Source organism: Conexibacter sp. CPCC 206217, from assembly GCF_030646165.1.
Lineage (GTDB): Bacteria > Actinomycetota > Thermoleophilia > Solirubrobacterales > Solirubrobacteraceae > Conexibacter.
This window is the reverse complement of the sequence record NZ_JAUTDO010000016.1, coordinates 1-84,842: the sequence shown is the minus strand read 5'-3', so window position 1 is coordinate 84,842 and position 84,842 is coordinate 1. Positions and strand designations below refer to the sequence as shown.

At 71.7% G+C, this 84,842-nt stretch carries 79 protein-coding genes, 1 other RNA gene and 1 riboswitch; of the genes, 23 read left to right on the top strand and 57 right to left on the bottom strand.

The genetic code is table 11. The features are described from left to right. Both Q7L65_RS26860 and Q7L65_RS26855 read left to right on the top strand, forming a co-directional pair. On the top strand, nt 1-348 hold a 348-nt coding region (locus Q7L65_RS26860; protein WP_304726455.1), incomplete at its 5' end, for a hypothetical protein. Nucleotides 349-466: 118 nt separating this feature from the next. Then, entirely contained in the window at nt 467-2,578 is a 2,112-nt protein-coding gene (locus tag Q7L65_RS26855) for a methyl-accepting chemotaxis protein (RefSeq protein WP_304726453.1), read from the top strand. Nucleotides 2,579-2,647: 69 nt separating this feature from the next. On the opposite strand, the gene tgt is transcribed toward Q7L65_RS26855, so the two are convergent. The 9 genes from tgt to Q7L65_RS26810 all read right to left on the bottom strand — a co-directional run bounded on the left by tgt (nt 2,648) and on the right by Q7L65_RS26810 (nt 13,449). Further along, nucleotides 2,648-3,883: a tRNA guanosine(34) transglycosylase Tgt gene (gene tgt, locus Q7L65_RS26850; RefSeq protein ID WP_304726450.1), complete on the bottom strand. Its 1,236-nt coding sequence runs from the start codon at nt 3,881-3,883 to the stop codon at nt 2,648-2,650. A gap of 452 nt (nt 3,884-4,335) precedes the next feature. Next, nucleotides 4,336-4,830 (bottom strand): Hsp20/alpha crystallin family protein, encoded by a 495-nt coding sequence (locus Q7L65_RS26845; protein WP_304726447.1) that lies wholly within the window; start codon nt 4,828-4,830, stop codon nt 4,336-4,338. A gap of 133 nt (nt 4,831-4,963) precedes the next feature. Further along, nucleotides 4,964-5,443: a MarR family winged helix-turn-helix transcriptional regulator gene (locus tag Q7L65_RS26840; RefSeq protein ID WP_304726445.1), complete on the bottom strand. Its 480-nt coding sequence runs from the start codon at nt 5,441-5,443 to the stop codon at nt 4,964-4,966. Between the two features lie 108 nt (nt 5,444-5,551). Continuing rightward, nucleotides 5,552-7,231 (bottom strand): DEAD/DEAH box helicase, encoded by a 1,680-nt coding sequence (locus Q7L65_RS26835; RefSeq protein WP_304726443.1) that lies wholly within the window; start codon nt 7,229-7,231, stop codon nt 5,552-5,554. Further along, on the bottom strand, nt 7,228-8,751 hold the full coding sequence (gpmI, locus tag Q7L65_RS26830; protein ID WP_304726441.1) for a 2,3-bisphosphoglycerate-independent phosphoglycerate mutase: 1,524 nt from the start codon (nt 8,749-8,751) through the stop codon (nt 7,228-7,230). The genes Q7L65_RS26835 and gpmI overlap by 4 nt, the downstream gene beginning before the upstream one ends. Continuing rightward, complete coding sequence (tpiA, locus tag Q7L65_RS26825) at nt 8,748-9,509, bottom strand: triose-phosphate isomerase (RefSeq protein ID WP_304726439.1); 762 nt, start codon at nt 9,507-9,509, stop codon at nt 8,748-8,750. Before tpiA ends, gpmI begins: the two co-directional genes overlap by 4 nt. An 85-nt stretch (nt 9,510-9,594) precedes the next feature. Beyond that, nucleotides 9,595-10,761, bottom strand: a complete 1,167-nt coding sequence (gene pgk, locus Q7L65_RS26820; protein WP_304726437.1) for a phosphoglycerate kinase — start codon at nt 10,759-10,761, stop codon at nt 9,595-9,597. Further along, complete coding sequence (gene gap, locus Q7L65_RS26815) at nt 10,758-11,759, bottom strand: type I glyceraldehyde-3-phosphate dehydrogenase (RefSeq protein WP_304726435.1); 1,002 nt, start codon at nt 11,757-11,759, stop codon at nt 10,758-10,760. Before gap ends, pgk begins: the two co-directional genes overlap by 4 nt. A 178-nt stretch (nt 11,760-11,937) precedes the next feature. Next, complete coding sequence (locus tag Q7L65_RS26810; protein ID WP_304726433.1) at nt 11,938-13,449, bottom strand: PLP-dependent aminotransferase family protein; 1,512 nt, start codon at nt 13,447-13,449, stop codon at nt 11,938-11,940. A gap of 67 nt (nt 13,450-13,516) precedes the next feature. Here Q7L65_RS26810 and Q7L65_RS26805 point away from each other — a divergent pair, with 67 nt between their 5' ends. Next, complete coding sequence (locus Q7L65_RS26805; protein WP_304726432.1) at nt 13,517-14,182, top strand: pyridoxamine 5'-phosphate oxidase family protein; 666 nt, start codon at nt 13,517-13,519, stop codon at nt 14,180-14,182. Here Q7L65_RS26805 and pdxH read toward each other — a convergent pair. From pdxH to Q7L65_RS26735, 14 genes are all read right to left on the bottom strand, one after another. Further along, a complete protein-coding gene (pdxH, locus tag Q7L65_RS26800; RefSeq protein WP_304726430.1) occupies nt 14,179-14,787 on the bottom strand; it encodes a pyridoxamine 5'-phosphate oxidase in 609 nt (202 codons plus the stop codon). The genes Q7L65_RS26805 and pdxH overlap by 4 nt on opposite strands. 85 nt (nt 14,788-14,872) lie before the next feature. Continuing rightward, entirely contained in the window at nt 14,873-15,241 is a 369-nt protein-coding gene (locus Q7L65_RS26795) for a VOC family protein (RefSeq protein ID WP_304726428.1), read from the bottom strand. Between the two features lie 42 nt (nt 15,242-15,283). After that, nucleotides 15,284-16,252, bottom strand: coding sequence for an RNase adapter RapZ (rapZ, locus tag Q7L65_RS26790; protein WP_304726426.1), 969 nt, complete (start codon nt 16,250-16,252; stop codon nt 15,284-15,286). A 93-nt stretch (nt 16,253-16,345) separates the two neighbouring features. Beyond that, entirely contained in the window at nt 16,346-18,277 is a 1,932-nt protein-coding gene (uvrC, locus tag Q7L65_RS26785) for an excinuclease ABC subunit UvrC (RefSeq protein WP_304726424.1), read from the bottom strand. 346 nt (nt 18,278-18,623) lie between these two features. Continuing rightward, nucleotides 18,624-19,880, bottom strand: a complete 1,257-nt coding sequence (locus Q7L65_RS26780) for a transglycosylase SLT domain-containing protein (RefSeq protein ID WP_304726422.1) — start codon at nt 19,878-19,880, stop codon at nt 18,624-18,626. A gap of 152 nt (nt 19,881-20,032) precedes the next feature. Then, nucleotides 20,033-20,803 (bottom strand): hypothetical protein, encoded by a 771-nt coding sequence (locus tag Q7L65_RS26775; protein ID WP_304726420.1) that lies wholly within the window; start codon nt 20,801-20,803, stop codon nt 20,033-20,035. Next, nucleotides 20,800-21,174: a hypothetical protein gene (locus Q7L65_RS26770; RefSeq protein ID WP_304726418.1), complete on the bottom strand. Its 375-nt coding sequence runs from the start codon at nt 21,172-21,174 to the stop codon at nt 20,800-20,802. Before Q7L65_RS26770 ends, Q7L65_RS26775 begins: the two co-directional genes overlap by 4 nt. Then, the gene (locus Q7L65_RS26765) at nt 21,171-21,512 is read right to left on the bottom strand and encodes a hypothetical protein (RefSeq protein WP_304726416.1); all 342 of its coding nucleotides are present in this window, start codon (nt 21,510-21,512) and stop codon (nt 21,171-21,173) included. Before Q7L65_RS26765 ends, Q7L65_RS26770 begins: the two co-directional genes overlap by 4 nt. A gap of 198 nt (nt 21,513-21,710) precedes the next feature. Further along, nucleotides 21,711-22,547 carry a DUF6597 domain-containing transcriptional factor gene (locus Q7L65_RS26760; RefSeq protein WP_304726414.1) on the bottom strand — a complete coding sequence of 279 codons (837 nt, stop codon included), beginning with the start codon at nt 22,545-22,547 and terminating at the stop codon, nt 21,711-21,713. After that, entirely contained in the window at nt 22,528-22,881 is a 354-nt protein-coding gene (locus Q7L65_RS26755; protein ID WP_304726412.1) for a hypothetical protein, read from the bottom strand. The genes Q7L65_RS26760 and Q7L65_RS26755 overlap by 20 nt, the downstream gene beginning before the upstream one ends. 106 nt (nt 22,882-22,987) lie before the next feature. Continuing rightward, nucleotides 22,988-23,842 carry a response regulator transcription factor gene (locus Q7L65_RS26750; RefSeq protein ID WP_304726410.1) on the bottom strand — a complete coding sequence of 285 codons (855 nt, stop codon included), beginning with the start codon at nt 23,840-23,842 and terminating at the stop codon, nt 22,988-22,990. A gap of 173 nt (nt 23,843-24,015) precedes the next feature. After that, nucleotides 24,016-24,708 carry a phosphate signaling complex protein PhoU gene (phoU, locus tag Q7L65_RS26745; RefSeq protein WP_304726408.1) on the bottom strand — a complete coding sequence of 231 codons (693 nt, stop codon included), beginning with the start codon at nt 24,706-24,708 and terminating at the stop codon, nt 24,016-24,018. 22 nt (nt 24,709-24,730) lie between these two features. Beyond that, nucleotides 24,731-25,693 (bottom strand): sugar phosphate isomerase/epimerase, encoded by a 963-nt coding sequence (locus Q7L65_RS26740; protein ID WP_304726405.1) that lies wholly within the window; start codon nt 25,691-25,693, stop codon nt 24,731-24,733. Nucleotides 25,694-25,818: 125 nt separating this feature from the next. Beyond that, on the bottom strand, nt 25,819-27,804 hold the full coding sequence (locus tag Q7L65_RS26735; protein ID WP_304726402.1) for an ABC-F family ATP-binding cassette domain-containing protein: 1,986 nt from the start codon (nt 27,802-27,804) through the stop codon (nt 25,819-25,821). 90 nt (nt 27,805-27,894) lie between these two features. Here Q7L65_RS26735 and Q7L65_RS26730 point away from each other — a divergent pair, with 90 nt between their 5' ends. Then, entirely contained in the window at nt 27,895-28,191 is a 297-nt protein-coding gene (locus Q7L65_RS26730; RefSeq protein ID WP_304726399.1) for a hypothetical protein, read from the top strand. Nucleotides 28,192-28,303: 112 nt separating this feature from the next. Then, nucleotides 28,304-30,289 (top strand): SDR family oxidoreductase, encoded by a 1,986-nt coding sequence (locus Q7L65_RS26725; RefSeq protein ID WP_304726397.1) that lies wholly within the window; start codon nt 28,304-28,306, stop codon nt 30,287-30,289. A gap of 6 nt (nt 30,290-30,295) precedes the next feature. On the opposite strand, the gene Q7L65_RS26720 is transcribed toward Q7L65_RS26725, so the two are convergent. The 3 genes from Q7L65_RS26720 to Q7L65_RS26710 all read right to left on the bottom strand — a co-directional run bounded on the left by Q7L65_RS26720 (nt 30,296) and on the right by Q7L65_RS26710 (nt 33,683). Beyond that, nucleotides 30,296-31,159: an HD domain-containing protein gene (locus Q7L65_RS26720; protein WP_304726394.1), complete on the bottom strand. Its 864-nt coding sequence runs from the start codon at nt 31,157-31,159 to the stop codon at nt 30,296-30,298. A gap of 72 nt (nt 31,160-31,231) precedes the next feature. After that, a complete protein-coding gene (locus Q7L65_RS26715) occupies nt 31,232-32,593 on the bottom strand; it encodes a hypothetical protein (RefSeq protein ID WP_304726392.1) in 1,362 nt (453 codons plus the stop codon). Between the two features lie 109 nt (nt 32,594-32,702). Then, the gene (locus Q7L65_RS26710; RefSeq protein ID WP_304726391.1) at nt 32,703-33,683 is read right to left on the bottom strand and encodes a Ppx/GppA phosphatase family protein; all 981 of its coding nucleotides are present in this window, start codon (nt 33,681-33,683) and stop codon (nt 32,703-32,705) included. 111 nt (nt 33,684-33,794) lie between these two features. Between Q7L65_RS26710 and Q7L65_RS26705 the strand changes: the two genes are divergently transcribed. The 3 genes from Q7L65_RS26705 to Q7L65_RS26695 all read left to right on the top strand — a co-directional run bounded on the left by Q7L65_RS26705 (nt 33,795) and on the right by Q7L65_RS26695 (nt 36,263). Then, nucleotides 33,795-34,652 (top strand): ABC transporter ATP-binding protein, encoded by an 858-nt coding sequence (locus Q7L65_RS26705; RefSeq protein WP_304726390.1) that lies wholly within the window; start codon nt 33,795-33,797, stop codon nt 34,650-34,652. Beyond that, nucleotides 34,652-35,455 (top strand): ABC transporter permease, encoded by an 804-nt coding sequence (locus Q7L65_RS26700; protein WP_304726389.1) that lies wholly within the window; start codon nt 34,652-34,654, stop codon nt 35,453-35,455. The genes Q7L65_RS26705 and Q7L65_RS26700 overlap by 1 nt, the downstream gene beginning before the upstream one ends. A 163-nt stretch (nt 35,456-35,618) precedes the next feature. Then, nucleotides 35,619-36,263 (top strand): DUF4389 domain-containing protein, encoded by a 645-nt coding sequence (locus tag Q7L65_RS26695; protein ID WP_304726388.1) that lies wholly within the window; start codon nt 35,619-35,621, stop codon nt 36,261-36,263. Here Q7L65_RS26695 and Q7L65_RS26690 read toward each other — a convergent pair. Next, nucleotides 36,260-36,859 carry a GNAT family N-acetyltransferase gene (locus tag Q7L65_RS26690; RefSeq protein ID WP_304726387.1) on the bottom strand — a complete coding sequence of 200 codons (600 nt, stop codon included), beginning with the start codon at nt 36,857-36,859 and terminating at the stop codon, nt 36,260-36,262. The two genes, Q7L65_RS26695 and Q7L65_RS26690, sit on opposite strands and share 4 nt — an antisense overlap. Nucleotides 36,860-37,032: 173 nt before the next feature. On the opposite strand from Q7L65_RS26690, the gene Q7L65_RS26685 reads away from it, so the two are divergent. Both Q7L65_RS26685 and Q7L65_RS26680 read left to right on the top strand, forming a co-directional pair. Next, nucleotides 37,033-37,920 carry an ATP-binding protein gene (locus tag Q7L65_RS26685; protein ID WP_304726386.1) on the top strand — a complete coding sequence of 296 codons (888 nt, stop codon included), beginning with the start codon at nt 37,033-37,035 and terminating at the stop codon, nt 37,918-37,920. Between the two features lie 198 nt (nt 37,921-38,118). Next, a complete protein-coding gene (locus Q7L65_RS26680) occupies nt 38,119-38,835 on the top strand; it encodes a Crp/Fnr family transcriptional regulator (RefSeq protein ID WP_304726385.1) in 717 nt (238 codons plus the stop codon). 47 nt (nt 38,836-38,882) lie between these two features. On the opposite strand, the gene Q7L65_RS26675 is transcribed toward Q7L65_RS26680, so the two are convergent. Next, a complete protein-coding gene (locus tag Q7L65_RS26675; protein WP_304726384.1) occupies nt 38,883-39,569 on the bottom strand; it encodes a transglycosylase family protein in 687 nt (228 codons plus the stop codon). Between the two features lie 9 nt (nt 39,570-39,578). Further along, nucleotides 39,579-39,765: riboswitch (cyclic di-AMP (ydaO/yuaA leader) on the bottom strand. A gap of 134 nt (nt 39,766-39,899) precedes the next feature. On the opposite strand from Q7L65_RS26675, the gene Q7L65_RS26670 reads away from it, so the two are divergent. Continuing rightward, nucleotides 39,900-41,723: a M3 family oligoendopeptidase gene (locus Q7L65_RS26670; protein ID WP_304726381.1), complete on the top strand. Its 1,824-nt coding sequence runs from the start codon at nt 39,900-39,902 to the stop codon at nt 41,721-41,723. Between the two features lie 54 nt (nt 41,724-41,777). On the opposite strand, the gene Q7L65_RS26665 is transcribed toward Q7L65_RS26670, so the two are convergent. The 4 genes from Q7L65_RS26665 to Q7L65_RS26650 form a co-directional block, all read right to left on the bottom strand. Further along, a complete protein-coding gene (locus Q7L65_RS26665) occupies nt 41,778-42,929 on the bottom strand; it encodes a hypothetical protein (protein WP_304726379.1) in 1,152 nt (383 codons plus the stop codon). Nucleotides 42,930-43,089: 160 nt separating this feature from the next. Next, nucleotides 43,090-43,305: a flagellar biosynthesis anti-sigma factor FlgM gene (locus Q7L65_RS26660; protein ID WP_304726376.1), complete on the bottom strand. Its 216-nt coding sequence runs from the start codon at nt 43,303-43,305 to the stop codon at nt 43,090-43,092. Nucleotides 43,306-43,371: 66 nt separating this feature from the next. Further along, the gene (locus Q7L65_RS26655; RefSeq protein ID WP_304726374.1) at nt 43,372-44,730 is read right to left on the bottom strand and encodes a hypothetical protein; all 1,359 of its coding nucleotides are present in this window, start codon (nt 44,728-44,730) and stop codon (nt 43,372-43,374) included. A 265-nt stretch (nt 44,731-44,995) separates the two neighbouring features. Continuing rightward, nucleotides 44,996-46,213, bottom strand: a complete 1,218-nt coding sequence (locus Q7L65_RS26650) for an NADH:flavin oxidoreductase/NADH oxidase family protein (protein WP_304726373.1) — start codon at nt 46,211-46,213, stop codon at nt 44,996-44,998. A gap of 26 nt (nt 46,214-46,239) precedes the next feature. On the opposite strand from Q7L65_RS26650, the gene Q7L65_RS26645 reads away from it, so the two are divergent. The 5 genes from Q7L65_RS26645 (at nt 46,240) to Q7L65_RS26625 (ending at nt 51,255) form a co-directional block, all read left to right on the top strand. Beyond that, nucleotides 46,240-46,992, top strand: a complete 753-nt coding sequence (locus Q7L65_RS26645; RefSeq protein ID WP_304726371.1) for a TetR/AcrR family transcriptional regulator — start codon at nt 46,240-46,242, stop codon at nt 46,990-46,992. A 13-nt stretch (nt 46,993-47,005) separates the two neighbouring features. After that, the gene (locus tag Q7L65_RS26640) at nt 47,006-47,854 is read left to right on the top strand and encodes an SDR family NAD(P)-dependent oxidoreductase (RefSeq protein ID WP_304726370.1); all 849 of its coding nucleotides are present in this window, start codon (nt 47,006-47,008) and stop codon (nt 47,852-47,854) included. Further along, on the top strand, nt 47,851-48,837 hold the full coding sequence (locus Q7L65_RS26635; protein ID WP_304726368.1) for an NADPH:quinone oxidoreductase family protein: 987 nt from the start codon (nt 47,851-47,853) through the stop codon (nt 48,835-48,837). The genes Q7L65_RS26640 and Q7L65_RS26635 overlap by 4 nt, the downstream gene beginning before the upstream one ends. A gap of 33 nt (nt 48,838-48,870) precedes the next feature. Beyond that, a complete protein-coding gene (locus tag Q7L65_RS26630; protein WP_304726366.1) occupies nt 48,871-50,094 on the top strand; it encodes an acyl-CoA dehydrogenase family protein in 1,224 nt (407 codons plus the stop codon). 81 nt (nt 50,095-50,175) lie between these two features. After that, a complete protein-coding gene (locus Q7L65_RS26625) occupies nt 50,176-51,255 on the top strand; it encodes a phosphotransferase family protein (protein WP_304726364.1) in 1,080 nt (359 codons plus the stop codon). A 73-nt stretch (nt 51,256-51,328) separates the two neighbouring features. Here Q7L65_RS26625 and Q7L65_RS26620 read toward each other — a convergent pair whose 3' ends face one another. Then, nucleotides 51,329-52,369 (bottom strand): hypothetical protein, encoded by a 1,041-nt coding sequence (locus Q7L65_RS26620; RefSeq protein ID WP_304726362.1) that lies wholly within the window; start codon nt 52,367-52,369, stop codon nt 51,329-51,331. A 363-nt stretch (nt 52,370-52,732) separates the two neighbouring features. Between Q7L65_RS26620 and Q7L65_RS26615 the strand changes: the two genes are divergently transcribed. Continuing rightward, nucleotides 52,733-53,812, top strand: a complete 1,080-nt coding sequence (locus Q7L65_RS26615) for a hypothetical protein (protein ID WP_304726361.1) — start codon at nt 52,733-52,735, stop codon at nt 53,810-53,812. 56 nt (nt 53,813-53,868) lie between these two features. Here the strand turns inward: Q7L65_RS26615 and ssrA are convergent. Continuing rightward, nucleotides 53,869-54,234: a transfer-messenger RNA gene (ssrA, locus tag Q7L65_RS26610) on the bottom strand. Between the two features lie 56 nt (nt 54,235-54,290). Here ssrA and Q7L65_RS26605 point away from each other — a divergent pair. Further along, nucleotides 54,291-55,214, top strand: a complete 924-nt coding sequence (locus Q7L65_RS26605; protein ID WP_304726359.1) for a site-2 protease family protein — start codon at nt 54,291-54,293, stop codon at nt 55,212-55,214. 173 nt (nt 55,215-55,387) lie between these two features. Here the strand turns inward: Q7L65_RS26605 and Q7L65_RS26600 are convergent, their stop codons facing one another. Then, a complete protein-coding gene (locus Q7L65_RS26600; protein ID WP_304726357.1) occupies nt 55,388-56,857 on the bottom strand; it encodes an MFS transporter in 1,470 nt (489 codons plus the stop codon). A gap of 88 nt (nt 56,858-56,945) precedes the next feature. Between Q7L65_RS26600 and Q7L65_RS26595 the strand changes: the two genes are divergently transcribed. Further along, nucleotides 56,946-57,350 (top strand): MarR family winged helix-turn-helix transcriptional regulator, encoded by a 405-nt coding sequence (locus Q7L65_RS26595; protein WP_304726356.1) that lies wholly within the window; start codon nt 56,946-56,948, stop codon nt 57,348-57,350. A 16-nt stretch (nt 57,351-57,366) separates the two neighbouring features. Here the strand turns inward: Q7L65_RS26595 and smpB are convergent, their stop codons facing one another. From smpB to ftsE, 5 genes are read right to left on the bottom strand one after another with little or no spacing between them, the layout of a single operon-like run. Continuing rightward, nucleotides 57,367-57,849 carry an SsrA-binding protein SmpB gene (smpB, locus tag Q7L65_RS26590; protein WP_304726355.1) on the bottom strand — a complete coding sequence of 161 codons (483 nt, stop codon included), beginning with the start codon at nt 57,847-57,849 and terminating at the stop codon, nt 57,367-57,369. A gap of 56 nt (nt 57,850-57,905) precedes the next feature. Then, nucleotides 57,906-59,729 carry a ribonuclease R family protein gene (locus tag Q7L65_RS26585; protein WP_304726353.1) on the bottom strand — a complete coding sequence of 608 codons (1,824 nt, stop codon included), beginning with the start codon at nt 59,727-59,729 and terminating at the stop codon, nt 57,906-57,908. Beyond that, nucleotides 59,726-60,931 (bottom strand): S41 family peptidase, encoded by a 1,206-nt coding sequence (locus Q7L65_RS26580; protein WP_304726352.1) that lies wholly within the window; start codon nt 60,929-60,931, stop codon nt 59,726-59,728. Before Q7L65_RS26580 ends, Q7L65_RS26585 begins: the two co-directional genes overlap by 4 nt. Before the next feature lie 48 nt (nt 60,932-60,979). Then, nucleotides 60,980-61,873, bottom strand: coding sequence for a permease-like cell division protein FtsX (gene ftsX / locus Q7L65_RS26575; RefSeq protein ID WP_304726351.1), 894 nt, complete (start codon nt 61,871-61,873; stop codon nt 60,980-60,982). Beyond that, nucleotides 61,870-62,889: a cell division ATP-binding protein FtsE gene (ftsE, locus tag Q7L65_RS26570; RefSeq protein ID WP_304726350.1), complete on the bottom strand. Its 1,020-nt coding sequence runs from the start codon at nt 62,887-62,889 to the stop codon at nt 61,870-61,872. Before ftsE ends, ftsX begins: the two co-directional genes overlap by 4 nt. A gap of 172 nt (nt 62,890-63,061) precedes the next feature. Here ftsE and Q7L65_RS26565 point away from each other — a divergent pair, with 172 nt between their 5' ends. Both Q7L65_RS26565 and Q7L65_RS26560 read left to right on the top strand, forming a co-directional pair. Beyond that, a complete protein-coding gene (locus Q7L65_RS26565; protein ID WP_304726349.1) occupies nt 63,062-64,315 on the top strand; it encodes a pitrilysin family protein in 1,254 nt (417 codons plus the stop codon). Between the two features lie 74 nt (nt 64,316-64,389). Further along, the gene (locus tag Q7L65_RS26560) at nt 64,390-64,767 is read left to right on the top strand and encodes a hypothetical protein (protein WP_304726348.1); all 378 of its coding nucleotides are present in this window, start codon (nt 64,390-64,392) and stop codon (nt 64,765-64,767) included. 59 nt (nt 64,768-64,826) lie between these two features. Here the strand turns inward: Q7L65_RS26560 and Q7L65_RS26555 are convergent, their stop codons facing one another. Beyond that, the gene (locus tag Q7L65_RS26555; RefSeq protein WP_304726346.1) at nt 64,827-65,378 is read right to left on the bottom strand and encodes a nuclear transport factor 2 family protein; all 552 of its coding nucleotides are present in this window, start codon (nt 65,376-65,378) and stop codon (nt 64,827-64,829) included. Nucleotides 65,379-65,480: 102 nt separating this feature from the next. On the opposite strand from Q7L65_RS26555, the gene Q7L65_RS26550 reads away from it, so the two are divergent. Next, complete coding sequence (locus tag Q7L65_RS26550; protein WP_304726345.1) at nt 65,481-65,945, top strand: MarR family winged helix-turn-helix transcriptional regulator; 465 nt, start codon at nt 65,481-65,483, stop codon at nt 65,943-65,945. Between the two features lie 39 nt (nt 65,946-65,984). Here Q7L65_RS26550 and Q7L65_RS26545 read toward each other — a convergent pair whose 3' ends face one another. The 8 genes from Q7L65_RS26545 to Q7L65_RS26510 all read right to left on the bottom strand — a co-directional run bounded on the left by Q7L65_RS26545 (nt 65,985) and on the right by Q7L65_RS26510 (nt 75,315). Further along, nucleotides 65,985-66,311: a hypothetical protein gene (locus Q7L65_RS26545; RefSeq protein WP_304726344.1), complete on the bottom strand. Its 327-nt coding sequence runs from the start codon at nt 66,309-66,311 to the stop codon at nt 65,985-65,987. 128 nt (nt 66,312-66,439) lie between these two features. Next, nucleotides 66,440-67,429 (bottom strand): quinolinate synthase NadA, encoded by a 990-nt coding sequence (gene nadA, locus Q7L65_RS26540; RefSeq protein WP_304726343.1) that lies wholly within the window; start codon nt 67,427-67,429, stop codon nt 66,440-66,442. A gap of 38 nt (nt 67,430-67,467) precedes the next feature. After that, nucleotides 67,468-68,364 (bottom strand): carboxylating nicotinate-nucleotide diphosphorylase, encoded by an 897-nt coding sequence (gene nadC, locus Q7L65_RS26535; RefSeq protein ID WP_304726342.1) that lies wholly within the window; start codon nt 68,362-68,364, stop codon nt 67,468-67,470. Beyond that, complete coding sequence (locus Q7L65_RS26530; RefSeq protein WP_304726339.1) at nt 68,330-69,832, bottom strand: aminotransferase class I/II-fold pyridoxal phosphate-dependent enzyme; 1,503 nt, start codon at nt 69,830-69,832, stop codon at nt 68,330-68,332. Before Q7L65_RS26530 ends, nadC begins: the two co-directional genes overlap by 35 nt. 78 nt (nt 69,833-69,910) lie before the next feature. After that, nucleotides 69,911-71,026, bottom strand: a complete 1,116-nt coding sequence (gene prfB / locus Q7L65_RS26525) for a peptide chain release factor 2 (RefSeq protein ID WP_304726338.1) — start codon at nt 71,024-71,026, stop codon at nt 69,911-69,913. Between the two features lie 60 nt (nt 71,027-71,086). Further along, a complete protein-coding gene (gene secA / locus Q7L65_RS26520) occupies nt 71,087-74,005 on the bottom strand; it encodes a preprotein translocase subunit SecA (RefSeq protein WP_304726336.1) in 2,919 nt (972 codons plus the stop codon). 123 nt (nt 74,006-74,128) lie between these two features. After that, nucleotides 74,129-74,482, bottom strand: a complete 354-nt coding sequence (gene hpf / locus Q7L65_RS26515) for a ribosome hibernation-promoting factor, HPF/YfiA family (protein ID WP_304726334.1) — start codon at nt 74,480-74,482, stop codon at nt 74,129-74,131. A 128-nt stretch (nt 74,483-74,610) separates the two neighbouring features. Continuing rightward, complete coding sequence (locus Q7L65_RS26510) at nt 74,611-75,315, bottom strand: ComF family protein (RefSeq protein ID WP_304726333.1); 705 nt, start codon at nt 75,313-75,315, stop codon at nt 74,611-74,613. 62 nt (nt 75,316-75,377) lie between these two features. Here Q7L65_RS26510 and Q7L65_RS26505 point away from each other — a divergent pair, with 62 nt between their 5' ends. Then, nucleotides 75,378-76,277, top strand: coding sequence for a cytochrome c oxidase assembly protein (locus Q7L65_RS26505; protein ID WP_304726331.1), 900 nt, complete (start codon nt 75,378-75,380; stop codon nt 76,275-76,277). A gap of 39 nt (nt 76,278-76,316) precedes the next feature. Here Q7L65_RS26505 and Q7L65_RS26500 read toward each other — a convergent pair whose 3' ends face one another. The 8 genes from Q7L65_RS26500 to Q7L65_RS26465 all read right to left on the bottom strand — a co-directional run bounded on the left by Q7L65_RS26500 (nt 76,317) and on the right by Q7L65_RS26465 (nt 84,696). Continuing rightward, a complete protein-coding gene (locus Q7L65_RS26500) occupies nt 76,317-77,306 on the bottom strand; it encodes an NDP-sugar synthase (RefSeq protein WP_304726330.1) in 990 nt (329 codons plus the stop codon). A 12-nt stretch (nt 77,307-77,318) separates the two neighbouring features. Continuing rightward, nucleotides 77,319-77,777: an Rrf2 family transcriptional regulator gene (locus tag Q7L65_RS26495; RefSeq protein WP_304726329.1), complete on the bottom strand. Its 459-nt coding sequence runs from the start codon at nt 77,775-77,777 to the stop codon at nt 77,319-77,321. A gap of 83 nt (nt 77,778-77,860) precedes the next feature. Then, the gene (locus Q7L65_RS26490; RefSeq protein ID WP_304726328.1) at nt 77,861-79,132 is read right to left on the bottom strand and encodes an adenosylhomocysteinase; all 1,272 of its coding nucleotides are present in this window, start codon (nt 79,130-79,132) and stop codon (nt 77,861-77,863) included. Between the two features lie 134 nt (nt 79,133-79,266). Continuing rightward, nucleotides 79,267-80,718, bottom strand: a complete 1,452-nt coding sequence (gene ahcY / locus Q7L65_RS26485; protein WP_304726326.1) for an adenosylhomocysteinase — start codon at nt 80,716-80,718, stop codon at nt 79,267-79,269. Continuing rightward, the gene (locus tag Q7L65_RS26480) at nt 80,715-81,122 is read right to left on the bottom strand and encodes a MerR family transcriptional regulator (protein WP_304726324.1); all 408 of its coding nucleotides are present in this window, start codon (nt 81,120-81,122) and stop codon (nt 80,715-80,717) included. The genes ahcY and Q7L65_RS26480 overlap by 4 nt, the downstream gene beginning before the upstream one ends. An 88-nt stretch (nt 81,123-81,210) precedes the next feature. After that, nucleotides 81,211-82,260 carry a bifunctional phosphoglucose/phosphomannose isomerase gene (locus Q7L65_RS26475; RefSeq protein WP_304726323.1) on the bottom strand — a complete coding sequence of 350 codons (1,050 nt, stop codon included), beginning with the start codon at nt 82,258-82,260 and terminating at the stop codon, nt 81,211-81,213. Further along, on the bottom strand, nt 82,257-83,357 hold the full coding sequence (locus tag Q7L65_RS26470) for an NDP-sugar synthase (protein ID WP_304726321.1): 1,101 nt from the start codon (nt 83,355-83,357) through the stop codon (nt 82,257-82,259). The genes Q7L65_RS26475 and Q7L65_RS26470 overlap by 4 nt, the downstream gene beginning before the upstream one ends. Nucleotides 83,358-83,394: 37 nt before the next feature. Beyond that, the gene (locus tag Q7L65_RS26465) at nt 83,395-84,696 is read right to left on the bottom strand and encodes a UDP-glucose/GDP-mannose dehydrogenase family protein (protein WP_304726319.1); all 1,302 of its coding nucleotides are present in this window, start codon (nt 84,694-84,696) and stop codon (nt 83,395-83,397) included. Between the last annotated feature and the right edge of the window lie 146 nt (nt 84,697-84,842).

Below are 84,842 nucleotides of genomic sequence, written 5' to 3'. Positions count from 1 at the left end.
CCCCCGACTTGCCGCCAGCCGCCGCCGCAGGCGCCGGCGCGCCGCAGAGCTGCGGCGGGCGCCGCGAGAGCGGGCGCAGGCGCCGCCGGGTCAGCCGCTGCACGCGGCAGACGACCCGCCGGCGGCCCGCAGCGCACGGCGGCCGCGCCGAGACGCGACTCCGGCCGCGCCGCCCGGCGCGTGATGGCGCTGCTGGCGGTCTTCCTGCTGATCGGCGCCGGCACGGCGATCGCGATCGTCGCGACCGGCAACCGCGACAAGGCCGTCGACGTCAAGCGCGTCGTGTCGAGAAACGCCCAGGATGCCGTGCAGCAGCTGCAGGACATGATCGGTCGCAACACGAGATAGTTGGACAAAAGCTAGGTGCGTGACCATGCAACATGGCAAACGCACCTCAAGCTGAACGTCAACACGCCGAGAACCAGGGGCATCAGTTCGACCCAGTTCCAGGAGACCCTTTCTCGGCATGACGACCCATCCGCTCACAGCAATCTCTGATCGGTCCTCCGACGGGGGACGCCGAGTTTCGATCTTCGCCAAGCAGATGGGCGCGACAGCGACGGTGATCGTTCTGATGGCGATCGTCGGCGTCGTCGCCGTCACCAGCCTCGCGAAGGTGAATGACAGGGCCGAGACGATGTACAGATCGGCCGCGGAGCCGCTTGCCCAGCTCGGGACCGCGCGCGCGAAGCTCAACGAGCAGCGCGCCTTCACCAACAACCACTTCCTCGAGACGACCGCCGCCGGCAAGGCGGAGGTCGCGGCGAAGATCGAAGCGAACGAGCCGCTGATCGACGACGCGCTCGGAAGGGTGTCGAGAACGCTGCGGACGGAGGAGGCGAGAACCGACTTCGCGCAGTTGCAGCAGAACCTGACGGCCTACCGCGCGGCGGCCGCAGAGGCGCTCAGACGCTCGCAGACCGCCGGCGCCGAGGAGGCCTACGCGTTCAACAAGGCGACGGTCCTGCCGGCCTTCACGGCGGTCGCCGACAAGTTCGAGTCGCTGTTCGACTCAAAGGTCAAGCTGTCGCAGAGCGAGAACGCCGAGATCGAGAGCACCTACAACTCGAGCCGACTGCTGACGTTGCTGCTGATCATCGCCGCGATCGCGATCGGGACCGCCGTCTCGTGGTGGGTCGCGCGCGGCATCCTGCGCGGCGTGCGGCAGATGGTGAGAGCAGCCGACCGGATCGCTGACGGCGACGTCGACCAGCGGATCGAGGTCAGATCGCGTGACGAGATCGGCCAGCTCGGCGACTCGTTCGAGCGCATGATCGGCTACGTCAGAGAGATGGCCGCAGCGGCGGACCAGCTCGCCGGCGGCGACCCGAACGTGTCGGTGCAGGCGCGCTCCGACAGAGACGTGCTCGGCAACGCGTTCATGCAGCTGACCGTCTACTTCGAGGAGGCCGCCAGCGCCGCCCGTCAGATCGCCGAGGGCGATCCGTCGGCGGACGTGCGGCCGCGCTCCGAGCGCGACGTGCTCGGCAACGCGTTCGTCGAGATGACGGCGTACCTGAACGAGATGGCGCGCGCGGCGCAGCAGATCGCGAGGGGCGACATCTCCGCCGAGGTGCGGCCGGTCTGCGAGCGCGACGCGCTCGGCAACGCCTTCGTGACGATGACGCGCAACCTCAACGAACTGCTCGGCGACGTCTCGACCGGCGCCGCGACGGTCTCCTCCGCCTCCCAGCAGATGGCGGCCACGTCGGAGGAGACAGGCCGCTCGGTCGGCGAGATAGCGGCCGCGATCGGCGAGGTCGCCGGCGGCTCGCAGGAGCAGGTGCGGCGGATCGAGTCGGCGCGTGCGACGGCCGTCGATACGAGCACGGCGGCCTCCACCTCGGCGCAGTCAGCCGAGCTGACGGCGACCGCCGCCAACGAGGCGAGCGCGGTCGCGCGCCAGGGCGTCGAGACGGCCGAGCAGGCGAGCGAGGCGATCCGCGAGGTGGCCGACTCCTCGGCCGCCGTCAGCGACGCGATCGAGGCGCTGTCGGGCAAGTCGGAGCGGATCGGCGGGATCGTGCAGACGATCACCGGGATCGCGCAGCAGACGAACCTGCTGGCGCTCAACGCGGCGATCGAGGCGGCGCGCGCCGGCGAGCAGGGGCGCGGCTTCGCCGTCGTCGCCGAAGAGGTCCGCAAGCTCGCCGAGGAGTCGCAGGACGCGACCGCCGAGATCTCGGCGCTCGTGTCCGAGATCCAGCACGAGACGGCGCGCAGCGTCGGCGTCGTGCAGGCCGGCTCGACGCGCACGACGGAGAGCGTCGATGCGGTGCTGCGCACGCGCGAGGCATTCGTCGAGATCGGCGCCGCGATCGACGACGTGTCGTCGCGGATGGGGCAGATCGTCGACTCCGCCGCGACGATCTCGCAGCGCAGCGAGCGGATGCAGGCCGACATCGGCCAGGTCTCCTCGCTGGCGGAGCAGTCGTCGGCGTCGGCCGAGCAGGTCTCCGCCTCGACGCAGCAGACGTCCGCCTCGACGCAGGAGATCGCGGCGTCGGCCTCGGAGCTGGCGCGCACCGCCGAGCACCTGGAGGGCCTCGTGGCGCGCTTCCAGCTGGCGGCGCGGTAGGCGTCCTGCACAGCGGCGGCGCCGGCCTGACCGGTGCCGCCGCGACCAGCCGCGGCGCGCCGCTGCTGCTCAGCCCGCCGGGCGGCCGAGCGTCAGCGCTCGTCCGTCCGGCGCCGCGCCGGCGCGCACGGCGTCGGCGACCTGCGCCAGCGTGCCGCTCGCGACGGCGCCGCGCAGGTCGGCCATCAGCCGTGCGATGTAGGAGAGGTTGTGCAGCGTCACGAGCCGCAGCGCCGTCAGCTCGTGAGCGCCGAAGAGGTAGTGCAGGTAGGCGCGCGTGAAGCCGCCGCTGCAAGCCGGACACGGGCAGTCGTCCATGATCGGCTCGTTGGCGTGCTTCATGCGCCCCTTCGTGAGGTCGATCCGCCAGCGTCTGGCGGGATCGGGCACGAGCGCCATCCCGTGGCGGCCGATCCGCGTCGGCATCGCGCAGTCGAACGTGTCGATTCCCAGCTCGACGCCGCGCACGAGGTCGTCGACCTCGCCGATCCCGAGCAGGTGGCGGGGCTTCTCCGGCGCGACCTGCTCCAGCTCGTCGGTCGCCCAGTCGACGACCTCATACATCTGCGGCTTGTTCTCGCCGAGCGAGCCGCCGATCGCGACGCCGGGTGCCGTCGTCTGCGCGATGTGGCGCGTCGCGGCACGCCGCAGGTCCTCGTAGACGCCGCCCTGGGAGATCGAGTAGAGCACCTGACCGGCCGGCTGATGCTCGTCGCGCCAGGCGATGCAGCGGTCCAGCCAGCGGTGCGTGCGCTCGGTCGAGCGCTCCGTGTACTCGCGCGTGACGTGGAACGGCGTGCACTCGTCGAACGCGAGCGCGATGTCGGAGCCGAGCGCGGCCTGCACCGCCATCGAGGTCTCGGGCGCCATGAAGCGCTCGCCGCCGTCGATGTAGGAGCGGAAGCGGACGCCCTCCTCCTCGATCGCGAGGATCGCGCCGGCGCGGTCGGAGCCGCTCGGCGCGCGGCCCTTGATCTCGTCGGCGACCGTCCCGTGGCCCATCGAGAAGACCTGGAAGCCGCCGGAGTCGGTGATGATCGGGTCGTCCCAGCGCATGAACTCGTGCAGCCCGCCCAGCTCTCTGACGAGCTGCTCGCCGGGCGACAGGAACAGGTGGAAGGTGTTGCCGAGCACCATGTCGTAGCCGAGCGCCGAGACCTCGCGCGGCTCGAGGCCCTTGATCGTGCCCTTCGTCGCGAGCGGGACGAAGGCCGGTGTGCGCACCTGACCGTGCGCGAGGTTCAGCACGCCTGCGCGTGCGCGCGAGCCAGGGTCGCGGTGGTGGATCTCCAAGAGCGGGGCCATCGTCGCTGGACCCTAGCGGGACCCGCGCCAAATCGAGCCCGCGGTCCCGAGGGGCCGCGGGCTCGTGGCGGTAGGTGGCCTTGGACTGTCGAGATCACCCAGCCGCGCAGGCCTGGGAGCGCTCGATCGACGGCCGGCCTGGCCGACGACTCTGGCAGTTGCACCCATTGGATGGAGGTCCTAGGTGCAACGACAGAACGGAAAAGAGCCTAACACATTTATGATGAAAGAGAAGCGTTTTTTCAAACATTTCCGACCATCAACGGACATTGAAGCGCTTTGCATGCCGCTCCGCAAGTCGGGAGGACGAAAATTCTGCATGCGATTCGGAAGAGCGAAACGGCGCGCCTGCGCATCCCTCGCGAACGACGAAGAGCGCCGCTCCGCCCGAGCGGGCGAAGCGGCGCTGGTGCAGCCGTCGGCTTCAAAGCCGCTGAGCGCGGCGAATGCCCCTACGTCTGCGAGGTCGACGCTCTGCCCTCGATCTCGGCGGGCCCGCCGGTGCCCACGTCGATCGAGATGCGCCGCGGCTTGCGCTCCTCGGGCTTCGGGACCCGCACCTCCAACACGCCGCGGTCGAAGCGCGCCTCGACGCCGTCGGCGTCGACCCCCTCCGGCAACGTGAGCGAGCGCGAGAACGCCCCGTGCGCGCGCTCGACCCGGTGGAAGCCGGCGCGCTCGGACTCGATCGCGCCCTTCCGCTCGCCCGCGACCGTCAGCACGCGGTCCTCCAACTCGATCTTCACGTCCTCCGGCGAGACGCCGGGCAGATCCGCGCGCAGGACGAAGTGGTCTTCCGTCTCGAGCAGGTCCATCGGCGGGATCCAACGGCGCGCGCCGGCCTGCCCCGCAGCCGTCTGCGTGTCGAAGAAACTGTCGAAGAGACGGTTGACCTCATTCTGGATCGAGTTGATCTCGCGGATCGGCTCCCAACGTACAAGTGCCATGACGGTTCCTCCTCTCGGACGGTTATCTGTTGTAGCTCCAATATGAAATCTAAGTCGCCATGTGTCAAGTCTTCCGATGAATTCGGACATGCCAAAATCGCCCCTACTGGGGCGAACATCGGTCGGCGGTCGGTCAGGCCTGCGACGCGGGCGGCAGCAGGCGCGCCCAGTACGCGGCGAGCTGTTCCAGCTCGGCCTCGTCGAAGTGCTCCAGGAAGCCGCGCCGGATGCCCGCGTGATGCGTCGGACGGGCGGCGTCGAGCAGCTCGGCGCCGGCGTCGGTCAGAACCGCGAAGGCGCCGCGCGCGTCGTTGGGGCAGGCGGCGCGCTGCAGCAGCCCGTCGCGCTCCAGCCGGTCGACGAGCCGGCTCATCCCGCTGCGGCTCAGCAGCACGGAATCCGCCAGGTCGCACATGCGCATCTTGCGCTCGGGCGCGTCGGCGAGCTGCATCAGCACCTCGTAGGAGGTCAGCGGCAGCCGGTGGGCCGCCTCCAGCTCCGCGTCGAGTCTCTTCATCAGCGACGCGTGGACCCTCAGGAGGCCCTTCCAGGCGCCCAGCTCGGTCGGGCCGAGGCCGAGGGCGGTGGTGGCTGCCTGTGCTGCGGGAGTCATTTCAGTCGCGGACATGTCGATCGAACGGCGGTAGGTGGTGCTTCTGAGCGCGACGATAGCAGCGAACGACGACGCGTCGGGTCAGACCAACCCGCCGAGAAGCCCCGCTCAGCGGCTCTTCTCGACCTCTCTGCGCAACCGTTCGTTCGCTCTCTCCAGCTGTTCCAGCGTCGACTTGCCGACCGACGCAGCGCCGACGGCGCGATTGATCCGCGCGTTGATCTCGCGGTGCTCCTCTCTCCCCCGCCGCGCGATCACCGCGACGAGTCTGCTGCGCTCCTCGCGCAGTCTCTCGCGCCGCTGGTAGGAGGAGGTCGGGTCGTCGGCCGCGCTCGGAAGCACGTCGACCGGGTCGGCCCGCCTCGTCTCGGCGATCCCGCCGCCGAACGCCATGAACGCCGCCGACGGTCTCGCCGCCGCGACCGGCTCGGGATCGCCGAACAGCATCATGTTCTCGCCGATCTGGATGTGCGCGTCCGGGCGCGCGTCGGAGTAGAGCGCCTCGTAGACGCCCGGCTCGCTTCTGCGCCGCTCCGGCGGCTCGTCCAGCTCGCCGTCCTCGACGCCCGGCTTGAACTCGATCGCGTGGTTGCGCTCCTCCTCGATCCGCGAGGCGAGCGCCTTCAGCGTGATGTCCGACGGCAGGAACAGGAAGCTCATCTGGTGGCGCGGTCTCGGCGAGCGCCGGATGAAGCGGCCGACGACCTGGCGGAAGAACAGCTCGGTGCGGGCGCTCGTCGCGTAGACGCCGACGCGCAGGCGCGGGATGTCGACGCCCTCGGAGACCATCAGCACCGACACGATCCAGCGCTGCGTCCCGGCCGCGTAGCGCGCGATCCGCCGCGACGCGTCGGCCTCGTCGGAGGTCACGATCAGCGGCGGCTCGCCCGATATCCGCTCCAGCTGACCGGCGAGCTGGATCGCGTGCGCCTTGTCGATGGCGATTACGAGCCCGCCCGCGTTGGGGTGGTCGCCGGAGCGGATCTCGCCCAGCTTCGCGTCGGCGTCGATCAGCACGCGCCTGATCCAGTCGCCCTCGCCGTCGAGCGCGGTCCGCAGCCGGCGCGCGTCCTCGTTGCGCGGCAGCACGACCGAGAAGTCGGCACGGCGGCGGCGGCCGTCGCTGGTCCACTCCATGTCGCCGTCGTAGGGCTGGAACGTGATCGGGCGGCAGACGCCATCCAGCAGCGCCTGCGTGTACGAGTAGGCGTAGCTGGCGCTGGAGACGCCGTCGGCGTCGTACTCGACCCACGGGATCGGCGAGTTGTCGGAGCGGAACGGCGTGCCGGACAGCAGCAGCCGCGTGCGCGCGTTGGCGAACGCGTCCATCGCGGTCGCGCCCCAGGCCGCGTGCTCGCCCATGTGGTGGGGCTCGTCGGCGATCAGCATCGTGCGCCGGCCGTTGCAGGCGATCCGGTGCGGTCTGGCGCCGGCCGCGACCGCCTGGTACGTGACGACGACGCCGTGGCGGTCGGACGGCTCCGGCCCCTCGGAGTTGGGCCGGTTGGGCTCCAGGTCGATCCCGTAGCGGGCCGCGTCGGCGGCCCACTGGCGGCAGATGTGCGCGGTCGGGGCGAGGATCGCGACGCGCTGCACGGCGCCGCTGGAGAGCGCGTCGTAGGCGGCGCGCAGGCCGAACGTCGTCTTGCCGGCGGCGGGCGTCGCGGACGCCAGGAATGCGTCGCCCTCGTGCTCGGCGAGCGCCGCGATCGCCTTGCTCTGCCAGTCGCGCAGCGGCCGGTTCTCCGGCCAGGGCGGGAGCGTCTTGCTGCGGCCGGCTGAACTCACGAATCGATCAGGGAGGTGCCTGTCATCTGCGCCGGCTGGTCCTCGCCGAGCAGCTGCAGGAGGGTCGGAGCGACGTCGGCGAGGATCCCGTCGGCGCGCAGTCTGAGGCCGGCGGCGGTCACGATCACCGGCACCGGGTTGAGCGAGTGCGCGGTGTTCGGGCTGCCGTCGGGCTCGAGCATGTGGTCGGCGTTGCCGTGGTCGGCGGTGATCAGCAGCACGCCGCCGCTGTCGTGGACCGCTCTGACGACCTCGCCGAGGCAGGCGTCGACCGTCTCGACCGCCGTCACTGCCGCCGGGATCACGCCCGTGTGGCCGACCATGTCGGCGTTGGCGAAGTTGATGATCCCGAAGCGCGGCTGGTCCTCGTTCCAGGCGTCGACGAACAGTCTCGCCGCCTCGTGCGCGCTCATCTCGGGCTTGAAGTCGTATGTCGGCACGTCGCGCGGGGAGGCCGCCAGCTCGCGCCGCTCGCCGGCGTACGGGTGCTCCTCCCCGCCATTGAAGAAGTACGTCACGTGCGGGTACTTCTCGGTCTCGGCGACGTGCAGCTGCTTGCCGCCGCGAGCGGCGAGCGTGCTCGCGAGCGTGATCTCCGGACGAGCAGGCGGGAACGCGATCGGGTACGACCAGTCCTCGTTGTACTCGGTCATGCAGAAGTAGTTCGCGACGGCAGCAGCGCCTCTGCGGTCGACATCCTCGAAGCCCGGCGCCGCCAGCGCGAGCGTGATCTCGCGCATGCGGTCGGGGCGGAAGTTGAACGCCAGCACGGCGTCGCCGGGACGGATCGTCGCTTCGTCGCCGACCGCCGTGGCGGTGATGAACTCGTCCGTCTCGCCGCGCGCGTAGGCCTCCTCGGCGGCGGCCCGCGCGCTCTCGACGTGGTGGGCGGCGGTGCCGTGCACGAGCAGGTCGTAGGCCTGCTGCACGCGCTCCCAGCGCTTGTCGCGATCCATCGCGAAGTAGCGGCCGACGACGGTGCCGATGCGGCCGCTGCCGGCCTCGGCGAGCCAGCCCTCGACGGTCGCGAGGTAGTCCGCGCCGGCTCTCGGCAGCGTGTCGCGGCCGTCGGTGAAGGCGTGGATCACGAGGTCTCTGACGCCCAGCTGCGCGGCCAGCTCGATCAGCGCGTGGAGGTGTCTCATCGCGCTGTGGACGCCGCCCTCGGAGACGAGCCCGATCAGGTGCACGCGCCCGTCTCTGCCGGCCTCGAACGCCTCGCGCACGACGGCGTTGGCGTCCAGCGTGCCGTTCTCGGCGGCCTCGTCGATGCGCGTCAGGTCCTGCTTGACGACCGCGCCGGCGCCGAGGTTGAGGTGACCGACCTCGGAGTTGCCCATCTGTCCCTCGGGCAGGCCGACGGCCTTGCCCTTCGCGATCATCTGGGTCGTCGGGAAACGCTCCCACAGCGCGTCGAAGACGGGCGTCTGCGCGAGCGAGATCGCGTTGCCGGGACCGGCCGGGGCGAGGCCCCAGCCGTCCAGCACGACCAATGCCACGCGAGGGACGGGCAGGCTCATGCGCCCGCGGCCTCGACGATCGCGGCGAACGAGGCGGGGTCGAGGCTGGCGCCGCCGACGAGCCCGCCGTCGACGTCCGGCAGCGCGAGCAGCTCGGCCGCGTTGTCGGGCTTCATCGAGCCGCCGTAGAGGACGCGCAGCCGCTGCGCGGCGTCGTCGGAGCGCTGCGCGACGAGCGCGCGCACGAACGCGCACGCCTCCTGCGCCTGCTCCGGCGTCGCGGTCAGGCCCGTGCCGATCGCCCAGATCGGCTCGTACGCGATCACGACGTCGGCGAGCCTGTCGTCGGCGACCTTCGCGAGGCCCTCCTGGATCTGATGGCGCAGCTTGCGCTCGGTGTCGCCGCGCTCGCGCTCCTCCTCCGCCTCGCCGACGCAGAGGATCGGCTCGAGGCCGGCCTCGAGCGCCTTCGGGACCTTCAGCGCGAGCGCCTTGTCGGTCTCGCCGAACAGCTCGCGGCGCTCGGAGTGGCCGAGCACGACGCCCTGGATCTCCAGCTCGGTCAGCATCGCGGCCGAGACCTCTCCGGTGAAGGCGCCGCTGTCGGCCTGGTGCATGTTCTGCGCGTAGACGCGCACGGCGCTGCCGCGCGCGGAGTCGACCATCGCCTGCAGCGCCGTGACCGGCGGGCAGATGCCGATGTCGACGCCGTCGGCGGCGAAGACGTGCGGCAGCAGGCCGGAGATGAACTCCTCCGCCTCCGCGATCGTCTTGTTCATCTTCCAGTTGCCCGCGATCAGCGGGGTGCGCGAACTCATGTGGAAACCTCCAGCCGGAAAGAACGAGCCCCCTGGGCGAGATCTTTCGCCGCATCCCGAGGCCGCAGGCCGAGCGGTTGCGCGCTCACTTGAGCGCCTCCACTCCGGGCAGCTTCTTGCCCTCGATCAGCTCCAGCGACGCGCCACCGCCCGTTGACAGATGCGTGACGCGATCGCCCAGCCCGAACTGCTGCAGCGCCGCGGCGCTGTCGCCGCCGCCGACGACCGTCGTGCCCTCGCACGCGGCGACCGCCTCGGCGACCGCGCGCGTGCCGGCCGCGAACGGCTCCAGTTCGAACGCGCCCATCGGGCCGTTCCAGAAGACCGTCCCGGCCTTCGCGATCTCGTCCGCGTAGCGCTGCGCGGTGCGCGGGCCGACGTCGAGGCCCATCCAGCCGTCGGGTACGTCGACGCCGTCGAGCACCCTGTGCTCGGCCTCCGCCGCGAAGCGGTCGGCGATCACGAGGTCGATCGGCAGCTCCAGGTGCGAGCGGTCCATGCGCGACTGCGCGAGCGCGTCCTTCGCCGGTCCGACGCCCTCGGCCTCGCACAGCGAGTCGCCGACGGAGTGGCCCTGCGCCTTGAAGAACGGGAAGCCCATCGCGCCGCCGATCAGGATCGTGTCGGCGACGTGCATGAAGCGGTCGATGACGGCGATCTTGTCCGTCACCTTCGCGCCGCCGATGATCGCGACCAGCGGCTTTCTCGGGTGCTCGAGGATCCCGCCGAGCGTCTTGACCTCGCGCTCCAGCAGCCGGCCGGCGGCGTGCGGCAGGCGTCTGGCGACGCCCTCCGTCGAGGCGTGCGCGCGGTGCGCGGCACCGAACGCGTCGTTGACGTAGACGTCCGCCAGCGACGCGAGCGCGGCCGCGAGGTCGGGGTCGTTCTTCGTCTCGCCCGGCTCGTAGCGGACGTTCTCAAGCAGCAGCAGCTCACCGGGCTTCAGCGCGTTCGCGAGCGCCGTGACCTGGTCGCCGACGACGCCGGGCGCGAGCTTGACCGGCTTGCCGATCAGCTCGGCGAGCCGATCGGCGACGGGCCGCAGCGAGAGCTCCGGGTCACGCTCCTTCGGACGGCCGAGGTGCGACACGAGGATCAGCGCCGCGCCTCTGCCGAGCAGCTCTTCGAGCGTCGGCAGCGCACCTCTGATGCGCGTGTCGTCGGTCACCTCGCCGTCCTTCAGCGGGACGTTGAAATCGACGCGGACGAGGACCTTCTTGCCCTCGACGCCGAGATCGTCGAGCGTCTTCACAGCACCTTCTGCACGAGGTCGACGACGCGGCTGGAGTAGCCCCACTCGTTGTCGTACCAGGCGACAACCTTGACCATTGTTCCTTCGAGCACCGCGGTCAGCTGGGAGTCGACGATCGACGAGCGCGAGTCCTTGACGATGTCGCTGGAGACGATCGGGTCCGTCGTGTAGCCGAGGATGCCCTTCAGCGGGCCGTCCTCGGAGGCGGCCTTCAGCGCCGCGTTGACCTCGTCGACGCTCGTCGCGCGCTTGGCGACGATCGTCAGGTCGACGACCGAGCCGGTCGGGACGGGGGCGCGGACCGCGAAGCCGTTCAGCTTGCCGTTCAGCTCGGGAATCACCACGCCGATCGCCTTCGCGGCGCCGGTCGACGCCGGGATCAGGTTGACCGCGGCGGCGCGAGCGCGGCGCAGGTCCTTGTGCGGCATGTCCTGCAGGCGCTGATCCGCGGTGTACGCGTGGATCGTCGTCATCAGGCCGTGGTCGATGCCGACGGTGTCGTTGAGGACCTTCGCGACCGGCGCGAGGCAGTTCGTCGTGCAGGACGCGTTCGAGATGACCGCGTGCTCGGCCTTGTCGTACGTGTCGAAGTTCACGCCGAGCACGACGGTCGCGTCCGGGCCCGTCGCGGGCGCGGAGATGATGACCTTCTTGGCGCCGCCGGCAAGGTGCTTGGCGGCGTCCTCGCGCTTGGTGAAGAAACCGGTCGACTCGATCACGACGTCGACGCCGAGGTCGCCCCACGGCAGCGCTCCGGGATCACGCTCGGCGAGGACCTTGATCTCCTTGCCGTCGACCTTGATGCCGCCGGGGACCTCCTCCACCGTTCCCGGGAACGGGCCGAGGATCGAGTCGTACTTGAGCAGGTGCGCGAGCGTCTTGACGTCCGTGAGGTCGTTGACCGCAACGAACTCGATGTCGGCGCCCTGTTCCTGAGCAGCCCGGAAGACGTTGCGGCCGATCCGGCCGAAGCCGTTGATCCCAACCCGAAGCGGCATGCGTGCGAGTCCTTCCGTAGGCGACTGAAATAAGGAGGAAAAGGCCGGTCAGCGTGGTACCCGGCGGGGCTGGAGGGTATCAGCGGTCCCCGTTCCCATCAGTGCTCGTGGCCTATGCGGCGATGGCGGGCGCGGCGCGCGGGTCAGGCAGCCGGGACGTGAGCGGGTGGCACCCGCATCAGCTCGCCGCGGCGCGGATCGCGGCCACGAGCGCGGCGACCGCGGGGGCGACGGCCGGCTCGGTCACGTTCGCGTAGCCGACGACGAGCGCGGGGGCGCCGTGGCCGAGTCCGTCGAGCGCGACGCCGCGCGCGCGAGCCGCGGCGAGCACCGCCCGCTCGTCGAGCTGCGGCGGCAGGCGCAGGACCGCGTGCAGCCCGGCCGCGGCGCCCTCGACCGCGACGTCGGGCAACTCGCGCGCGAGCGCCTGCAGCAGCGCGTCGCGCTGGCGGCGGTAGCGGCGGCGCTGTCGGCGCAGGTGGCGGTCCAGCTCGCCGCGCTCGATCAGGTCCGCGAGCGCGAGCTGGTCCAGCGGCGCGGGCATGCCGCCGAGCCGGCGCTGGGTCGCGACGACCGCTGCGACGAGCGGCGTCGGCAGCACGAGCCAGCCGATCCGGACCGCGGGCGCGAGCGTCTTGGATGCGCTTCCGCCGTAGACGACGACGTCTGGCGCGAGCCCCTGCAGCGAGCCGATCGGCTTGCGGTCGTAGCGAAACTCGGCGTCGTAGTCGTCTTCCACGACGACGGCCCCGCGGCGCTGCGCCCACGCGACGAGCGACCCGCGGCGTGCGGCCGAGAGCACCGCGCCGGTCGGAAACTGGTGCGCGGGAGTGATTCCGACCGCGTCGACCCCGAGCTGCTCGATCGCGTCGACGTCGGCGCCGTCGTCGTCAACCGCGAGCGGCACCGTCTCCCACCCAGCGGCTTCGGCGGTCTGAGTCCACCCGCGCCAGCCGGGGCGCTCGAACGCGACGCGCATCGCGCGGCGATCCCCGTCCGTCGCGCCGTTCCCGCGCCCGTCCGCGCGCCGGCCGTCCGTCGCGCCATCTCGCCGATCGTCCCGCCCCCGCTCCGCCAGCGCCGCCCACAACAGCCCGAGCCCCTGCCGCAGGCCGCTCGTGACGACGATCTGCTGCGGCGCGGCGCGCACGCCGCGGACGCGGCCGAGGTAGGCGGCGAGCGTCTCGCGCAGCTCCGGCACGCCGGCCGGATCGGCGTACCCGAGCCGCTCGTCCGGCGCAGCGCGCAGCACCCGCGAGACCGCCGCGAGCCAGGCGCCGCGCGGAAAGCCCGACAGCGCGGGCAGCGCGGGCCGCAGGTCATGGCGCATCGGCGCCGGCGCCGTCCGCCCGGCGCCGACCACGGCGCCCGACCAGTCGGACCCGCCGAGTGCATCCGTGGTGCCGGCGCCGGCGGCCGCCCCGCCGCCGACGACCCCCGCTCCCCCTCCCTCCGCCACCGTCGTCCCGCCCCCGCGGCGGGTGCGGAGGTAACCCTCGGCGGCGAGCTGGGCGTAGGCCTCGACGACGACGCCGCGGGAGACGCCGAGCTGGAGCGCGAGCGCGCGGGTCGACGGCAGGCGCGTGCCGGGCGCGAGGCGGCCGCAGCGGACGGCTTCGCGCAGCGCGTGTTCGGCGCGACGGCGCAGGGTCGTACCGGGAGCGGCGTCGAGGTCGAGCAACAGGTCCACTTGGCCCCACATTCTTACGCGCGAATGGCTCTTGGTGACGGAGCCAAGTGCACGTAGCGTATCGGCCATGCCAGCTCATGTCGCAGCTCCCAGCCCGCGCTCGCGCATCGCCCGCGTGCCGAGACGCGGCGTCTACGACCGCGCCACGATCGACGCGATCCTCGACGAGTCGCTCGTCGCCCACGTCGGCTTCGCCGTCGACCAGCAGCCGTACGTGATCCCGATGCTGGTCGCGCGCATCGACGACCGCGTCTACGTGCACGGCTCGACCGCCAGCCGGACGGTGCGCAAGCTCGCTGCCGGCGTGCCCGCCTGCCTGACGACCACGCTGATCGACGGCGTCGTGCTCGCCCGCTCCGCCTTCCACCACTCGATGAACTACCGCAGCGTCGTCGTGCTCGGCACGGCCGCGCTGGTCGAGGGCGCCGACGAGCGCGCCACCGCGCTGGAGGCGTTCACGGAGAAGCTCCTCCCCGGCCGCTGGGCGGAGGTGCGCACGCCCAACGAACGGGAGCTGAAGGGCACGCGCGTGCTCGCGATGGACCTCGCCGAGGCGTCCGCGAAGGTCCGCGACGGCGGCCCGGCCGACGACGAGGACGACTACGGGCTCGACGTCTGGGCCGGCGTCGTCCCGCTCGAGATGCGCGCCGGCGCGCCCCTTCCCGACGAGCGTCTGCGGGCGGGCATCGAGCCGTCGGCGGCCGTGGCGGGGTGGGCGGCCGGGCGCCGCTAAGGCTGCAGCCGCACCCGCCGCCAGCCGCCGTCGGGCGCGCGGGTGTAGGCGAAGCGGTCGTGGAGGCGGTTCTCGCGGCCTTGCCAGAACTCGATCTCGCGCGGGACGAGGCGGTAGCCGCCCCAGTGCGGCGGACGCTCGACGTCGCGTCCCTCCCACTCGCGCTCCAGCTCCGCCACGCGCGCCTCCAACTCGCTGCGGTCGGCCAGCTCGCGGCTCTGCTGCGAGGCCCACGCGCCGATCTGGCTACCGCGCGGACGGGTCGCGAAGTAGGCGTCGGAGGCCGCGGCGTCGAGTTGCTCGGTGTCGCCGGTGACGCGAATCTGCCGGAACATCGGGATCCAGACGAACGCCAGCGCGGCGCGCGCGTCGGCGGCCAACTCGCTGGCCTTGCGGCTCTCGTAGTTGGTGAAGAACTGGAAGCCGCGCTCGTCAACGCTCTTCAGCAGCACGATCCGCGCCGACGGGCGGCCGTCGGCCGCGACGGTCGCGAGCGTCATCGCATCCGCCTGCGGCATCTTTGCGGCACGCGCGTCGGCGTACCAGCGGCGGAACAGCTCGATCGGATCGTCGAGCAGGTCGGATTCGGTCAGCGCGAGGTCCATGTCGCAGGGGATCCTGCCAAAGCGGGCTCGTCAGCGGGCGGCCGCGACACCAGAGACGACGCCCGCCAGCGGCTTCGCGTGCCGCTCAGCCCCCGCTGCGCGACACCAGTTCGACGCGCAGCCCGTCGGGGTCGCGCAGGTAGCCGGCGTAGCATCCGCTTCCGTACCGCGGACGCGGGCCGGGCGCCCCCTCGTCGCGGCCGCCGTGCGCCAGTCCCGCGGCGTGCGCCTCGTCGACCGCGACGCGGCCGCTCGCGCGCAGCGCCACGTGGCCGTACCCCGGCGCCGCCGGCAGCCCCCGCACGACGACCCACAGCTGCGGATCGTTGACGCCCCAGGCGACCGCGTGCTCGCTCTCGAACATCCGCCGCGCGCCGATCGCATGGAAGACGGCGTCGTAGAAGCGCGCCGCGCGAGCGAGGTCCGCGACCTCGAAGCCGATGTGGTCGAACACGTCCGCGTTGTATCAGGCGGGCGCGTCGGCGCCCGCCGCCGGCTACTTCGTCGGCCGCTCGACGTCCCGGTGCGCTAGCTCGACGAGGTAGTCGCCCTCGGCCTTGTAGCGCTGCGCGAGCTGCTCGGTGATCGCGACAGAGCGGTGGCGCCCGCCGGTGCAGCCGATCGCGACCGACAGGTGCGACTTGCCCTCCGCGACGTACTGCGGCAGCAGATAGTCGAGCATCGGGAAGAGCCGCTCGTAGAACGCGTCGAGCGCGCCGTCGCGGTTGACGTAGGCGGCGACGTCGGGGTCCTTGCCGGTGAGCGGACGCAGCTCCGGCTCGTAGTGCGGATTCGGCAGGAAGCGGACGTCGAACAGCAGGTCCGCGTCGCGCGCGGGACCGTGCTTGAAGCCGAAGCTCTGAAACGTGACCGCGAGGCGGCCGGGAGTGCGCGTCGGCAGCAGCGCGTCGGCGAGCTTGCGCCGCAGCATCGCCGCGTTGAGACCGGTCGTTTCGATCACCACGTCGGCGCGTTCCCTCACCGGCGCCAGCAGCGCGCGCTCGCGGGCGATGCCGTCGGCGACGGTGCCGGTCGGCGACAGCGGGTGGCGCCGGCGCGTCTCCTGGTAGCGCGTCAGCAGCGTCTGCTCGTCCGCCTCGAGGAACAGCAGCCTGTACGCCACGCCCGCCCGCTCCAGCTCGCCGAGCACCGCGACGAGCCCCGCGAAGTAGCTGCCGCCGCGCGCGTCGGAGACGACCGCGGCGCGCTCGACCTTCGAGCCCTCGTGCATGAACAGGTCGGCCAGCGACCTGATCATCTCGGGCGGCAGGTTGTCGACGCAGAAGTAGCCCTCGTCCTCGAACGCAGCCATCGCCGTCGACTTCCCCGCGCCGGAGAAGCCCGTGATCACGACGAGGTCGTTCAGAGCGGGGCTGCGGATCACCGACTGCTCCGACGTCACCTCGAGCCTGCGGGTGCCGCGGCGCAGACGGTCCCCGAGCCTCGTAGGCCGGGAAACGCTCATGGGTGCATTGTGACGGGTGGAGCAGTCGTCCGTGTGAAGGTCCCGTTGCAGCAGCTTGGACGGGAACGCTCCACTGCGCGATGCATCGGCGTCTCAGTGCCCCGTCTTGTTGAGCTGCAGATAGAGATCGCGGGCGACCTTGCCCGGCAGGCCGGGGACCGCCTCCAGCTCCTCGCGCGTCGCCGCGAGGAACGCCTCGGGCGAGCCGAAATGTCTCAGCAGCGCCTGTTTGCGCGCCGGCCCGACGCCCGGCAGCGTGTCCAGCACCGACGCCGTCATCGCTCTGTCGCGGCGGATGCGATGGTGGCCGATCGCGAAGCGGTGAGCCTCGTCGCGCACGCGCTGCAGCAGTTGCAGCTCAGGCGTGTCGTGCGGCAGGACGATCGGCTCGGGACGCCCCGGCACGAACACCTCCTCGATTCTCTTCGCGAGCGAGACGATCGCGACGCCACGCCGGGCGAAGCCGTCGAGCACCTTCATGCCGGCCGACAGCTGACCCTTGCCGCCGTCGATCACGAGCAGGTTCGGCAGCGCCGCGAAGCTGGCGTCGTAGCCGTCGTCGTGGGGCGAGCGATCGTGCTGGCGCTCGTACTGCGCGAGACGGCGCGACAGCACCTCCTCCATCGAGGCGAAGTCGTCCGGCACGCCTTCGACGCCTTCGCGCAGCGTGAAGCGACGGTAGTCGGACTTCTTCGTCGCGCCCGCCTCCAGCACGACCATCGAGGCGACCGTGTGCGTGCCGCCGACGTGCGAGATGTCGAAGCACTCGACCCGCAGCGGGATCGTGTCGAGGTTCAGCGCGCGCTGCAGGCCGTCGAGCGCGTCGACGCGCTGCTGGCGTCTGCGCTCGCTGCGGAGTCTCTCCTGGTCGAGCTGGAGCTTCGCGTTGCGTTCGGCCAGTTCGAGGATGCGGCGCTTGTCGCCGCGCTCAGCGGCGCGCAACTCGACGGCGCTGCCGCGGCGCGCGCTCAGCGCAGCGGCGATCGTCTCCTCCTGCTCGGCCAGCTGCTGCTGCACGATCAGCAGCGGCGGGATCATCAGCGAGCTGCCGTAGTACTGCAGGATGAACGCCTCGGCGACAGCGGCGACGTCGTCGCCGGCCAGGTTCTCCAGGTAGAAGCCCTGGCGGTCCGACAGCACCCCGTCGCGCACCTGGAAGACCTGAGCGTTGGCATCCTGGCCCTCGACGGCGATCGCGATCGCGTCGAGCGTGCCGACGGAGGCGTTCGTGACGCGCTGGCGTTCCAGCAGCGAGCGAATCGATCTGAGCCGGTTGCGCTCTCGCGCGGCGTCCTCGAAACGCTGCTCGGCGGCGGCCTCTCTCATGTTCGCCTCGATCGCGGACTCGATCGCGCGGTAGCGGCCGGAGAGGAAGTCGATCACCCCGTCGATCGACGTGCGGTACTGCTCCTTGGTGACGTAGCCGACGCACGGTGCCTCGCACCGCTTGATGTAGTAGTCGAGGCACGGCGAGCCGCTGCGGCGGCCGGGCGTCGGGCCGTCGCAGCTGCGGAACATGAAGATCTTGCCGAGCAGGTCGAGCGTCTCGCGCACGCGCTTGGCGTTGGAGTACGGGCCGAAGTAGGCGCGCTCGCGCCGGTGACGCTCGCGGGTGAAATAGACGCGCGGATAGTCCTCGTCGAGCGAGATCCCGATGTACGGATACGACTTGTCGTCGCGCAGTCGGATGTTGAAGCGCGGCTTGTACTGCTTGATGAAGTTCTGCTCGGTGAGCAGCGCCTCGGACTCGGTCGAGACGACGAGCGAGTCGATCCGATCGATCATCGGCAGCAGATCTCTGCCCATCTGCGTGCTCGGGTTCGAGAAGTGCGATGCGACGCGCTTCTTGATCGACTTCGCCTTGCCGACGTAGATGACCGTCCCCTTCGCGTTGCGGAAGAGGTACACGCCGGGCTGATCTGGCAGCCCACGCCGCTGCTCCGCGAGCCGCTGCTCCCGGTCTGTCGCCTTCTCCGCCGCGCCAGCGCCGCCGCCGTCCCAGCCGTGTCCGTTGGAGCCTTCCATCCGCTCCATCGAGGATAGGTGAGTCGGCCCAGACGTCCGGGTGCGGCGGAGCAGCGCTCATGTCCGATGCGACGATCGCTCGCGGAGGCCGCCCAGGTCAGGTGCGGCGATCCCCTACAGGAGCCGCTCCGCTGTCGCCACGGTCGCGCCGGCGCCGGTTCAGGCGCAGCACCGCGAGCTTCACGCCGAACAGCGCCACGAATCCGCGGATCCGCGCGACCGAGCCCCCGATCAAGCCGCCGACCGCCGCCCCGGAACGCCACCGTCGACGGCTCACCCGGATCGGGCAGTTGCCCCGACGCGAGCAGCCCGCTGGCGACGCGGTGCGCTGACCGGAGCGTGTCCGTCATCTCACGAGCCGGACGTCGAGCGTGGTGCCGAGACCGGCGGTGTCGCCGGCGCCGCCGAGCAGGCCGAGGATCCGCGCGACGTAGGCCTGCGTCTCGGGATACGGCGGGATGCACCCGCATCCGCTGACCGCTCCCGGGCCGGCGTTGTAGGCCGCCAGGGCGAGCGGGACGGTGCCGAACTGGCGCAGCAGGTCCCGCATCATGCGGCCCTGCGCGTCGATCGCGCTGGGGGCGTCGAACGGATCGTCAAGACCGTAGGCAGCGGCGGTGCCGGGCATGAACTGCGCGATCCCCTGCGCGCCAGCCGAGGAGACGGCGAAGGGATTGAATCCGGACTCCGCGTACAACTGCGCCGCGAGCAGTGCCGCCGAGACGTTCCAACGCTGCGCGGCCTGCGCGATCGCGGGCGCGAATTGTGCCGGGACGAACGACGGCATCGTCGCGCCGCCGTCTCCTCCACCGCCATAACCGACTGAGGTCGTGCCAGCGTTAAGCGTGAATCCGAAATGCCAAGGTTCCCAGGCGTAGCGCTTGATGAAGTGGAATCGCGACGCGTTCGCCGCCAGCCACCCGTAGGCGCTCTCCGGGCCGAGGTCCAACTCGGTGCCGAGCCGGTGCAGGGATCTCCCGGGCGGAGCGACCCATCTCGGATCCGGATGCGCGGCGAACAGGCGCGCCTGCTCAGCGGTGCTGCGCCATCCGCTGGAGACGATCAGGGCGTGGCCGTCCTGGGCGGCCGCAGCGGCCATGCGGTCGAACGCGAGCGCCACGTCCGGGCGCATCGGCTTGCCCTGGCGCAGCGCCAGCGGCCCGGAGTAGTCGCCTGGTCCGGCGGCGAGTGCGTCCGCCGATATCGCGGGCGTCAGCTCAGCCTCGGCGCTCGCGTCGACGGCCGCCTCGCGGCGCTCGCCGCCGACCTCGAAGACCGCCGGATCGCGTACCTCGACGCGGATCCGGGTCGGCGCGAACGAGCCGCCGTCGGGGAATGCGACCTCGATCCGCTCCGCGCCGTTGAGCTTCGCGGTGGCCAGCGCGCGCTCACGCGCCTGTGCGAGGTAGGCGCCGCGGGAGAGATACGCGGGGTTCGGCTCGCGTCCGATGTAGGCGGGCACGAACAACCGCGGATAGCTCCCCCGCATCGCCCGCACACCGCCGAGCGCGGCGAGATCCGCCGCACGCTGATTGTCGCCTCTGCGGCCCAGTCCGCTCGCGATCCCGCCGAGCACGACGGCCGCGATCAGCACAACTGCCATCGCGGCGACAAGCACCAACAGGGCCTGCCCACTCTCGTCGGAGCAGCGTCGAAGCGATCGGTCGTGACGCCCGCCTTCGCCCGAGCGGCGGCTTGACGACGCCTCGCGCTGCACGCACTCGCCGGCGTCGTGCGGTCGTCGCATGGCCCGACTCACCACGGCGCCTTCCCGATCCCTAGCTGCGCGACCGCCCGGCGAGCGAACGCCGGTGCGTGCAGGCCCGCCATCGCCACGCCCGCTTCGAACCGTCCGGGCGCCTGCACGGCGACCACCGGCCGGTCGAGCGCCGCGACGCTGGTCAACACCAACTGGAGCAGCGCCGCAGATGCATCGGGCGCCCGCACGACAACGACGGTGTCGTGCCAGCCGAGCACGCGATCGAGCGCCTGCGAGCGTGCGAACGGGATCGCGAGCGCGCAGGGCGCCGCCACGGCGGCCGCCGCGCGTGTCAGGTCCGCGCTGAGGGCCGCCGCGGCGTCGGCCGGGCCGACCGCCAGCTGCGACCGCCCGGCCTCGGTGCTGGTGGGCTGCACTCGCCGATCGGCAAGCCACACCAGGCGCCCGCGCGCCTGTGCCTGGTGCCCGCCACGGCGCAACTGCGCCGCCGCTCGCGCTGCCGACGGCACCAGCGAACCAGCACCGGCCGGCGCGACGCCGACGCCGACAGCGGCGGCGAGCGCAAACGGACGGCCGCACGCACGTGCCAGCGCCAACGCGATCGCGGCAGTGACTGCGGCGCCGCGCGGGGTCGTGCAGAGCACGGCGACATTCGGGAGCGCGCCCGATCGCCGCACCGTGCGAGTCGCCGAAACGGCATCGCCGAACAGACCACCGAAGCCGCTGACCGCGCCGCTCGTGGTGACGAAGCCGTGCCCTGAAGCGTTGCCGAGGCGCGCGCCGGCGCCGTCGCTCGCAGCGCTCATGACGCAGGCCCCGCGTCAGCGGTCGCCGCTGCCCGCAAGCGCTCGCCGAGGCCAGGCAGCAACGACGGCGGGTCGAGGCGGACGCGGACCTTCGTGCCGTGCACCGACACGTCGATCCGTCCGCGCGCCCAACCGGGCACCGCAGCGCGTGCGGCTGCAGCGCCGTCGCGGCCCTGCGCAATCGCGACAGCGCCGCTCTGCGCGGCATGGTCGGCCAGCTCGGCCGCGGCACCAGCAGCGAGCGCCTGCAGCATCGCGAGCGCGACGACGCCGAACAGCGGCATCAGCGCGACGAACTCGACGGCTGCCTGCCCGCGTTCACCGGCGCGCTGCGCGCCCAGAACGCCGCGCCAACCGAATCGGGCGGTCATCTCTGGTCCTCGAACCGGGCGCGGGTGGTGATCGCCGTGAGCTGGCCGTCGCCGAGCACGAAGGGGATCTGCACGATCAGGGCGATGCCGCCGTCTCTTTCGCGGCGGATGCGCAGGTCGTGTTCCAGCTTTCCCGGCAGGACGCCGCGGGCAGCGCGCAGCGCGTCGCCGCCGACGGCGTCGGCCCGGGCTGCGGCGCGCGCGGCGCCGCCGGAGAACCAGACCGCCGAGCCCGCGAGCGCGACCTGCCACAGCAGTGCGATCACGAGCCCGACGCAGGGCAGCAGCGCGACCAGTTCGACCGTCGCCTGGCCATCGTCGGAGCGGAGAGGTGACATGCCGATCACCGTCCCAGCCACCCCTGTGGAGGATCTAGACGCGAGTGTGACGATTCTGCGCAGATGCGCGCGCATCGTCGCCACTCGCGCGAGCGGCGCGCGCGTTCGATGCGAAGCTGCGCGAGATCGCGCCCGCGGGGGACCGCAGGGCCACTGTCGTAGAGCGGTGGTAGCCCTGCGGTCCTGCGCGGGCGCGGGTCAACCGCCGGCCAGCAGGCGGCGCGGCGAGACGCCCGCCAGACGCCGGCATTCGCGCGAGAGGTGCGCCTGGTCGGCGTAGCCGACGTCGAGGGCGATGCGTGCCAAGCCGAGGGTGCCGGCGTCGCCGTCTGTTCGCCGATCGCTGTGCTCGCTTCGCATCGGCTCCGGCTCGGCCCATGCCGCCGTCAGGAACCGCTGGAACCGCAGCACGCGCGCGAGCGTCTTCGGTCCGTAGCCGACAGCCGCTCTGAACCGCCGCAGCAACTGCCGCTCGCTGACGCCGAGCGCATCGCTCAGCTCACCCACGCGCGTCCGCTCGTGCGCGATCGCCGCCGCCGCCACCACGAGTCGATCGGCGGACGCGGCCTCAGCGCGCCGCGCCAGCACCGCCTGTTCGAGCAGGTCGAGCTGCGCGTCGACCGCACCCAGCGCTCCCATCTCCCCCATCTCCGCCAGCCGATCCGCGAGGCGCTCGGCGGCGTCGGCTCCCCACAGCTCGCTCAGCGCGACGTTGCGGTCGCGCAGCTCGCTCAGGGGGATCCCGGCGAGCGCGGCGCCCGCGCCCGGCGCGAAGCGGACGCCGAGCGTCACCGTGCCGGCGGGCAACGGCGCCAGCACCGCGCCGGTCGCCGGGCCGGCGACGATCAGCTGCCGGCCGGCCAGCCAGATCAGGTCGATGCAGCCGTCTGGGACGACGCGCTGCGTGTGGTCTGCGCGGATCTGCTGCTGCCAGCGGCAGGCGATCAGGTCGTGCAGCTCGGCGCGCGGTGGCGCCTCGCGATAGTCGGAGCGAGCGGTCGGCGGGACGGGCGCGTCAGTATTCGCGCGCGGCACGGAAGACGTAGTAAACGCCGTAGATCGGCACGCAGACGAGCACGAACCAGGCGATCACGCCCGCGCCGGTGTCCCACATGCGGTCCGCCGCGACCAGCAGGAACGTCGCCAGCGCGACCGATCCGTAGAGGATCGCGCGGTTGCGATCGCCGAGGCCGTAGAGCTCGACGCGCCGCTCGCGGTACAGCCTGATCGCCAGATACGCCAGCGCGGCCAGCATCACGATCACGAGCGTCTGCAGGATCGCGTCGCTCGCGCGGCCGCCGCCGGGCACCAGCATAACGGCGGCGCCCAGCACCAGGATGATCACGACGTTGCGGACGGTCTGGGTCATCTACGACCTATTGCAGCACACTCGCGGTCGCGCCGGGGACAACCCGGCGCGAACGTCCGGCGGCGCGCTGCGGGACGAGCCCGCGCACGCCGCGCAAGGGAGTGCGTCAGCCGATCGAGGCGAAGCTGTTGTCGCCGGCGAGCGCCTGCTCGCGGGCGATCGGAGCGACCGCGCTCTCGTCCTCCGACGGCGCGCCGTCGGCGGCCTCGGGAGCGAAGCGGTAGCCGACGCCGAAGTGCGTGTGGATGTAGCGCCACTGCGGTGAGGCGCGCTCCAGCTTCTGACGCAGCTTGCGCACGAACACGTCGACCGAGCGGTCGCCGTGGGCCATCGCGTAGCCCCACACGCGCTGGTAGATCGCCTCGCGCTCGAGCACCTGGCCGGCGTTGCCGGCGAGCAGGCGGATCAACTCGAACTCGCGCCGCGTGAGGTCGAGGCTGCGCGAGCCGACGAAGGCCTGGAACTGATCCGGGCGGATCGAGATCTCGCCGGCCTCCACCACCGGGCGCTCGACCGGCGGCGAGGCCAGACGGCCACGGCGCACGATCGCCTCGATGCGGGCGACGAGCTCCTCCGGGTGACACGGCTTGCCGAGCCAGTCGTCGGCGCCGATCCGCAGCGCGCGCACGCGCTGGGCGACGGTCGATGGTCCGGTGCAGACGATCACCGGCAGCGCCGGCAGCGCCGCGCAGACCTGTTCGAGATACGCCCAGCCGGGCGCCCCGAGCACCGCGAGGTCGATCACGAGCGCGCCGAGACGCATCGACACCAGCTCGTCCACCGGCACCGCGCCGGTCAGGATCCGCTGCTGCCAACCACGCGCTCGCACGCGCTTCTCGACCACCTGAAGGAAACCACTGTCGCCGTCGATGATGGCGAGGCGAAGGGGGGCCGTCCGCGACCCCGGGGCGTGTGACTCATCTTGGGGGGAAGTCACACCCGCGGTGTAAGCCGTGTTCATGGTGGCTGGGATTCTAGCCCCCGGGGGCGACGTGGGAGGTACCGGTCCTGGCGCGGTAACAACCCGTTCACATCCACGGGCCAAGAATCCGGAACGACCCGTCAGAAGCGACCCTGAACCCCGGAACGCAGTTCGCGCGCGCCCGGCGAACCGGAACGCGGAACGCAGGTCGGTCAGTCGAGCCGGACGTGCGACGCGTCGGAGAACTCGCGGAACAGGCCCGTCACGACGAAGGCGGTCTGCTCGCCGATGTCGACCGCGTTGTCGCCGATCCGCTCGAGGCAGCGCGCCACGAGCGTCATGTGCATCGCCCACTCGCGCAGGTCCGGGTCGTCGCCGATCGCGACGGCGCGGGTGAAGATCTCACGGTTGAGCGCGTTGACGTCGCGGTCGAGCAGCACCAGCTCCTCCGCCAGCGGCACCTCGCGCGCGGAGAACGCACGCTTGCACTGCAGCGTCTGCGCGCGCACATGCGCACCCATCCTCGCGATGTGGCTCAGCAGCTGGCGATCGGTCTCCGGCTCGCGTCCGTCGAGCGGGACGAGCTTCGCGATCGTCACGCACTGGTCGCCCATCCGCTCGATGTGGCGGATCACGTGCAGCAGCGCGGCGACGACGCGCAGGTCGCCGGCGACCGGCGCCTGGAGCGCCAGCAGCGACAGGATCGCCTGGTGCGTCTCCAGATAGCGCCCGTCGATGCGGTCGTCGTCGGCGACGACCACGCTCGCGAGCTCGACGTCGCGCTCCATCAGCGCCTCCAGCGCGCGATCCAGCGCCTCGACGACCATGTCGAGCCCTTCGAGCGTCTGATGCTCGATCTGCGCGAGCTGGTCGCGGTACTCCTGGCGCATCTGAACCATGTGCATGGTCATGTTCCTATTCCCGCGCTCAACTGCGCGTCAGCAACTCGGCGCTGACGGTTGCCAGCCGCAGCGGCTCGGGGCGATGCCCGGGCGCGATCTCCATCAGCAGCGGCGCGGTGTGCGCGCGCAGCAGCGGCGCGAGCACGCGCCACGGCAGCGTGCCTCGACCCGGCGGCATGTGCAGGTCCAGCCGCAGCGGCGGGATCCCTGGCGGCGTGTCGGCGCCGCGACCGGCGCCGAGGTTGTCGTGCACGTGGAACAGCACGACCTCGTCGATCGCGGACGCCAGCACGTCGACGAGCGCGAGTCCGTCGAGCTGAGCGGTCACGTGCGCGTGACCGAGGTCGAACGCCATCCCCACGGCCGGCGAGTCGACGCGGCGCACCAGATCGCGGACGTGCAGCGGCGCGTGGCCGGGCTCGCGCCGAGCGGACGGCACCGGGTAGGCCGGCGCGAGGTTCTCGACCGCCAGCAGCATGCCGGTGCGCTCGGCCAGCGCGGCGAAGCGGCGCAGGGCGGCCTCTTCGGCGAGCCAGGCGGGGTCGTCGGCCGTGCCAGCGAGGTCGGCCGCGGGCGAGTCGGCGGCGGAGGCCGCGGAGCCAGCCGGCGCCGGGTGGTACACGACGATCTCCGCGCCGATCGCGACGGCGCAGTCGAGCAGCCCCGCGAACGCGCGGTCGTGCAGCGTGCTGCCGAGCTGCAGCGCGTCCGGCGCGTGCAGCACGACGCGCAGCCCGGTCGGTGCGAGCACCGCGCGCAGGCAGTCCGCGTACCTGCGGGCGGTGAGCGCGTCCGCGAGCATCTCGACCGGCGGCGCGTGCAGCTGCGTCCAGCTGTAGCCGCAGGCCTCCAGGCGCTTCAGCTCGGGAGCGGTCGGCCACGTCTCACGCGGGACGTCGAGACCGAGCCGACCACCGAGCGGGCGCTGGCCCGAGGGGCTCGCGAGACGCGCTGGCGTACGCGGGCGGTCGATCGTGACGTCGCTCATGGCGCGACGGTAAGGGCGCCCGATCGTGAACGTGTGTTACGCGTGTGATGAAGTCGTGACCGCCCGGTGAACCAGGCGCATCGACGCGGCCTGAAGCGTGTTCACGCGCCCCGCCGTGACCGTGCTCAGCTGGCGACTGCCTCGTAGCGCGCGTACAGCTCTTCGACGGCTCGTCTGGCGGCCGCGTGGCGCTCTGTCGACGCCGCGGTTCTGCTGGGGTCGGCCCACGCCGACGGATCCGCCAGCTCCTCCTCCAGCGCGGCGAGCGCGGTCTCGGCCGCCTCGATCTCGCGCTCCAGCCTCTTCGCTTCCTTCTGCGCGTTCTTGGAGCGGGCCGGCTGTGCGGGCTGGATCGCCTTGGGCGGCTGCTTGCCGGCGGCGGCCTTCGCGCCGTTGCCTCTGTTGCCGGCACCCGCGCCCCCGCCGCGTCCGTTGCCGCCGCCGTCGGACGCTGCGCCCTTGGCGCTCTTGGCAGCCTGCCTGCCGCTTCTGACCGCGGCCGCCTCGGCCGCTCTGCGCTCGTCGCGGATCCGCACGTAGTCGGCCCAGCCGCCCTCGTAGGTGTTGAGTCTGCCGTCCTCGATCGCGACCGTGCGCGAGCCGACGGCGTCGAGCAGCGCGCGATCGTGGGAGACCAGCAGCAGCGAGCCGTCGAACGCCTCGAGCGCGTCCTCGAGCGCCTCGCGGCTCTCGACGTCGAGGTGGTTGGTCGGCTCGTCGAGGATCAGCACGTTGGCGCCGGAGCTGACGAGGATCGCCAGCGACAGCCGCTGGCGCTCGCCGCCCGAGAGGCCGTTGAGCGGCTTCTGCGCGTCCTCGCCGGAGAACAGGAAGCGGCCCAGCAGCGCGCGCGCCTTGTTCGGCGTCAGTCTCGTCGCGCGCGAGCAGGCGTCGAGCACGCTGCCGGTCTCGCCAAGGTTCTCGGCATGCTGGGAGAGATAGCCGAGCTGGATGTTGTGCCCGGTGCGGAGCTTGCCGGCGGGCAGCGGGCGCTGGCCGGCGAGCGTGTCGATCAGCGTCGTCTTGCCGGTCCCGTTGGGGCCGACGAGCGCGACGTGCTCGCCGCGCTCCAGCCACAGCTCGGCGTGCTCGAGCAGCACCTTGCCGGGGACCTCGATGCGACCGTCCTCCAGCTCGAAGATGACGCGGCCCGTGCGCTCGGATCTCTGGAACTGGAACGAGAGCCCGTCGTTGTCGCGCGGGTCGCGTTCGATCCGTTCGATTCTGTCGAGCCGCTTGACGCGCGACTGCGCCTGTCTGGCCTTCGTCGCCTTCGCGCGGAAGCGTTCGACGAACTTCTCCAGGCGCGCGATCTCGGCCTGTTGCTTGTCGATCGCCCGGCCGAGCGCCAGTTCGCGGGCGGCCTGCTCCTGGCGCCACTTGTGCCACGGGCCGGCGAAGAAGCGCGAGCGTCCGGCCTCCAGCTCCAGCACCGAGGTGCCGACGGCCTCGAGGAACCAGCGGTCGTGCGCGACGAGCACGACGGCGGCGTCCATCGTCACGAGGTACTGCTCCAGCCACTCCAGCGACGCGATGTCGAGGTGGTTGGTCGGCTCGTCCAGCAGCAGCAGGTCGGGGCCCGCCGCGAGCACGCGCGCGAGCGAGCCGCGCGTCAGCTGGCCGCCGGAGAAGGTCGACAGCTCGCGGTCGAGGTCGTCGTCCTTGAAGCCGAGCCCATGCAGCATCGCCTGCTGGTTGTCGCGCCAGCGGTAGCCGCCGAAATGCTCGAGTCGCGCCTGCGCGCGCGCGTAGGCGTTGAGCGTCGGCTCCTCGTAGTCGCCGTCGGCCATCTTCTGCTCCAGGCGCGCCAGCTCCTGCTCGACCTCGACGATCTCTCTCGCGCCCGACAACACGTAGTCGCGCAGCGTCAGGTTCTGCTCGCGCGGCGGACGCTGGTCGTGCAGGGCTATCTTCGCGCCCTTCTGGTGGACCAGCTCGCCGACGTCGATCGGCGTCTGCCCCGCGATCATCCGCAGCAGCGTCGTCTTGCCGGCGCCGTTGCGTCCGGACAGGGTCATGCGGTCTCTGCGCTCGAGCTTGAACGAGACGCCGCGCATGAGCGGCGAGCCGGCAACGTCCTTGCCGATGTCTGATGCGATCACGACGGCCATCGCCCCTCATGGTAGGTGGACGCGGGCAAGCGGGCGGCGAGGCCGCGTCGGGGCACGTCCGGGACCTGGTCCGTTATTGTTCGCGGCCTCATGAAGCGCACGACCACACGCCTGCTCACCACGCTCGTCGCGACGAGCTTCGTCCTGCTGATGACGGCGCCGATGGCGCTGGCGTCGATAGACCACGGCGGCGTCTCGGGCCAGGGCCTCTACGGCGAGACCGACGACAGAGTCGTCACGAACGCCGGCTTCATCGTGATCGCGTTCTTCCCGTTGCTGATCTTCGTGCTCAGCATGGTGCAGTGGCGCCTCGACAAGCGCAGAGATGCGCGCAAGGCCGCCGTCAAGGCCCGCGCGGGCACCAGAGAGTGGACGGGCGGCTGGTAGCGCGTACGCGCCCGCCCCCTCCCCTCTTCACGCTCCCACCTCCTTCCAGTCGGCTACCGCTGCTCCGGCCCCGTCGCGGGTATAGGGTTGGCTCGACCCAGGGAGGAGCCCGATGAACTACTTCGTGACCGGCGGTACCGGTCTGATCGGCCGGCATCTGATCGAGCGTCTGCTCGAACGCGACGGCGTCGACGACGTCTACGTGCTCGTGCGGGCCGGATCGGTCGACAAGCTGGCCGCGCAGGTCGACCGGCTCGAAGGCGGTGAGCGCGTGAGACCGGTCATCGGCGACCTCGCGCTGCCGAACCTCGGTCTCCCCGACGAGCGGATCGCCGAGCTGAACGGCTCGGTCGACCACTTCTTCCACCTCGCCGCGATCTACGACATGACCGCGGGCGAGGAGCACAACCGCGTCGCCAACGTCGACGGCACCCGCCACGCGATTGCACTCGCCAACGCGCTCGACGCCGGCACCTTCCACCACATCTCCTCGATCGCCGCGGCCGGCAGATTCAAGGGCCTCTTCCGCGAGGACATGTTCGACGAGGGGCAGAAGCTCGACCACCCGTACCACCGTTCGAAGTTCGAGTCCGAGCGGCTCGCGCGCACGCAGACGAGAATGGGCTGGCGCGTCTACCGGCCCGCGGTCGTCGTCGGTCACTCGCAGACCGGCGAGATGGACAAGGTCGACGGCCCGTACTACTTCTTCAAGGCGATCCAGAAGCTGCGCAGCATGCTGCCGCAGTGGTTCCCGCTCGTCGGGCCGGAGCTGGGCTACACGAACATCGTGCCGGTCGACTTCGTCGCCGCCGCGATCGACCACATCGCCCACCAGCCCGACCTCGACGGCCAGGCGTTCCACCTCGCCGACCCGCGCCCGCTGCGCTCCGGCGAGGCGATGAACGAGTTCGCGCGCGCCGCGCACGCGCCGCAGCTGACGATCCGGATCGACCGTCGTCTGACGCAGGCGCTGCCGAAGGGCACGATCTCGATGCTGATGAAGCTGCCGGCGGCGAAGGGCGTGCGCAGAAGCCTCCTCGCCGACTACGGGATCCCGGACGAGATCGTCGACCACATCGCGCTGACCGCGCAGTTCGACACGCGCGACACGGAGCGGGCGCTGGAGGGCAGCGGGATCGAGGTGCCGCCGCTGTCGTCGTACGCGACGAAGCTGTGGGACTACTGGGAGCGCAACCTCGACCCGGACCTCTACAGAGACCACTCGTTCGAGGGCGCCGTCAACGGCAAGACGGTGATCATCACCGGCGCCTCCAGCGGCATCGGCCGCGCGGCGGCGCTGAAGATCGCGCGCGCGGGCGGGATCCCGCTGCTGGTCGCGCGCAGCGCCGACAAGCTCGAGGAGACCAAGAACGAGATCGAGGCGCTCGGCGGGACGGCGTACGTCTACACCGCCGACCTCTCCGACACGGCCGCGATCGAGCAGCTGACGGAGCGGATCTTCGCCGACCATCCCGCGGTCGACGTGCTCGTCAACAACGCCGGGCGCTCGATCCGGCGCTCGATCGCGCTGTCGTATGACCGCTTCCACGACTTCGAGCGCACGATCCAGCTCAACTACCTCGGCACGATCAAGCTGATCATCCAGCTGCTGCCGCACATGCGCGAGCGCAGAGTCGGCCACATCGTCAACGTCTCGTCGATCGGCGTGCAGACGAACCCGCCGCGCTTCTCCGCCTACGTCGCGTCGAAGGCGGCGCTCGACGCGTTCACGCGCGTCGTCGGCTCCGAGACGATCGGCGACAACGTCTCCTTCACGACGATCCACATGCCGCTCGTGCGCACGGCGATGATCGCGCCGACGAGAATCTACGACTCGTTCCCGACGATCTCGCCGGACGAGGCGGCCGACCTGATCTGCGAGGCGATCCGCTCCAAGCCGAAGCAGATCAACACGCGGCTGGGGACGTTCGGCGAGGTCGCCTACGCGCTCGCGCCGAAGGCGGTCGACCAGATACTGCACATGGCCTACAAGGTCTTCCCCGACTCGGCGGCCTCGAAGGGCGCGGTCGATCCGGGCGAGCACGCCTCGACCGAGCAGGTCGCGCTGGCACACCTGATGAGAGGCGTGCACTGGTAGGGCACGTCAGATCCGGAAGACGGGCACGAGGCGTCTCTCGTGCTCGGCGTCGATCCGCGCGATCACCTCGACGTGCTCCTCGAGGCCGGAGCCGCGCAGCTTCGTCGCGAGCAGCTCGTCGACCTGGAAGATGCCGGCGCTGTTGGACATCGCGATCTCGACAAGGACCGCACGGTCCCTGCCGGCGACGATCTTGACCTCCTCGATCGCGTATGCCGACAGTGAGTGGATGTTCTGCCGGCCGCCCTCGAACGGGACGCGCGAGCGACCGCGGGCCATGTCGAGCGCGTCGGCGACGCGGACGATCCCCGCCTCGATCGTGAACGGGTCGCCGCGGCGGCGATGGCCGATGATCGCGTGCATCGTCTCGGCGACGACGATCGTGCGCTCCGGTTCGTCGTAGACGTCAGCCAGCAGCGCCGGCAGCTTCTGGGCCGTCAAGAAGAGGCTGTACTCCTCGTGATCGGCGCGGTGGACCGTCATGCCGGTGTCGTGCAGCATCGCGGCGGCCGCGATCACGACCTCGGCGTCGCGCTCGCTCATGCCGTAGTCGGCGACGACGTTGGGGACCACGCCGCGGCGGAACAGCAGCCGCGCGAGTCGCAGCGCGCTGTTGAGCACGATCTGGATGTGGATCCACGAGTGGTCGGACATCCCCAGCCGGCGCGTGGCGTTGACGGCGGAGACATGCCACCAGGCCTTCACCTGCTCGTCGGCGTTGACCGCGCGCAGCAGCCCTTCGAGCTTGCGGTTGCCGCGCGTGGGAACGCGAATCCGCACGTCGGCGATCGCGTCGCGCGGAAGGCGGTCGGACGGGTCGACCTGCGCCGGCAGCTCGTCGAGCGGATCGATCGGCTCGTCGATGCTCACGGCCGGGATTGGATCGTCACGCTGACCATCGTGCGCGAGAGGCTAGCGGGCGTGGCGTGGCGGCGCGGTCGGTCATGCGGCGCGGCAGTCGTCGCGGGGGAGGAATGGGAGGCCGGGAAGGCGGGTGAGGGCGGTGATCAGCTGCAGGCTGTCGCTCGAGCGCTGGAAGCTGCCTCCGAGGCCGACGCCGAGCGAGACTCTGGCACCGTACTCGGTCGCCGACGAGCGCTTGCTGTAGGCGCGCACGTCGATCTGGGAGTCCTCGGCGAGGCGGGCGCCGAGCGCGCGCACGGCCGCCGGGAGCTGCCGGTACGAGCCGGGGTCGCGCAGCGTGTCGATGACCGCGGCCGCGACCGCCTCGTTGGCCGGATCGGTGAGGTCGAGCGTCGCCTCCAGCTCGACGACGCCGCCGCGCAGTTCGTTCGCGCCGCCGTTGGCGGACTTGGTCGAACCCGCTCCCCTGCCTGCCGATCCGGCTCTGCTCCCGCCCGCCGATCTGGTTCCCCTCCCGCCCACCGTCCCCGCAACGCCGGCCTTCCCGCTCGCCGCGCCCGCGACGGAGACGCGCAGCGCGCGACGCTCGCCGTTGGGACCCAGCTCGTACGCCAGCACCGCCTGCCCGCCGCCGGCCAGATCGAGTCCGCTCGCGGGCAGCTCCAGCTGCCCGGTCGCGTCCGCGCTGAGCTCGACGTACCACGTCGACGAGCCGTCGCGCGACGTGCGGTGGCCGATCACGCCGCCCGCCGAGGCGACCGCCTCCGACGGCTTGCCGCCGAGCCCGAAGCTGAGCAGCAGCTTGGCGTTGCCCCCGCCCTGCTCGAACACCTCGTCGGGCTCGGGCAGCTGCTCGTGCGGGCTCCAGCCGAGCGCGTCGCACAGCAGCGAGCAGGCGCTGCGAACATCGTCGACGAGCTTGCCCCTGATCGTCGCCTTGTCGCCGAAGCGCGCGACGAAGTCCGCCGCGGCGGCAGCGTCGGGAAACGACCACGAGCGTCCCGAACCCCAGTCGACGCCGGCGCCGGCTCTCGCAACCGCGCCGGCCTTCCCGCCCGCCGCAGCCTCAGCACCGAACTGGAAGACCGCGCCCACGTCGCTGCCGTCCGCGAGCGTGACGGTGACGCTGCCGTCGGAGCTGCGCACCGCGCTCAGCGTCCCGCTGCTGCCCAGCTCGACCATCGCGATCGTCTCGCCGAGTCGCTCCTTGCGGTTGGTCTTCTCGACCGGGCACGCGTCAAGATCGTCGACGCTCGCCACGAGTCGCGGGCACGGCCCCGGCGCGACCGCGCAGATACCGCGCTGCAAGCCCGCGAGCAGACCGCTGCCGATGCCGCTGGCGCTGATCCCGACGAGCGCCGCGAGCGCGATCGCGACGATCGCCAGCAGCGCCGCGTACTCGTTTGCGGCCTGCCCCTGTTCCCCACGCAGTCGTCCCATCGACCGAGCATTGCGCGCCCGAAGCGGCGATTCGGGCGTTCACGCGTGACTTTTCACAGAGCCTGCGCAGAGAATTTGCAGAGTGCGGCGACGACCTCGCCGCTTGCGCTCAGACGGCGCCGGCGAGCTGCAGCACGACGCCCTCGCGCAGGCCGCCCTGCGCGACCGTCAGCGGACCCATGCGCTCGACGACGGCCGCCAGCACGAGGATCCCGGCCGGCAGCAGACGGACGCGCACAGGGTCGAGGTCGTGGACCGCCGCGACGCGCTCGGCCGGCAGCGCGGCGAGGCCGGCGACGGTCGCCGCGAGCGCGTCGGCGTCGAGCAGCGGACCGACGAGCCGGCGCAGCGACGTCGCGCTGCCGCCGACCGCGACCGCGCGCGTGACCGGTGGGACCTCCACCCCGGCGAGCGCGGCCGCGACCTCGGCGCGGATCGCGTCGAGCTCGGCCGCCGCCGGCGGATCGCTGCGCAGGTGCGCCTCGGCGAGGTCGCCGGAGCCGAGCGGGAGCGAGCAGGACCACGCGACGCCGCCGGCCCGCGTCCCGACGATCAGCTCGCTCGATCCGCCGCCGACGTCGACGACGCCGATCGGGGCGTCGCCAGCGGCAGCGCCGGCCGCCCTGCCGGCGCCCGCCCCCGCGGCGCCAGCGGCCACGCCCAGCGCATCTCCTCCGCCCGCGCCGGCGGCGCCACCGGTCGCGCTCGCGCCACCCGCCGAGTCCGCCCACGTCGCCCCCGCGAACGCGAGCCGGGCCTCCTCGTCGCCGCTCAGCAGCTCGACCGGCACCCCGGCGACGGCCTCCAGCGCGGCGCACACCGCTGCGCCGTTCTCGGCGCGCCGCACGGCCGCGGTCGCGACGACGCGCAGCGCCGTGGCGCCCGCTTCCCGTGCGTGCGCGGCCTGCTCCCCCACAACGGCCGCGAGCCCGTCGACGACCTCCTGCGGCAGCGAGCCGCCGGCGCGGCAGGCCTTCCCCAGCCGCGTGAACGCGCGCAGCTGGACAACCGCTGCAAGGCTTCCGTCAACGTGATCGGCGACCAGCAGGCGCGTGGTGTTGGACCCGATGTCGATGCAGGCGGCGCGCACGTTCCGAGGCAGGCTAGAGGGTTGCCCGCACGACCGGCGAAACGTCCGTCGAGCGGCACCGAATGTGACGACGGGCTGGTGTCGAGGCCGTTTGAGGCATCATGGTCCTTCGTGAGCAGCAGCAATCTGGCGATCGAAGTCCGCGGACTCCGCAAGAGCTACGGCGATCTGGAGGCGGTCCGAGGGGTCGACTTCTCGGTGCGCCGTGGTGAGGTGTTCGGCCTGCTCGGCCCCAACGGCGCCGGCAAGACCTCGACGGTCGAGATCCTCGAGGGCTACCGTGAGCGGACCGCCGGCGAGGTGTCGGTGCTCGGCTACGACCCGCAGCTGCGCCCGAGGGACCTGCGCGCCCGCGTCGGCATCGTGCTGCAGAGCAGCGGCATCTACCGTCACGTGAAGGTGAAGGAGGTGCTGACGCACTTCGCCGGCCTCTACCCCGATCCGCGGGACGTCGAAGAGGTGATCGAGCTTGCGGGCCTGCGCGGCAAGGAGGACGCCCGCACGCGCACGCTCTCCGGCGGCCAACTGCGCCGCCTCGACTTCGCGCTCGCGCTCGTCGGCGATCCGGAGCTGATCTTCCTCGACGAGCCGACGACCGGCTTCGACCCCGCCGCCCGCCGCGGCGCGTGGGACACGATCCGCGCGTTGAAGGCGCTCGGCAAGACGGTCCTGCTGACGACGCACTACCTCGACGAGGCGCAGGTGCTCGCCGACCGCGTCGCGATCATCAAGGACGGCCGGATCCTCGTCGAGGGCGCGCCGAGCGAGCTGGGCGTCGGCAGCGGCTCGGTCCGCTACCGCGTCGCGTGGCGCAACGGCAGCGGCCTGCTCAACCAGCGGGAGACCGACGATCCGACGACCTTCCTGCACGAGCTGACGGCCGCCGCGCTCGCGAGAGGCGAGAAGCTCGACAGCCTCAGCGTCACGCGGCCGACGCTCGAAGACGTCTACCTGGAGCTGACCGCCTGATGTCCGCGTCCGAACAGCTGCTGGCCGCCTCCGCCGCGCCCGGCGTCTCGCGCTCGCAGAGCTTCGCCGCGCTGACGTGGCGCCAGTACCGGCTCGAGCGCCGCATGTTCTGGCGCAACCCCAGCGCCGCCTTCTTCAACTTCATGCTGCCGCTGCTGCTGCTGGCGATGTTCGGCGCGATCTTCAGCTCCGATCAGGACGACCTCAACGTGATCGTCCCCGGCATCGCCGGCATGAGCGTCGTCTCGACCACCTTCAGCGCGCTCGCGTACAACATGACCGCGATGCGCGAGCAGGGCATCCTCAAGCGGATGCGCGGCACGCCGATGCCGAGCAGCGCGTACCTGACCGGGATCGCGGCGCACTCGATCACGAACACGGCGATGCAGATGGTGCTGATCGTCGTCTCCGGCAAGGTCTTCTTCGGCATCGACTGGCCGCCGAACCCCGGCGAGCTGCTCGTCTTCGTCGTGCTCGGGGTGCTCTGCTTCGCCTCGCTTGGCGTCGCGCTCTCGCACGTGATCCCCAACAACGAGTCGGCGCCCGCGTACGTCAACGCGATCTTCCTGCCGCTGATCATCATCTCCGGCGTCTTCTACGACGCCGACAACGTGCCGGCGTTCCTGGCCGGGATCGCGGAGGCGCTGCCGCTGACGCACCTGATCGACGGGCTGTCGGCGGCGATGGTGACCGGCGAGAGCCTCAGCGACCAGCTCTCCTCGCTCGGCGTGATCGTCGCCTGGACGATCCTCGGCGTCGCGCTGGCGATCCGCGGCTTCAGCTGGGAAGCGCGCCGCACCTGATCACCGCGTGTCGCCCGGCGACACGCCACTTTCTCCGTTTCCTGCACGACTTCGCGGCGACCAACCGCCACTTCGTGCAGATCTTCACGTTTTCCGCCGCGCTTCCTGGTTCGATGTGCGCGCTAGCAGCGCATCCGCACCACTTCAGGAGGTTCCCCCCGCAATGGCGTACCCCGTCGCATACCAGGCCGACTACAAGGAACATCAGAGCCGGCTGACAACGTTCTTCCGCCTGATCGTCGCGATCCCCTGGTTGATCGTCTCCTACTTCTGGGCGCTCGTCGGCGCGATCGGCATCATCGTCGGCTGGTTCGCGATCGTCTTCACGGGTCGTTATCCGGACGGCCTCTACAACCTGACGGCGATGTCGCTGCGCTTCCACGCGCGGGTCTACAGCTGGATGTATCTGCTCACGGACGTCTGGCCTCCATTCGACGGTGCCGAACATCCGGAGTACCCGATCCGGCTCGTGATCCCGGCGCCGCAGGAGAGCTACAGCCGCGTCAAGACGCTGTTCCGCATCATCATCGGCATCCCGGTGATGGTCATGCTGTGGCTGTTCAGCATCCTCTACCAGATCGTCGGCGTGCTGCTGTGGGTCGTGATCGTGATCACGGGCAAGAACCCGAAGGGTCTCTTCGACGTGCAGAAGATGGCGCTGGCGTACTACGCGCTCGGCGGCGCATACCTCGGCCTCGTCACCGAGACCTACCCGCCGATCTCGCCCGAGGACGACGGCACGCCCTCATACCCGGCCTCGCCGTCGACGCCGCCCCCGCCGACGACGCCCTCGCCGTTCGGCAGCTAGGGCTGGAAGACGACGAACTCCGGTGGCGGCTCCCCGTGCAGCACGGCGGGGACCGCCGCCAGCGGCGAGCGCGCGAAGTCGTCTCTGAGCAGTCCGTACATGACGACGTCGTGGACGCTGTCGCCGTGCCGGTGCCAACTGCGCAGCACGCCCTCGCGCACGAAGCCGACCTTCTCCAGCGCCGCCTGCGAGCGCCCGTTCTCGACGTCGGCGTAGGCGCCGACGCGGTCGAGGCCGAGATGCTCGAACGCGAGCCGCGCCACGAGCGCCTTCGCCTCCGTGTTCGCGCCGCTGCCCCACCACGCGCGCCCGAGCCATGAGCCGACGATCGCGCGACGGTCGCGGTGGGAGAACTCGACCAGGCCGGTGACGCCGATCGGGCCGGCCTCGCGGTGCACGATCAACACGTCCAACTGCTCCCCGCGGGAGCGCTGGCCGACGAGCCGGTCGATGTAGGCGAGCGGCTGTTCGACGCTCGTGTACGGGCCCCACGAGAAGAACCTCGTGACCTGCGGATCGCTCGCCAGCTCGAACAGCGCGGGAGCGTCCGCGGGGGTCGCGAGGCGCAGCGCGAGTGTCGGACCGACGATCTCCACGGGCGGCGATGCTACGGCATCGCGCGACGGTGCCAGGGTGCGGCGAGCCGGATCACTAGACTGAGCCGCCGTGACGGCGCCGTCAGCAAATCTGCGTCAGCGGTTGGTGATCCGACAGGCTGCTCGAACATGCAGGTTTGGCGAACCCCCGGAGCGCTCATACGGGATGTGACGTGAGCGACGGCACCAGCATCTCCACAGAGGCGGGCGGCACCCCCCCAGCGGTTGTCTCGGGCTCACCCGAGGTTCGCTTCAGTCTGCCCGCCGTTCCGGCGAACGTCGCGCTCGTGCGGCAGGCGCTGGCCGGCCTCGCCGACAGCCTGCACCTGGACGCGGCGCGCGCGGCCGACATGAAGATCGCGATCACCGAGGCGTGCACGAACGCGGTCGTGCACGCGTACGAGAACCACGACGGCCCGCTCGACGTGACGATGGCCGTCGATCACGACCGCCTCGTGCTGTCGGTGCGCGACCGCGGTCACGGCCTGCGGCCGCTCCCCTCGGAGGGCGACGGGCCGCCGCTCGGCTTCGGGCTCGCGCTGATCGCCTCGCTGTCGGACGAGTTCGGGATCGCCGGCGGCCGCTACGGCACCGAGGTGCGGATCGCGTTCGACCTCGACCTCGAGGAGGAGCCGCCGCCGCTCGTGGTGCAGCTCTCGCGCGACGTCCCGCCGCCGCCGCTCGGGGTCGCGCTGACGCTCGCGCCCGGCGAACACGCCGCGGCGGTGCTCGGCCGCGTCGTCTCGCTCGTCGCCGCCCGTGCCGACTTCTCGATCGACCGGCTCTCCGACGCGCAGATCGTGAGCGACGCGATCGCCGGCGCGGCCGGCGCCCACGCCTTCGACGGCAGCGGCGACGCGCACGTCTCGATCGACGAGCACGAGCACGGCTTCGACCTCGTGATCGGCCCGCTCGTTCCCGGCGGTGCCCAGCGGCTCGTGCGCGACACCGAACTGCCCGGGCTCGGCTGCCTGCTGGAGAGGCTGGCCGACGAGCTCGACGTCGAGCCGCTGCCCGACGGCGGCGAGCTGCTGCGCGCGCGCCTCGCCCCGCGCGCCTAGCGCCGGCCCTTCCCCCCGGCGCAACGTCGGCCCTTCCCCCCGGCGCACGCGAAACGCGGTCGCGCGCAGCGGGAACCACGTTCCACCACCACCACTCGCTGGCGCATAGGCGCTCGCGTCGCTGACAGTCTGTCTGACGCTGTGTCGGCGACAGTTATGTGTGGCACCGGGGTTCAGACGCCAATACGCTGTTTCACGATGCCGAGTGGGAACGCCTTCGTACGAGTCCTCGAACAGGACCCTGAGCTCGCCGCGGGACTCGATCAGACGAGCCTGCAGCTCGCGACTCGCCACGCGATCGCGGCGGTCGAGACGATCGCCCCGGGCGTGTGGGAGCCGGCGCGGCCGGCCGACGGCGGCAGCGGCCATCTCGGTCTGCTCGTGCTCGACGGCCTGCTGATGCGCGACGTCACGTTCGCCCGCGCCGCCTGCACCGAGCTGCTCGGCCGCGGCGACCTGCTGCGACCGTGGGACTGGGAGCGCGAGGTCGTGACCGTCCGCCCGCGCGTGATCTGGACGGCGCTGCAACCGGTCCGCCTCGCAGTGCTCGATCGCCGCATCACCGCGATCCTCGGCCGCTGGCCGGAGCTCGTCAGCGCGCTCGCCGCGCGCGCCGTGCGCCGCTCGGCCGAGCTGGCGACGACACAGGCGACAAGCCACCTGACGCGTGTCGACGCGCGCCTGGAGCTGCTCTTCTGGGGCCTCGCCGACCGCTGGGGCCGTGTCGGCCCCGACGGCGTCGTGCTGGAGCTGCCGCTGACGCATCAGGTGCTCGGCCGGCTGATCGGCGCGCAGCGCCCGTCGGTCACGACCGCGCTGTCGGACCTGACGCGGCGCGGAGTCGTCGAACGGCGCGACGACGGCGCCTGGATCCTGCGCGGCGATCCGCCGGGCGAGGAAGGGTTCGGCAGATAGCCCGCCCGGGCCCGCGTCGTGGCGCGGGGCCCGAGCGAATCAGCGCGCTACGCGCAGTTCGGCCACGGCGACGTGCCGCGGGCGTTGTAGAGCTTCAGGGCGCGACGGTCCTGCTCTGCCTCGGAGGCGCGCGCCGGATCGCCTGCGGAGCCGTAGGCGGCCCACGTCGAGCGATCGAACTGGTACTTGCCGCGGTAGGTGCCGTCGGACGAGATCGCGCGCGGGTCGCCGCCCGACTCGCACTCTGCGATCGAGTCGAGGATCGGCGGCAGCTGCACGCTGCTGCCCGCCGAGCCGCCGCGGCCGACCGACTGCGCCCGTGCGGTCGCGAGGCTGATGCCGAGCGCGCCGGCCGTCTGCGGGCCGACGACGCCGTCGACCTCGAGGCCCTTGCGCCGCTGGTAGGCGCGCACGGCCTTCTCCGTCTGCGGACCAAACGCGCCGTCAGCGCCGATCCCGAGCTTCTGCTGCAGCTGCACGACCGCCGGGCCGCTGCTGCCGCGCTTGAGCGACCCGCCGCCGGATCCGTCGTCGTCGCCGGAGGCGGCGAACGCGCCGCCGACGCCGAGCGTCAGCGCCGCGGCCATCACCAGCGCGACGCTGCGCGAGCCGCGGCGGCGACGGCGGCGCCGCAGCGCCACCAGGCGCCGGACGTGCGAGCGCTCGCGGGAGCGCTCCCAGCGTTCGGGCTGAACGAGATCGTCGGCGTCCACGTCGGGACAGTTCGCAGGCATGCGCCCTCCATCAGTTCTCTTTCGGTGCCTACGAGGTGAGCTGACGGGCTCGCGCTGAAAGAGTGCGCTACGCCTCCGGAGCCCTCCGATGGCGGAGTGGCTGGTGGCGATTCGCCCCGTGGGCCGGACGGATCCGGCCCGAGTGGGTCCCCCGCTCCCCGCCGTCGTGACGGCAGGAACTCGGCATATGTGCGTCTGGCTGCCGCTTCAGGATCGCAGATCCGCGCGAGCGAGGCCGTCGCAGCGCCTCGCGCTCCTGCCGCTGCACGCGATCTTGCAGGCTCGCCAAGCGATCGCGGGCACGCGCGCGCAAGGTTCTAAGCTGGGGCGATGACGACCCTTGCCGCCACCAACCAGGAGCCCGCGGACGACGAGGTCGCCGGCGTCGCTTGGAACCTCGACCCGCTCGTCGACGGACAGGGTGAGGAGGGCGTCCGCAGCCTGCTCGCTCAGGGGCTCGAGCGCGCGGACGCGTTCGCCGCCGCCTACGCGGGCAGACTCGCCGAGCTCGACGCCGCCGGCCTGCGCGCCGCGATGCAGCAGCTCGCCGAGCTGCACGAGCTGGTCGGCCGCGCCGGCTCCTACGCCTCCCTGCGCTTCGCCGTCGACACCGCCGACCCGGCGATCGGCGCGCTGCTGCAGCATGTGCAGGAGCGCGCGACCGAGATCCAGACGAGACTGCTGTTCTTCGAGCTGGAATGGGCCGAGCTGCCCGACGAGCGCGCCGAGGAGCTGCTGAGAGGCGAGGGCAACGAGTTCTTCGCCCATTACCTGCGCACCGAGCGCCGCTACCGCCCCTACCTGCTGAGTGAGCCGGAGGAGCGGATCCTCGCCGAGAAGGGAATCTCCGGAGCGAGCGCTTGGACGCGGCTGTTCGCCGAGCTGATGTCGTCGCTGGAGGTGAGACTGCCCTCGGCCGAGGAGCCGGTCTCGCTCGAGCAGGCCCTGGCGCTGCTGTCCGGTCCCGATCGCGACGAGCGGCGCGGCGCGGCGGAGGCGGTGACCGCGGCGCTGGAGCCCGGCCTGCGCACGCGCGCCTTCATCTTCAACACGCTGCTGCACGACAAGGCCGTCGACGACCGCCTGCGCAGCTACCCCGGCTGGCTGACCGCGCGCAACCTCGCCAACGAGGCCAGCGACGAGTCGGTGCAGGCGCTCGTGACCGCCGTCAGCAACCGCTTCGACGTGCCGCAGCGCTGGTACAAGCTGAAGGCGAGGCTGCTGAGAGTCGACAAGCTGGCCGACTACGACCGCGCCGCGACCGTCGCCGACGTCGACGAGCGCTTCAGCTGGCGCGAGGCGCGCGAGCTGGTGCTCGACGCGTACGGCTCGTTCACGCCCGAGCTGGGCAACCTCGCGCGCCGCTTCTTCGACGAGCAGTGGATCGACGCGCCGGTGCGACCGGGCAAGCGCGGCGGCGCGTTCTGCTCCTACACGGTGCCGTCCGCGCACCCGTACGTGCTGCTCAACTACACCGCCCGCCGCCGCGACGTGCTGACGCTCGCGCACGAGCTCGGCCACGGCGTCCACGCGGCGCTCGCCGCGCCGCAGGGCGTCTTCCACCAGAGCACCCCGCTGACGCTCGCCGAGACCGCCTCGGTGTTCGGCGAGACGCTCGTCTTCGGACGCCTGCTGGAGGCCGCCGCGACGCCGGCGTCGCGGCTGTCGCTGCTGTCGGAGTCGATCGAGGGCGCGATCGCGACCGTCTTCCGGCAGACGGCGATGCACAACTTCGAGCAGGAGATCCACACCGCCCGCCGCGAAGGCGGCGAACTGGCCGTCGAGCAGTTCGGCGCGCTGTGGGAGAAGACGCAGGAGGAGCTGTTCGGCGACGCCGTCGAGGTGACCGAGGGCTACAAGACGTGGTGGTCCTACATCCCGCACTTCATCAACACGCCGGGCTATGTCTACGCGTACGCCTACGGTCAGCTGCTGGCGCTGTCGGTCTACCGCCGCTACGAGCAGGAGGGCGCGTCGTTCGTGCCCGACTACCTCAAGATGCTGTCGGCCGGCGGCTCGCTGGCGCCGGAGGAGCTGGGCAAGCTGGTCGGGCTGGACCTGACCGACCCGGGCTTCTGGGACGCCGGCCTGGCACTGGTCGAGGAGCAGCTGGAGCAGGCCGAGCAGGCCGCCGTCGAGGCCGGGCGAGTCTAGGAGGCAGCCTGCGCCGCCAGGGCGCGCCTCAGGCGCGGCGGCTCGCGCGGCGCCTCAGTCGAGGAAGACTCTGCGCACGCTGCGCTGTACCAGCAGCGGGCGCGGGTCACCGGGAGCGAGCGCGAACCGTGCGGCGGTCCGCGCCGTCGCGGCGGTGGCGATCGCCGTCGGTGACGGGACGTTGGGACAGCCGAATTGGAACCAGTCGGAGCGGCTGTACCACCACTCGCCCGGCCGCAGCCCGGTCCACATAGGGCTGTTGGTGCAGTTTCTGACGTGGTCGTTGCCGGCGTAGTGACCGAGCTCGTGCACGATCACCGTCTGCAGGTCGACCTGGTTGGACGGCGGCGGACCGGGCCCGACCCACCACGGCACGCCCAGCGCGAGGCTGAGGTCGCGCTCGACGACGCGCTCGCCGACGATCCGCGTGACGCCGCCGGAGCGGCGGTAGTAGCGGACCGAACGGATTCTCGTGACGCCGAGCGCCACGCGCGGCACGTCGCGGGCGAAGCCGACCGTGTTGCGTCCGTCGCCCTGGCGCGGCGCGCGGACGGTCGTGCCGGTCTCGCGCAGGCCCCAGCGCTTCGCGGCGACGCGCGCGAGCACGGCGAAGCGCTTTGCGCCGACGTTGCGCGGCACGTTCGCGCTGCTCAGCTCGTAGCCGTAGGCGTGGCGCACGCCGACCGAGCGGGGGATCGCGGCGCGGACGAGATCGCGCCCGCGCGGGTCGGGTCTCGCGGGCGCCGGTGCAGGTGCGCCAGGAACGTCGAAGGACGTCTCGGCGACGAGCGTGTCGGCAGCGCCGTCGAAGGCGTAGAGGCAGGCGCGCTTGGGCCCGGCGTACAGCCACGGCCGCTCCTGCCACGTCGCCGTGAACGCCTGCGGCTGGCGGCCGGTCGCGTCGTCGTAGACGTCGCCGATCCAGCCCTCTCTCGTCAGCTGCGGGCGGCAGGCGACGCTCGCGGGCACGGTCGTGACCTTCGGGTAGTAGCCACAGAAGACGGTCGGGTCGCACTGTTGCGCGATCGCGCCCTGCGCCGTGACGACGATCGGCTGATCGGGCGCGTTCGGTTTCGCGACCGACGTGATCGTGAGCGTGCCCTGATAGGTGCCCGCAGCCTCTGCCGATGCTGTCGCGAGCGTCGCGGAGGCGGCTGTGACGGCGAGCGCGAGCGCGCACGCTGCGAGAGTCAAGCGTCGCCGCATCGAGCTCCAATGGTACGCACCCGCGTTCTCGGCCCCCCTTGGTTGGCGCCGCGACATGGCTGTCGCGACCGCCCGGCCTGCCCTGAGCGTCAGGCCGCGCGGTCGCGAACGGAGCCGATGCCGGTGCTGGTGTTGGGGCGTCCTTGGTCCCGTGCGGAGATCACAGCTCCGACGGCGACCGCTGCGCCAGCAGGTCCGCCTTGACGCCCTGGTGGAACTGGGCGCGCTCGACGAGCACCTCGGCGAGCTTCTCGGGGTCGACCTGGTACTCGCCCGCGGCGACCTGCTTGGCGAGCAAGCGCACGCGCGAGGAGCGGGTGATGCGGTCTCTGCGGCTGGTGGTGAGGCGATCGATGCGGCCGTTGGCGACGACCATGGTGGTCTCCTTTGTCCTGAGTTCACGGAGAGCCGGCACCCGGGCGGGGCGGCTCGCTGAGGCGACTCAGGAGGCGGGAGGAGCGCGCGCGGAGTCGTCGGAGGTCGGCGTCGCCGAGTTGCTCGCGAACGAGCACGGCGGTGTGACGGACTCGGCCTGCGCGAGCTGCGCGCTGATCGAGCCGACGAGGATCGCGAAGAAGCTGATGCCGGCGCCGGCGCCTGAGCCGGGAGCGGCCGCCGCGCTCGCGTTGAGCGGCGAGGACGGCGAGTCGAGCGGGCCGACGGGCGGGCCGCGGACGCTGCTGGGCTGCTCGGTGCCGTGCGCCTTGCGCGTCGTCTTGGCGATCTGCAGGCGGGTCGTGCCGGCGGCGGGGGTCGGAGATGCGCTCGCGACGACGGCCGGCGCGCAGAGCGTGCCGTCGGCATTGGTCGCGGGCGACGCAGGCGCGTCGGTGGCGCCGGGGTCGGCCGAGACGATCCCGAGCTTGACGAGCGTCGTGCGCACGATCCGCTTGGCGGCGGCTTCGCGGGCGGCCGCGTCGGCCAGCGCACCGGCGGCGTCGGCCGCGTGCTTGGAGCCCGGCAGCGCGATCGGCGCGGTGACGACCGGCGCGAGGTCGGGCTGCGCGTCCGGCGTGACGGGCGTGGTGGTGGGCGGCGTCGCCAGCGGCGTCGTGGACGAGGCCGGGGGCTGCTGGGCGTCGGCTGCCGGGCGCAGCGTGCCGGAGCCGCTCGGCTTCGGCAGGACGCTCGGCGGGTTCGTCGTCTCGTCGATCGGCGGGCGCGAATCTCTTCTCTCGGGCACGTCGGGGACGGGCGTCTCCGCCGGCGGCTGCTCGGCGACGGGCGGCCGCTCGACCGGCGCGGGGTCAACCGGCGGCGCCGGGTCGACCGGCGGGGCCGGGTCGACGGGCGGGGCCGGGTCGACGGGCGGGGCCGGGTCGACGGGCGGGGCCGGATCGACCGGCGGGGCCGGGTCGACGGGCGGGGCCGGATCGACGGGCGGCGCCGGATCGACCGGCGGGACCGGGTCGACGGGCGGGGCCGGATCGACCGGCGGGGCCGGGTCGACGGGCGGCGCCGGATCGACGGGCGGCGCCGGGTCGACGGGCGGCGCCGGATCGACCGGCGGGGCCGGATCGACGGGCGGACCCGTGGTCGGCCGGTCGATCGTCGGCTGATCAGGCGCAGGCTGGTCGGCACCCGACTGGTCCGCGGGAGGCTGATCGGCGGTCGGCTGGTCGGGCGGCGGGGCCTGCTCGGTCTGCTGCGGCCCGTCAGCGGCGGGCGGATCGTCGGCCAGCGCGACGGCCGGCGCGGTGACGAGCGCGATCAGTGCGAGCGCCGCGATCAGGGCCGTGCGGATCCGGCGCCGGCTGGCGCTCGGGTCCTGCGGAGTGAGATCGGGGCGTTGTTCGTCCATGGAAAGCTCGCGCTACGACTTTATGGATTCCTCGACAGTTCCATCGGGGAGCTTGAGAATCCCTCCGCCATCTGGTCGCGTTGCCGGTCCCGAACGTCCGAGCACTGACCGTCCAAGCGTAGTCGCTCGGGCACCGAGCGCCAACCCCCAGCGCCCGCGCGCCAGCCGCCGTCAGGCCGTCCGACAAACCACCCCGTCCCGCTCTGTCGCACGGGCGCCCGTGCCGCTCAGCCCCAGGCCAACCGCGCGCACCCGCCCGCGCCGCTCAGCCGCCGCGCCGCCGTCGCGCCGCGCCCCAGCCGTTCGCGAGCAGGAACGCGGCGAACGTGTGCAGCGCGTGCTCGCCCGGCCACGGGTCGCGCCCGCGGCCGATCCGCTGCAACTGACGGGTGTGCCAGTAGAGGTCGATCGCGCTGTCGACGGTTCGCAGGCCGATCCCTCTTCTGCCCGCGTCCACTCGCGCGCGCGAGCCGTCGAGCAACTGCGCGGCCGCATCCGGGTGCAGCGCGAGCGGACGTCCGAGCCCGACCACGTCGCACGCGCCCGAGCCGATCGCGTCCGCCATCGCGGCCGTCGAGCGGAAGCCGCCGGTGACCATCAGCGGCACCCCCGGCGCCCGCTCGCGCACGCGCACCGCATAGTCGAGGAAGTACGCCTCGCGCGCGCTGGTGGTGTCCTCGCGCGGCCCCATCATCGCCGGCGCCTCGTACGTGCCGCCGCTGATCTCGATCAGGTCGATCCCCGCCTCGGCGAGCGCGGCGACGACGTCGCCCGACTCCTCCTCCGTGAAGCCGCCGCGCTGGAAGTCAGCCGAGTTGAGCTTGATCCCGACCGGGAAGTCGTCGCCGACGGCCGCACGCGTCGCGCGCAGCACCTCCAGCGGGAAACGCCGGCGGCGGGCCGCATCGCCGCCCCACGCGTCCTCGCGCTGGTTCGCGCGCGGGGACAGGAACTGCGAGATCAGGTAGCCGTGCGCGCCGTGCAGCTGGACGCCGTCGAAGCCGGCCTCGCGCACGACCGCGGCCGTGCGCGCGTAGCGCGCGACGATCTCCTCGATCTCGTCCTCGCGCAGCGCGTGCGGCGTCACGGCGCCCGGCAGCTTCGGCGCGACCGCGCTCGGCCCGACCGGACGCGCTCCGGCGATCCGCAGCGCCTGGCGGCCGGGATGGTTGACCTGCACCCACAGCGCCGCGCCGCCCGCGCGCCCCGCCGCGGCCCATGCGCGCAGGGCCGCGAGGTCGCGCGCGTCCTCGATCACGACGTTGCGCGGCTCGCCGACGTGGCGGCGGTCGACCATCACGTTGCCGCTGATCACGAGTCCGGCGCCGCCCCGGCCCCAACGTCCGTAGAGCTGCTCCAGCGCGGGCGTCGGGCGGTTGGCGCGATCTCCGAGCTGTTCGCTCATCGCCGCCTTCGCGAGGCGGTTGGGCAGTGTCGCGCCGCACGGCAGCGGGAGCGCGTCGGCAAGTGTCGCAGTCACCATCGGCGCAATGGTACTGTCCGGTACCAATGGTCGCGCCGGTTCCCGCAGCAGCAACCCACCACGACCCCGAACGCGGCCAAGCGACCGCCGGGACCACGCGCGCGCGGTCGATCCACCAGGATCCCGAGCGCGGCCAAGCGCCCGACCGCGACACGCCGCGCGAGCGGCTGGTCTGCGGCATCAACGCCGCCGTCGCGGAGAAGGGCTACGGGCCGACGACGATCGCCGACGTGGTCCGCCACGCGCGCGTCTCCAAGCGCACCTTCTACGAGCACTTCGACGACAAGCAGGCCTGCTTCCTGGCCGCCTACGACACCGCGTCGGCGCACGTGCTCGGCGCGATGAGCGCGGCGGCCGCCGCCGACGCTCCGTGGCAGCAGCGCGTCGATCTGGTCGTCGCGGCCTACCTGTCCGCGATGGCGGCGAGGCCCGAGCTGACGCAGACGTTCCTGATCGAGATCCTCGGCGCCGGCCCCGCCGGGCTCGCGCGCCGCCGCGAGGCGATCGAGCGCTTCGCCGCGCAGCTCGTGCTGCTCGGCGCCGACTTCCGCCGCGAGCAGCCGGACCTGCGCGAGCTGACGCCCGCGCTCGCGACCGCCGTCGTCGGCGCCGTCAACGAACTGGTGCTCGGCGCCGTCGAGCGCGGCCGCGCGAGCGAGCTGACCGAGCTGCGCCAGCCGGCGGTCGAGCTGATCCGCGCCGTGCTGAGCGGCGACGCCCGCGGCGAGACCCGCGTCGCCGAGCACCCATCCGCCGCTTCGACCACCGACACAGCCTGAGGGGGCGCGCAGTTTGTCCGACACCTTCTCCACCCCGGCCGATCTCTCGCGCCTGCGCGACAAGGTCGCGCTCGTGACCGGCGGCGCCAGCGGCATCGGGCGACTGACCGCGCTCGCGCTCGCGGAGGCGGGCGCGGAGGTCGTCGTCGCCGACCTCGACGGGACCGGCGCGCAGCAGGTCGCGCGCGAGGTCGGCGGCCACGCGATCGCGACCGACGTCAGCGACCTCGACGCGAACCTCGCGGCCGTCGCGTTCGCGCAGGAGCGCGCCGGCGGCCTCGACCTCGTCTTCCTCAACGCCGGCGTCACGAGCGACACCGGCCTCGGCGAGCAGTTCGACCTCGCGCTGTACCGCCGCGCGATGGGCGTCAACCTCGACGGCGTCGTCTTCGGCGCGCAGGCCGCGCTGCCGGCGCTGAAGGCGCGCGGCGGCGGTTCGATCGTCGCGACCGCCTCGCTCGCCGGCCTGCTCGGCGTGCCGATGGACGCGATCTACGCCGCCAACAAGCACGCCGTCGTCGGTCTCACGCGCTCGCTCGGGCCGCTGCTGGCCGGCGACGGGATCCGCTTCAACGCGATCTGCCCGACGTTCGCCGAGACGCCGCTGATCGCGCACGCGAGAGAGGCCCTGCGCGGTGCCGGCTTCGAACTGCTGGACCCGCAGGTCGTCGCCGACACAGCGCTGCGCGTCTTCGCCAGCGACGGCACGGGCGAGTGCTGGTTCGTGCAGCTCGGCCGCGAGCCGACCCCGTTCGCCTTCCGCAACGTCCCCGGCCCCCGCACCGAGCCGCCGGACGCGCCGCCCGCGGATCCGCCGATCGCGCCCGCCCCGTCCGCCGCCATCGAGGAGCCCCGCACATGAGAGCGATCCAGATCGCCGACGAGAGCGGCCCGCGCGGCGCGTTGCGCCACGTCGAGCTGCCGGAGCCGCAGCCGATCCACTTCACGACCCAGGCGGAGGGCGTCGTCGTCGAGGTGCACGCGGCCGGTGTCTCGTTCCCGGAGCTGCTGCAGACGCGCGGCCGATACCAGCTCAAGCCGCCGACCCCGTTCGTGCCCGGCAGCGAGGTCGCGGGGATCGTGCGCAGCGCACCGGCCGACGCGACGGTCTCCCCCGGCGACCGCGTCGCCGCCTTCCCGATCCTCGGCGGCTGGGCCGAGACGGCGGTCGCGTCGCCGGCGATGACGTTCCCGCTGCCCGATGCGCTCGACTTCGCGCAGGGCGCCGCGCTGATCCTCAACTACCACACCGCGTGGTTCGCGCTCGTGCAGCGCGGCCAGTTGCAGCGCGGCGAGACCGTGCTCGTGCACGGCGCCGCGGGCGGCGTCGGCACCGCCTCGCTGCAGGTCGCGCGCGGCCTCGGCGCGCGCACGATCGCGGTCGTCTCCAGCGACGACAAGGAGCGTGTCGCGCGCGTCGCGGGCGCCGACGAGGTGGTCCGCGCCGACGGCCCGTGGAAGGACGCGGTGAAGGAGCTGGGCGGTGCCGACGTCGTGCTCGACCCGGTCGGCGGCGATCGCTTCACCGACTCGCTGCGGTCGCTGAAGGAGGACGGCCGGCTCGTCGTCGTCGGCTTCACCGGCGGCGCGATCCCCGAGGTCAGAGTCAACCGGCTGCTGCTCAACAACGTCAGCGTCGTCGGCGCCGGCTGGGGCGCCTACACGCTCACCAAGCCGCAGCGCAACGTGGAGATCGGCGCCGCCCTGCGCGACCTGATCGAGCAGGGCTTCGTCGCCCCGCTGGTCGGTGCGCGGCTGCCGCTGGAGCAGGCCGCCGAGGCGCTCGAGCTGCTCGACCAGCGGCGCGCGACCGGCAAGGTCGTGCTCGACGTCCGCCCCGCCTGAACCCGACCCCGACGGACCTGAGGAGAGCAGCAGATGGACTTCGAGCTGAGCGATCGCGCCAAGGACTTCCAGCAGCGGCTGCAGGCGTTCATGGACGAGCGCGTCTACCCCGCCGAGCAGGTCTGGTTGGAGCAGGTGCGCGCGGCCGACACGCCGCACGTGCACCCGCCGGTCGTCGAGGAGCTGAAGGAGGAGGCGCGCAGACGCGGCCTCTGGAACCTGTTCCTGCCGGACCCCGACCACGGCCCCGGCCTCACCTATCTGGAATACGCGCCGCTGGCAGAGCTGATGGGCCGCACGACGATCGCCGCCGAGACGACGAACTGCTCCGCGCCCGACACCGGCAACATGGAGGTGCTGCACCAGTTCGGCAGCGACGCGCAGAAGGCGCAGTGGCTGCAGCCGCTGCTGGACGGTGAGATCCGCTCCGGCTTCGCGATGACCGAGCCCGATGTCGCCTCCTCCGATGCGACCAACGTGCAGCTCCGCATGGTCCGCGACGGCGACGAGCTGGTCCTCAACGGGCGCAAGTGGTGGACGACCGGCGTCATGCACCCGAGATGCAGAGTGCTGATCGTGATGGGCAAGACCGATCCGGAAGCGCACGTCTATGCGCAGCAGTCGATGGTGCTGGTGCCGCTCGACACGCCGGGGCTCGAGATCGTCCGCTCGCTGCCCGTCTTCGGCTACCACGACACCGAGGGCCACGGCGAGTTGCTGTTCACCGACGTGCGCGTGCCGGCGAGCAACGTGATCGCGCAGCCGGGCGCGGGCTTCCTGATCGCGCAGGCGCGGCTCGGCCCCGGCCGCATCCACCACTGCATGCGCGCGGTCGGCGCGGCCGAGCGGGCGCTGGAGCTGATGTGCGCGCGCGCCGACGCGCGCGAGACGTTCGGCAAGCCGGTCTCGACCCGCTCCAACGTCCGCGACTGGATCGCGGAGGCGCGGATCGAGCTGGAGATGCTGCGGCTGCTGGTGCTGAAGACGGCGTGGCTGGTCGACCGCGTCGGCGGCAAGAACGCGCGCGTCGAGGTCGCGGCGATCAAGGTCGCGGCACCGAACATCGCGCTGAAGATCATCGACCGCGCGATCCAGGTGCACGGGGGCGCCGGCGTCTCCGACGACACGCCGCTGGCATTCATGTACGCGCACATGCGCACGCTGCGCCTCGCCGACGGCCCCGACGAGGTGCACAAGCTGTCGATCGCCCGCCGCGAGCTGCGCCGTCAGCGCGGTGAGGAGGAACCGGTCCTGTGACCGCGAAACGCTCGCCTGGCGGCTCGCATTGCGGGCATGAACTCGGCTGCGCCTCCTTCATGCGGTCGGAGGAGCTCAACGATGGCTGAGGACCGCCCCGTCCGCGACGAGGACGCGTTCGACGTCCCCGCGCTCGACGCGTGGCTGCGCGAGGTCCACCTCGACGGCGACGGCGGCTGGCGCATGCCGTTGCCCGCGGGGCTTCCGCACGTACGCCAGTTCTCCGGCGGCGCGTCCAACCTCACCTACCTGCTGCGCTACGACGACCGCGACCTGATCCTGCGCCGCCCGCCGGCCGGCACGAAGGCCAGCTCGGCGCACGACATGGCGCGAGAGTACCGCATCCAGGCGGCGCTGAAGCCGGTCTTCCCGTACGTGCCGCAGGTGATCGCGCTGTGCACGGACCCCGCCGTCCTCGGCAGCGACTTCTACGTGATGGAGCGCGTCGAAGGCGTGATCCCGCGCACGACGATGCCGTCGGCGATCGGCACCGACCCGGCGCTGATGCGCGCACTCGGCGAGCGCTTCGTCGACCTGCTGGTGGAGCTGCACGCGGTCGACCCCGCCGCCGCCGGCCTTGGCGACCTCGGCCGCGGCGCGGGCTACGTCGAGCGGCAGGTGAACGGCTGGAGCGAGCGCTACATGCGCGCGAAGACCTGGAACGTGCCGTCGTTCAAGCGCGTGATCGCGTGGTTGGAGGAGCGCCGCCCCGGCGACACGCGGATCTGCCTGATCCACAACGACTTCCGGCTCGACAACCTCGTGCTCGATCCGGCCGATCCGCTGAACGTGCGCGCGGTGCTCGACTGGGAGCTGGCGACGCTCGGCGACCCGCTGATGGACCTCGGCAGCTCGCTCGCGTACTGGATCGAGCCGGACGACGGCCGCGGCGCGCAGCAGTTCCGCAGACAGCCGTCGAACCAGCCGGGCATGCCGACGCGTCGCGAGATCGTCACGCGCTACTGCGCCGCGACCGGTCTCGATCCCGGCGACTGGCCGTTCTACGAGGTCTTCGGCATGTTCCGCCTTGCCGGCATCGCCCAGCAGATCTACTACCGCTACCACCACAGGCAGACGACGAATCCCGCGTTCAGACGCTACTGGCTCGCCGCGCACGTGCTGGAGCGGCGCTGCCGGCGGGTGATCCGCGCGACGGGCTGAGCGCCGCGACGGGCAATCCAACCGACCGCTGGCGCGTCTGCGCCCAGACAGACGCGCTTCGCCGTGGTCGGGTTCAGCCCAGCGCGGCGAGCCGCCCCGACGTCACGAGCGCTCTGGCGCGCGCACCGTCCGGGTCGTAGACCTCGACCTGCACGTCGGCCCCCGGATAGGCGACGTAGACGCTGCCGGGATGCTTCGGGTCGGCGTATGCGATGCCGCCCGCCGCCGCGTCGAAGGTCTGAGCGTGCGCGGCGGCCGCCGCCTTGCGCAGCGTCGCCACGGCATCCGCAGTCGGGTAGGTGCCGATCGTCAGATAATCCGGGTCGTCGGTGTCGACCTCGACGCCCTGCGGCAGGTAGCGGACGTAGACGCGACCGTCGCCGGTGCGCGTCAGCTCGTAGGTCGCGCCGTCCTCGGCGCCGGCCCAATAGACCGCGTGGCCGACCGCCGCCGGCAGCGCGCCCAACTGCGCGACGGTCGCCGCTCTCGGCACGGCGCCCGCGGCCCGCGCCGCGCTCACCGGCACGACCTGCCCGCTGGTCGCGAGTCTCAGCGCGCGCCCCGGAGCCGGGTCGAAGATCTCGACCTGGACGTCCGCGCCGGGAACGGCGAGGTAGGCGCTGGTCGGGCGATCGGCGTCCTGGAACGCCCGCCCGCCACCGCTCGTCGCGACGGCCTCGACGCCTTGTCTTCTGGCGGTCGCGAGCAGTGTCGCGAGCGCATCTCTCTGCGGGTACGTGGCGATCGCGAGATAGTCCGCCGCCGGGGCGCCGACCGCCACGCCCTGCGGAAGGTAGCGCACGAACGTGCGACCGTCTCTCGTCTGCGTCAGCTCGTACGTCATGCCGTCGCGCGGGCCGGCCCAGAAGACCGGATGCCCGGCGTCGGTCGCGACGCTGGCGAGGCGGTCGAGCGAGGCCGCGACGGCCGGCGCGCGTCTGGGCGCGGTGGCGGTGTCGTCGCCCCCGTCCTCACCGCCCCCTCCGCAGCCCGCGAGCAGCGCGACGAGCACGATCGCGGCGAGCGACACGAGCCAGCGCAGCAGCCCGCCTGTGGAGCCGACGCTCGTGCCGGCGGCTGCCGGCTGGGATGACTCTCGTGCGTCGGCTGGCATCAGGGTGCCGGGCAGTATAGGCGCGGCGCAATTCCCCCTACCAGCGTCGAATATGCAGAGATCGGCGTGAGTTGGCGCGTGTACGCTCGGAATGGAGCTTATCAACCAGATATTGCGCTCAAGTTCGAGAGAAACCTGTCGAAAGCTGATGATTCGTTGTGTAGCATCGGGCCGCTGAAGGGATCGTCTTGCGCCAAGTCCAGGGGCGCGTCAGCTCGGACCGATCCTCTCCAGAGCCCCATCAAGAGGGCATCCGGCACCAGGCCCAGCGACCCGTCACCAGCCGAGCCCGGCTCGTCGCTGCCCTGAGCACGGAAGGATCCGATGAAGGTGACGGGACGTAGGGAAGCGACCATCCTCGCGGTGGCGATCGCAGCGCTGGCAAGCGCGTTGCCGAGCACGGCGGCACTCGCCGCCGCAGGCGCCCCGCCGACCGCGGCCACGACCGCGGTCAGAGCCTCGGGCAGAAGAGCGAGCGGCAGAAGCGGCAGAAGCGGCGTCAAGGGCGTCAGCCAGTCGAGCGGGCCGAAGGGCGACCGCGGACCCCGCGGCGCGACGGGCGCCACCGGCCCGCAGGGTCCCCAGGGCGAGCCCGGGCCGCCCGGTCCCGCCGGCCCGCAGGGCCTGAAGGGCGACACCGGCGCGCAGGGCATCCAGGGCATCCAGGGCGTCAAGGGCGACACCGGTGAGGGGATCCAGGGCGTGCAGGGTGTCCAAGGCATCCAGGGCATCCAGGGCGCCAGAGGCGAGACCGGCGCACAGGGCGTTCAGGGCGTGCAGGGCATTCAGGGCGCCAAGGGCGACGCGGGCGAGCGCGGCCCGGCCGGTCCGCAGGGCGAGATCGGCCCGCAGGGCCTGAAGGGCGACACCGGCGCGAAGGGCGACACCGGCACCGCCGGTGCCAAGGGCGACACCGGCGCGCAGGGCCTCCAGGGCGAGACCGGCCTGCCGGGCCTCCCCGGAGCCGACGGCGCTCCGGGCGTGCAGGGCATCCCCGGTGAGACCGGTCCGGTCGGTCCCGCAGGTCCCGCCGGCGCCGACGGCGCCCCGGGCCCCAGAGGTGACACGGGCGCGCCCGGCCCCGCCGGCGCGACCGGCCCCAAGGGCGACACCGGCGAGCCCGGCCCGCAAGGTGCCAGAGGCGACACCGGTGCAGCGGGTGCACCCGGCGCACCCGGCGCGAGCGTCGCGGCGACGGCGGTCGTCGTCACCAACGGCGCGCAGGGCAGAAGCGCCACCGCGACCGCCGTCTGCGAACCCGGCTACGTCGCGATCGGCGGCGGCGGCAACATGAGCATCGGCGAGGACATCGACGCGTCGTATCCGTCGGACGCGTCCGGCAACACGCTGAGAACCGGCGTGCAGCCGGTCGCATGGACGATCCGCTGGACGTCGACCTCGTCCGCGACGGTCGGCACGGCGACCGCCATCTGCGCCAGATGACGATCCGCTAGCCACTCCGAAACGACCGAAGCCCCCGCGTCCGCGGGGGCTTCGAGGAGTGGAGACGCCGGGAATTGAACCCGGGTCCGCAGTCATGCGGTGATGGCTTCTACGAGCGTATCCGGCGCTCTGATCTCGTCCCCGGCTCGCCTCGCCGGCGGGGTTGCTGGGAACCAGCCTCCTGAAGATTTCCCCGGCTTGGCAGAGGCGTACCGCCCCGGGTGAGCCTGCTTATGATTCCGGCGATCCCCACGGCAGGCTGGCGGGGGCCGAAACCTCACTGCCTTAGCTAGGTGCTAAGCGGCGAGGGCGTACTCGTGAGAGTCCGCACGTATGGTTTTTCCGGTGGTTTTACGAGGCCAACCGGAACCTCGACTCGCAACCATCTCCACGAACTGACCACGTCGAAGCCTGTCGTCCCCGGGGATGTCCTGCGCCTTCAGTCTAGCCGAAGGATGCCCTGCCACAATCGGTCGTGATGGAGCAGCAGAGCCCCTGGCTTCCCCCCAGTTCGCCGACGACGCCGATCCCGGCCGGTCCGCCGACGCCGCCCGCCCCACCCGCGTGGGACGGGACGCCGCCGCCTGCCGCCCCGCCGCCGCCCGGACCGCAGCGGTCGCAGACGCGCATGAAGCGGATCTTCGGCCCGCTGCTCGTCGCGGGCGCGGCGGTCCTCAGATTCCTCGGCCCGCTGAAGGGCCTGCTGCTGGCGCTGCCGAAGCTGAAGCTGCTGACGACGTCGGGCTCGATGCTCGTGTCGGTCGGCGCCTATGCGCTGATCTGGGGCTGGAAGTTCGCCGTCGGCTTCGTGCTGCTGCTGCTCGTGCACGAGATGGGCCACGTGATCCAACTGCGGCGCGAGGGGATCCCCGCGAGCGCGCCGATGTTCATCCCGTTCCTCGGCGCCGTCGTGACGGCGAAGTCGCTCGGCGACGACGCGGCCGCGGAGGCGCGCGTCGGGCTCGCGGGCCCGATCCTCGGCTCGCTCGGCGCGGCGCTGCTGCTGCCGGTCTGGTGGGCGACCGGCGACGAGTTCTGGCAGGCGCTCGCGTTCACGGGCTTCTTCCTCAACCTCTTCAACCTGCTGCCGGTCGTGCCGCTGGACGGCGGCCGCGCGATGGCCGCGATGACGCCGTGGATGTGGCTCGTCGGCCTCGGCGCGATGGTCGGCGTCGCGATCGCGTTCCCGAACCCGATCATCATCCTGATCGCGCTGCTCGCCGCGTTCGAGACGTACCGCCGCTGGCGCGCGCTGAGAGCGGGCGGCGAGGCGGTCGCCTCCTACTACCGCGTCAAGCCCGCGACGCGGCTGGCCGTCGGCGCGGTCTACGTCGGCCTGATCGTGCTGCTGGTGCTCGGCATGGACGCGACGCACCTCGCGCGCACGTTCGCCGACGCGTAGGTGACGCCCGCCCGCGCGCGCCGCGCGGCCGGCACGGCCCAGAAAGCGAAACGGCCCCGCCCCTGCTCGCACCGGGCGGGTTTCGCGGTGCGGGCGGGGACGGGGCCGGATCGTCCCGCTCCGTCAGTCGTGCGGCGGAGCGTCCGCCGCCGACCGGAGCGGGACCACGCTGCTCAGCAGTCCGCGGAGGCGACGGCCGATTGCCGCCCCCGCACGAAGAAGACGCCAGAGAGCGCGACGAGCAGGCTTGCGATCGACAGCCCGGCGATCACGGCGATCGCGGGCTTGTAGGCGTCCAGGAGCGACTGCGGGTCAGTCGAGAGACCGGCCTTGGAGCTGACGATCGCCGAGGCGATCGCGAGCACGAAGGCGCCACCGATCTGGAACGAGGTGTTGACGAGACCGGACGCGAGCCCCTGCTCGTGGTCCGCGACGCCGGTCGTCGCCTGCATGTTGAGCGCCGGGAAGCAGAGCGCGAAGCCGACCCCCAGCAGCAGCATCGTCGGCAGGATCGTCGTCAGGTAGGACGGCGACTCGTCGATCCGCAGGAACAGCAGGTAGCCGATCGCGAAGGCGACGAAGCCGACGGCGATGATCGGCTGCGTGCCGATCCGGTCGGCGACCTTGCCGATCCGCGGCGCGACCGTCGCGACCAGCAGGCCGGCCGGCAGGAAGGCGAGCGCCGTCTCCAGCGCGCTCCAGCCGAGCAGGTTCTGCAGGTACAGCGTCGCGATGAACTGGAAGGCGACGTAGCAGCCGAAGACGCCGACGGCGCCGAAGTTCGCTCGCACGAGCGCGGCGTTGCTGAAGATCCCGAGCCGCACGAGCGGGTGACGCACGCGCCGTTCGACCGCGACGAACGTGGCCAGCAGGACCGCGGCGATGCCGAAGCCGCCGAGCGTCTGCACGGACGTCCAGCCGTGCTCGGGAGCGGTCACGACGGTGCGCACCAGCAGCAGCATCGAGGCGCTGACGGTGACGGCGCCGCCGAGGTCGAAGCCCTGGCGCTCGGCCGGGTCGACCTTGTCGTGCGCGATCAGCTTCCAGCCGGCGACCAGCACCAGCAGCGCGATCGGGCCCGGCACGAGGAAGGTCCAGCGCCAGCCGAGCTCGGTCAGCAGACCGCCGAAGACGAGGCCGGCGGAGAAGCCGGTTGCGCCGAAGGCGGCGTAGATCGAGAGGGCTCTGTTGCGAATCGGGCCTTCGGGGAACGTCGTCGTGACGATCGAGAGGCCGGCCGGGACGGTGAACGCGGCGCTGACGCCCTTGATGAAGCGCGTGGCGATCAGGACGGCGCCGTCGTTGGCGAGCCCGCCGAGCACGGATGCGACCGCGAAGACCGCGACCGCCGCGAGGAACACCTTGCGCCGGCCGACGATGTCGGCGGTTCGACCGCCGAGCAGCAGCAGACCGCCGTAGCCGAGCACGTAGCCGGACACGACCCACTGCAGGTCACTGGTGGAGAGACCGAGGTCGGTGCCGATCGACGGCAGCGCGACGCCGACCATCGAGACGTCGAGACCGTCGAGGAAGAGCGCTCCGCAGAGCACGAAGAGCGCCCCCCAGAGGCGGGCGTCCCAGTGCGCTGACTGGGGCGTCGCGTCTGCCCGGGAGGGCGTGGGTGGAGAGGAGAGAGCGGTCATTGGGAGTAAGATACATGCATGTGCAAGCTTTGCATGTGCAAAATGTGTGAAAACAAATATTGCGGCTGTTTGGTATAATCAGCCGGTCATGGCGATGACCCGAGAAGATTCGGCTGCGCTGCGCGACGACGCCAAGCTCGTCGAGCAGTGGCGCGCGCTGCTCGACTGTCACGCCCGCACCACGGGCGCGCTCGAAAAGGTGCTGCAGGAGCGTCATCAGCTGGGCGTCAGCGAGTTCGAGGTGCTCGAGCGCCTCGCCGCATGCGACAGGGAGATGCACCGCATGCAGGGCCTCGCCGATACCGTCCACCTGAGCCAGAGCGCGCTTTCCCGGCTGATCGGCCGGCTCGAGCACGACGGCCTCGTGAACCGCTCGATGTGCAGCGACGACCGCCGCGGCATCTTCGCCTGCCTCACCCCCGCGGGCCGCGAGCGCTACGAGGCCGCGCTGCCGACACAGCGCCAGGTCCTCGCAGAGCTGCTTCAAGACTGAGGCGGCCCGATGCGTACTACCGCTGCGACTCCCGGATCGCCCGGGACATCTCGCGCTTCGTCTCGCGTTCCTTGATCGACTGGCGCTTGTCGAACATGTCCTTGCCCTGCGCCAGCGCGATCTCGACCTTCGCGCGCGGGCCTCTGAAGTAGATCCGCGTCGGCACGAGCGTCAGGCCTCTCTCCTTGACTCTGCCGACCAGTCGCTCGATCTCGCGTCTGTGCAGCAGCAGCTTGCGGTCGCGCTCGGGCAGGTGGTTGTCGCGGTAGGCGGAGGCGTACGGCGGGATGTGCATGTTCAGCAGCCACACCTCGCCGTTTCTGACGAGCGCGTAGGCGTCCTTCATCTGCGCCCCGCCCTCGCGCAGCGACTTGACCTCCGTGCCCTGCAGCACGATGCCCGCCTCGAACGTGTCGAGCAGGTTGAAGCGGAACCGTGCCTGACGGTTGGTCGCGACGTCGCCGGGAGCGAACTTCTTCTTGCCTGAGCCCTTGGCCATGGCTCTCTAGCGTGGCACAAAGCGCATCGTCCGCGCAGCCCCGCCCGCGCGCGGGCTCAGAGCTCGAGCGGGAACAGGTCCACGCGGCCGCGCGGTGCGTCGACGCGGTCGACCTGCACGCGCACCGCGTCGCCGATCCGGATCGTCTTGCCGGAGCGCGTGCCGTGCAGCGCCGTGCCCTCCTCGTTCAACTCCCACCAGTCGCCGTGGAGCTTGCGGACGGGCATCATCCCCTCGTAGCCGTCGCCGAAGCTGACGAACGCGCCGGCGCCGATCACGCTCACGACCTCGCCGTCGAACTCCTGCTCCAGCCCGGTCTCGAACAGCATTCTCTCCAACAGGAAGCAGCGCGCGACGTCGTCGGCGGTGCGCTCGATCTGCATCGCGTCGCGCTCGCGCGCCGAGCACCAGTCGGCCGCACCCGGCAGCCGCGACGCGGCGGGCGCCTCCTCCCCACCACCGATCGCCGACAACAGCGCACGGTGGCAGACGAGGTCCGGGTAGCGGCGGATCGGCGAGGTGAAGTGGCAGTAGTGGTCAAGCCCCAGGCCGGTGTGGCCGAGGTTGCGCGGGTCGTAGCGGGCCTGCTTGAGCGAGCGCAGCACGAGGTTGGTGAGGCCGGCCTTGCCGCGCCCGGCCCGCTCGACGTGGTCGGCGACGAGGTGCGAGGCGTCGGCAATCGCCTCGGTCGCCTGCTGCGGCGTCGGGTGCTCGGGCAGCGGCGGAGTCGGCACGTCGAGCGATTCGAGCTGCGCGACGAGGCGCTCGGCGGCGCTGCCGTCGGGCCGCTCGTGGACGCGGAACAGCGCCGGCACCTTGCGCTCGGCCAGCAGCTTCGCGACCTGCTCGTTGGCGAGGATCATCAGGTGCTCGATCAGCCGGTGCGCCTCGGTCTGCACGACGCCCTCGGCGTCCGTCACGTGACCGTCGCGGTCGAACGCGAACTCGGGCTCGCTCGACTCGATCGCCAGCGCGCCCTGCGCGGCGCGCTGCTCGGCGAGCGCCGCCGCGGCCGCGCGCGCCGCCGCGAGCGGCTCGCCCCACGGGTCCAGCGCCGGCTCCTGCCCCGCGAAGATCCGATCGACGCGGTCGTAGTCCAGGCGCTCGTCGGAGCGGATCGTCGAGCGGTAGAACGACGAGCGCACGACTCTGGTCCCGTGCAGCTCCAGCTCGGCGGTGACGGCCAGCCGATCCTCGCCCGGCCGCAGCGAGCAGGCGTCGTTGGACAGCCCCTCCGGCAGCATCGGCTCGACCTTGCTGGGCACGTAGACCGACGTGCCGCGCTTGAACGCCTCGCGGTCGACGAGGTCGCCGGGGCGCACGTAGGCCGAGACGTCGGCGATGTGGACCCAGATGCGCCATCTGCCGGGCGCCAGCTGCTCGGCCGAGATGGCGTCGTCGAAGTCCTTCGCGCTGGCCGGGTCGATCGTGAACGTCGTCAGCGCGCGCAGGTCGCGGCGGTTCGGGACGTCGATCGCGCGCGGCTCGCGCGCGGCGCGCTCGACGGCCGGGTCGAAGCGGCGTCTGAGCCCGCGGTCGAGCATCAGCGCCTCGATCACGTCGCGCGCGACGTCGGGCCGGCCGATCTTGCGCACGACCTTGGCGTGTCCCTTGCCGCCGCGGCTGGCGACGCGCAGCAGCACGAGGTCGCCGACGGCGATGTTGCGGTCGCGGTCGACGATCATTCTCGGGCCGCGCTGGAAGAACGGCTCGCCGACGAGGAAGCGCCCGCGCTTCTCCAGCACGGCGACGACGTCGGTGCGCGGCAGCGGACGGTCGAGCTGCCGGTCGCGCGTGCGCAGGCGCGGCGCCTCGCGCTCGCGCTCCTCTTCGCGCACCCGCGCCGCCGCCCGCGCTCTGTAGTCGCGGCGCGGGCTCACCGTGACTCTGCGGCGAGCTCTCTGAGCGCGGCGTCGAGACCTTCGTCGTCGCGCGGGGTGTCGGGATCGTCTCTGGCGTAGACGTCGGGCCTGATCCCGTCGCCTTCTCTGACGCCTCTGCCGCCGATGTTGCGCCCGCTCGGGAGGAAGTACTGGCCGACGGTGATGTCGAGCGCGCCGCCGTTGGGCAGCTCGCGCACCTCCTGGAAGACGCCCTTGCCGTACGTGCGCGTGCCGACGACCTTCGCGCGTCTGCGGTCCTGCAGCGCGCCGGTGACGATCTCCGACGACGATGCCGTGTTTCTGTCGACGAGCACCACGACCGGCACCGACTGGTCGATCGCACCGCCGGTCGCGGTGTAGACGTGCCTGTCGCGCGCGCGGCCGTCGGTCGAGACGACCGTGCCGTCGGGGATGAAGATCGAGGCCGTGTCGACCGCCTCGTTCAGCAGGCCGCCGCCGTTCTCGCGCAGGTCCAGCACGATCCCTCTCGCGCCCTTGTCGAGCAGGTCGTCGATGGCCGCGCGCACCTGCGCGCTCGAGTTCGAGGTGAAGCTGGAGAACACGACGACCCCGTATCTGCCCGTTCTCGTCGTGACCATTCTCGACGTCACGACCGGCGAGACGATCTCGGCCCGCTCGATCGTCTCCTGTCTGCGTCTGCCGTCGCGCTCGACGGTGACCGTCACCGACGTGCCGGGCTCGCCCTTGATCAGGCCGATGCCGTACTCCTGCGGGTGCCCGGCGAGCAGCTCTCTGCCGACCGCCACGATCACGTCACCGGCTCTGAGGCCCGCCTTCGCCGCCGGCGTGTCGGCGATCACGTGGTTGATCGCAAGGCCCTTGGGGCTTCTGCCGACGGTCACGCCGATGCCGCTGAAGCGCGGGTTCGTCGACAGCTGGAATCTCTTGTACGTCTGCGGGTCGAAGTAGTGCGAGAACTGATCGTCGAGGCTGTTGACGGCGCCCTCGATGCTCTTGTCGACCAGCTGGTCGCGTGAGATCGGCCGGTAGTACGCGTCCTCGATCGTGTCGATCGCGCGCTGCACCATCTGCGCCTCGTCGTCGGCTACGAGCGCGCTGCGGACCGGCTTGGGCAGCACGCTCGCGTGACCGCCGAGGAAGATTCCCAGCACGAGCACCAGCACGAGGACGAACGCCCCGGCGAGAAGGATCGGAAGACGCGACGCTCGACGAGACACGACCCCAGCGTATCGAGCGTCATGTGCTGAGGATTAAGCAGAGCTCGCTCAGACCTTCAGGAAGCGACGCAGCGAGAGGCCGGAGCCGATCGCCGAGATCGCTATGCCGGCGCCCATCATGACCGCGACGAGCACGCCGAAGCCGATCGTCTCGGGCGCGGCGATCAGCGCGAAGTCGCTCGCGAGCGGGTCGATGATCGCGATCTTCCCGACCGCCAGCAGCAGGATCGCCAGCAGCGTGCCGAGCGCGCCGACGATCACGCCCTCGATCACGAACGGCCAGCGGATGAACCAGTCGGTCGCGCCGACCAGCTTCATCACCTCGACCTCGCGGCGGCGGGCGTAGAGCGACAGCCGGATCGTGTTCGCGATCAGGAAGATCGAGGCCGCGATCAGCAGTGCGCCGAGCGTGCCGGCCATCAGCTTCACGAATCTCGTCACCTGCAGGATCTTGCTGGTGTCCTCGCGCCGGTCGCGGATCTCGTCGATCGCGCCGTCGACCGGGGTGCGGCCGCCGCCGGCGGCGACGGGCGCCAGGTCCGACTTGATCTCCAGCACGTTGTCCGGGTCCTCGGGCGTGACGCGGAAGGTGTCGGGCAGCGGGTTGGAGCCCAGCAGCGCGAACGCCTCCGGATCCTTCTTGCGCTGCGCGTCGTACGCCTGCTGCTTGGAGATGAACTCGACGCGCTTGACGGCCGGCTCGTCGTCCAGCATCGCTCTGACGCGCGCGATGTCTCTCTGCGTCGCGCCTCTCTTCAGATAGACGTCGACGAGCACGCGCTGGCGCACGTCGTTGGCGGCGCCGGTGGTCGCCTGCACGATCGGGATGAAGACGCCGATCACGAGCATCGTGAGGAGGATCGTCGCGAGCGCGGCGAAGCTCGGCGCTGCGTTGCGCCCGAGCGAGCGCATCGCCTCGCGCAGGAAGAACCCGAGCTTCACGAGCGCGTGCGGGTCGGGGTGGGCGCGGACTCGACCGTGCGCGGCTCGACGCCGCTGCCGTCGTCGACGGCCGGGCGGTCGGCGGCGCGCTCGGCGGCCGCGCGCTCGGCGGCGCGGCGGCCGGTGATCCGTCTCGCCTCGACCGCCATCGTCTCCGGCGCGACGGGCGTGTCCTCGCGCAGGCGGGCGGCGAACTCGCGCGTCGACTCGTCTCTGGCGTAGGCGCCGGTCGCCTCGTCGCGCACGATCCGCCCTCTCGACAGCTCGATCACGCGGCGGCGCATCTTGTCGACCATGCCGTGGTCGTGCGTGGCGACGAGCACGGTCGTGCCGGTGCGGTTGATGCGGTAGAGCAGCTGCATGATCCCGATCGACGTCTCGGGGTCGAGGTTGCCGGTCGGCTCGTCGGCCAGCAGCAGCGGCGGATGGTTGACGAACGCGCGCGCGATCGCGACGCGCTGCTGCTCGCCGCCGGACAGCTGGTCGGGGTAGTTGTGCAGCTTCGTCGAAAGGCCGGTGAGGCGCAGGATGTCCGGCACCTTCGCGCGGATCTCCTTGCGCGACTTGCCGGTCACCTGCAACGCGTACGCGACGTTGTCGTAGACGGTGCGGTTCGGCAGCAGCTTGAAGTCCTGGAAGACGACGCCGAGGTTGCGGCGGAAGTACGGCACGCGACGGCGCGTGATCTCGCTCAGGTCGCGGCCGGCGACGGCGACCGAGCCGCCGCTGGGGTCCAGCTCCTTGATCAGCAGGCGCATGATCGTCGACTTGCCCGAGCCGGTCGAGCCGACGAGGAAGACGAACTCGCCGCGCTGGACCGAGAAGGTCGCCTGGTCGAGGCCGATCGCGCCGACGTCGTAGCGCTTCTCGACCGCTCTGAAGTCGATCACGGGGACGTTGCGGCGGGCAGCGGGCGGGGCCGCGGCGGGCGCTCTCGCGACAGCGGCACCGTGCTGCGGCGAATGCGCCGGCACCGCACGGCGGCGGGCGCTGTTTCTGCGGGCAGGGAGAGCCATAGGTCGTCCGAGGGTAGCGTGCGGCCCTCGCCGAGCGCGAATCCGGGCGCCGCCCTGCAAGCGGATTTGCAGGGGTTTTCGTGCAGGAGATCGGAGCGCGGGCGCGACGGGGTCGCGTGGACCGGCCGCGCACGCACGCGAGGACCCGAGCCGTCCCCGCTATCGTCGGACCATGACCGCGATCTCCTCTTCCACCGCGCCCAACGGCCTTCCGATCCACCGCGTGCAGCTCGACGGCACGCGCGCCGTGACCGCGCTCGTCGCGTTCGACGCCGGCGCGCGTACGGAGCGCGCCGAGGAGAACGGGATGGCGCACTTCCTCGAGCACCTCGTCTTCAAGGGGGGCGAGAAGTTCGTCACCTACAGAGACGTCAACGAGACGGCCGAGAACCTCGGTGCGCAGCTGAACGCCTACACCTCGCACGACCTCGTCGCGTTCCACATCACCGCGCGCGCCGAGAAGGCGCTCGAAGCGATCGACCTGTTGACGGACTTCGTCGGCCGCCCGCGCCTGGACGCCGAGGAGCTCGACCGCGAGCGCGGCGTCGTGATCCAGGAGATCGCGCGCGCCAACGACCAGCCGTCGACGGTCGCCGAGCACCTGATCGACAGAGCCGCGTTCGGCGACCACCCGCTCGGGCGCCCGGTGCTCGGTCCTGTCGAGCACCTGCGCGACACCTTCACGCGCGAGGCGATCGTCGCCTTCCGCGAGCGCCAGTGGGCCGGCCCGCGCGGCGGCGCGTTCGTCGTCGGCAACCTCGAGCACCTGCCCGCCAACGGCGCGTTGGACGAGCTGTTCGACCGCTTCCCCACGATCGACCCGGCCGGCCCGGCCGAGGCGGCGCCCGCGTTCGCCCCGCGCACGCTCGTCGAGGAGCGCGACTCCAACCAGTCGCACCTGCGGATGATCTACCGCCCCGAGGTCGACCCGACCGACCGCAGAGCGCGCGCCGCGCTGGCGATCTACGCGACGCTGCTGGGCGGCTCGATGGGCTCGCGCCTGTTCGACGAGATCCGCGAGCAGCGCGGCCTCGCCTACTCGGTCTACGCGCTCGCGCACGCCTTCTCCGACGTGCCGATCCTGCAGCTGTCGGCCGGGCTCGACTCGACCAGAACGATCGAGGCCTACACGCGCATGCGCGAGATCGTCAACGAGCTGCGCGAGCAGGGCCCGACCGTCGAAGAGGTCGAGCGCGCCCGCGCCTACGCCGCCGGCGCGCGCGTGCTGGCGTTCGAGAACACCAACGCCGTCGCCCGCCACGCCGCCACCCAGGCGATCGTCTACGGCGAGAGAATCGACCCCGACGCCGCGATCGCCGCCCTCGACGCCGTCACCTACGACCAAGTCGCCGAGGTCGCTCGCGGCATCGCCGACGAGCTCGCGATCGGCGTCGTCGGCCCCCACACGGTGGCCGACTTCGCCTGAGGCGGACGAACTCGGCGCCGTGAGTCGATGACCCGCGTTGCACTCACGGCGCCTTAGGAGCGACAATCGTCCGCGTGCCCCCGGAGGACCTCGGCCTCAACACATCCGAGCTGCGCAGGTACGTGCAGCGCGTCAGCGATCGCTGGCCCGTGGAGCATGTGCTCGTCGGCGGCGCGCGCGTCGACGACGCCAGAGGGGCGTTGCCGCAGCGCGAGCGCGGGCCGGAGTGGGTCGTGGTGCTGATCTCCAGCTTCTTCGACGGGGTCCCCTGGCTGGAGCGCGTCTACCAGGCCGGCTCGCTGTGGGACGCGGCCGAGATGGGCGCGCCCGCCGACGTGCATGCCTACACGCCACTCGAGTTCGAGCGCAAGCGCGTGACGCTGCGGCCGGTCCGCGACGCCGCCGAGCGTGGCCTCGACCTGTTCGCAGCCGGCCGCGCGCCCGGCGACTGAGCAGCGGCGAGTCTTGCCCCACCACGGGGCAGAACTCGCCGCTGCTCGGGTGCGGGCGACTACGTGGGTGTGGCGGTCGCCCACACCGGAGTGACGCCGACGTGGGAGAGGCGCCAGCCGGCAGGGGTGCGCACCGCGTCGAAGCCGTAGCGCTCGCCGAGCGTGCGCTGCGGTGCGGGAAGCACACCGGGCGCTGGCGCCCCACCGGGGGTGACGAAGACGACGACGAGGTTGGCGGCGACCGTCGCGCGGTCGCCGTCGAGGTCGACGAGCGCGTCGGTGATGCGGTGCTGGGTCGGCACGGCGTGGTTGCGGCTCGCCTGCGCGACGACCGCGTCGATGCCGCGCGATCGGCCGCCGGGCGTGTCGACCGTGACGTCCTCGGTGAAGACCTCGCGCGCGGCATCGAAGCGGTGCTCGTCGAGGAAGCGGCCGAGCCGCGCGACGAGCTGGGCGATCTCGGCGCGGTCGTTCAGCTCACGAAGCTGGCGCCGCATCTCCGCGATCTGCTCGCCGGTCACGCCCGCGGCGCCGCCCTCAACCACCTCGGCGCCGCCGCTCGCCGTCTCGTCGGTCACGCTTGTGCCCGCCTCCGTCGTGGTGCCGTTCATCAGTGTCTCCGTTTCATTTTAGTTGGCGTCACCAACGTTGGTCCCACCAACATAACAGGTAAGCGTTGGCGAATCCAACGATTCCGCTACGGTGGTCCGTCGATGGACGAGATCGACGACGTGCCGAGACGGCTGTGGCAGCTTCCGAGCTGGCTGCTCAACCGCGCCGCGCGGGAGGCGACGGCGGTTGTGGGCGACGCCTTTGCCCGCGCCGGGGTACGGCGCCACCACTTCACCGTGTTGCTGACGCTGGCTGAGTACGGACCGGCGAGCCAGGCGTCGCTGGGGCGGCGGTTGGGAATCGATCGCAGCGACATGGCGGCTGTCGTCGGCGATCTGGAACGCGACGCGCTGATCGCCCGCGCCCGCGACGCGAATGACCGCCGTCGCAACGTCGTCACGCTCACGCCGGCCGGCGAAACCACGCTGCAAACCCTCGACGCGCGCGTCGAGGCCGCGCAGGACGAGCTGCTCGCCCCGCTCACGACGATGGAGCGGGACGAGCTGACGCGCTTGCTGACGCGGCTCGTCGCGGGCCGCGACGGGCAGCCGCCCGCGCGCGTCTGAGGGCGCCTCGCCGGGCAGCCGCCAGCACGCGCCCGACGCCTACTTCGCGTCCGCGCACTCGATCGGCGTCATGTCGCGCATGTAGCCGAGCTGTTCGATCGTCAGGTAGGCGTCGTCCACCGCTGCGTCCAACGGCGCGGGGGCGTAGGTGTGGTCGCCCATGGAGCGGTGCGCTTCCAGCACGCCGTCCTGGATCCTCAGGTGCAGGTAGCGGCGGGTGATCTGGTGCTTGTAGGCACGCAGCTCCTCACCGCCGCCGGGGTGCGGCAGGTAGGCCATGAACATCCAGCCGTCCAGCCAGGCTTCGGGGAGCGCGCGCTCGAGCGGCGCCCAGTCGGGCGGCTCGAATCTGATCGTCGGTCGCATCCCCCAACGGTCGCGCGGGGCGCTGCGACGGCACAACGGCCAGTCTGCGGCGAAAGTGCGGGGAAAGACGCGCGCGCGACGCGCAGCCGACCCGCCATGCAGCGGATCGGCGCGCGCCGCAACCGCTCCTACGCGTTGATCGCGACCATCCGCTCGATCGGGACGCGGGCGCGCTCCGCGATCGACTCGGGGACCTTCACCTCGGTGCGCAACTCGCGCAGCGACTCACGCAGCTTCGGCAGCGTGATCATCTTCATGTACTTGCAGCTGGCGCGCTCGTTGGCGGCGATGAACTCGACGTCGGGCGCGGCCTCGCGCAACGGGTAGAGCATGCCGGTCTCGGTCGCGACGATCACCGGCGCGTCCGAGCCCTGGTGCTGTTGGGCGTAGGTCAGCATGCCGCCGGTCGAGAGCATGTGCACGCCCTCGGCGTCGACGTCGCCGGCGGCGACGTACTCCATCACGCTCGTCGAGCAGCCGCACTCGGGATGGATCAGGAAGTCGGCGCCGGGATGCGCGGCGCGCACGGCGGTGATGTCGTCGGGGCGGATGCCGGCGTGGACGTGGCATTCGCCGTCCCAGACATGCATCGAGCGGCCGATCCGCTTCTCGACGTAGGCGCCCAGGAACATGTCCGGGCCGAACAGGATCTCGGTGTCCGGACCGTGCTCGCGGAGGATGTGCTCGACGACTCTGACGGCGTTGGACGACGTCACGCAGTAGTCCGTCTCGGCCTTCACCTCGGCCGTCGTGTTGACGTACATCACGACGATCGCGCCCGGATGCTTCGCCTTCCAGGCGCGCAACTGGTCCGCGGTGATCGAGTCCGCCAGCGAGCAGCCGGCGTCGGCGTCGGGGATCAGCACGGTCTTCTCGGGCGAGAGGATCGAGGCCGTCTCGGCCATGAAGTGGACGCCGCAGAAGACGATCGTGTCCGATTCGGTTCTGGCGGCCCACTGTGACAGCCCGAGCGAGTCGCCGACGTAGTCGGCGACGTCCTGGATCTCGGGCAGCTGGTAGTTGTGGGCGAGGATGACGGCGCCGCGCTCCTGCGCGAGCGCGCGCACTTCCGCCTGCAACGCAGGGATGTTCTCGAGCATCAGCGGGGCCTGCGACATGGGGGGACCGCTATGCGCACTTGGGAGGACGGGGAGGCTCATGTTGACTCCAAGAGGAGGGAGAGATCGAGCGCTGGGGCCGAGTGCGTCAACGCCCCAACTGAGATGAAGTCTACGCCGGTCTCGCCGATTTCCCTCAACGCGCCCAGCGTGACTCCTCCGCTGGCCTCCAGCGACGCGCGTCCGGCCGTGCGCTGCACAGCCTCCCGCATCGTCGAAAGGTCCATGTTGTCGAGCATGATCCGCGCCGCGCCGGCCGCGAGCGCCTCGTCCAGCTCGGCGAGGTCGGTGACCTCGACCTCGATCGGCAGGTCGGGCCGCGCCGCGCGCGCCCGTCGCACCGCCTCCCCCACCCCGCCGGCCGCGGCCGCGTGGTTCTCCTTGATCAGGATCTCGTCGTACAGGCCGATGCGGTGGTTGACCCCGCCGCCGGCGTGGACCGCCGCCTTCTCGACCATCCGCATCCCCGGCGTCGTCTTGCGCGTGTCCAGCACGCGCGCGCCGGTCCCCTCCAGCGCCTGCACGCAGCGCGCCGTCAGCGTCGCGACGCCCGACAGCGGCCCGAGGAAGTTGAGCGCCGTGCGCTCGGCCGTCAGCAGCGCGCGGGCGTTGCCCTCGACCTCCAGCACGGGACCGTCCTCGCGCCAGACGCCCTCCTCCACGCGCCGCTCGATCCGCGCATCCGGATCGAGCGCGCGAAACGCGCGCTCCGCGAGCGAGACGCCGTAGACGACGCCGGGCGCCTTCTGGCGGATCCGCGCGATCGCGCGCGCGTCGGCGGGGACGGTGACCGCGGCGGTCGCGTCGCCGTCGCCGACGTCCTCGGCGAGCGCGCGCGCGACGAGGTCGTCGAGCTGGGCGGGGTCGAGCTGCGGGGCGCGGCGCTCGCGGTCCTTGCGGTCAGCGGGCAGCGGCGGAGTGGGTGCGGAGGACATTGATCGTCTCGAAGGCCGGGTCGCTGGCACCGTGCAGGCGCGCTCCTGCCGCGACGAGCTGGCGCAGGTAGGCGACCAGCTCGGCGGTCACACGCTCGCCGGGCAGCAGGGCTGGGATGCCTGGAGGGTAGCCGGCGATCGACTCGCACGAGATCCGTCCGACGGCGTCGTCGACGCCGACGACCTCCGCGACGCCGAGGAACGCCTCGCGCGGCGCGCACGCCAGCTCGTTCTCCAGCGCCGCCGACGGCATCACGATCGCATCGCGCGCGCCCGGCCGGGCGACCCGCGCGATCGTCTCGGCGAAGTCGTGCGCGAAGCGCTCCAGCGCGTCGACGGGCTGCGCGACGCCGAGGATCAGCACGAGCGTCGCCTGCGTCGCCAGCTCGACGTGGATGTCGTAGGCGGCCTTCAGCGCGGCTGACACCTCGTAGCCGGTGCAGCCGGTGCCGCGCACGTCGATCACGATCCGCAGCGGGTCCCATGCGGCGGCGCCGGGAGCGCCGACCATCTCCTCCCCGACGACCGCGCAGCCCTCGACGCGGTCGATCGCCTCGCGCGTGCGCTGCGCCGCGGCGAGCGTCTGCGACAGCAGCGCCTCGCCGTGGACCGCGAGTTGGCGGCGCGCGCTGTCGAGCGAGGCCAACAGCAGCGAGCTGGGGCTGGTCGAGCGCAGCAGCCGCACGACGCGGGCGATTCTGGCCGGATCGACGCGGCTGTCGTGCGCGACGTGCAGCATCGCCGACTGCGTCAGCGAGCCGACGATCTTGTGCGTCGAGGTCAGCACGGCGTCGGCGCCGAGCGTCAGCGCCGACTGCGGCACGCTCGGATGAAAGCCGAAGTGCGGGCCCCACGACTGGTCGACGACGAGCGCGGCGCCGGCCGCGTGCGCGACCGCGGCGAGCGCGCTGACATCCGCGGCGATCCCGTAGTAGGTCGGCGAGACGACGAACACGGCCGCGGCGCCGGGCGTGCGCGCGAGCGCCGCCTCGACCGCCTCCGGCGCGACGCCGTGCGCGAGCCCGAGGCCCGCGTCGAGCGTCGGCGAGACGAACGTCGGCAACCCGCCGGACAGGACCAGCCCGTCGACCATCGAGGCGTGCGCGTTGCGCTGCAGCACGACCGGCGTGCCGAGCGGCGCGAGCACGAGGCAGAGGACGTGGTTGCCCTGCGTCGCGCCGTTGGTGAGGAACCAGGTGCGCTGCGCGCCGTAGGCGTCCGCGGCGAGCTGCTCCGCCAGCTCGTACGGCGTCGGCGACGGGCCGATGTCGACTCCCTCGGTGTCCTGCGGCACGTCGAGCTGCAGCGCGCTCTCGCCGATCGCGTGCAGCAGGCCGGGATCAGCGCCGGGACCGCCCTTGTGGCCCGGGACGTGGAAGCGCGTGACGCCGCGGAAGCCGTAGGCGACGAGCGCGTCGAGGTACGGCGCGGTCGGCTGGCGCCCGTCGGGCGCGGCGTCGCGGCTCATCCGACTGGCGCGCCGCCGCGAGCCGCCGCGCGGCTCGTCGGGGTCTCTCGCCGTCGCGAGCCGCCGCGCGCCATCCGGCTATCTCGCCGCAGCCTTCAGCAGGTAGGCGCGCACGAAGCCGTCGAGGTCGCCGTCGAGGACGCGGCCGGTGTCGCCGACCTCGTAGTCGGTGCGGTGGTCCTTGACCATCGAATACGGGTGCAGCACGTAGGAGCGGATCTGCGAGCCGAAGTTGACGTCCTGCGCCTCGCCCTTCTCGCGCGCGATCTCCTCCTGGCGTCTGCGCTCCTCCAGTTCGACCAGCTTGGAGCGCAGCATCGCCATCGCGGTCGCGCGGTTGGACGACTGCGAGCGCTCGTTCTGACACTGCACGACGATGCCGCTCGGACGGTGCGTGATGCGCACCGCGGAGTCGGTCTTGTTGACGTGCTGGCCGCCGGCGCCGGAGGCGCGGTAGGTGTCGACCTGCAGGTCGTCGTCGTCGATCTCGACCTCGGCGGCGTCCTCGACGACGGGCGCGACCTCGAGGCCGGCGAACGACGTCTGGCGGCGGTTGGCGGAGTCGAACGGGCTGAGCCGAACGAGCCGGTGGACGCCCTTCTCGGCACCGTAGAGCCCGTAGGCGTTCTCGCCTCTGACGAGGAAGGTGGCGGACTTGATGCCGGCCTCCTCGCCGGGGCTCACCTCCAGCAGCTCGACGTCGAAACCGCGCTTCTCGGCCCAGCGCATCTCCATCCGCAGGACCATCTCGGCCCAGTCCTGCGCGTCGGTCCCGCCCGCGCCGCCGTTGACGGTCACGAGCGCGTCGCCGGAGTCGTATCTGCCGGAGAAGAGGCGCTCTTCCTCGAGCTGCTCCAGCCGTCGCTCGACGGAGGCGATCGCCTCTGCCAGCTCACCCGCCAGCTCGCGGTCCTCCTGCGCCATCTCGGCGAGCGGCTCGAGGTCCTCGACGTCGCTGAGGAGCGTGCGGTAGGACTCGAGCTTGCGGCTGGCGCGGGCGTGCTCGGCGCTCGTCTTGGCGGCCTTGTCCTGGCTGTCCCAGAAGCCCGGCTCGCCCATCACCTGCTCCAGCTCGGCGACCTGCGCCTCGAGCGCGTTCGGATCGACGTAGTCGGCCAGCAGCGCCAGCTGGTCGCGGATCGCCCGCAGGCGCTGCGGTGTCGACTCCGAGGATGTGGGAGGTGTGGTGGACATCCCCCCTCAGGCTAGCCGAGAGGGGATGACGCGCGCTGCGCGGGGCGGGCTACGGGCCGCTCAGGCGGCGCCGTGGCACCGCTTGAACTTCTTGCCCGAGCCGCACCAGCAGGGATCGTTGCGGCCGATCTGGTCGATCGCGTCGACCCTGCGCTGCTCGACGCGCGGAGCGGCGTCCTCGTCGACGACCGGCTGATCGTTGCTGCCGGCGGCAAGCGCGGCGGCGTCGGGGTCGGTCGTCATCGCCGAGTAGGGCGCCATCGTCGAGCTGGCCGAGCCGGAGTAGGTGAAGCCGCCGGTCGTCCACGAGCTGTTGCTCGTCGGCGCCTGCGGGATGACCTCCTGCGGCGGCGCCTGCTCCTGCTCGCCGCCGTCGATCTGCACCTCGACGTTGAAGACCATCCGGGCGAAGTCGGCCCAGATCGTGTTCATCAGGTCCTGGAAGAGCGTGAAGCCCTCGTTCTTGTACGCGACGAGCGGCTCGATCTGCGCGAACCCGCGCAGGTGGATGCCCTCGCGCAGGTAGTCCATGTCGTAGAGGTGCTCCTGCCAGCGCTGATCGATGATCTGCAGCAGCAGGTAGCGCTCCAGCACGCGCATCAGCTCTTCGCCGAGCTCCGCTTCGCGCTCGTCGTAGCGTCTGAGCGCATCCTCGCTGAAGACGCGCTGCAGCTCGCTGCGCTCGATCGTGTTCGGATCGATGTCGTCCTGCGTGAAGCTGAGCGGGAATATCTCCGCGACTCTCGCGAACAGGCCATCGACGTCCCAGTCCTCGATGTAGTCGCCGGGCGTCGCCTCGTCGACGGTGCGCTCGAGCATCTGCGCGATCTGGTCGCGCGCCTCGCCGCCCATGTCGCGGCCCTCGAGCACCTCGTCACGGTAGGCGTAGACGATCCGGCGCTGCTCGTTCATGACGTCGTCGTAGTCGAGCACGCGCTTGCGGATGAGGAAGTTCTGCTCCTCGACCTTCTTCTGCGCCTTCTCGATCTGCTTCGACAGCAGGCCGGCCTCGATCGGCTCTTCCTTGCCCTCGTCGTCGGTCGTGCCGAAGCGGTCGAGGATCTTGTAGATCCGCTCGCCGGCGAACAGGCGCACGAGGTCGTCCTCGGCGGACAGGTAGAAGCGCGTCTCGCCCGGGTCGCCCTGGCGGCCGGAGCGACCGCGCAGCTGGTTGTCGATGCGGCGCGACTCGTGACGCTCGGTGCCGATGATGTAGAGGCCGCCGGCTGCGACGACTCTCTCGCGGTCCTCCTCGACGCGCCGCTCGATCTCCGGCAGCACCTTCGCGTAGTGCTCGTCGTAGTCGGGGTCGCCGGGCTGCAGGCCGAGCTTGACCAGCTCGCGCGCGGCGAGGTGCTCGGCGTTGCCGCCGAGCTTGATGTCGACGCCGCGGCCGGCCATGTTGGTCGCGATCGTGACGGCGCCGGAGCGGCCCGCCTCGGCGACCGTCTCGCCTTCCTTCTCGGCGTGCTCGGGCTTCGCGTTCAGGACTATGTGCGGGACGCCGTGGCGCGCCAAGCGCGCGCCGAGGTCCTCGGAGACCTCGACCGAGATCGTCCCGACGAGGATCGGCTGGCCTCTTCTGTTGCGCTCGACGATCTCGTCGACGACGGCCTGCCACTTGCCCTCTTTGGTCTTGAAGACCTGGTCGTTCTGGTCCTTACGTATCATCGGGCGATTCGTAGGGACCTGCACGACGCCGAGTCTGTAGATCTTCATGAACTCGGTCGCCTCGGTGATGCCGGTGCCGGTCATGCCCGAGAGCTTGTCGTAGAGGCGGAAGTAGTTCTGGTACGTCACCGTCGCCATCGTCTGGTTCTCTTCGGTGACGCTGACGCCCTCCTTCGCCTCGATCGCCTGGTGCAGGCCCTCAGACCAGCGGCGGCCCTCGAGGATGCGCCCGGTGAACTCGTCGATGATCGCGACCTCGCCGTCGATCACGGCGTAGTCGACGTCGCGTCTGTAGAGCGCCTGCGCGCGCAGCGACTGGATCAGGTGGTTGACGAGATGGCCGTTCTCGGCGCGGTAGAGGTGGTCGATGCCGAGGAAGCGCTCGGCCTTCTCGACGCCGCGCTCGGTGATCGCGACCGTTCTGTGCTTCTCGTCGAACTCGTAGTCGAAGTCCGCGACGAACTCCTTCTTCGTGCGCGGGTCCATCCCCTCCGGTCTTCTGCCCGGGGTGAGCTTCGGAGCGAGCCTCGCGAAGCGGGCATACAGCTCGCCGGCCTCCTCGGGGGCGCCGGAGATGATCAGCGGCGTGCGCGCCTCGTCGATCAGGATGTTGTCGACCTCGTCGACGATCGCGAACGTGTGCGCGGCGGAGCGGCGGTCGAGCCGGTCCTTCGGGGTGCGCACCTCGCCGAGGTCGCGGCCGCCGTGCTGGACCTTGTCCTCCAGCGAGCCGGCCATGTTGTCGCGCAGGTAGTCGAAGCCGAACTCCGAGTTGGTGCCGTACGTGAGGTCGGCCGCGTAGGCGGCGCGCTTCTCCTCGGTCGGCTGCATGTTCTGCAGCACGCCGTACGTGACGCCGAGCGCGTCGTAGATCGGCGACATCCACTCGCAGTCACGGCGCGCGAGGTAGTCGTTGACCGTGACGATGTGGACGCCCTTGCCGGCGAGCGAGTTGAGGATCGCCGGGAGCGTGCCCGTCAGCGTCTTGCCCTCGCCGGTGCGCATCTCGGCGATGTTGCCGTCGTGCAGGACCATGCCGCCGATCATCTGCACATCGAAGTGCCGCATGCCCATCGTGCGACGACCGGCTTCGCGCACCATCGCGAAGCAGTCGTAGAGCAGGTCCTCGAGCGGCTCGGGCTTCTCTCCGCGTGCGCGCTCGCGCAGTTCGTCGGCGGCCTCGCGCAGTTCCGCGTCGGACATCGCCTCGTACTCGGGCTCCAGCGCGTTGATCTTCGCGACCCGCTGCTCGTAGCCCTTGAACTTCTTTGCTTCGCCCATGCGAAGTGCGCGATCAATCAACGACATGGGGCCTAGCGTAGCATCGGCGAAGGGCCTGGATGCAACCCCGATGTGACAGGCGAACCTTCAGGAATCCGAAGATCCCGCGGGCGCCGCGACCAGTCGTCGCAGCGCCGGCGGAGCCCGTCCCTACGCCTGTGCCTGAGCGCCGTAGACGGCAGCCTGCGCAGCGCGCGTCTCGCGGCGCTTGCGGCGCTTGTCGCGGTGCCGCTTGACTTGTTTGAACATCTGCTCCTCGCAGCAGTTGATCGCGTGGCTCATGTCGGTCGCGGTGGCGCGGGCGCGCAGCGTCACGCCCTTGAGGTAGAGGGTGGCCTCGGCGATCTGCGGCTCGGCGATGGAGGGGTTGTGCTCCTCGACGAGCTCGACCTCGAGCTGCGCGAGCTCCGACACCTGGCGGGCGATCTTGCGGAAGCGCCGCTCGATCTGCTCTTGCTGGGCCTGGGTGACGGACGTGTGGCGTCCCTTGACCTCGATGCGCATGGCAACCCCTTTGCTGGGTGGGCGCTGGTGTACCTCGTCCATGGTAATCCCCCCGCACCCCGGATCTGCAAACGCTGGGCGAACGTACGAGCGATGACCGTCGGCGCGCCAGCCGCGGAGGTTTCGGCTCAACCCCGCAGCGCCCGCGCATAGGCGACCGCGGCGACGTGCTCGCAGCCGGCGGCTCGCAGCGCGCGGGCGCAGGCGTCGAAGGTCGCGCCGGTCGTGTGGACGTCGTCGACGAGCAGCGCCCGCCGCGGCGGCGCGCCCGCGACGCGGATCGCCAGGCGGCCGGAGCGCAGGCGGGTCGCGCGCGAGGCACCGAGCTGCCGCGTCGCGGGACCGTCGCGGCGCAGGCACGGCGCGAGCGGCAGGTCGCGCCGCCGGGCGAGCGCGGCGGCGATCCGGGCGGCCTGGTCGAAGCCGCGGCTGCGCCGTCGCGCCGGGTGCAGCGGGACCGGCACGAGCGCGACGTCGCGCAGCAGCGCGGGCGGCGCGCCGGCGGCGATCTGCGCCGCCATCAGCTGCGCCAGCGGCAGCGCGCCGCCGAACTTCAGCGCCGCGACCAGCTCGCGCGCCGGCCCGTCGTACGCCAGCGGCGCCCACGCGGCAGCGAAGGCGGCCGCGTGCGCGGGGCACGGCTCGCCGCACGGCAGCGGCAGCCCGCAGCGCACGCAGCGAGGCCCGCGCAGCCATGGCAGCGCCGCCCGGCAGTCAGCGCAGAGGACCGCGTGCGCGGCGGTGAGCGCGGTCCGGCAGGCGGCGCAAGCGGGCGGGACGAGCGCGGCGAGCAGCTCGTCGCGGGCGCGCAGCAGGAGGTCCGCAACGTTCATCCGCGAACCCTCCCCCACCCCGCTGTGCCGTCTCAACCCCCCGACTGCGACAATCGTCGCGCATGTCTCCTGACTCTTCGTGGAGCTTCGCGCCAGGCGTCGTCATCGCACTCGTGCTGTACACGGCGGTCTACGTCTGGCGCTGGCGCGAGTCGCGCACGCCGACGGAGCCGCACCCGCCGAGCGGCTGGCGGCTGGTCGCGTTCCTCGCCGGCATCCTGACGCTCGTGATCGCGCTCTGTTCGCCGGTCGACATCCTCGGCGAGCAGATCTTCGCGATGCACATGGTCCAGCACGTGCTGCTGCTCGACGTCGCGCCGATCCTGATCATCCTCGGCTTCACGAAGGTGCTGCTGCGCCCCGCGACGCGGCGGATCCACGAGGTCGAGAAGCGCGCCGGCTTCCTCGCCGCGCCGCTGTTCGCGGTCTTCTTCTACACCGGCGCGATGTGGGTCTGGCACGTCCCGTCGCTGTATGACGCCGCCGCCGAGAACAGCGGCATCCACGTGATCGAGCACCTGACCTTCTCGGCCGCCGGCTTCCTCTACTGGTGGCACCTGCTGTCGCCGGTCTCGACGCGCCTGCGTCGCGACGGCATGACGCCGATCGTCTACATGCTCAGCACGAAGGTCACGGTCGGCTTCCTCGGGATCCTGCTGACGTTCGCGCCCGAGGCGATCTACCCGTACTACGAGAGCCGCCCCGAGTACTGGGGCCTCACGCCCGAGAGCGACCAGGCGCTGGCGGGCGCGATCATGGCCGTCGAGCAGGCGGTCGTGATGGGGATCGCGATCGCGTTCCTGTTCGTGCGGATGCTGAACGAGTCGGAGAAGAGACTGCAGCGCGCCGAGCGCCTCGAGGACCGCGCGGAGGCCGAAGCGGAAGCGGCGGCGCTCGCGGCTGCCGCCGGCGAGACGGCGGCAGCGCGCACCGCGCAGCAGCCGCCGCCGGTCAGCCCGTAGGGCCGGCGCGCAGCCGAGCGCGCCGGCTCAGCCCGTGCCTCAGGTGCGCGGGCGCATGCGGTCGACGATGCCGGTGCTGCCGGCGATCGCGCCGATCAGGATCCCGCCGGCCGCGACCTCGGTGCCGGGCAGCACGACCGAGTCCTTCAACGCCGCGCCGTCGCCGATCGTGGCGCCGTCGCCGATCACGAGCGGGCCCTGCAGGCGCACGTCGTTGCCGATCCGCACGTCGCGACCGATCCAGACGGGCGGCTCGACGAGCGTCGCGCCGTCCAGCGTCGTGCCCTCGCCAGCGATCACGTCCTCCGCGATCGGCTCGCCCTCGACCTCGATGTGCAGCTTGCCGCGCATCGCGTCGAAGGTGCCGTCCTTCAGCTCCGACAGCGAGCCGACGTCGTTCCAGTACTCGTCGATCTCGTGGATGTGGAACGGCACGTCCTGCGCCAGCAGCGCCGGGAAGATGTCGTTCGCCCAGTCGACGAAGGGCGCGTCGGGGAAGTAGTCGAAGATGCGCGGCTCGAACAGGTAGATGCCGCAGTTGCCGAGGTCCGACAGCGCCTCCTCCGGCGCCGGCTTCTCCTGGAAGCCCGTGATGCGGCCGTCGGCGTCGTGCAGCACGACGCCGAACTCGCGCGTGTCGGAGACGCGCTTGACGGCTATCGTCGCGACGCCGCCAGCCTGCTTGTGGCGCGCGACGAACTTCGACAGGTCGATGTCGGTCAGCGCGTCGCCGGAGATGATCAGGAAGGTGTCGTCGGCGAGGAAGTCGGCGCAGTTGCGGACGCCGCCGGCGGTGCCGAGCAGCGCAGGCTCTTCGCGGTAGGCGATCTCGTCGCCGAAGTAGTGGCGGATCGTGTCCGGGAAGTAGTGCAGGTTGGCGACGATCTCCTCGATGCCGTGGCGTCTGAGCAGGTCGACGATGTGCGCCATGACGGGTCGGTCCAGGACCGGCACCATCGGCTTGGGGAGCTCGTACGTGAGTGGGCGGAGGCGCGTACCGAGCCCCGCGGCGAGGACCATGGCTTTCATCGAGGCGTGAGGCTAGCGTGTCAGCCAGGCGTCCGGGTCGGCGGTGCGCGATCTGACCGCGTCCGGCAGCGCGCCGGCCGCGAGGTCGGCGAGCGTGACGTGCTCCAGCACGTCGCGCAGGCTCGCGCGCACGGCGACCCAGACGTCGCGCAGCGGCTCCGCGGAGCCGTCGAAGGTGAGCTTCTCGGGGCGCTCGCCGGCGACCGCGGCGAGCGGGCCGTCGATCGCGCGGATCACGTCGGCGACGGTGATTCTGTCGGCCGGCTCGGCGAGCCGATAGCCGCCCTCGGCGCCGCGTCTGGAGATGACGATGCCGCCCTGGCGCATCTGCACGAGGATGTTCTCGAGGAAGCGCAGCGGTATCCCCTGTGCGTTGGCGATCTTCTCGCTCTTGAGCGGGTGCTCGTCGGTTACCGCGGCCAGCTCGACGGCGGCGCGGACGGCGTAGTCGGTCTTCGCGGAGATGCGCACGCATCGGATTGTGTACGACTGGGCGGCGGCGTGCTGGCTCCTCACCGACCGGCCCCGCCCGCCGAGGCGTCGCGCGACGGTCTCTAGGTGCCGAGTTCCCAGGAGGTCAGGTAGCTCTGCTGGGCGTCGGTGAGCGTGTCGATCTCGACGCCGAGCGATGCCAGCGCGAGGCGCGAGATCTCGTGGTCGAGCTCGCGCGGGACGTCGTAGACGCGTGGTCTCAGCTCCTGCGCGTGGCGCACGATGTACTCAGCGACGAGCGCCTGGTTGGCGAACGCGACGTCCATCACCGCGGCGGGGTGGCCCTCGGCGGCGGCGAGGTTGACGACGCGGCCCTGCGCCAGCAGGTGGAGGCGGCGGCCGTCGGGCGCGACGTGCTGCTCGACGTGCTCGCGCACGGTCCGCCGCTCGGGCGCGACCGCGCGCAGGTCGGCGAGGTTCAGCTCGACGTCGAAGTGGCCGGCGTTGCACAGCAGCGCGCCGTCGCGCATCAGCTCGTAGTGCTCGCGCCGCACTACGTCGCGGCCGCCGGTGGCGGTGATGAAGATGTCGCCCTTCGCCGCCGCGGCCAGTGCCGGCATCACCTCGAAGCCGTCGAGCTTCGCCTCCAGCGCGCGCAGCGGATCGACCTCGCAGACGACGACCTGGCTGCCGGCGCCGCGGGCGCGCAGCGCGATCCCGCGGCCGGTCCAGCCGTAGCCGAAGACGACCGCGACGCGGCCGGCGAGCAGCGTGTTGGTGGCGCGCAGGATGCCGTCGAGCGTCGACTGGCCTGTGCCGTAGCGGTCGTCGAAGAAGCGCTTCGTCTGCGCGGCGCCGACGGCGACGACGGGGAAGCCGAGCTTGCCCTCGGCCTCCAGCGCGCGCAGGCGCAGGACGCCGCTGGTGGTCTCCTCGGTGCCGCCGAGCAGCGCCGGCAGCAGCTCGGTGCGGCGGCTGTGCAGGACGGAGATGACGTCGGCGCCGTCGTCCATCGTGACGTGCGGCTCGGTGTCGACGACCCGCTCGATGTGGTCGTAGTAGGTCGCCATGTCCTCGCCCTGGAAGGCGTGCACGGCGACGCCGGCGCGGTCGACGAGCGCGGCGGCGACGTCGTCCTGCGTCGAGAGCGGGTTGGAGGCGCACAGCGCGACGTCCGCCCCGCCCGCACTGAGCGTGCGCACGAGGTTTGCCGTCTCGGCCGTGACGTGGTGGCAGACGGCGATTCGCACGCCGTCCAGCGGCCGCTCGCGCGCGAACCGTTGGCGGATCGAGCGCAGCACGGGCATCCGCGCGTCGGCGTACTCGACCCGCCCCTGACCGACCTCGGCGAGCCCGAGGTCGGCGACATCATGGTGCGGCGGCGCTCTGGTCATGACGCGGGTACGGTCGTGTGAGCGGACCGGATCGTGGATGCCAGGTGCGGCGGGCCGAGCCGACAGGGACGGAGTCCCACGAGGTTCGGCACGTCGTGACTGGCGCCGCGAGGCGGTTCGCTCACGCGATCGAACTAGTAGCGGTAGTGGTCGGGCTTGTACGGGCCGTCGACCGGGACGCCGATGTAGGCGGCCTGCTCGTCGGAGAGCTTCGTCAGTCTCACGCCGAGCGCGTCGAGGTGCAGGCGGGCGACCTTCTCGTCGAGGTGCTTCGGGAGCACGTAGACCTTTCTCTCGTAGTCGCCCGGCTTCGTGAACAGCTCGATCTGGGCGATCGTCTGATTCGTGAACGAGTTGCTCATCACGAACGACGGGTGACCGGTCGCGTTGCCGAGGTTCAGCAGGCGGCCCTCGGACAGCATGATGATCGTGTGGCCGTCCGGGAAGCGCCACTCGTCGACCTGCGGCTTGACGGTCTCGCGCACGATGCCGTCGAACTTCGTCAGGCCGGCGATGTCGATCTCGTTGTCGAAGTGGCCGATGTTGCCGACGATCGCCTGGTGCTTCATCTTCGCCATGTCGTCGACGGTGACGATGTCCTTGTTGCCCGTCGTCGTGATGAAGATGTCGGCGGTGCCGATCACGTCGGCGAGCGTCGCGACCTCGTAGCCCTGCATCGCGGCCTGCAGCGCGCAGATCGGATCGATCTCGGTGACGATGACGCGCGCGCCCTGGCCACGGAGGGACTCGGCGCAGCCCTTGCCGACGTCGCCGAAGCCGCAGACGACGGCGACCTTGCCGCCGATCATCACGTCGGTCGCGCGGTTGATGCCGTCGATCAGCGAGTGGCGGCAGCCGTAGAGGTTGTCGAACTTCGACTTCGTGACGGAGTCGTTGACGTTGATCGCCGGGAACAGCAGCGTGCCGGCCTCGGTCATCTCGTAGAGACGGTGGACGCCGGTGGTCGTCTCCTCGGTGACGCCTCTGATGCCCTGGCCGATCTTGGTCCACTTCTGCGGATCCTCGCCGAGCGTGCGCTGCAGCAGCGTCAGGAAGACCGTGAACTCCTCCGACTCGGCCGTCGAGGGGTCCGGCACGGCGCCGGCGGCCTCGAACTCGGTGCCCTTGTGCACGAGCATCGTGGCGTCGCCGCCGTCGTCGAGGATCATGTTGGGCCCGTCGGCGCCGGGCCACGTCAGCGCCTGCTCCGTGCACCACCAGTACTCCTCCAGCGTCTCGCCCTTCCAGGCGAAGACGGGGATGCCCTTCGGATCCTCGGGCGTGCCGTCAGGACCGACGGCGACGGCGGCAGCAGCGTGGTCCTGCGTGCTGAAGATGTTGCAGGAGACCCAGCGGACCTCGGCGCCGAGCGCGGTCAGCGTCTCGATCAGCACGGCGGTCTGGATCGTCATGTGCAGGGAGCCCATGATGCGCGCGCCCTTGAGCGGCTGCGCGGCGGCGAACTCCTCGCGGATCGACATCAGGCCGGGCATCTCGTGCTCGGCCAGCTGGATCTCCTTGCGCCCGAACGCGGCGAGCGAGAGATCGGCGACCTTGAAATCGTGCTGAGTGGACGTGGCGGTCATCCCGTGCTTCCTCCGGTGTGTTCAGTGGCGATGGTGGGCGGCGCGCTGACGGCGGCCGCGAGCAGCTTCTGATGCTTGTCCTGCTCCCAGTCGAGCCAGTCGCTCGCGGCGACGTGCTCGGGCTTGGCGGGCTCTGCTTCGAGCCATTCCTCGACCGCGCCGCGCAGCTCGGCGTCGTGGCCGAGGCGCAGCGCGAAGACGACGTCGGACAGTCCCAGCTCGAAGCGCTGCAGCAGCTCGCGCAGCGTGCGCAGGCGCTGCAGCTCGGCGGCGCCGTAGAGGCGGTAGCCGGACGCGGAGCGCGCCGGGACGACGAGGCCGCTGCGCTCGATGTAGCGCAGCATGCGGGGCGACCAGCCGGTCGTCTCCGCGGACTCGTGGATCGTGAGGGCGTCCGTCGTCATCGGCGGCGCCAACCTTACCAGAGGCGTGTCAAGGTTTTGGTGAGGCGGCAGCGTGCCGCCGGCGCGGCACGCTGCCACGGCGGCGAGTTCAGCCGCCCGCGAGCACGACTTTGAGCCGCTCGATCGCCTCGACCGGCGTCGGGTCGATGCCGCTCAGCACGGCCGTGTAGAGCGAGACGAGGTCGCCCAGCAGGACGAGCGAGACGAGTCGCTCGACGCGCGTCTCGCCGCGTCCCTCGACGCGGTACGAGGCCGCGGCGTTGTTGCTGATCAGGCCGCGCGTCAGCTCGATCCGCTGGCGCACGCGCGGGTGCAGGTCGGAGTCGTCGAGGAAGACGGCGCTGAAGCGGCCCAGCTCGGCCGCGCCCTGCCAGCCGACGAGCTCGTTGTGGTTCAGCTCGGGCAGCTCCGACGCGAACGCGGGAACCTTCGCGTTCTCGTTCAGCTGCGTCTTCCAGCGGTAGGCGATCGGCGCCGTCAGGCCGGCGCCCGCGATCTGCGTGATCGTGCCCTGCACGCCGCGGGCGATCTCCTTCGCGAGCGAGTCCTCCGCGCCGTCGGGACCCCACTCCTTCACGAGCGTCTCCAGATGCGCGGCGGCGACGTCGATCTCGGAGTGCAGCGACTCGGCGGCACCGCACAGCGCGGCGACCTCGAGCGCGATCACGAGCATGTAGCCGACCGCGACGCGCGGCTGGAACATCCCCGGCAGCGGGATCACCGGCACGTCGTCGGCGCGCGCGGCGGCGGCGAGCTTGCCGCCGGTCGTCGCGACGATCCGCTGCGCGCCGATCACGCCGGCCGCCTCGTAGGCCGCGAGCGTCTCCTCCGTGTTGCCGGAGTAGCTGGCGCACAGGACGGTCGACTCGTGCGTCGTCCAGGCCGGCAGGCCGTAGTCGCGCGCGACGGCGATCGGGCGCGAGGCGCGGTCGCCGAGGACGGCCGCGGCGAGCGCGCCGCCGATCGCCGAACCGCCCATGCCGGCGACGATGAAGCCGCCGGGCGCGTCGTGCTCCTGCAGTCTCGCCGACTCGACGCGCCAGAGCGCGTCGCGCAGGTGCTCGGGAAGCCCGAGCAGGTCGTCGATCTGCTTGCTGGCGTCAACGGCCTCGACGGCCTCACGCGTGAGTTGGCTCAAAACTTGATCGCTCCGTCGGGAAGGGACACGTTCGGGAACAGGCGGGCGCCCGCCTCCAGGTGGTTCTCGGCACCGAGCACGACGCCTTCGCCGAGCACGACGCCCTTGCCGACGCGACAGCTGGCGCCGAGCTGAACGCCCGGCCCGACGATCGCGTGCGTGATGCTGGTGTTGGCGCCGACGACCGCGCCGTCGAGCACGACCGCCCCGTCGACGTGCGCGCCCGCACCGATCGAGACGTTGCGGCCCAGCACGGTTCGACCGCTGACGAGCGCGCCTCTGGCGATCGTCACGCCGTCGCCGACGTGCGCGGGCCCGACCAGCCGGCCCTCGACCGTCGTGCCGCTGCCGAGCGCGACGCTGCGGCCGTCGTAGCCGTCCGGCACCGACGTCTTGACGGCGCCGTCGAGGATGTCGTGCGTCGCCTGCAGGTAGCGCTCCGGCGTGCCGATGTCGAGCCAGTAGCCGCTCGACTCGTAGCCGTAGAGGCCGTTGTCGACGAGCGTCGGGAAGACCTCGCGCTCGATCGAGACGTTGCGCCCGGCGGGGATCCCGTCGAGCACCGAGCGCTCCAGCACGTAGGCGCCGGCGTTGACGAGGTTCGTGTCGATCTGGTCCGGGCTCGGCTTCTCCAGGAAGGCGCGCACGCTGTTGTCGCCGTTCAGTCTCACGAGGCCGTACGCCGACGGGTCGTCGACGCCGATCAGCGCGAGCGTCAGCTTCGCGCCGGTGCGCTCGTGCTGCGCGATCTGCTCGGTCAGGTCTATGTCGGTCAGCACGTCGCCGTTGAGCACGAGCACGCGCTCCTCCAGCAGCGACTCGGCGAACTTGATCGCGCCGCCGGTGCCGAGCGGTCTCGGCTCCTCGACGTAGCGCAGGCGCACGCCGTAGGCGCTGCCGTCGCCGAGCACGTTGCGCACGCCGGAGGCGAGGAAGCCGCACGAGATGACGGCGTCGTCGACGCCGTGGCGCTTCAGCCACTCCAGCATGAACGCGATGAAGGGACGGTCGACCAACGGGACGACCGGCTTCGGGACCGTCGCGGTCAGCGGCCGCAGCCGCGTTCCCTCGCCACCGGCCAGGATCAGCGCCTGCATCCGCACACTCTCCTCTGGCGTCGTGGCGAGGCGACGTTCACGAGCCGCTCCGCCCGACGCCTTCGTAGTCGAAGCCGGCGCCGCGCACGACGTCCGGATCGAGGTGGTTGCGTCCGTCGATCACGAGTCTGCCGGCCATCTGCTGCCCGGCGACGGTCCAGTCGAGCTCGCGGAACTCGGGCCATTCGGTCACCAGCACGGCCGCGTCGGCGCCCTCCAGCGCGCCGATCGCGGAGTCGGCGAACTCGACGCGCGGCATCAGCTTGCTGGCCTCCTCCGCTGCAAGCGGGTCGTAGGCCGCGACGACCGCGCCCTCGCCCTGCAGGCGCGACGCGAGCACCAGCGACGAGGCCTCGCGCATGTCGTCGGTGTTCGCCTTGAAGGCGAGGCCGAGCAGCGTGATGCGCTTGCCGACGAGCGTGCCGAGGTGCTTCTGCAGCTTTCTGATCACGCGCCGCTTCTGCAGCTCGTTGACCTCGATCACCGCGTTGAGGAGCTGGAAGTGGTAGCCGGAGTTGCCGGCCAGCAGCTTCAGCGCGCTGACGTCCTTCGGGAAGCAGGAGCCGCCGAAGCCGATCCCCGGGCGCAGGAACTTCTGCCCGATGCGGTCGTCGAGGCCCATGCCGCGCGCGACCTCCTCGACGTCGGCGCCGGTCTCCTCGCAGACGTTGGCGATCTCGTTGATGAACGAGATCTTCGTCGCGAGGAAGGCGTTGGAGGCGAGCTTGACCATCTCCGCGCTGCGCACGTCGGTGCGCACCAGCGGCGCCTGCAGCGGCGCGTAGAGGTCGACGACCGCGTCGCCCGCCCAGTCGCCCTCGTCGCCGACGACGACCCGGTCCGGGTTGCGGAAGTCCGCCAGCGCCGAGCCCTCCTTGAGGAACTCGGGGCAGGAGACGTAGCGGAAGCCGTCCTTGCCGCGGGCGGCGAAGGCGCGCTTGATCGACTCGCCGGTGCCGACCGGGACGGTCGACTTCATCACGAGCGCGTGACGGTCCGACGCCGGCATCGCGTCGACGACCGCGTGCACCGCGGACAGGTCGGCGTCCCCCGAATAGGTCGGCGGCGTGCCGACCGCGACGAACAGCAGCCGGGCGTGCTCCAACGCCGGTGCGAGGTCCGTCGAAAAGTGCAGAAGGTGTCTGTTGGCGGCGATCGACTCGGCGAGTCCGGGCTCGTAGATCGGGATCTCACCGCGCTCGAGGCGGTCGATCTTGGCGGCGTCGATGTCGACGCACCAGACCTCGTTGCCGAGCTCGGCGAAGCCGGCGGCGGTCACGAGTCCTACGTAGCCGGTGCCGATCACGGCGATCGGTTCGCGCTGCTGTTCCTGGCTCATGCGGTCGCGAAGCCTACTAGGCCGCCGGACAGGTCCGATCCGAGCGCGCGCGGCGGCGCTGCCGCAAGCCGCCTGACGCTATCTGCCGAGGCGGGTGAGCGAGCCGGCGATCTGCAGCATCTGGTCGTTGCTGAGCTTCTTCTCGA

What these genes read in the sequence shown, in the direction of transcription:
- Q7L65_RS26655 (WP_304726374.1), bottom strand. Translation starts at nt 44,730, where the DNA reads ATGGACGAACAACGCCCCGATCTCACTCCGCAGGACCCGAGCGCCAGC.
- Q7L65_RS26715 (WP_304726392.1), bottom strand. Translation starts at nt 32,593, where the DNA reads ATGGGACGACTGCGTGGGGAACAGGGGCAGGCCGCAAACGAGTACGCG.
- Q7L65_RS26725 (WP_304726397.1), top strand. Translation starts at nt 28,304, where the DNA reads ATGAACTACTTCGTGACCGGCGGTACCGGTCTGATCGGCCGGCATCTG.
- pdxH (WP_304726430.1), bottom strand. Translation starts at nt 14,787, where the DNA reads ATGGACCTCGCGCTGACCGAATCCGACCTGCTCGACGATCCGATCGAG.
- Q7L65_RS26605 (WP_304726359.1), top strand. Translation starts at nt 54,291, where the DNA reads ATGGAGCAGCAGAGCCCCTGGCTTCCCCCCAGTTCGCCGACGACGCCG.
- ftsE (WP_304726350.1), bottom strand. Translation starts at nt 62,889, where the DNA reads ATGGCTCTCCCTGCCCGCAGAAACAGCGCCCGCCGCCGTGCGGTGCCG.
- Q7L65_RS26490 (WP_304726328.1), bottom strand. Translation starts at nt 79,132, where the DNA reads ATGACCAGAGCGCCGCCGCACCATGATGTCGCCGACCTCGGGCTCGCC.
- Q7L65_RS26620 (WP_304726362.1), bottom strand. Translation starts at nt 52,369, where the DNA reads ATGCCAGCCGACGCACGAGAGTCATCCCAGCCGGCAGCCGCCGGCACG.
- Q7L65_RS26730 (WP_304726399.1), top strand. Translation starts at nt 27,895, where the DNA reads ATGAAGCGCACGACCACACGCCTGCTCACCACGCTCGTCGCGACGAGC.
- Q7L65_RS26695 (WP_304726388.1), top strand. Translation starts at nt 35,619, where the DNA reads ATGGCGTACCCCGTCGCATACCAGGCCGACTACAAGGAACATCAGAGC.
- Q7L65_RS26740 (WP_304726405.1), bottom strand. Translation starts at nt 25,693, where the DNA reads ATGAGCGACGTCACGATCGACCGCCCGCGTACGCCAGCGCGTCTCGCG.
- Q7L65_RS26770 (WP_304726418.1), bottom strand. Translation starts at nt 21,174, where the DNA reads ATGACCGCCCGATTCGGTTGGCGCGGCGTTCTGGGCGCGCAGCGCGCC.
- Q7L65_RS26480 (WP_304726324.1), bottom strand. Translation starts at nt 81,122, where the DNA reads ATGACGACGGACGCCCTCACGATCCACGAGTCCGCGGAGACGACCGGC.
- rapZ (WP_304726426.1), bottom strand. Translation starts at nt 16,252, where the DNA reads ATGAGCGTTTCCCGGCCTACGAGGCTCGGGGACCGTCTGCGCCGCGGC.
- tpiA (WP_304726439.1), bottom strand. Translation starts at nt 9,509, where the DNA reads ATGAGTTCGCGCACCCCGCTGATCGCGGGCAACTGGAAGATGAACAAG.
- Q7L65_RS26855 (WP_304726453.1), top strand. Translation starts at nt 467, where the DNA reads ATGACGACCCATCCGCTCACAGCAATCTCTGATCGGTCCTCCGACGGG.
- ahcY (WP_304726326.1), bottom strand. Translation starts at nt 80,718, where the DNA reads ATGACCGCCACGTCCACTCAGCACGATTTCAAGGTCGCCGATCTCTCG.
- Q7L65_RS26625 (WP_304726364.1), top strand. Translation starts at nt 50,176, where the DNA reads ATGGCTGAGGACCGCCCCGTCCGCGACGAGGACGCGTTCGACGTCCCC.
- Q7L65_RS26635 (WP_304726368.1), top strand. Translation starts at nt 47,851, where the DNA reads ATGAGAGCGATCCAGATCGCCGACGAGAGCGGCCCGCGCGGCGCGTTG.
- secA (WP_304726336.1), bottom strand. Translation starts at nt 74,005, where the DNA reads ATGTCGTTGATTGATCGCGCACTTCGCATGGGCGAAGCAAAGAAGTTC.
- Q7L65_RS26780 (WP_304726422.1), bottom strand. Translation starts at nt 19,880, where the DNA reads ATGGCAGTTGTGCTGATCGCGGCCGTCGTGCTCGGCGGGATCGCGAGC.
- Q7L65_RS26680 (WP_304726385.1), top strand. Translation starts at nt 38,119, where the DNA reads ATGCCGAGTGGGAACGCCTTCGTACGAGTCCTCGAACAGGACCCTGAG.
- Q7L65_RS26805 (WP_304726432.1), top strand. Translation starts at nt 13,517, where the DNA reads ATGCCAGCTCATGTCGCAGCTCCCAGCCCGCGCTCGCGCATCGCCCGC.
- Q7L65_RS26845 (WP_304726447.1), bottom strand. Translation starts at nt 4,830, where the DNA reads ATGGCACTTGTACGTTGGGAGCCGATCCGCGAGATCAACTCGATCCAG.
- nadC (WP_304726342.1), bottom strand. Translation starts at nt 68,364, where the DNA reads ATGTCCTCCGCACCCACTCCGCCGCTGCCCGCTGACCGCAAGGACCGC.
- Q7L65_RS26700 (WP_304726389.1), top strand. Translation starts at nt 34,652, where the DNA reads ATGTCCGCGTCCGAACAGCTGCTGGCCGCCTCCGCCGCGCCCGGCGTC.
- Q7L65_RS26550 (WP_304726345.1), top strand. Translation starts at nt 65,481, where the DNA reads ATGGACGAGATCGACGACGTGCCGAGACGGCTGTGGCAGCTTCCGAGC.
- Q7L65_RS26530 (WP_304726339.1), bottom strand. Translation starts at nt 69,832, where the DNA reads ATGAGCCGCGACGCCGCGCCCGACGGGCGCCAGCCGACCGCGCCGTAC.
- Q7L65_RS26775 (WP_304726420.1), bottom strand. Translation starts at nt 20,803, where the DNA reads ATGAGCGCTGCGAGCGACGGCGCCGGCGCGCGCCTCGGCAACGCTTCA.
- Q7L65_RS26555 (WP_304726346.1), bottom strand. Translation starts at nt 65,378, where the DNA reads ATGAACGGCACCACGACGGAGGCGGGCACAAGCGTGACCGACGAGACG.
- smpB (WP_304726355.1), bottom strand. Translation starts at nt 57,849, where the DNA reads ATGGCCAAGGGCTCAGGCAAGAAGAAGTTCGCTCCCGGCGACGTCGCG.
- Q7L65_RS26660 (WP_304726376.1), bottom strand. Translation starts at nt 43,305, where the DNA reads ATGGTCGTCGCCAACGGCCGCATCGATCGCCTCACCACCAGCCGCAGA.
- Q7L65_RS26645 (WP_304726371.1), top strand. Translation starts at nt 46,240, where the DNA reads ATGGTCGCGCCGGTTCCCGCAGCAGCAACCCACCACGACCCCGAACGC.
- Q7L65_RS26650 (WP_304726373.1), bottom strand. Translation starts at nt 46,213, where the DNA reads ATGGTGACTGCGACACTTGCCGACGCGCTCCCGCTGCCGTGCGGCGCG.
- phoU (WP_304726408.1), bottom strand. Translation starts at nt 24,708, where the DNA reads ATGCACATGGTTCAGATGCGCCAGGAGTACCGCGACCAGCTCGCGCAG.
- uvrC (WP_304726424.1), bottom strand. Translation starts at nt 18,277, where the DNA reads ATGGAAGGCTCCAACGGACACGGCTGGGACGGCGGCGGCGCTGGCGCG.
- prfB (WP_304726338.1), bottom strand. Translation starts at nt 71,026, where the DNA reads ATGTCCACCACACCTCCCACATCCTCGGAGTCGACACCGCAGCGCCTG.
- Q7L65_RS26500 (WP_304726330.1), bottom strand. Translation starts at nt 77,306, where the DNA reads ATGAAAGCCATGGTCCTCGCCGCGGGGCTCGGTACGCGCCTCCGCCCA.
- Q7L65_RS26750 (WP_304726410.1), bottom strand. Translation starts at nt 23,842, where the DNA reads ATGAACACGGCTTACACCGCGGGTGTGACTTCCCCCCAAGATGAGTCA.
- Q7L65_RS26565 (WP_304726349.1), top strand. Translation starts at nt 63,062, where the DNA reads ATGACCGCGATCTCCTCTTCCACCGCGCCCAACGGCCTTCCGATCCAC.
- Q7L65_RS26470 (WP_304726321.1), bottom strand. Translation starts at nt 83,357, where the DNA reads ATGCAGGCGCTGATCCTGGCCGGTGGCGAGGGAACGCGGCTGCGGCCG.
- Q7L65_RS26595 (WP_304726356.1), top strand. Translation starts at nt 56,946, where the DNA reads ATGGCGATGACCCGAGAAGATTCGGCTGCGCTGCGCGACGACGCCAAG.
- Q7L65_RS26465 (WP_304726319.1), bottom strand. Translation starts at nt 84,696, where the DNA reads ATGAGCCAGGAACAGCAGCGCGAACCGATCGCCGTGATCGGCACCGGC.
- Q7L65_RS26765 (WP_304726416.1), bottom strand. Translation starts at nt 21,512, where the DNA reads ATGTCACCTCTCCGCTCCGACGATGGCCAGGCGACGGTCGAACTGGTC.
- Q7L65_RS26630 (WP_304726366.1), top strand. Translation starts at nt 48,871, where the DNA reads ATGGACTTCGAGCTGAGCGATCGCGCCAAGGACTTCCAGCAGCGGCTG.
- nadA (WP_304726343.1), bottom strand. Translation starts at nt 67,429, where the DNA reads ATGTCGCAGGCCCCGCTGATGCTCGAGAACATCCCTGCGTTGCAGGCG.
- Q7L65_RS26665 (WP_304726379.1), bottom strand. Translation starts at nt 42,929, where the DNA reads ATGCGGCGACGCTTGACTCTCGCAGCGTGCGCGCTCGCGCTCGCCGTC.
- gap (WP_304726435.1), bottom strand. Translation starts at nt 11,759, where the DNA reads ATGCCGCTTCGGGTTGGGATCAACGGCTTCGGCCGGATCGGCCGCAAC.
- Q7L65_RS26670 (WP_304726381.1), top strand. Translation starts at nt 39,900, where the DNA reads ATGACGACCCTTGCCGCCACCAACCAGGAGCCCGCGGACGACGAGGTC.
- Q7L65_RS26545 (WP_304726344.1), bottom strand. Translation starts at nt 66,311, where the DNA reads ATGCGACCGACGATCAGATTCGAGCCGCCCGACTGGGCGCCGCTCGAG.
- gpmI (WP_304726441.1), bottom strand. Translation starts at nt 8,751, where the DNA reads ATGAGCCTGCCCGTCCCTCGCGTGGCATTGGTCGTGCTGGACGGCTGG.
- Q7L65_RS26755 (WP_304726412.1), bottom strand. Translation starts at nt 22,881, where the DNA reads ATGACCCAGACCGTCCGCAACGTCGTGATCATCCTGGTGCTGGGCGCC.
- tgt (WP_304726450.1), bottom strand. Translation starts at nt 3,883, where the DNA reads ATGGCCCCGCTCTTGGAGATCCACCACCGCGACCCTGGCTCGCGCGCA.
- Q7L65_RS26840 (WP_304726445.1), bottom strand. Translation starts at nt 5,443, where the DNA reads ATGACTCCCGCAGCACAGGCAGCCACCACCGCCCTCGGCCTCGGCCCG.
- hpf (WP_304726334.1), bottom strand. Translation starts at nt 74,482, where the DNA reads ATGCGCATCGAGGTCAAGGGACGCCACACGTCCGTCACCCAGGCCCAG.
- Q7L65_RS26675 (WP_304726384.1), bottom strand. Translation starts at nt 39,569, where the DNA reads ATGCCTGCGAACTGTCCCGACGTGGACGCCGACGATCTCGTTCAGCCC.
- Q7L65_RS26600 (WP_304726357.1), bottom strand. Translation starts at nt 56,857, where the DNA reads ATGACCGCTCTCTCCTCTCCACCCACGCCCTCCCGGGCAGACGCGACG.
- Q7L65_RS26505 (WP_304726331.1), top strand. Translation starts at nt 75,378, where the DNA reads ATGTCTCCTGACTCTTCGTGGAGCTTCGCGCCAGGCGTCGTCATCGCA.
- Q7L65_RS26510 (WP_304726333.1), bottom strand. Translation starts at nt 75,315, where the DNA reads ATGAACGTTGCGGACCTCCTGCTGCGCGCCCGCGACGAGCTGCTCGCC.
- Q7L65_RS26735 (WP_304726402.1), bottom strand. Translation starts at nt 27,804, where the DNA reads ATGGCCGTCGTGATCGCATCAGACATCGGCAAGGACGTTGCCGGCTCG.